The organism is Burkholderia sp. 9120 (assembly GCF_000745015.1).
Taxonomy (GTDB): Bacteria; Pseudomonadota; Gammaproteobacteria; order Burkholderiales; family Burkholderiaceae; genus Paraburkholderia.
Map to the genome: position 1 here is coordinate 1,090,777 of NZ_JQNA01000001.1, position 113,462 is coordinate 1,204,238.

The following is a 113,462-nucleotide window of genomic DNA, read 5'->3' on the forward strand; positions in this document are numbered from 1 at the left end:
TTGCGTTGCCCGGTGTGGTGTTCGAGCAGCCGCTCGAACGCGCGAAACCGCTCGACCAGCCCCTTCGAATAATCGAGCCGGTCCACGCTCATGATCAGCTTGCGCGAATGCAGCGTCGCTTTCATCGTGCGTACCGGTTTGCCGCGCTCGCCCGCTTTCGCGAGTTCGGCGATCTCGTCCGGATAGACGCCGATCGGATAAGCGGCCGCGCGCAGTGTGCGGCCGAATGCATGAATCGTCGACGGACCGCTTACCGCCAGATCGACCGAACCGTTCGCCTCGTTGACGATGTAATCGCAGAACGCGCGCAGATCGGGCGCCGTCTGGAAGCCGAGCAGGTCGAACGAACAGAGCGCTTCGACCAGTTCGCGATGCGGCGGCACCGCCAGCAACACCTGCGAAGCCGGAAACGGAATATGTAGAAAGAAGCCGATGCGATTCTTCACGCCGGCCGCACGCAGCGCCTGCGCGAACGGGATCAGGTGATAGTCGTGTACCCAGATAACGTCGTCGTCGCGCAGCAGCGGCACGAGTTGCTGCGCGAGCCACGCGTTGACGCGCCAGTAGCCTTCGAAATCGTGCCGGTCGTACTGCACCAGGTCCGCGCGATAGTGGAACGCCGGCCACAGCGTCGCGTTCGAGAACCCGCGATAGTACTGATCGTAGTCGCGCCGCATCAGCGCAATAGTCGCGAAGGTCACCGGCCCGCGCTCTTCGACCTTGATCTGCGGCTGACCCGAGCTGAGCACGTCGCCGCTCCAGCCGAACCACATGCCGCCGGTTTCCTTCAGCGCGTCGTACACGCCGACCGCCAGACCGCCCGCCGCCGGACCGCCCTCCGAGATCGGCGCAACCCGGTTCGATACGATGATCAGTCGACTCATGAAGCGCGATTCCCGAAGCAATACGTTGAGTTTTTCAAACGATGCGGCGCGGCTCTCATGCTGCGCGCGCCGCCGTGACGATCGCGCCGAGCCAGTCGAGCAGCGCCGGCACCGAGTCGATGCGCGTGTGCGCCAGCGTCTCGCCCGCGCCGACCTTGATCGACAGTCCGGCGCGCTCGTTGACGACCGCGAAGCCTTTTTCGTCGGTCAGGTCGTCGCCGGCGAATACCGGACGGCGGCCGACGAACGGCGGCTCCTCGAGGAACGCGCGCATCGCGCGGCCCTTGTCGACGTCTTTCGGTTTGATTTCGTAGACCATCTTGCCCGGCTGCAGCACGTAGGCGCCGGGATAATCGGCCACCAGCCGCTCGGTCGCCTCGCGCGCGAGCGGCTCGCGGTCCGGCGCATTGCGGTAGTGCAACGCGAGCGCTGCGCCCTTGATCTCCAGCAGCATGCCGGGATGCTCGTTGACGACCTGCGCGAGCACCTGCTCCATGCGCAGCAGCCGCTCGTCGTGAAAGCCGATCCGCTGCGTGTCGCCGTTCGCGTCGCGCCGTTCGGCGCCGTGCAAACCGGCAATCGGCAGATCGGGCATACCGAGAAAACCGTCGATACTGTCGATACCCCGCCCCGACACGATCGCGACCGCGCCGTTCGTCAGACTGCGCAGCTCGGCGAGCAGCGTGATCACGCGGGGTTCCACCAGCACGCCGTCCGGCGTGGGCGCGAGTTCGACCAGCGTGCCGTCGAAATCGAAGAAAAATGCCGTCTCGCTCGGAGACAGAACAACCGGAAGTGCTTGCATCGGAGTGTTTTGCCTTTCAGCCTTCTGCGGCCGGAAAAGTGTGCGCATCTTACCGCGCATCGGTCAATTTTTCGAGAAAGTAAGCCAGGACACAAGCCCAGCCGGGCGGCGCGTCCTTTAGCGTCAGCCAATCGCGTTCAAAAGCCGAACATTCCGGCTTCAGCGAGCTTTCAGCGGGCTGCGTCAAATTGCCTCGCAAACGGCGCGCCCGCAGGCGCTGCGCGGCGTCGACGGTGATTTTGCGATACAGTCGCTGCCACGCGGATCATGGCCGCCACCACGCTGTTGTGCGTGCCATGACGGGCCACGCGCACTGTGTGTGGATCGAGCGGCGCCGTTCGGAGGCAGCCCCGGGACAACCGGCCAGGCCCTCTCACAGACGACGCTGCGCGCCGCGCCACAGGCACATCATGCGCCGCTCTTCAATCGAGTCATTGAACCCTGCTTTGTTCCCGATCCTCTCCTCCCGACCGTCGCCACCGGCCCATGCGCCGCGCCGTCAGCCCTGGTTCGCGCGACGATTCGCGCTGAGCCTCGTGCTGGCCGCCGGCGCGCTCACGTCGCTGGCCGCTTGCACGCATCGCACCGAAACGTGGCAACTGACCGATGTGACCGGCCATCTGCCGGACCTCGACTTCAAGCTCACCGGCGACGACGGCCGTCCCGTGACCGGCGAGTCGTTCAAAGGCCGTATCTCGCTCGTCTACTTCGGCTACACGCATTGTCCGGACGTCTGCCCTGAAACGATGGGCCGCCTGATGCAGGTGCTCGCCAAACTCGGTCCCGACGCGCAGAAGGTGCGCATCCTGTTCATCACCGTCGATCCCGCGCGCGACACGCCGCAGGCCTTGCGCGACTACGTCGGCGCATTCGACGCGCAGCATGCCGAAGGGCTGACCGGCACCGACTGGCAGATCGAGTCGCTCGCCAAGCGCTACCGGGTCGCGTATCAGATGGAAAAACGCGATCCCAACGGCGGCTATGAAGTGACCCATAGTTCCGCCGTCTACGTGTTCGACCAGCAAGGCCACGCGCGCCTGCTCGCCACCGATCACGACACACCCGACGCGATCGCGCAGGACCTGCGCCGTATCGTCGACGACCGTTCCTGACTTTTCCCGAGATCATTCATGTCGCTCAAGCTCAAAACATCCGCCTCGTTAGCCGCCGCTTTCACGCTCACGCTCTCGCTCGGTTTCGCCTTCGCTCCCGCCGCGCAAGCCGCCGGTGCGAAAGCGATCAGCGTGCAGAACGCGTGGGTCCGCTGGTTGCCGAACAACCTGCCCGCCGCCGGCTACGCGACGCTGGTGAACGCGAGCGACAAACCGGTCGATCTCGTCGACATTTCGAGCGCCGATTACGGCGACGCGATGCTGCATCAGACCGTGTCGAACGGTTCGTCGCAGAAAATGGTGATGGTCGACAAACTGACGGTGCCAGCGCACGGCCAGGTCGCGATCTCGCCCGGCGGCTATCACGTGATGCTCGAAAATGCGAAGCACAAGGTCGCGCCCGGCGACACCGTGCATCTGACGCTGAAGTTCTCCGACGGCGAAACGCTCGACACGCCGTTCGCCGTCAAGTCGCCCGCCCAAACCAACTAACACGCTGTGATGAATCTGCTCTACTGGCTCGATCCGTGGGAGTTTTCGCCGACCGTCGTGATCGCGCTGCTGATTCCTGCGATCCTGTTCGTGCGCGGCGCGCACAAGGCGAAGGTGTCGATCCGCCGGCGTCTGTCGTTCTGGTTCGGGCTGGTCGCGTTGTACGTCGCGCTGCATACGCGGCTCGATTATTTCTTCGAGCATGAGTTCTTCATGCATCGCGCGCAGCATCTGGTGCTGCATCACCTCGGGCCGTTCTTTATCGCGCTGTCGTATCCGGGCGCCGCGTTGCGTGCGGGGATTCCGTTCCGCTGGCGGCAACGTTTCGTGCGGCCCGCGCTGGCGACACCCGTGGTGCGCCGGACGCTCGACGTCGTGATGCATCCGGTGGTCGCGGTCACGCTGTTCGTCGGGCTGATTTACTTCTGGCTGATGTCGCCGGTTCATTTCGTCGCGATGCTCGACTGGCGGCTTTATCGCGTGATGAACTGGAGCATGGTGATCGACGGCCTGCTGTTCTGGTGGCTCGTGCTCGATCCGCGTCCGGCGCCGCCGGCGCGGCTGTCGCCGGGTAAGCGCGTTCTCGTGGTGATCGCCGCGATTCCGCCGCAGATCATGCTCGGCGCGTTCATCTTCTTTACGCCGCGCGAGCTGTATCCGATCTATTCGATCTGCGGCCGCGCGTTCACCTGGCTGAGCCCGATGCGCGATCAGCAGATCGGCGGGCTGCTGCTGTGGATTCCGGGTTCGATGATGAGCGTGATCGGCGCGCTGATCGCGTTGCGTCACTGGATGCGGCTGTCGGCGCGTGGACGGTTGCGCAATGAACGTCGCGTGAAGGTGGCGCAAGGGTCGACGCCGGGCGCGTCGGCGTCGGCGAGCGGTAGTCAGTAGCAAGACTGGAAGAACTGCTGGGGTTTGACGGCTGCATGGCGCGAGCTAGCGAGTTAGCTAGCTAACCGGCAAGCTTAATGCGCCGAACGCGGCCGCCTTCGCTTCAGAGCGAACGCATCCACACGTGGGGAATGTCGTCTTCGTCGTGAATCTCCGACACCGGCGCAAAACCGAACGCGCCGTAGAAGCCTTGCAGATGCGCTTGCGCATGCAGGCGAATCGGCGTGCCGGGCCACTGCGCGCGGATGTGCCCGAGCGAGCGCTCGAGCATCGCATTGCCCAGACCGATACCGCGAAATGGCGCGGTGGTCAGCACGCGGCCGATACGGATATCGCTGTCTTCGGCATCGGGCAGCAGCACACGCAGATAACCCGCCAGCGGCGGATAACGCTCGTCGCCCGGACCGAACGCAAACAGGTGCCATGCGTCCAGATCGAGCCCGTCGATGTCGCCATAGACGCAATTCTGCTCGACGACGAACACCGCGCTACGCGCCGCCAGCATCGCATAGACTTCGGCGCTGCTGAGGTCGCTAAACGCTTTCCAGCGCCATTCGAGTTGTGCCCGCCGCGTGGCGGCGGTGTGTTGCGGTTCGGTCATGACAGCGCTTCGAAAAAGAGCCGGCGGCCAGGCGCCGCGGCGATCCAGGATTATGCCGCGCGCGACGACCCCACGCTATCGCGCGCTCAGAGGCGCTGCTGCGCGGGGCGGGCTTTCGACGCCTGTTTGTGGCTATACATCGCCGTATCCGCGGCCGCCAGCAATTCGGCAATCGACGTATGCCGCGCGGGCTCGTACTGAATCTGCCCGACGCTGAAACGGATCTGATAGCCGCGCTTCTCGTCGGCATTGCGCGCGTCCAGCAGATGCTGGAGACGCTGCGTGACTTCGTGCGTTTCGGCGCTGCTCGAATCGGTCAGCAATACGACGAATTCGTCGCCGCCCAACCGCCCGATCACGTCGCTCTCACGCAGCGCCGTGCGCAGCACGTCGGCGAACGTGGTCAGTGCGCGATCGCCCTCGGCGTGGCCGTGGGTGTCGTTGATCTGCTTGAAATCGTTCAGGTCGAAGAACAGCAGCGACGCTGGTTTCTCCAGCCGCTTGCAGACGTTCAGCGCATGTTGCGCGAGCGCTTCGAAGCCGCGCCGGTTGGACAGCAGCGTCAGGTCGTCGAGCGTGGCGAGCTGCACGGCGGCCAGTTCCTGCTCCGCCATGCGCGCCAGATCGCGCAGCAGTTCGCGCTCTTCTTCGTCGAGACCGCGCGGCTTGACGTCGATCAGACAGAGCGTGCCGAGCTTGCTGCCGTTGGGCACCGTCAGCGGACAGCCGGCATAGAAACGGATATTCGGGTTGTCGATGACTAGCGGGTTGTCGTGAAAACGCGCGTCGGCCAACGCATCGGGCACCAGCATGATTTCGTCGCCGAGAATCGCGTGACCGCAGAACGAAATGTCGCGCGATGTCTCGCTGGCCGTCAGGCCGACGCAGGATTTGAACCATTGGCGGTCGGCGTCGACGAGGCTCACGAGCGCGATCGGCACACCGAACAGCCGCTTGGCGAGCCGCGTCAGGCGGTCGAACCGCTCTTCAGGCGAAGTGTCGAGGATATGCAGCGCACGCAAGGTGTCGAGACGGGCGCTTTCATTGCTGGGCGTCGGTGGGACATGCATGTCGTGTTTCCTATGGCCGTTGGGTTGGCTACGGTTATTGGCACGTATGTACTGTATAGCGGCAAACTTGGAGGCAAACCTTTGCGGTCAGGTTTTCAGTGGGATTTAAACCCTGAGGCGGAGTTCCATCCCGTTAAACGCGTAGCCGGGGTTGCACGCGGCGTAAAGCCCGTCCTGGCATCGCCTGGCGCGGGTCTTATCAGGTTGCGTCCGGCACCGGATCGACAGGCCGCGCGAGACATTCGATCAGGTTGCCGGGGCCGCACAGATGCAGCGCGCCGACCACCACCAGGGTGCGCTCCGGTCGCTCGATCAGCGCCGTCAGATGCGCCGCCCACGCGCGATTGCGCGCGTCGAGGATCGCCTCGCGTATGCCAGGCAGATTGAACATCGGCGATTCGACGGCGATCTGTTGCACGGCCGGCAAATCGCCGTTGATCCACGCGGCATGCATCTTCTCGAGCGTACGCTGCGGTTCGGTGAGATCGGCCATCAGCAGATCGAGCGCCGCGGCGATCGCGTCGAGTGGAATCGAATCGAGCGACGCCGCCACCTCCTGCGAGGTTTCCAGGTAGCGATACGGTTTGCCTTGGGTCAGCGCCGAGCGCAACAGACGCGGCTCGACGCCTTCAACCACTTGCTGGAACAGCGTCGGCGCGACGATCATCGCGGCCCACGGACGTAGCTCGGCGAGCGGCGCGAGCGGGCCTTCGGTGGGCCAGACGGCGTTGAGCCGCTGCCATGTGTCGTCGGCTAGCAGCGGTCGCAGACGATCGGCGCCGGCTTGCGCGGCGGCCTTCAGGAACGGCAGGATGGTCGGCGCGTCGGACTCGAACACGAGCGTTTCGGCCCAGTCGTAGGCCTCGGCGATCCAGGGCGGGGTACGGCGGCTCGTCGCGGGAAAAAGATGCATCGAGCCGAGCAGACGCAACTGGGTGCCGGTGAGTTGTAGATACATGCAACCTCGGTATGGACGGTCGATAACGCCGCCGGCGAGTACGTCACTCAATCGGCGACGGACAGCACCGGACGCGCGCGGACGGCGCCGCGCCAGGCGATCCGGACGGTGGACAGGACGAACAGCAGAAAGACGATCTGCGACAGGTACAGATCGATCCGGATCGGATGATGCAGCGCGAACCACGAATTGTGCGCTACATCCGTCGCGATGACGGCGACGCAGAGTATGAGTCCGGCGACCGGCGCGACGAGCAGCAACAGCGCGGTCAACGGGTCGATGAACAGCAGCGAGGTCCAGTAGATACGCGTGAGCGGCGCGGCGCCGCCGTAGTCCCACCAGAGACCGTGAGTCAGCGCGACTTGCAGATGCGTCCAGGTGGCGCCGCACAGGCAGAGCGCGTAGATCACGCGCAGTTGGAGGGAGCGGCGTTGGGGGTCTTGCATGGACGCGCCTGGCAGGTTTCGAAGTAGCGAAGTATCCGCAAAAAAGCCCCGAATGTGAACGGGTTCGCCATCGGATATCGCCCCGCCGCACCGCCCCTCGGGCGGCGAACTCACTCTCCGTTCACGGATGGGCGCCAGCCCAGACGACATCGCCATCCACCGCGTAGAGCCGGCAATCGTGATGGAGCCTGTTGCACGCGTTCAGCGCATAGGCCAGCGGGTCGGCGCCGAGCGAGGCGGCGTCCCAGCCCCCGTCGGGCGAAACGGCAAAGGCACGCGGCCTGCGCATCGCAAGAAATTTTTCATACCCGGCGCGACCACCCTCGTTCACATAGGGCACCGCCTTTTCGTCCTCGAGGACGGCGAATTGCGTGGGCGGCGGCTCCTTCGTCGGCCGCACCCAAACGATCTCGTTGTCGACCGCGTAAAGCTGGCAATTCCGGCCGCGCTGCTGACAGGCCTTCAACGCCTGAGCTCGTGGATCGAAGCCGCCCGAGTACGACGACGCGGAGCCTTGCCCAATGGCGAACGCGCGCGGCAGCGGCTTGGCCAGGAAACTCCTGTAGTAGTCACTGCCCTGATCGCCGAGATACGGCAACGCCTTCACGTCGTCGAGACTTGCGTAATGACTCGGCGGAGGAAGCGGGCCAGGCATGTACTGCGGATAAATCGGGCTGTTCGGAAGACCGATGCTCGCAAGAAAAGCATCGACCTTCGGCACCCAGATCGACAGCGCCGCGCCGGAGCCCAGCATGTTGTGTGAGTCCGTCTCGAATGGACCGTAGGCGACCAGTTCGGCACGGCCGCCGGCGGCGGTGTATTGCTTGTACATGCCGCGCCAGGTGGCGACGGGAAAGATGCGATCGTTGTCACCAAAAAACCAGATGGAGGGGATGCGGGTCTGAGCGCCAAGCTGACCGGCGGCGTCGATCAGACTTGAATCCTGACTGTCGCAATCCGACTCTCTCATGCCGCCGGCGAAGCTGATCAAGCCTCGCACGTTGGGCACCTTGAGCGCGCCTAGCGCGAGCGTGTTCCATCCACCGAAGCTCTGCCCCGCTACCACGATGCGTGAACCGTCGATACCGGGCTGCTGCCTCATGTAGTCGATGACGGCGCGGATGTCTCGCGCTGCGTCGAGACCGGTCATGACCTCATCGCAGCCGTACTTGCTTAGTGTCCCGCGGGTACCGGCGTAGCCGCGCATCATCGGCATGACGACGGCGTAGCCGCGCGACAGAAAATAGTAAGCGGAGAACGAGATGTGATATCGCGGTTGCTGTGCGGGCGGTTCGCTCGACGTTGACCCGTGGTTCATCACCGCAAGCGGGAAAGGGCCAGGGCCGCTCGGCGTGAACACCGTCACCTGCAATGTGTCCGGCCGCTCGGGATCGCCCGGCACACTCAGCACGCGCTCGTTGAGCGGCGCTTCGGGTTCCCTCGACGCGTCGGCCGCGTCGTCGGCGAATGCAATGCGGGTCAGCGTCGAGAGCATCAGCGCCAGCATGAAGAACAGAATTCGCTGTGGTGTCCGTGTCATTTTCTTTCTATTTATGTTGAATAACGGAAATATATGCTTCCAATACCGAGGCAAAAAATTACCCGAAGCTTGCCCCACCTGCAATTCAATTCACCGAATTACTGGATTTACAACAAGTCGTAATGTTTCAAAATATTGTTGAAATAGGCGGGCGAGTTTTCGCGACCCGTCGTGGATTTGAGCTTCATTGTCGATTCATGGCCGCGGCGCTCTTATCCATCCGCGCCATGGCAATTTTTGCGTCTGCGCTACACGTCGTGTATCACCACGGCGAATTCGTATCCGACAAAAAGCTTCTGACGTAAACCTGAACGCAATCCAGATGAAAGTAGGTTTTTTCACGCAGATGAAGCTTCACGAATCGCTGCGGAGCGGTGGCGTCGATCTCAATGGTCAGTGCGTCTTGCCCGGCGCCGAACACCGGCCACGCCGCCTGGTCGGGAGCGAATACCGGCTGGTAGTCGACGCGATCGTTAGACAGCGATACCGCCAGCGAGCGCGCCCGGTCCGGCCCTGCGACCGAGTTGTGAACGACGATCCGTTCGATCCAATAGGCGCTTTGCAGGTCGAATTCGATGGCCGGCGCCTCGTCGTGGGCACTGGTGTGAAAACGTATGCTGCCGGAAGATTCGGCGAGGAACGGTTGAGGTTGAAATCCGTAGATACTGCTGACATAGTACGGCAGGCCTGTCGCGATATTGCGCAACCGGCATTCGGATCCGACCGTGACCACGCTAGTCAATGCCGTATCGGCCCCAGCGCCCGTCGTCCGAGCGTCGACAATGCCGCGCGCAGATTGTCGGCCGCGGTTGCGAGAAAAGAACCGGCGAGATGGATGCCGTCGTAAAAATGCTCGGCACGCGTTCTTCAAAAGAGATCGGTCAAGCCGCTGTACAGATCGACATGCGCATGTTCTGGCGCCCGGTCGCGAGGACACCAAGCGTTTCATTGAGAATCCGCGCGGCGTGATTCCGTTTCTCCACCGAGCCGACAGTTGGATGGCTTGCGATAAACAGCAGCTTTTCCGGCGGATTCGAAGGCACCGGCCCCAAGTGAAGCATATCGAGTCCCGCGAACATCTTGCTGCGGGAGATACCAACGCCCAACAACCGGTCTTCTTCATCCCACACACAGGTATGACTATCGCCGACTCCGAGGATGCGCAGCGTTTTCGCGGCGGAGGCAGCATTTCAGTGGCGCTGGCTGCCTCGGTCAAGCGCCCGGTCTGATCGAATTCGACTGCCGAACCCACGGATTTCCTGCGCACTTTCTGAGCGATCGAAGACGGCTTTGTACCACTTTCAACAATCCATTTCCATACGTGGAAAAAGACGCGCCAAAAAGAAAAGCCCCGACCTTGTCGGGGCTTTTCTTTACATCAACTTCTGGAGGCGCGAGCCGGAGTCGAACCGGCCTAAACGGCTTTGCAGGCCGCTGCATAACCGCTTTGCTATCGCGCCGCAAGCGGACTGGAATCTAGCTGCAGATTCGCAGGTTTGTCTGTGGGCCACCTCTACCACCGGTGAGGCTGAAACCTTCAGCCCATCAAACAAAAAGGGAAGCCTTGCTTCCCCTTATGTATGGAGCGGGAGACGAGGCTCGAACTCGCGACCTCAACCTTGGCAAGGTTGCGCTCTACCAACTGAGCTACTCCCGCATTGAACTGCTTCACAACGCGCTGCACTTCTTACTTCGCCAAACAACGCATTGCTTCAAAAATTTGGAGCGGGAGACGAGGCTCGAACTCGCGACCTCAACCTTGGCAAGGTTGCGCTCTACCAACTGAGCTACTCCCGCTTTGTGCTGCTATTGCCGTGCTTCTACTTGAATACTGCCTGCAACTACTGCGCTACTTCCGCTGCTGCTTCGAACTGCGTGCATCGGAGAAACGAGATTATGGAGAATCGACTGAAACGTGTCAACCCCTTTTGCGAATGTCTTTTACTGAACAGATTTCACTCATGCCGCCCCGCCGCGTTCGCGGATCTGAGGCCACGCGAGCTTCATGTAATAGAGCATCGACCAGATGGTCAGGAACGCGGCCAGATAGATCAGCCACAGGCCCCACACGCGCGTGTCGACCGCCACGCCACCGCCGAACGGCAAGGGGCCATAGAACAGCAGCATGGGAATCGCGACCATCTGACACACGGTCTTGAACTTGCCGAGCGAGTTCACCGCGACGCTCTTCGACGCGCCGATCTGCGCCATCCACTCGCGCAGCGCCGAGATCGCGATCTCGCGCCCGACGATCACCAGCGCGATCGCCGAATCGATCCGCGTGAGCTGCACCAGCACGAGCAGCGCCGCGGTCACCATCAGCTTGTCGGCGACCGGATCGAGAAACGCGCCGAACGCCGAGGTCTGATTCCACTTGCGCGCCAGGAAGCCATCGAACCAGTCGGTCAGCGCGGCCAGAATGAAGATTGTCGCGGCCGCCAGATTGCGGTGCGCGGGGCTCATCATCATGTCGGGCAAATAGAACACGCCGACGACGAGCGGAATCAGGACGATCCGCAGCCAGGTCAGGAAAATCGGGAAATTAAACGGCATGGGCAGGCGCAGCGTCTGGCAAGGGAGATGCAATTGTGCCGTGTCACAAGGCCTGCCACAAGCAAAGCGGCGCACGGGCCATGGCACGCGCGCCGCCTGGACGCTGGATCGCAGCCGATAAACGGGCCGCCCGCCCGACCGTGATCAATGCAATCAGTGCAATTGCCGATAGATCTGCTCGGCGAGCGCCTGCGAAATCCCTTCGACGCTCGCCAGATCCTCGACGCTCGCCGCGACCACGCCGCGCAGGCCGCCAAAGCGCGCGAGCAACCGCTGACGCCGCTTCGCGCCGACGCCTTCGAGTTCTTCGAGCCGCGAGGTCTGGCGCGTTTTGGCGCGCTTCGCGCGCATGCCGGTGATCGCGAAACGGTGCGCTTCGTCGCGAATCTGCGCGACCAGCATCAGCGCGGCGCTTTCCTTGCCGAGTTCGAGCGGCGCGCGGTCGTCAGCGAAAATCAGCGTTTCGAGGCCGACCTTACGTCCTTCGCCCTTCGCGACGCCGACCAGCATGCCGATGTCCAGTCCCAGTTCGGAGAACACCTGGCGCGCGATTTCAACCTGGCCCTTGCCGCCGTCGATCAGCACGATGGTCGGCAAAATGCCGCCGGTGGGGGCGGGCCCGGTGGTTTCGGGCGGGAGCGTGGGGTCGGTGAGCTCAGTGGGCTCAATGGCGACGCCGTTGTCCGCGTCAACTGACAAGGTGACGGCTTCGTCGGCGACATTCGCGGCGTCGCTCGCCGTGTCGCTCGCGACATCGCCCGCGGCATCGTTCTCGCCGGCATTCGCGGCAGCTTGCGCGACCATCTTCTCGTAGCGGCGCGTGAGCACCTGGCGCATGGCCGCGTAGTCGTCGCCGGGGGTGATGCCGGTGATGTTGTAGCGGCGGTATTCGGACGACTGCATCTTGTGATGGTGATACACCACGCACGACGCCTGCGTCGCCTCGCCCATCGTGTGGCTGATGTCGAAGCATTCGATCCGCAGATGCGCGAGGTCGTCGCACTCCATGCCGAGCGTATCGGTCAGCGCGCGTGTGCGAGCCTGCTGCGAGCCTTGTTCGGAGAGCAGGCGCGCCAGCGCGAGGCGCGCGTTCTGCTCGGCCATCGCGAGCCACGCACGTCGCTGGCCTTGAGGCTGACGCAGCACGGTGACCTTATGGCCGGCCTGCTCGATCAGCACGTCGACCAGTTCGCGGTTGGCCGGCGCGTGGCTGACCACCAGCACCGGCGGCACGCGGTTGCCGAGGTAATGCTGGGCAATGAACGCTTCGAGGACCTCGGCTTCGATCCCGCCGGACGCGCGACCTTTGCGCGGTTTCGCGGGTCGTGCGTCGGAGGCGGCGTCGGCGTCGGCGTTTTCTGCGTCGTTGTCTTGCCCGGCTTCGGCTTCGGCTTCGGCGTCTAACGCCGCTTCATCATCGTCTTCCGCCGACAGCGCTGCCGCAATCGCAAGCGCATCGTCGTCCACGCCGGACGCTTCCGTCCCGCCGTTCACGTTATCCGCTGCGTCCGCGACAGCGACGTCCATCGCCACGCGCGCCAGCATCGCATCGCCCTCAGCGCCTTCTTCGAGGCCGCCCTCGTCCGCCGTCAACGCGCTTTCCACATGCGCCGGGAAATACGCCTTGTCACCGAGATGCCGGCCGCCGCGCACCATCGCTAGATTCACGCAGACCCGGCCGCCCAGCGCGACCACCGCGAGAATGTCCACGTCGCTATCGCTGCCGACTTCGATCGCCTGCTGATGCAGCACCGTCGACAGCGAACTCATCTGGTTGCGCACCGCTGCGGCCTGCTCGAACTTCAGCTCGCTCGCGAACGCATGCATCTTGCCCTCGAGCTCCTTCATCACCTCGCCCTGACGGCCGAGCAGAAAGCGCGACGCGTTGGCGACGTCGTGCGCATAGTCTTCTTCGCTGATCGCCGCGACACACGGCGCCGTGCAACGGCCGATCTGATGCAGCAGGCAAGGCCGCGTGCGGTTGTTGAACACCGAGTCTTCGCAGGTGCGCAACTGAAACACGCGCTGCAGGATCTGGATGCTCTCGCGCACCGCCCAAGCACTCGGAAACGGCCCGAAGTACTGGTTCTTGCGGTCCACCGAGCCACGGTAATACGCCATGCGCGGGAACTTGTGACCGGTCAGCTTGAGGTACGGATACGACTTGTCGTCGCGAAACAGAATGTTGTAGCGCGGCGCGAGCGCCTTGATCAGGTTGTTCTCGAGCAGCAGCGCCTCGGCCTCGGAACGCGTGACGGTCGTTTCGATCCGTGCGATGCGCGTCACCATCATCGCGATGCGCGGCGACAGCAGCGTCTTCGTGAAGTAGCTCGACACGCGCTTCTTGAGATCGCGCGCCTTGCCCACGTAAAGCACCGCGCCGTGGGTATCGTAATAGCGATACACGCCGGGCAGATGCGGCAGTTGGGCGAGCACTTTTTTGGGCTCGAAGACGTCGGTTGCTTCGGGTTCGGTCATGCAGAATCGGTTGGGTGAGACTGTCTCGCGGGGCCTCGCCTCGCGCCGTGCGCCGGAGTGAAACCGGTGGACGCAGCCGTGGACGGGTGCTTTAGAATCGCCAGTTTAGAGCATTCCGCGCCCGTTCGAACCGGCTGCCGCGATCCGGCAGCGCGGCGGAAATGCGCCGGAGCGTTGTCTGGCGGCGCGTCGGCAACTCGCCGGTGCAATACCCGGCATAGCGCCGGGTAACGCGCCAAGGCAATTCACCGCAAGCCGCGTCTGCACGCGGCATGCGCCGCGACGTCACCCCACCCTTTTTGCATCCGCGACCCAGGCCACCATGTCCACCGCTGCGCCCTCTTCCGAACCCGTCGACGCCACGTCCACCGCGATCGCCTGCGACATCTTCTGCGCGGTCATCGACAATTTCGGCGACATCGGCGTGTGCTGGCGTCTTGCGCGTCAGCTCGCGAGCGAGCACGGCTGGCAGGTGCGCGTGTTCGTCGACGATCTGCATGCGTTCCAGAAGCTGTGCCCGTCGCTAGCGCTGGACCGTGCTCGCCAGACGGTCGGCGGCATCGTCGTCGAACACTGGCATCAGCCGGCGCATGCGGGCGATACGCTCGACGTCGCCGACGTCGTGATCGAAGCCTTCGCCTGTGAACTGCCGCCGGTCTACGTCGCCGCGATGGCGCGGCGCGAACGCGCGCCGGTATGGTTCAACCTCGACTATCTGAGCGCCGAAGACTGGGTCGCGGATTTTCATTTGCGGCCGTCGCCGCATCCGCGCTATTCGCTGACCAAGACGTTCTTCTTCCCCGGACTCGGACCCGGCACCGGCGGCGTGCTGAAAGAACGCCATCTCGACGCCGCACGCGCGGCCTTCGAAACCTCGCAGGCGGCACGCGCCGCATGGTGGCAGCAGACCGTCGGCCGCGCGCCGCCCCCCGCCGCGGCCACGGTCGTCTCGCTGTTCGCGTACGAAAACCCGGCCGTAAACGGCCTGCTCGAACAATGGCGCGACAGCGCCGAGCCGGTCGTGCTGCTGGTGCCGGAAGGCCGCATCTCGGGCGCGGTCGCGCGATTTTTCGGGCTGCCCGAATTCACCGCCGGCGCGCACGCCGAACGCGGCAACCTCAGCGCGCACGCGCTTGCATTCACCAGCCAGCCGGGCTACGACGCGCTGCTCTGGGCCAGCGACATCAATTTCGTGCGCGGCGAAGACTCGTTCGTGCGGGCCCAATGGGCGGCCAAACCGTTCGTCTGGCATATCTACCCGCAAGCCGACGACGCCCATTTGCCCAAGCTCGACGCCGCGCTCGCCCACTACGCCCGCACCCTGCCCGCCAACGCCCGCGACGCGTTGGCGCGCTTCTGGCACGCATGGAACGGCGCGGGCCAGCCGGACTGGGCGGCGTTCCGGCACCACCTTCCGGCACTGAGGCAGCGCGCAGCCGACTGGGCCGTCGAACTGGCTGAAGTGGGCGACCTCGCCGGAAATCTGGCCTTGTTCGCAAAAACTCAGTTAAAATAAGCGGTTATCCAACGGCCGACGACGCAAGCGCGGCCCGATCGCAGCAAAGCAGGTTGCAAGGCAGGTTGCGAATCGGCGCCACTCGTGTACACGCCCGCACAGGGTAAAAGCAAGGTAACGGACGCAAGCATATCGAGGCGGCAGATCATGCAGCCTCCCGCGAATCCTCGCGGCATACTGGCCACGCTTCATGCACTAGCTTCCCGCCGAACCGCTCCCCTGCGGCGCGGCACGCAGTGAGAGAAGCGCCGAAGCCGCTTGCGCCGTATGCCGTTGAGCACAAGTTGAAGCTACTCATTTCGTACAGGACAGTTTTATGAAGACCGCACAGGAACTCCGCACCGGCAACGTCGTGATGATCGGCGCAGACGCAATGGTTGTGCAGAAGGCCGAGTACAACAAATCGGGCCGCAACTCCGCCGTCGTCAAGATGAAGTTCAAGAACCTGCTGACCGGCGCAGGCATGGAAAGCGTGTACAAGGCCGACGACAAGTTCGACGTCGTCGTGCTGGAACGCAAGGAAGTCACCTACTCGTACTTCGCTGACCCGATGTACGTGTTCATGGACGCCGACTACAACCAGTTCGAAGTCGAAGGCGAAATGATGGGCGACGCCCTCCATTACCTCGAAGACGGCATGGCTTGCGAAGTCGTGTTCTACAACGAGAAGGCGATTTCGGTTGAACTGCCGACCACGCTGGTTCGCGAAATCATCTACACGGAACCGGCCGTCAAGGGCGACACGTCGTCGGGTAAGGTGTTGAAGAACGCCAAGCTGACCACGGGTTTCGAACTGCAAGTGCCGCTCTTCTGCAGCATCGGCGACAAGATCGAAATCGACACGCGTACGCACGAATACCGCAGCCGCGCGTAAGCGCCTGGCCGCCCGTTTGCACCCCGCGCCGGCAACTCGCCGGCGTCGTGGAGCAAATGGCAAAAAAAGACCCGATCGCCCACGCGATCGGGTCTTTTTTTATTGTGCAGCAATCCAACGCTATCAGTTTCTGAATCGCTCCCGCACGAACGACGCGATACGTTGTGCAAGCTGCGCGTGCGTCGTGGTCGTCGGATGCAACGCGTCCCAGAACAGGAAGCGCGCCGGGTCGTCACAGATCGCGCGTGGGGTCTGTGCGCTCAGGTAAGTCAGTGCGGACGGATTCGGAATGTCGAGACATGAATGCGTCGTATCGTCGAGTCCGTATTGCTCGGGATGGCGCAGCATGTCGTCGAACATCGCATTCGCATCGAATAGCTCGATCTGAAGCGTCGCGCCGTATCGGAGCCGCAGCGCCGCCGCCATATCGGCCAGCCTCCGGTTGTAATCCTGAACCTCGGCGGCCACCCGCACCGCGTCGCCACGCGCGACGACGACCGGCGCACGGGAGACGTCCGGGAGTGTAACGAGCAAGATGCGCCTCGCATCGGCCGCGGCGAGTTGCTCGAGGCTGTCGCGCATGTCATTCGCCGCCTGTTCGGGCGTGCGGCCGTAGCTGACCAGATCGTTGCCGCCGGCGAGCACCGCGAACAGCGTGTTACGCGGCCGATAGTCCGGCGCGAACTTCATATAGTCGCGCCATGACTCGACCTGCTGCACGAGGCCAGGCACGACGAGGTGCTGATTGGTCGCGGCTCCTCCGGCTGACCAGTTATACATCGGCAGGTGCAACGCGCTGGCCAGATACTCGGGCCAGACGGGCCCGTTGCTGAAACGTCCCACATGCCAGCTTGCGCGATTCGGCAGCGTCCACTGGCTCGCATTGAAGGTGTTTTGCGTGTCGGACAGACTGTCGCCGAATACGATCAGCTTGTTGATGCGCGGCTCCTGCCACGCGCTGTCGATACTCCAGATCGTGAAGTTGAACGACAACCGGTTGTTGGCGGCGACCGCCTGCGTGAGTGCCGCCCGGATACCACGCGCGTTTAGCGTCTTGCGGCACACGTCGTTGAGGGTGTCTTGCGTCCTGACGCTGTAGAACATGTTCTTCCATTGCGTCACGCCGTCCGCCCGCCAGAAACCGGGCACCCGATACCAGTCGCCTCCGCTCGGATCGAGCGCCCATTCGTAGCTCGCGTCGGGTTCGAGCGGATCCGCGCTGCTGCGATACCAGCAGCGCAGATAGGTGTACGTGTCGTTGCCCCGGCGTAAGGCCAACGGGGATTCAACCGGCATGGCACGTGACTGCGGGACCGGCACAGCAAGCGGACCAGACGGCGATAGCGTCATGTCGCCGGTAGGCATCGGGAAAGATACCGGCTCGGCCGCGGCGTTTGCGCCAGCGGCCGCGAACGGCAGTGCGGCACACACCGCCGTGTTGGTGATCCGGCGACCCAGCGATGCGACACATTGGCAAATCATGGACTGCTCCTTCGGTTGTGGCGGATAAATCGATTTCAGGCGACGCGCGGCGGCACGCGCCATTCGTTACGAAGAGACCATCAGTCGCGGGACGTCGCCCAGGATCACCCGCCACGGAGAAAAATTCGCTCTGCCATGGCGGCCGAATTTAGGCACTTTTTCTTTTTTGCGCCGCCGTGTATGGTTAGGAAAACTTTACCGGCAGCCTGTCCAAAATTGCCTGCTCGAGACGCGAATTGACTCACCTTGCATCCGACAAATGCTTGATAAAGCTGAGCAAATGCCTTTGGCACAGTCCATGCTTATCTTCGAGAGAGGCCAGTACGACTTTATTTTCTTCAACTCCGGAGATGCGACATGAATAACGACATCGCTGAAGGCAAGTGGAAGCAGATGCTGGGCAAGGCCAAGACCGCATGGGGCGAATTGACGGACGACGAATTGACCAAGGCTGAAGGCCGTGCCGACAAACTCGCCGGGCTGATCCAGGAACGCTACGGCAAGACCCGTGAACAGGCGGAATTGGAAGTGCGCCGCTTCTTCGACAGTAATCGGCATTTTTGACAGGCCGAGTGAAGTAAGTACAGGCGGTCTATCGACGCGCATCCGCGCCGAAACAGGCCGGCTCAGATCAAACCAAGGACCAGAACTACGTGAGTCGAATCGCCACTCCATTCGACCGGCAGTACCGGCCAGCTATCGCGCCCATGCATTGCGCCCGTATCGCGGCGCGACGCATCGGTATTCCATCCATTTAAAAATTGCGCTCGCCATGCCACACGCCCTGATTGTTGAAGACGATCCCAATAGCCTGTCGGGCCTGTCCGCCATCCTCGCGGCCGACGGCTTTTCCGTCGACACCGCGACCACCATCGCCGAAGCGCGGGCGGCTCTGACACGCTTCATTCCTGACGTCGTGCTGGTCGACCTGAATCTGCCGGACGGCAGCGGGCTCGACGTGTTGCAGCACTTGCCCGCGCATCCGCCCGGCGGCGCTCTGCCCGTGATCGTGATGACCGGCAACGCGACGGTGGAAAGCGCGATCGAAGGTTTGCGGCACGGCATCTGGGACTATCTGCTCAAGCCGGTCAACATTCCGCGCTTGCGCAGCCTGCTGGCGCGGATTCCGCGGCCCTACGAGCTGACCGAAGAGGTCCAGACGCTGCGCGCTTCGCTGCGGCAGCTCGGCCGTTTCGGCGCGATGCTCGGCCGCAGCGGCACGATCCAGCACGTGTACGACACGATCGAACATATCGCGCCGACCGAAGCGGCCGTGCTGATTTCCGGCGAAGCCGGCACCGGCAAGCAGGTCGCGGCGCGCACGATGCACGACATGAGCCGGCGCCGCAAAGGCCCGTTCATCACGTTCGATTGCCGGACCGCGGCCAGCGCGGCAGCGCATCGTTCGCTGGATAGCGTGCTGTTCGGTCACGAGCGCGGCGCATTCAACGGCGCGGAGCAGCGGGAGCCGGGGCTGTTCGAACAGGCGAGCGGCGGCACGCTGTTCATCGACGAGATTGCCGAATTGCCGCGCGCCCAGCAGGAAGCGCTGCTGCGCGCGCTCGACTCGCAGACCTTCATGCGGGTCGGCGGTACGCATCAGGTGGTGACGGATTTCCGGCTGATCGCCTCGACGCGCAAAGCGCCGCGCGCGGCGGTGGCCGATGGCAGCCTGCAGGAAGAGCTGGCGCTGCGTCTCGAAGCCGCGGCCGTTACCCTGCCGCCGCTGCGGGAGCGCGGCGAAGATCCGGCGCTGATCGCTCAGGCGATCGTCGACGAACTGAACCACGAGGCGGCCGCACGCGGGACGGCGGAAGCCGCCAAGCAGATCGGGCCGAACTTCATCCGCGAATGTCTCGCGTACGAATGGCCGGGCAATGTGCGTGAGTTGCAGGAACGGGCGCGGCGCGCGTATCACGCGTCGGGCGATGTGGTGGAATCGCTGCGCGCCGACGAAGCCGGCTCGGCCAATGGCCGCGATCTGAACGGCAGCCGCGTGCAGGTGACCGTCGGTACACCGCTCGCGGACGTCGAGGAAATGCTGATTCGCGCCACGCTCGATGCGGTCGGCGGGACGCGGCACCGTGCGGCGTCGCTACTGGGGATTAGCCCGAAGACGCTGTACAACAAGTTGCAGCGGATGCGGTTGAATTGAGTTGCGCGTTGTTCGTCCAGACAACCGAGGATCATAAAAAAACGGCGCCTTCAAAATTGAAGGCGCCGTTTTTTATTCGCCGATGCTAAGGCACTCAATGCCCCACGCGAACCGACCTCAAACCGACCTCAAGCCGATCCGGCAAACGCACTGCGCAACAACGCCTGCGCTTGCAGATACTGCGGCTCGGCGACCAGCTTGCTCCACTTCAGCGCCTTGCCGCGCGGCCGCATGCGCTTCAGGCGCTGCTGCGATTCCTTCGACGGCGTGAAGCGCAGCGCGTCCAGCACCTTCTCCGCTTCATCCGGCTGATTGCAGATCAGCACCATGTCGCAACCGGCCTGCAGCGCGGCCGTCGCGCCTTCGGTCAGCGTACCGCCCTGGCGCGCGGCTTCCATCGACAGATCGTCGCTGAAAATCGCGCCCTCGAAGCGCAGCTTGTTGCGCAGAATATCCTGCAGCCACACACGAGAAAAACCCGCCGGCTTCGAATCGACCTGCGGATACACCACATGCGCGGGCAGCACCGATCCCAGCGACAGATCGAGCCAGTCGTACGGCGCCACGTCGTCGCGCAGGATGTCTTCGAGCGAACGGTCGTCGACCGGCATCGCGACGTGCGAATCCGCCTGCGCGAAACCGTGCCCCGGAAAGTGCTTGCCGCAATTGCTCATGCCGGCGAGCGCGAGGCCGTGGTTGAGGCTCTTGGCCAGCAGCGTCACCACGCGCGGATCGCGGTGAAACGAGCGGTCGCCAATTACCTGCGACTGCCCGTAGTTCAGATCGAGCACGGGGGTGAAGCTCATGTCGATGTCGCACGCGCGCAGCTCCGCCGCGAGGATATAGCCGACCGCGGTCGTGACCTTGGTGGCATGCAGTACGTCGCTGTCCCACAACGTGCCGAGCTTGCCCATCGACGGCAACACGGTGAAGCCGTCGGTGCGAAAGCGCTGGACGCGGCCGCCTTCGTGGTCGACGGCGATCAGCAGATCCGGGCTCACGTCGCGGATCGCGGCGGTCAGCGCGAGCAACTGCGCGCGGTTCTCGTAGTGGCGCGCGAACAGGATTACGCCGCCTGTCATCGGATGGGCAAGGCGGCGCCTGTCGTCGTCGTTCAGCGTTTTGCCGACCACGTCGAGCATCACCGGTCCGGGAGTGGTTTTCATCGAATTCCGCTAGAAAAAAGCTTGAGACAAAGAAAGACGCGGCCTTTGCAGGCCGCGTTCAAAGTATTTTTTATTCGTCGGCGGCGGGAGCGTGCGGAGCGTCCGGCGTTGGGGCCGATGAAGGCGGTTGGGTTTGAGTTGGCGGTTGCGTCTGTATTTGAGCGTCCGGCTGTGTTTGCGTCGCCGTTTGCACCGTCCCGCTCTCCTGCCCGGTTTCCGCAATCACGAACGACACCGCGTAGTCCCGCTCGTCGCTGATCGTCACGCGCGCCGTGATGCCGCGCGCGTCGAGCCATTCGGCCAGCTCGCCGGAGGCCACCACCATCGGTTCGCCGCTCGGCTTGTTGAGCGTTTGCAGCGCACGCCAGGTCATCGGCCAGCGCATACCCAGGCCAATCGCTTTCGAGAACGCTTCTTTCGCCGAGAACCGCGTGGCGAGAAACGCGAGACCGCGCGCCGCCGACCGAGCCTGACGCGCGTGATAAACGCGCAGTTCGTCCGGCCCGAGCACCTTCTCGGCAAAGCGGCCGTTGGTGCGCGTCATGACCGCGGCCACGCGGCTGACCTGAACGATATCCGTGCCGATGCCGTAGATCGTCATGTGGGGTGCCGTCGCAGATCCGCCGAACTACGCGCGCGCGCCGAGACGCGCGGCGACCATGATCGCCTTCATCTCGCGCACCGCGTTTTCCCAGCCGGCGAAGATCGCATGCGCCACGATCGAGTGGCCGATATTCAATTCGTCGATGCCTTCGATCGCCGCGATCTGCTGCACGTTCGTGTAGTGCAAGCCGTGGCCCGCGTTCACCTTGATGCCGAGCGTCGCGCCGAATTCCACCGCGCGAACCACGCGCTCGAATTCGCGCTGCTGTTCGGCGGGATCGTGCGCTTCCGCGTAACGGCCGGTGTGCAGTTCGATCACCGGCGCGCCGGCTTCGTGCGCGGCGCGAATCTGCGTTTCGTCCGGGTCGATGAAGAGCGACACGCGCGAGTTCGCTTCCGCGAGCTGCTTGCACGCGGCCCGCACCGCTTCGAACTGGCCGGCGACGTCGAGGCCGCCTTCCGTGGTCAGTTCCTGGCGCTTTTCGGGCACGAGGCAGGTGTCGTGCGGCTGCACTTCACAGGCGATGTCGAGCATCTCCTGAGTCACCGCGCATTCGAGATTCATGCGCGTTTTCAGCAGCGGACGCAGCTTGCGCACGTCGGCGTCGACGATATGGCGGCGGTCTTCGCGCAGATGCAGCGTGATCACGTCGGCGCCCGCCTCTTCGGCCATCAACGCGGCGCGGATCGGATCGGGATAGGACGTGCCGCGCGCGTTGCGCAGCGTGGCGACGTGATCGATATTCACGCCCAGGTCAATGACGTTCGGCAACGTAAGAAAGAAGCTCATAAGTTCTGCAAGTCGATCAGGATCTGGCGCGTCGCGAGCGGCGTGCCGCCAAGGTAAGTGTTGAGCAGAAAGCGCATCAGCGTTTTGCTTTGCGCCACGGTCTGCGCACGATGGTAATCGTCCTGCTCCATGTCGAGCAAGGTCTGCCCCGAAACCACCGGCCATTGCGCGGGTAGATCGTCGGAGGCTTCGCGCACGCCGCGCTCCGGATCGAACACGTAGCGGCCTTCGGCCACCACCGCTTTACGCGCGACGGTGCGATTCAGCGCCATCGCGTAACCGGTTTCGCGCAGCAGCACGCGCTCGAACGAACGCAGCACCTGCACGGGCGGTTCGTCGTGCGCGAGACGCGTCATGGTGACAACGTAGTGATGAAACAGTTGCGGATGCGGGTCTTCGCGCGCGCAGAATTTGACCATCAGTTCGTTGACGTAGAAGCCGCACAACAGCGCGTCGCCGCACAACGGCAACATGCCGCCGACCCATTCGGCGCCGGTCAGCGTGCGCACTTCGGATTTGCCGGACCACGACAGCGCGAGCGGCTGGAACGTCTGCAAGACGCCGCGCAACGCCGAGTGCGGTCGCTTCGCGCCCTTCGCAACCAGCGCGAGACGACCGTGATCGCGCGACAGCACGTCGATGATCAGACTGGTCTCGCTATACGGGTAGCTATGCAGAACGAACGCGGGTTGTTCCGTGATCCGGTAGTCGGATGCGGAGGTGCGCGGCGCACGGCGCGCCGGCGCGCGAGCCGGAGAAGAGCTCGCCGCCTTGTGCGGTTCGCCCTCGCTGCCCTGGCTGCTTTTACTGGAAGATTTTCTGGTGCTACGCGCGGGCCTGACAGGCTCGCGTGCGGGTGCGGCCGGCTCCGAATCGTCCGGCTCGCCCGCGGAATTCCGCGTCATCCACGCGTCATTCGTACCCATACGCGCGAAGTCCGGCTTCGTTGTCGGCCCAACCGCTCTTCACCTTGATGAAGGTTTCCAGATACACCGGACCGTCGAACAGCCTTTCCATGTCGAGGCGCGCTTCGGTGCTGATCTGCTTCAGCTTCGCGCCTTTCTGGCCGATGATCATGGCCTTGTGCGTGTCGCGGTCGACCATGATGGTCGCGAAAATGCGGCGCAGACGCCCTTCGGTTTCAAACTTCTCGATCAGCACGGTGCTGGTGTACGGCAGTTCGTCGCCGGTCCAGCGGAACACTTTTTCGCGCAGAATTTCGGCCGCGAGGAAACGCTCGCTGCGATCGGTCAGGTCGTCTTCGCCGTAGATCGGCGAGCCTTCCGGCAGGAACGGTTTGACTGTCGCCATCAGACGATTGACGTCGTCGACGTGCTTGGCCGACAGCGGCACGATCTCGGCGAATTTGTGCAGCGCGCTGATCTCCTGCATGAACGGGAACAGCGAGGCTTTATCGGACACGCGATCGAGCTTGTTCGCGATCAGCAGCGTCGGCACCGACGGCGGGATCAGGTCGAGCACCTTCTGGTCGTCGGGACCAAAACGGCCGGCTTCGATCACGAACAGGATCGCATCCACCGAGGTCAGCGTGGACGTCACCGCGCGGTTCAGCGAGCGGTTCAGCGCGCCGCTGTGCTTGGTCTGGAAACCGGGCGTGTCGACGAAAATGTACTGAGCATCTTCCAGCGTATGAATGCCGGTGATGCGATGGCGCGTGGTCTGCGCCTTGCGCGACGTGATACTGACTTTCTGGCCGACCAGCGCGTTCATCAGCGTGGATTTGCCGACGTTCGGACGGCCGACGATCGCGACCATGCCGCAACGAAAACCAGTGGGTGTGGGAGCGTTCATATTCAGGCTACGGCTAGTTCAGATCGGCGCGCGGGATCGGCGCGCCGACGGCAATCAATGGCCCGCATCGGCGACGCGGGTATGCACCGCGTCGGCTACGCCGGGTTCGTGTTCGGTAGATGCCGGTGCGCTCGGGGTGACGGCGGCGGCAGCACCGGGTGTGGCTGAGTGGGCCTGAGCCTGGGCTTTATCCGCCCGTTCCGCTTTGTCTGCTTTATCTGCCTTGTCGGCACGTTCAGTCCGGTCCTGCCCGCTGTACTCGACGTGCGAGGCACGAATCACTGCGAGCGGCGCGGCCGCAACGGTCGACGCTGCCCGTTCCGCGGCGGATTCCGCTGCAAACGCCGCACGAATCTCGCCCCGGCCGAGGCCGCGTTCACTCTTGCGGTCCGGACTGCGCAAATCCAGCGCGGCCTGCACGCCGGTCACGCCAGGCACGATTTCCGGCTCGGCGTTTTTTGCTGCGCGAGCGCTCTTCGAGCGCTTCGGCTTGGCGACCACAGCCGGCGCCGCAGCCATCACTTCGTCAAGCGCCTTCTTGGCCGCCGCCTGCTCGGCCGCGCGGCGGCTCGCGCCGGAACCGGCCACCTTCACGTCCAGCTTGGGCACCGTACATTCGACTTCGAATTGCTGATTGTGCGCCGCACCATGCGTTGCGACCACCGTGTAGGTGGGCAGCGCGATCTTGTGACCTTGCAGATACTCCTGCAGCAGCGTCTTGGAATCTTTGCCGAGCGTGCGCGGGTCGATGTGATCCAGAATCGGCACGTAAAGGCGCTTGATGACCGTCTGGGCGGCTTCAAAGCCACCGTCGAGGAACACCGCGCCCAGCACTGCTTCGAGCGTGTCAGCGAGGATCGAGGGCCGGCGGAAGCCGCCGCTGCGCAACTCGCCTTCGCCCAACCGGAGGCCTTCGGAGATATTCAGGGCCTGAGCGATTTCGTAAAGCGACTGCTGTTTGACCAGATTGGCACGGACGCGCGACAGATCGCCTTCGTCCAATTTGCTGAAACGTTGGAACAAAAGCGCAGCCACCGCGCAATTTAGGACGGAATCGCCGAGAAACTCGAGCCGTTCGTTATGCGTGGAGCTATGACTGCGGTGCGTTAAAGCCTGGCGCAACAATTCCGTATTGCGAAATTCGTAGCGCAGACGGCTTTCCAACGGAGATAGGGGCATGGGCAGAGTATAACGCGGGCGCCAGACCCGGCGAAAACGCGGGGCGGCCTGCGGAAAAAGCGTGGTGAAGCGACGTTACCGCGTGTTCTTAAAGTAGCGTGATAACACGCCGCGACTAACCTGACCTCAGTGGGGTCACGCGCGCGGCGTGCTGTGCAATCGCTGCACGCGAACTCAGTGGAATGAGCCGATGCGTTTCAGATTGCTAAAGTTCATCCAGATAAAAAACGCGCGGCCGACGACATTCTTGTCCGGCGCAAAACCCCAGTACCGGCTGTCCGCGCTGTTGTCGCGGTTGTCGCCCATCATGAAGTAGTTACCCGGCGGCACCTTGCAGATCACGCCGCGTGCGTTGTACGTGCAGTTATCGCGATACGGATAATCTTCCGCACCGACGATAAACGGCGGCACTGCGGGATTGTTCAGAATCGCGTTCTTGCGGCCGCCCAGATCTTCTTCGAACTGCTTCGCATAGCCCATGCGTTCGTCGTCGAGGTAATCGGGCAGCGCCGTCTCCGGCACCGGCTTGCCGTTGATCGTCAGTTGCTTGTCTTGATAAGCGATCGTGTCGCCCGGCAGGCCGATCACGCGCTTGATGTAGTCGACCGACTCGTCTTTCGGATAGCGGAACACCACCACGTCGCCGCGTTCGAGCGGACGGCCCTCGGTGATCTTCGTGTTGGTGATCGGCAGGCGAATGCCGTACTCGAATTTATTGACGAGGATGAAGTCGCCCACCAGCAGCGTCGGCACCATCGAACCCGACGGAATCTTGAACGGCTCGACCACGAAAGAGCGCACCACGAACACCACCAGGATCACCGGGAAGAAGCTCGCCGAATACTCGAGCCACCACGGCTGACGCAGCTTGTCGTCACGCAGACGGGCGCGCGTTTGCGCCGCGTTTTCGTCGGCGAAACGCTCGCCGACGCGTGCCTGCTGGCGGTCAAACTCGGCGACCACGGCTTCCGCCGCGCGCCGCCGTTGCGGCAGGAAAACCAGTTTGTCTGCGACCCATGCGACGCCCGTCAAAATGACGAGCACAAAAAGAATCAGCGCAAAATTCATAGGGTTCCGTTGTTCGTCTTATTTGTCTTCGACACGCAGAATCGCGAGGAAAGCTTCTTGCGGAATCTCGACCGAGCCCACCTGCTTCATTCGCTTCTTGCCTGCCTTTTGCTTTTCCAGCAGCTTCTTCTTCCGGGAGATATCGCCGCCGTAGCATTTTGCCAGCACGTTCTTACGCAACGCTTTAATGTTTTCGCGCGCAATGATGTTCGCGCCGATGGTGGCCTGAATCGCCACGTCGTACATTTGCCGCGGAATCAGTTCGCGCATTTTCGCCGCCACTTCGCGGCCGCGATACTGGCTTTGCGAACGGTGCACGATGACCGACAGCGCGTCCACCTTGTCGCCGTTGATCAGCATGTCGACCTTCACGACGTCCGCCGCGCGGTATTCCTTGAACTCGTAATCCATCGACGCATAGCCGCGCGAAATCGACTTCAGACGATCGAAGAAATCGAGCACGACTTCGCCCATCGGGATTTCGTATGTGAGCTGAACCTGACGGCCGTGGTACTGCATGTTGATCTGATTGCCGCGCTTTTGCGTGCACAGCGTGATCACCGCGCCGACGTAGTCTTGCGGCATGTACAGATTCACGGTGACGATCGGCTCGCGCACTTCTTCGATCTTGGACGGCTCCGGCATCTTGGCCGGATTTTCGACCATCAGGATCGTGTTGTCGCGTTGCAGGACTTCGTACACCACGGTCGGCGCCGTGGTGATCAGGTCCATGTCGAACTCACGCTCGAGACGTTCCTGCACGATTTCCATATGCAGCAGCCCGAGGAAGCCGCAACGGAAACCGAAACCGAGCGCCTGCGACACTTCCGGCTCGTACTGCAGCGACGCGTCGTTCAGCTTGAGCTTTTCGAGCGAGTCGCGCAGCGCGTCGTACTGGTTGGCTTCGACCGGATAGAGGCCGGCGAACACCTGCGGCTTCACTTCCTTGAAACCGGGCAGCGGCTCGGTTGCGGGACGATTCACCAGCGTGACGGTGTCGCCCACCTTCGCCGCGGCCAATTCCTTGATGCCGGCGATGATGAAACCCACCTGCCCGGCCGACAACGATTCAAGATTCTTCGACTTCGGCGTGAACACGCCGATATGCTCGACCGGGTACTGCGCGCCGGTCGCCATCATGCGGATCTTGTCTTTCGGACGCAGCGTGCCGTTGACGATACGCACCAGCATCACGACGCCGACGTAGTTGTCGAACCACGAGTCGATGATCAGCGCCTGCAGCGGCGCTTCCGTATCGCCCTTGGGCGGCGGTACTTTCAGGATCAGCGCTTCGAGTACGTCTTCGACGCCGAGACCGGTCTTTGCGCTGCAATGCGTAGCGTCCGTCGCGTCGATACCGATCACGTCTTCGATTTCGGCGATCGCGTTTTCGGGGTTCGCGGCCGGCAAGTCGATCTTGTTCAACACGGGAATCACGTCGACGCCGAGTTCGATCGCCGTATAGCAGTTGGCGACGGTTTGCGCCTCTACGCCTTGGCTCGCGTCGACGACCAGCAGCGCGCCTTCACACGCGGACAGCGAGCGGCTGACTTCATACGAGAAGTCGACGTGGCCCGGCGTGTCGATCATGTTCAGGTTGTAGACCTGACCGTCACGCGCCTTGTACGTCAGCGCGGCGGTTTGTGCCTTGATGGTGATGCCGCGCTCGCGCTCGAGATCCATCGAGTCGAGCACTTGAGATTCCATCTCGCGATCGGACAGGCCGCCGCAAATCTGGATGATGCGATCGGCGAGCGTCGACTTGCCATGGTCGATGTGCGCAATGATCGAGAAGTTACGAATATGATCCATTCAGTACCGATCAAGCGAAAAAGGCGCGCTCGGACAATAGCGGAGCACGCCTTGTAAGTAGGTGAAAAACCTATCTATTTTAGCCGAAAAGGCCATCGCCCGGCGCATCTTGCGAAGTCCGGGCGGAAAAGACGGCTTGAGAGAGACGTGAAACCTGGTGTGAATGGCGCCCGTTGGCGCCCTGTTTGAAGCCCCGAGCGAACTCAGGGCGTCGCTGGCGTGCGTGTGATCCGTGCAGCCAGCGCCTCGCGAACCCGTGTGACGTCGAGGTGATAGTGGCACAGTTCGACGCCATCGCAGAGCAGAACCGGCACCAGTTCGTTGTAACGCGCTTCCAGCACCGGATCGCTATCGACATCGACCACTGCTACCTGCGCCCCGAACTCAGCTAGCAACGGCTCGAGCGCGGCGCGCATATCGTCGCACAGGTGGCACCACGCGCGCCCATAGAGCGTGAGTGGTGCCGCCTTCGTCATTTCTGGGCGCTGCTGCGCGGACGGACCGGCACGAACTGCGTGTTCTCGCCGCGACGAACCAGCAGCGCGACCATCTTCGACGGATCGAGGTGCGCGCTCAGATCGTCGAACTGCTTCGCGCTCGTGATGTCCGTATCGCCCACCCGCAGAATGATGTCGCCCTTCTGCAGGCCGACGCGCGCGGCCGGACCGTCAGCCGCATCGACCTGCACGCCGTTGTGCAGCTTCAGCGACTTCAACTGGTCGGCCGGGATATCGCTGACGGCCAGACCCAGCACGTTGGTCGCGCGCTGCTTCGGCGGCTGCGGCTTCTTCTCATCCGCCTTGGTGGTCTTGTCCGGCTGCATCTCGGCGATCGTGACCGGCAGGTCGCGCGTCTGACCCTTGCGCCAGATCGTGATCGTGGATTTAGTGCCCGGCTTGGTGTCGCCGACCATGCGCGGCAGATCCGTAGCCGTATCCACCGAATGGCCGTTGAACTTCAGGATGATGTCGCCCGGCTGCACGCCGGCCTTGTCCGCCGGGCCGCCCGGCTCGACGCTGCTGACCAGCGCGCCTTGCGCCTTCGGCAGTCCGAGCGAGTCGGCGACGTCTTTGGTCACTTCGCCGATCGCCACCGCGATCCGGCCGCGCACCACTTTGCCTGACGTCTTCAACTGGTCGGCCACGCGCATCGCCTCGTCGATCGGAATCGCGAACGAAATGCCCATGAAACCGCCGGTGCGGCTGTAGATCTGCGAGTTGATGCCGATCACTTCGCCTTGCATGTTGATCAGCGGACCGCCCGAATTGCCCGGATTGACGGCCACGTCGGTCTGGATGAACGGCAGATAGTCGCCCGTATCGCGTCCCTTGGCGCTGACGATACCGGCCGTCACCGTATTCTCGAGACCGAACGGCGAACCGATCGCGACGACCCACTCGCCGACGCGGACCTTGTTCGAATCGCCGATCGTGATGGTCGGCAAATTGGCGGCGCTGATCTTGACGACGGCGACGTCGGTCCGATCGTCCACGCCGATCAGCTTGGCTTTGAATTCGCGCTTGTCGGTGAGCGTGACGTAGATGGTGTCCGCGTCGTCGACGACGTGCGCGTTGGTCATCACATAGCCGTCCGCCGACAGGATAAAGCCCGAGCCGACGCCGCTGTTCTGTTCCGGATCACTGTTATCCGGCGTGTCCTGGCTACCGCCACTGCCGCCGCTGCCACCGTTGTCGCCACCGCGCGGCGAACCCGGCGATTGTGGCGACTGCGGCAGCGGAATGCCGAAAAAGCGGCGGAAGAACTCCGACATATCGCCGTCGTCCATACCCGGCGGCAAACCGCCGCGGGCGCTGCCGCTATTGGACACGCGCGTGGTCGTGCGAATGTTGACGACCGCCGGGCCGACCTTGTCGACGAGATCAGTGAAGTCGGGCAGATTGGCCGCGGCAGGAGCCGCCGACGCCGTGTGCGGCATGAGCGGCAAACACGCCGCTACAACCGCGGCCGCGAGGAATTTGCGCACCGAGAAAGTCGTCATATCGTAGCAAGCCGAGGGATTCAGGATTCGGAGGATTACTTCGGAGCTTTGTATTCTATGGCAGACGCAAATTGCTGCAATGTGGTCTGGGGCACTTCACCAAGCAGAGTAATCCAGAAGTCGCCACGGCGCTTCACCAGTACATGGGTGGCGCCGCTACTGCCCGCGCCTTCCTTGCGCGTGTTGTTCTCGACCGGCTCGACGAACACCGAAATGGCCGCGAGGCCGTCGGAGAACACCGCCTGATCCACCGGAATGGTCGGCTGGCCCGCGTCGCGCGCGGCCATGGGGCGGCGCAATTCACGAATCTTGCGGAAGCCCGGCACGGGCGGCGTGATCTGCCAGCCTTGCGCGGCCATGTCGACCGGCTCGACCGGCGGACGCACCACGGTCCACCCCGCCAGATTACGAATGCCGTTGACAATCCCGGCCTTATCCAACGGCACGCCGATGCGAATCTGCGAGAACGACAGTTGCTCGAGCACCTGACCGCTCGGATCGAGGGTCTGCGCGCGCAGCAACAGGCCGGTTTTCTTGTCGGCCCACAGCTTGTACGCAAAGCGATAGGCGTCTTTCGGATCGAGCTCGATCACCTGACTATCGACGCCCGCGACGCGATCGTCGCCCAGCAGCTTCGGCTCATAAACCGTCAGCACCTGTTCGCCGCTGACTGCCAGCAGCGCCGGGAACGAGTCTTTGTTCTGACGCTTTTCGACCACACACAGATGCCGCTCCGGCACGAACGTGTAGAGATCTTCGTTATGGCGCAGCATTTTGCGCGGCTTGCCGTCGAGGCTTTCGAGCTGCTCGAATTCGCCGTCATTGCGGGTCGCGTAATGCGCGATCCGCGACGTCTGCACGAAATTGCCGCGCTGATAGACGAACGCGCCCTCGTAGTTTTGCTGCTGGGCGGCCTGATGGATGCGATCGAGCAGATCCGCGGCCGTGCGACGGGCGACGAGCGGATCGTCGGTTTGTGCAAAAACCCGCGGTGTAGCGGACAACAATACGGCTGCGCAGAACAGAAATGCCGGCAGCCGCCCCCAGATAGTCGTTTTATTCAACCGCGGAGTCTGCATCAAACTATTGGCCTTGCGTAGAAACTGCGGCAGCGCGAATCAGCGGCATCGAGCCCGGCATGACCGGTTGTTGCGCGAATTGCTGGTGAGCTTCCAGATACTGGTCGAGACTGGCGTCGCGGATGATATTGGCGTCTTGCGCGACCGGCTGAACCGTCGCGGCCGGCACCGAAGCCATGGCCACGCGTTGCAGCGAGTCGCCATGTGACTGGACCGACGCGAACTGCCCCGCGCCCGAGCCGCCCGGCACGCCTTGCAGTTGGGGCACGACGATCCAAGTCAACGTAGCGGCGGCGGCCGCCACCGCGAAGGCCGGCACCACACGGCGGCGCAGCGCCAGCAAACGGCGCGCAACCGGCATGGCCGCGGGCGCGAGCACGTGCGGCTCGCTCTCGAGACGCGCGGCGAAACCGCTGAGGAACGCGCTGCTCGTCGCCGGGCTGACCGCCAGATCGTCGGAACGCAATGCGTCGCCGATCAGGTGATAGCTCGACCACGCGGTGCGATCCTCGCTATTTAGCCCGGAAAGAAACGCGTTCAGATTCAGATGCTCTTCGCCGAACAACTCACCGTCGACAAAAGCGGAAACACGCTCGCCGCGCGAGCTGACTTGCGATTGCACCGAGACCGACCCCATGATGCTCCCCATCTTACAAATACCCCGTAGTGACACCACTAATCCAGATATTGCACCCGTGCCCCGTACGGCCCGGCTGGTGTTTACCAGCGCTTGCCTTCAGGTGTGTCAAGCAACGGACGCAATTTTGCCGCAATGGCTTCGCGAGCGCGGAAAATTCGTGATCTGACTGTGCCAATTGGGCAACCCATCATCTCAGCGATTTCCTCGTAACTCAAACCTTCAATTTCACGAAGAGTAATGGCGGTGCGCAACTCTTCCGGCAAAACCGCCATCGCAGCATTGACCGTCTCAGCGATCTGCTTGCTCATCAACATCGACTCAGGCGTGTTGATATCCCTTAGTTGGTCCGCGTCCGAGAAAGTTTCAGCTTCTTCAGCATCTGCTTCGGTCGATGTCGGCGCGCGCCGCCCTTGGGTCGCAAGGTAGTTCTTTGCCGTGTTGACCGCAATCCGGTACAACCACGTATAAAAGGCCGAATCGCCACGAAACTGCGGCAATGCCCGATACGCCTTGATAAAGGCGTCCTGGGCAACGTCTTCCACTTCGGCGGGGTCCCGCACGAGGCGCGAGATCAGCCGGAGAATCTTGCGGTGGTATTTGGTGACCAGAAGCTCGAACGCGGCCTTGTCGCCCTTCTGGACGCGCTCGACCAGCACCTGATCAATTTCTTTTTCGCTCACCTGATAAATCCGTTAACTTTAGGGCGCATGGCGGGGGACCATTGTAGCGTCCCCATCAACAATGAGACGTTACTCCGGTAACAGCGGTTACAGTCGTTACAGTCACGCGCCCGCGGCACGCCGGCCCAACACCGCCAGTTTGCGGAAAACGGGACGTGGAAGCGCGTCGGCGCCAAGCAGTAACGTGGCTTCGCGCCCCGGCTCCGGGACGAGCACCAGAATAAGTAGGCGATCGCTCCAATGCGCACAGCCGGCAATGCGCCTCTGCGCGGACGCACTCCCGCTGCGATCCCAGACGGATAGCCCACACGGCCCGATTTTCAGCGCGACGGGCTGCGCCCACTCATGTCTGATTGCGCCAAGCATGAGCAGCACGCACACCGCGAGCGTCAACGGCATGGCCGTCGCTGCGCCAAGATGCGAGGCGGCGCACGCATGAACAGCCCACGTCGCAGTCAGGATGAACACCCCCAACGCAGCGCGCATAACAAAAGAACGCCGCAACGTAATCCGTTGCGGCGCTCCGTCAGGCGTAGCCGATTCGGGGGAAACCGCCGGACGAACCGGCGGTGTCGACTGGCGTATCACCAAACGATCAGACGATCACGCGCGCTTGAAAACCAGCGTGCCGTTCGTGCCGCCGAACCCGAACGAGTTCTTCAGCGCGACGTCGATCTTCATCTCCCGCGCGGTGTTGGCGCAGTAGTCCAGATCGCAGGCCGGGTCCTGATTGAAGATGTTGATCGTCGGCGGCGACACCTGATGGTGCACGGCCAGCACGGTGAACACCGACTCCAGACCGCCGGCGCCGCCCAACAGGTGACCCGTCATCGACTTGGTCGAGTTCACGACCATGTCTTTGGCGTGATCGCCGAAAGCGCGCTTGATGCCGGTGGTTTCAGCCAGGTCGCCGAGCGGCGTGGAGGTGCCGTGCGCGTTCAGGTAATTCACCTGATCGGCATTGATGCCCGCGTTCTTCAACGCAGCCAGCATGCAGCGGCGTGCGCCGTCGCCGTCTTCCAGCGGTGCGGTCATGTGATAGGCGTCGCCGCTCATCCCATAGCCGCTGACTTCGGCGTAAATCTTCGCGCCGCGCGCCTTCGCATGTTCGTACTCTTCGAGCACCATCACGCCGGCGCCCTCACCCAGCACGAAACCATCGCGATCCTTGTCCCACGGACGGCTCGCCGTTGCCGGATCGTCATTGCGTTGCGACAGCGCGCGCGCCGCCGCAAAGCCGCCGATACCCAGCGGCGACACGGTGGATTCCGCACCGCCCGCGATCATCACGTCGGCGTCACCGTATTCGATCAGGCGCGAAGCCTCGCCGATACAGTGCAGACCCGTGGTACATGCGGTGACGATCGCCAGATTCGGACCCTTGATGCCGAACTTGATCGACAGATGGCCGGAGATCATGTTGATGATCGACGCCGGCACGAAAAACGGCGAAATGCGGCGCGGGCCGCGATTCGCGTATTCCGTTTGCGTAGCTTCGATCATCGGCAGACCGCCAATGCCCGAACCGACCACCACACCGATACGCTCCGAATTCTCGTCGGTCACTTCGAGGCCGCTGTCCTGCATCGCCTGGATGCCTGCAGCCACGCCGTAATGGATAAACGTATCCATATGGCGCGCCTCCTTACCGGGGATGTAGTCCTCGATATTGAAGCCCTTCACCTCGCCGGCGAAACGAGTCGAGAAGTTCGACGCATCGAACTTCGTGATATTGGCAATACCCGACTTGCCGGCGACCAGATTGGCCCAGCCGTCGGCAACATTATTGCCAACAGGCGAAATCAGCCCCAGGCCTGTAACAACAACACGACGGCGGCTCACGGTAACCCCTTTTTCATAGATGACAAAAGCAAAAGCCACAGCGGCCACAGGAACGTGCCCTGTATGCCCTGTGGCTGTTAACCGCCCCCGAATCTGGTGCTTCGCACCAGCCCCCCGAAGGGAACGCAAGAAAACTTGGGGCGGCCCGGTGTTTTCTTGAAAGTCGCCAATCGCGCGAAAAGTTGCGCTGTCAACATCGCTGGCTCCTGCACGGCAAAAAGCGCCAACCCTGCTGGCGTCGGCAACCGACACGGCAGGGCGTCATACGCCACCAACGCAGAAACGCAGGCGCGAATGACCTTAGGCCTTGACGTTCGCGCGAGCGTAGTCGATCGCTTGCTGAACGGTAGTGATCTTCTCGGCTTCTTCATCCGGAATTTCCATGCCGAATTCGTCTTCGAGGGCCATCACGAGTTCAACAGTGTCGAGCGAGTCGGCGCCGAGGTCGTTCACGAACGAAGCTTCGTTCTTGATCTCAGCTTCTGCAACGCCCAGTTGTTCTGCGACGATCTTCTTGACGCGCTGTTCGATATTGTCCATTACCCCTCCAAGGGAAAAGAAGTTCAAAAATACAGGTGCGCGCATTTTATCAGGTTTGACCCGGCAAAAAAGCGGCGCATCGGGTTGCTGTCAAGGCATGCGCCTTACGCTTTTGCAAACGCATCAAGGCGCGGATAGTAACCGAATTTGGTTACGACATGTACATTCCGCCGTTCACATGCAAAGTCGTGCCGGTGATATAGCCCGCTTGGGGCGATGCCAGGAACACGACAGCGTGCGCGATATCTTCCGGGCTGCCCAGACGGCCGAGCGGAATTTGCGCCTTCAGCGCCGTTTGCTGCTCTTCCGGCAGGGTCTTGGTCATGTCGGTATCGATGAAGCCCGGCGCGACGCAATTCACGGTGATGCCGCGGCTGCCGATCTCGCGTGCCAGCGCGCGCGTCATGCCCGCCACGCCCGCTTTCGCGGCCGCGTAGTTGACCTGCCCCGCGTTGCCGGCCGAGCCGACCACCGACGTGATGTTGATGATGCGGCCACCTCGCGCCTTCATCATGGGGCGCAGCACCGCGCGCGACAAACGGAAGACCGACTTGAGGTTCGTGTCGACCACCGCGTCCCAATCGTCGTCCTTCATACGCATGGCCAGCTGGTCCTGCGTGATGCCGGCGTTGTTCACCAGCACGTGCAGCGCGCCGAACTCCTTCACCGTGCCGTCGATCAGCGCTTCGGCCGCGGCCGCGTCATTGACGTTGAGCACCGCGCCACGACCGTTCACGCCGGCCGCGTTAAACGCTTCCGTGATCGCGGCCGCGCCGCTTTCGCTGGTCGCCGTGCCGATGACCGTCGCGCCCTGGCGCGCCAGTTCCATCGCGATCGCACGGCCGATGCCGCGCGATGCGCCCGTCACGATTGCGATCTGCTTGTCGAGAGTCTTTTCCATCTGTCAGTCCGAATGCCCTTCGGAGGGCTGATTGATTGCTGATGCAGCGTCCTGATGCCGCGCTTCGGCGCCCGTTGCCGGGCAACTTGCGAAGCGGCGTTCAGCCTGCCGTCACGAGCTTGAGCGTTTCTTCGAGCGAAGCCGGATCGAACACCGAAGCGCCGATCAGATTGCCGTCAATACGCTTGGTCAAACCCGCAAGGACCTTGCCAGGACCGCATTCGATCACATGCGTGACGCCCTGAGCCGCGATCGCCTGTACGCTTTCGACCCAGCGCACCGCACCAGCCGCCTGGCGCACCAGCGCATCTTTGATCTGAGCCGGCTCGTTGACGATGGCGACGTCGACGTTATTGATGACCGGAATCGCCGGCACCAGCACGTTGACGCTGGCCAGATACTCGCGCAGTTGGTCCGAAGCCGGCTTGAGCAGCGACGAGTGGAACGGCGCCGACACCGGCAGCGGCAACGCACGCTTGGCGCCCTTCGCCTTGGCGACTTCGCAGGCCTTCTCGACCGCCGCCTTGTGGCCCGCGATCACGACTTGCGACGGCGCGTTGAAATTGACCGCTTCCACGACACCCGCAATCGACGCTTCGGCGCACACTGTGCGAACCGTGTCGTCGTCGAGGCCGAGAATCGCGGCCATGCCGCCTTCGCCGACCGGCACCGCCGTTTGCATGGCTTGCGCGCGGAAGCGCACGAGCGGCACGGCGTCGCGGAACGCGAGCGCGCCGGCAGCAACCAGCGCCGTATATTCGCCGAGGCTATGACCGGCGACGATCGCCGGCTGCGGGCCGCCCGCCTGCTGCCACGCGCGATAAATCGCGTATGCGGCGGTCAGCATGACCGGCTGGGTATTGGTGGTGAGATTCAGATCTTCGACCGGGCCTTCGGCGATCAGCTTGCCGAGGTCCTGATTGAGCGCGTCGGAGGCTTCCTGAACCGTCTCGCGCACGATCGCGTGATCGGCGAATGCGTTGAGCATGCCGACCGTCTGCGAACCCTGCCCAGGAAAAACGAACGCAAATTTCATAACGTCCCCAAAATCGATTGAGTCAGATGTGGGTGGCGCGCGGCGCGGACATCAAACGATATCGCGCCGGCGCACTCGGGCGCCACTAGCGGCGCCCCGGCGTGTCGCCGCTATCAGTAGCGAATGACCGACGCGCCCCACGTAAAGCCGCCGCCGACGCCTTCGATCAGCACGTTCTGGCCGCGCTTGATGCGGCCGTCGCGCACCGCAACGTCGAATGCGAGCGGAATGGACGCAGCCGACGTATTGCCGTGCTCGCCCACCGTGACGACCATGCGTTCCTGCGGCAAGCCGAGCTTGCGGCAAGTGCTTTGCATGATGCGGATATTGGCCTGGTGCGGAATCAGCCAATCGATCTGCTCGGCCGACAGATTCGCCTTGGCGAGCGCCTCGACCGCGACCTTTTCGAGCACGTTGACGGCGAGCTTGAACACCGCCTGGCCGTCCATGTGCAGAAACGCGCTGCCTTCGATCACGCCGCCGTTCACATTGCCCGGCGTGCAGAGAATGTTCGAATGGCTGCCGTCGGCGTGCAAGGCGCTAGCCAGCACGCCCGGTTCGTCGGACGCCTGCAGGATCACCGCGCCGGCGCCGTCGCCGAACAGCACGCAGGTGGTGCGGTCCTTGAAATCGAGAATGCGCGAGAAGGTCTCGGCGCCGATCACCAGCGCCGTGCGATGCTGGCCGCTGCGAATGAAGCTGTCTGCCGTGGCGACCGCGTAGGCGAAGCCGGAACAGACCGCCTGCACGTCGAACGCCGCGCCGTGGTTCTTGATGCCGAGCTTGTTCTGCAACAGACACGCCGTGCTCGGAAACACGAAGTCAGGCGTGGAAGTGGCAACGATGATCAGGTCGATGGATTGCGGATCGACGTCCGCCGCTTCGATCGCGCGCTGTGCGGCGATCAGCGCGAGGTCGCTGGTGGCCACATCGGGCTCGGCGAAGTGACGCGCATGGATGCCCGTACGGGCGACGATCCATTCGTCGCTGGTCTCGACGCCTTGGCGGGCGAGACGTTCAGCCAGATCCTGATTGGTGACGCGCCCGGGCGGCAGGTAGCTGCCGGTGCCCAGCACGCGGGAATAAATTGTCGATTGAGCCATTATGCCTTCGAGGATTGCGCAGCGTAGGGCTCGGCCGGCTGGCCTGCGATCGGGCTTGCGTGACCCGCACCACTCGCGTCGCGCGCCGCCTGTTCGAGAGAACCCGCGTTCTCTTCCATTGCTCGCGCAAGGCGTTCCAGCACGCCGTTTTTGACGGCATCATACCCGCGTTTGATAGCCCACTCAAACCCGTAGGCGTCAGCCGACCCGTGACTTTTTATCACAAGGCCACGCAGGCCGAGCAGCGCGGCGCCGTTGTACTGCCGGTGATCCACGCGCTTCTTGAAGCGCATCAATACCGGCAAAGCGAGCACTGCCATCACCTTGGTGAGCCACGAACGGCCGAACTCTTCCTTGATGATGTCGTTGAGCATCTGTGCGAGGCCTTCCGACGTCTTCAACGCGACGTTACCCACGAAACCATCGCAGACGATCACGTCGACCGTGCCCTTGAAGATGTCGTTGCCTTCCACGTTACCGTGAAAGTTGAGTGTACTCGCGCGCAACAGTTCGCCGGCACGCTTGATGGTGTCGTTGCCCTTGATGACTTCTTCGCCGATGTTGAGCAGCCCGATGGTAGGCCGCTCCTTGCCTTCGAGCGCCGACACGAGCGCGTGCCCCATCTCCGCGAACTGCAGCAGATGCTGCGGTTCGCAGTCGACGTTGGCGCCCAGGTCGAGCATCGTCGTATAGCCGTCGGGGTTGGGCAGAGCAAACGCGATGGCCGGGCGTTCAATGCCCGACAGCGTTTTCAGCACATAGCGCGAGACCGCCATCAGTGCGCCGGTGTTGCCGGCGGAAACGCAGGCTTGCGCCTCGCCTTCCTTGACGCGGTTCAGCGCAACGCGCATGGATGAATCTTTTTTCTTGCGCAGCGCGACTTCAACCGAATCGTCCATGGCGACGATTTCGGAAGCGGGGACGACGGTCAGCGCCGGCAGGTCTTGTGCCTTCAACTTCTTCAACTGCGCACGAATCGCACCTTCAATGCCAACGAGCAGCAGTTGCGCGTCGGGATGCGAACGAACGAAGTTAACGGCAGCGGGAACGGTCACGGACGGGCCGTGGTCGCCTCCCATGCAATCTATCGTGAGCTTTACTGTCATGGAGTGCGACGAATTTCAGGCGCCCTGCATGGGATCGCAGAAAGCACTAAAGCGCCAGGTGCGACCGACGCAAAAAAGCGGCAGTTGAATGCCGCCTTTTTGCCGAGCCGGGAAAATGTCAAGCGAGCCGATCGCCACGCGAAACGCCGAAGGGCGCAACGCAGTGAACGATTAGTCGTTCTTCGTCTTGACGACTTTCTTGCCGCGATAGTAGCCGTTCGGGCTAACGTGGTGACGCAGATGCACTTCGCCCGTGCTCGGTTCCACGGCCAGCGGCGCTGCCGTCAGGAAATCGTGCGAACGGTGCATGCCGCGCTTCGACGGCGACTTCTTGTTTTGCTGAACTGCCATGACTAACTCCTAAAAATTTTCCGAATTCTAACACAGCCCGATCGGGTCTCCGCCACTGGCCGAATGGCCAATGCGCCCGCATCGCGCAACCACGCAACTGTTTAGTGCTTCTTGTCGTCCGGCTCACCGCGCTTGAGACTTTCGAGCGCCGCGAACGGATTGGGCCGCTCAGGCTCATCGCCCTCGCCAGCCTCGTCCGACTCGGCTTCGTTGCCCTCGCCTTCTGCTCCGGCCACACCAGAGACGAGGCTCTCGTGCACTTCGGGGCAGACTTCGTGCTTGGGCACGACCGGCAACGAAAGCAGCAACTCGTCTTCGATCAAGTCGATGAGATCGAACTGGCGCGAACCCACGATCACTTCGACTTCATCCTCGTCGAGCGGAAACTCTTCGGCTTCCGCCTCAGTGTTGACGATCCGATAAGTTGCGTCGACGTCGAATGCCTGCAAATACGGTGTCATGCACCGCTGACATTCGAGCCATGCGGCGCCGTGAATCGCCAACCTCAGATAAGGCTGCGGACCCTCGGTGCCGTCGTCCTGCAATTCCGGCTGCGTCGTGCCTTCGGCTTGCCAGGTGAACGCGGTGTCGCGGTCTGGCGCTTCTGCCGGGACTTCGTTTAACATGCGCGGCAGTTGCGAGACGCGCACGACACCCGCGGCCTGACGCCCACTCCGCGCAAATTCGAACAGATCGAGATCGTGCGGGTCGGACAGACCAGCAGGGTTGCCAGGATGTTGAGTCATGTGCGCTCCTGCGTCGGCAAGGATTTCGCCGGGGTAAATCGGTTCGCAAACAGCCTGTAAGCACTGGAGATTCGTACACACAAGTTGTACGCACCCAGCCCCACCCAGCGCAAGCATACCGATGAAAAGCCGGAAATCATATCCGTTTTGTCTTTTCGAGTCAAACACTTAAGCCCGTACCTGCGCACATTTCGCGCAACCCCGTACGCCCCGCCTCCCTAGCCGTTGATTGACCATGTCAAATTCCCTCAATCGCCCGCCACGCCTGATTCTGGCGTCGAGTTCGCCGTACCGTCGCGAGTTGCTCGAACGCCTGCGCGTGCCGTTCGACGTCGTCGTGCCCGCCATCGACGAGACGCCGCTTGCCGGCGAAACGCCCGAAGTCACCGCGCTGCGACTCGCCGAAGCCAAGGCTCGCGCGGTAGCCGACAAGCTCGGCGCGAATGAAGCCGCGCTCGTGATCGGCTCCGACCAGGTCGCCACTTACGACGGCCTGCAGATCGGCAAGCCCGGCACGCACGACAAGGCGCTCGCCCAATTACAGGCGATGCGCGGCCGCGAAGTGCTATTTCATAGCGCGTTGTGCCTGTTCGACAACCGCTCGGGCGCGGCGCAAGCGCTCGACGTCATCACCCGCGTGCAATTCCGCGACTTGCCGGACGCTTCGCTGGAAGCGTATCTGCGCGCCGAAACGCCGTACGACGTCGCCGGCAGCGCCAAATCCGAAGGGCTCGGCATTGCCTTGCTCGAATCCATCCACTCCGACGACCCTACCGCGCTCGTCGGCTTGCCATTAATTGCACTGTCGCGCATGTTGCTCGCAGCGGGCTATCCACTTCTGGGGGCATAAATGAGCGGCACGCTCTACCTGATTCCGAACACCCTGGGCGAAGGCGACGCCGACGCACTCGACGCCGTCCTGCCCGCGCCCGTCAGGGCTCGCGCGGCGGCGCTTCAGTATTACATCGGCGAAAACGCGAAAACGACTCGCGCTTTCCTGAAGAAGGTCGGCACGGAACGGCCGATCCAGGACATCGAGATTCGCGAACTGAACGTCAACACGCCGGCCGGCGAGATCGACAAGCTGCTCGCGCCGCTGCTGGCCGGCACCGACGCGGGTCTCGTCTCCGAGGCCGGCTGCCCGGCGGTCGCGGATCCCGGCGCACTGCTGGTGCGGCGCGCGCATGAGCGCGGCGTCAAGGTGGTGCCGTTTGTCGGACCCAGTTCGATATTGCTGGCGCTGATGGCGTCGGGGCTCAATGGTCAGAGTTTTGCGTTTCACGGCTATCTGCCGGTCGACGCCGTTGAGCGGGCGAAACGTCTGCGTGAGCTGGAACAGCAGTCGCGCAAGGGCAAGCAGACGCAGATTTTTATCGAGACGCCGTATCGGAATCGTGCCCTGCTGGACACGTTACTCGCGACTTGCGCGCCGTCCACCCTGGTTTGCGTGGCGGTCGATCTGACGCTGGAGACGGAAACCATTGCCAGTCGAAGCGTGGCCGACTGGAAGAAGAAGCCCGCGCTCGATTTGCACAAGCGACCGGCTATTTTTCTGATTCTGGCCGTTTGATCCGCAACCGATAAAGCGGCAAACGCTCGCTGCAAACCCACCACACAAAAAAAACCCCGCACGATCAGCATTCGATCGTGCGGGGCTTTTCACATCACATCGCACCGCTGGGCATCGCAAACGGCCGATCAGCGCAGGCTCATCTTCCCACCAAGCGCCATGGCATGCACCGCGCCACTACCCACCGCCGCGCCGAACTTGCGCGCAACGCGGTCCGTAATGCTCTCTTTCACCGTGTAGTCGACGATATCCGGCGCCTTGAAGAGATCGCGGGCGACGTAATCCGCGTCGCCGAAACCATCCGCCAAGCCTAGCTCCACGCTTTTTTGCCCGGTCCAGAACAGACCCGAGAACATATCCGGCGTTTCATGCAGGCGCTTGCCGCGCCCTTGGCGCACGGCGTCGATGAATTGCGCGTGAATCTGATCGAGCATGTCTTGCGCATGTTCGTCCATCTTCGGCGTTTCCGGTGAGAACGGGTCGAAAAAGCCCTTGTTCTCACCCGATGTGTGCAGGCGCCGCTGAATCCCCAGCTTATCCATCAGACCCGTGAAACCAAAGCTGTCCATCAGCACGCCAATCGAACCGACGATGCTTGCCTTGTCGACATAAATCTTGTCGGCGGCCGCGGCAGCGTAATAGCCACCCGACGCACACATGTCGCCGACCACCACGTACAGCGGAATCGACGGGTATTTAGCGCGCAACCGACGGATCTCGTTGTAGATAATGCCCGCCTGCACCGGGCTGCCGCCCGGGCTATTGCAGCGCAGAATCACGCCCGCGGTGCCGGCGTCGTCGAACGCGCTTTCCAGCGCCGTGTTGATATCTTCGGCATTCGCGTTGGTATCAGCCGAGATTTCGCCGTCAAGCGCCACCATCGCCGTATGACGGCCGGTGGTCGCGACCTTGTCGCCGGAGAAATCGATCGCGCCCCAGACCACCAGCAGCAGCACGATCAGAAACACGAACCGGAAAAAGATTTTCCAGCGCCGCGCCGCGCGCTGTTCGTTGATCGCCGCCAGCGCGATGCGCTCGAGCGCCGCGCGTTCCCAGCCGGGTTCATCGGCAGGCGATCGGGGGCGGCCTGTCAGGGACGGTTCCTTCGGCTCAGGAGTCAAATTGTCGGACATGCGGTGCAGTGGAAAGGTCGAAGAGGAAAGTCAGGGTGCGGCCGGACGCAGTTCGCCGTCGGGCAGCCAGAATACGGTGCGGCCTTCCGGCGTATCGCGTTCGTCCACCTGGACGGCGCGCAATCTGCCGCCGCGGCACGGACCACCCATGCATTTGCCGGTATCAGGCGCGTAAATCGCGCCGTGCGTAGCGCACATCAAGTATAAACCCGACGATTCGAAGAACTGCCCTTCGGCCCAGTCGAGTTCCATCGGCACATGCGCGCAGCGGTTCAGGTAGCCGTATGCCCGGCCATCATAGCGAACAAAAAACACCACGACGTCGCCACCGCCCAGCCTGGCGGCACGTCGCACGCCAATACCGCCGTCGACCAGTTCCTCGGACGCGCAAATGCGCACCGCGTCCGTTGCGGTGCCGACCGTGCTCATGCGTTCTCTCGTAGCCAGCCGGACAGCGCGCCCACGCTCGATGCGACGAACTTCGGCTCCAGCGCAGTCAACGAAGCCGCAGGATGCGCGCCATACGTGACACCAATACCGGCGACGCCCGCGTTGATCGCCATCTGCAGATCGTGCGTCGTATCGCCCACCATCACTGTCCGCGCCGGGTCCTGCCCCAGTTCGCGCGTCAGTTCATGCAGCATGGCCGGATGCGGCTTCGAGAACGTCTCGTCGGCGCAGCGGGTGCCGTCGAACAGGCTGGTGAGGCGCGACTGGTCGAGCGCGCGGTTCAGCCCGACGCGGCTTTTGCCCGTCGCCACGGCCAGCAGATAACCCTGATCGCGCAACTCCTGCAACATTTCGCGCACGCCGACGAACAACTCGGTGGTCTGATCCTTCACCAGATAGTGGAAGCGATAGCGCTCGGCGAGCCGCGGGTAATCCGCCGGATCGAGCGTGGGCGCGGCGATCTGCAGCGCGTCGCGCAGGCCGAGGCCGATCACGTAGCTGGCGGCTTCGTCGGCGGGAACCGGCAGGCCGAGATCGCGGCAGGCGGACTGGATGCTGCGCGTGATGTGCGCGGTCGAATCCATCAACGTCCCGTCCCAGTCGAAGACGATCAGATCAAATTGCTCTCTAGCCATGCGGTGTCGTCTCCGGGTTTGACCCATTTCGTAATTCGTTGAGCTGCGCGACGAAGCTGCGGCACTCGGCCGGCAACGGCGCCTCGAACTGAATCGACTCGCCGGTTGCCGGGTGCGTAAGCTTCAGCCGGTAGGCGTGCAGGAACATGCGCTTGAGGCCCGGCTTCGCGTTGGCGCGCGCCAGCGCCTTGTTCAGCGCGAAATCGCCGTATTTGGCATCGCCGACGATCGGCAGTTCCAGATGCTGCAAATGGACGCGAATCTGGTGCGTGCGGCCAGTCTTGAGTTCCGCCTCGAGCAGCGCGTACTCCAGCCAGCGGTCGATCAGATTGAACACCGTATGCGACGCCAGGCCGTCCGCCTGCACGCGCACGCGGCGCTCGCCGTCCGCGGTCAGATACTTGTGCAGCGGCTCCTTGACCGCCCGGCGACGGCCCCAATCGCTCGCCCACTCACCGTGAACGCAAGCATAGTAGCGCTTATCCATCTTGTTCTCGCGAATCTGCTCATGCAGGTTGACGAGCGCCGTGCGCTTCTTGGCCAGCATCAGAATGCCGGACGTTTCGCGATCCAGGCGATGCACCAGTTCGAGGAATTTCGCTTGCGGCCGCGCCGAACGCATCTGCTCGATCACGCCGAAGGCCACGCCGCTGCCGCCGTGGACCGCCACGCCGGCCGGTTTATCGATCACGAGCATGTGCTCGTCTTCAAAAATGATCTTGAAGTCCGCGCTCGGCACCGGCGCGTGAGCCGCCGCCTCGTTCGGCTGAGCAACGCGAATGGGCGGCACGCGCACCAGATCGCCAAGCTCGAGACGGTACTGCGCGTCTATCCGGCCCTTATTCACACGCACTTCCCCGCTGCGCAGGATGCGATAAATATGGCTTTTTGGCACGCCTTTACAGACGCGCAACAGGAAGTTGTCGATGCGCTGTCCGGCCGCGCTGTCGTCGATCTCGATCATCGAGACCTGGTCGCTTGCGACCGATTTCTGGGATATTTTGCCTAACTCTTTCATTCTGAATATAATTTGCCCAGCAGTCTGCGGCGGCCGGCGCAGTGTCCGAGTTCGGGCGGATTGCGCAGGTGCAAGCTTGAAACCGTTATTTTACTTGCGCCGGGGTCTGGTTGCTCACCCTGAAAATGAGATGCAACAAGTTGCACGCACGAAGTCAGTGCCCGGCAGGGACGGCGCCCACAGGCGCGTTCGGTCAAGGTCGGCTTCGACGGTAACGGAATTTTGGTAAAAAAGAATTTAACTTTCAGCTTCGGTATCGGGCGGTAGACGCCCTGCTGTACGAAGCTGCAGGTTGCGAAAATACGGCGTGCGCCCGAGGCGTCTTGTAGAAAGTGCAAGACATGGCGACGTCAAAATGAGGCGAGACACCCCCAGCTGGAAAAGACGCGCCGACTGCGCGAACTTCCCGCTGCGGCATGACCGCAGCCTTCGACCCTCCGGTCACGCGCCCACCCGGCGCACCGGCGCGAGTGGACGAAGGCTTATGAAGGTCTGCTGGCAGAACCCGCGGCGTGTCGGGTCGTTATTTGAAGCCGTGTTCGCATGTGCCCTGCGGCACCGTGCCCCTTTTTTGATGGGCCGGGCCCTTCCAGGCAATTCTCCCGCCATTTTTCCCGCTCCAGCGTGCTTGTGAAAACACAATAAGGCGCGGCATGCCTTTGCCCGCAACGCTTTCGCGACTGACAACCGCGCGAGCGTTGGGGTGGCTAAGCCGCTCTGGAGCCGTTCAATGAAACGAATGTTGTTCAACGCGACGCAGCAGGAAGAACTGCGCGTCGCCATCGTCGATGGGCAAAAACTCATCGATATCGACATCGAAACCGCCGGGCGCGAACAGCGCAAAGGCAATATTTACAAAGGCATCATTACTCGCATCGAGCCGTCGCTCGAAGCCTGTTTCGTCAACTACGGCGAAGACCGCCACGGTTTTCTGCCGTTCAAGGAAGTCGCCCGCCAGTATTTCCGTGACGGCGTCGACATGCGTTCCGCGCGCATCCAGGACGCGCTGCGCGAAGGTCAGGAACTGATCGTTCAGGTCGAAAAAGAAGAGCGCGGCAACAAGGGCGCAGCCCTCACCACGTTCATCTCGCTCGCCGGCCGTTATCTGGTCCTGATGCCGAACAACCCGCGCGGCGGCGGCGTGTCGCGCCGGATCGAAGGCGACGACCGCCAGGAACTGCGCGAAACCATGGCGCAACTGCAATTGCCGGAAGGCATGAGCATCATCGCGCGCACGGCCGGTATCGGTCGCAGCGCCGAAGAGCTGCAGTGGGACCTGAACTACCTGATGCAACTGTGGCGCGCGATTGAAGCCGCGTCGCAAAGCGGTTCGAGCGGTCAGCCGATGCTGATTTATCTCGAATCGAGCCTGGTGATCCGCGCGATTCGCGACTATTTCCAGCCGGATATCGGCGAAATTCTGATCGACACCACCGAAATCCATGACCAGGCCCGCGCCTTCATGGACATCGTGATGCCGGACAATGTCAGCAAGGTGAAGCGGTATCACGACGACGTGCCGCTCTTCTCGCGCTTCCAGATCGAACACCAGATCGAAACGGCTTACTCGCGCACGGTGCCGCTGCCCTCGGGCGGCGCAATCGTGATCGACCACACCGAAGCGCTGGTCGCGATCGACGTGAACTCGGCCCGCGCCACCAAGGGCGCCGACATCGAAGAAACGGCCGCGCGAACCAATCTCGAAGCCGCCGACGAAGTGGCCCGCCAGTTGCGTCTGCGCGACCTGGGTGGCCTGATCGTGATCGACTTCATCGACATGGAATCGGCCAAGAGTCAGCGCGAAGTCGAACAACGCCTGAAAGACGCGCTCAAGCACGACCGTGCGCGCGTCCAGATGGGCAAGATTTCGCGCTTCGGCCTGATGGAACTGTCGCGTCAGCGTCTGCGTCCGGCGCTGTCGGAAGGCAGCCACGTGACCTGCCCGCGCTGTAACGGCACGGGCCACATTCGCGATACCGAATCGTCCGCGCTGCAAGTGCTGCGGATCATTCAGGAAGAAGCGATGAAGGAAAACACCGCGGCGATCCATTGCCAGGTGCCGGTCGAAGTGACCGCCTTCCTGCTGAACGAGAAGCGCGCCGAAATCAACAAGATCGAATCGCGTTTCAGGGTCAATGTCGTTCTGATCCCGAACAAGCATCTCGATACGCCGCACTACAAGCTGGAGCGTCTGCGTCACGACGATGCCCGCCTGGACGAACCGCGCGCTTCGTGGAAGATGGCCGAAGAAGCGGCCCGCGAAATGGAGTCGGAAACCGGCTACAGCAAGCGTGCTGAAGAAGTGAAGCCGAAGCAGGAAGCGGCGGTCAAGGGCATCACGCCTGAAAAACCGGCGCCGAGCGCACCGGTTCGCGCAACGGCAACCCCGGCTCCGGTCGCGGTTACGCCGGCGAGCGGTGGTTTCATCGGCTGGTTGAAGAATCTGTTCGGCATGCAACCGGCTGCTCCGGCACCGGTCGCACCGGCCTCGACGGAAAAGCAGACCCGTCCGCAACGCGGCGAACGCACGGAGCGCGGTGAGCGCACCGGCGAACGCGGCGGCGATCGCAACCGCAATCGCCGTGGCGGCGCAGGCGGCCGTGACGCAGCAGGACGTGCCGAAGGTACGAATGGCGCACGTCAGGGCCAAGCTCAGGGTCAAGGCCAGCAGCCGTCGTCGCAACGTCGCGAGGAACGCGAACCGCGTGAAGGCCGCGAGGTGCGTGAAGCACGCGAAGGTCGTGAACCGCGCGAGGCTCGTGAAGGCCGCGAACCGCGTGGCGCTCGTGAATCGCGTGAGCCGCGTGAAGGCCGCGAAGGCCGTGAACCACGCGAGGCTCGCGAGCCGCGTGAAGGTCGTGAGCCGCGTGAGAACCGCGATCGCGACAACCGTGGCGAGCGCGCTGAAACTGCCGAAGCCGCACCGCGTGGTGAGCGTCAGGAACGCGGCGAGCGCCGTGAACGTGGCGAGCGTACGGAGCGCGGCGGTCGCAAGCCGCAAGCTGAAACCGCGGACGCGCTGACGCAAGGCGAAACGCAAACGGCGGAAGAACTGGCGCAAAACCAGGCCGCTTTGGGCGAAAACGGCATGCCGATCGATCAGGAAGCCGTGGCGCGCGAAGGCGAAGAGCGTCGTCGTCGCCGTCGTGGCCGTCGTGGTGGCCGTCGTGAGCGTGAAGAAGACGTGAACGGCAACCTGGCTGCGGATGTAGCGGAAGCCGAAGGCGACAGCACCAATGTGAACGACGAAGCCCCGGTGCGCACCGCGCATCAGCCGGTCGAGCACAAGGCTGAGGTCAACGAGGCGAGCGAAGTGAAGCCGGTGGAAGTGGTCGTCGCAGCTGTCGCGACTGAAACCGCCGTGGTCACCGAACTGCACGCAGCGACCGAAACGCCGGTTCTGGCCGTCGAGAAAGCGGTGACGACTGAAGCCGTCGTGCCGGCTGCGGAAGCACCGGCAGCACCGGTTGCGGTCGAGCCGGTGGTGGAAGCGCCGGTTGCGCAAGCAGCGGCAGTGCCGGTCGAAGCAGCGCAAGCGGCTCCGGCTGCCAGCGAAACGGTTTCGCTGGTTGAACCGGTCGCGCATGTCGAAGCGCCGGCTCACACGCACGTCGAAGCCCCGGCAGTTGCTGCTGCGGTCGAAACGGTCGAATCGGTCGAATCGGCACAAGCCGCTCCCGCTCCGGTCGAACCCGCTGCTCCGGCTGTCGTAGCCGAAGCACCGGTTGTTCAGCCCGCACCGCAAGTCGAAATCGTCGAGCCGCAACCCGTCGTGGCAGCCGCCGCACCGGCAGCGGAACCGGCGGCGATCGAGCGGTCGGAGTCGGCGCCTGTCGCCGCCGCACCGCAAGTGCAAGCTCAGGCGCCTCAGGCCGCACAAGCGCCGCGTAACAGCGGCGTCTCGGCCGAAGCCCTGAAGCCGGTGCTGGAACAAGCCGGTCTCGTCTGGGTGAACACCGACGCCGACAAGCTGCGTGCCGCGCAGGAAACCGCTGCGCAGACCGTCAAGCCGGCCCGCGTAGTGCGTGAGCGCAAGCAGTTGTCGCCGGTTGACAGCGCGCCGATGCAACAGGTGGAAACGGGCAAGCACACGCAGTAAGCTGCCTCGCCTCCTCCTCGAAAAGCCCGCCTTCACCGGCGGGCTTTTTTTTGCGGCTCAGGGACGAAAACGAAACCGCGAGCCACCCGTTCAGCGTTATGCCGCTCCCCGTATACCCCGACTGGCCCCCAGGCCCGGCTGCCGGCACAGGCATTTCCGCTAGAATGAATATCTGGCTTTATTTTCAAGCACTAACCGAAGCATTTCATGTCCCGACGCATCATCCCTGTTGCCGATTTCAGCGCGGCGCCGGTCATTGCCGGCCCCGTGCAGACGCCCATCGGCGTGCTGCACGACACGCTGGCGCGCCCGCTGCGCGATTTGCGCATCTCGGTGACGGATCGTTGCAATTTCCGCTGCGTCTACTGCATGCCCCGCGCGGTGTTCGACAAGGACTACACGTTCTTGCCGCACAGCGCCTTGCTCAGCTTCGAAGAAATCGAACGACTGGCGCGACTGTTCGTCGCACATGGCGTGGAGAAAATCCGCCTGACGGGCGGCGAGCCGCTGCTGCGTAAAAATCTGGAATTCCTGATCGAACGGCTCGCGCAGCTCACCACGCCGGCCGGCCGGCCGCTCGACCTGACTCTGACCACCAACGGTTCGCTGCTGGCGCGCAAGGCGCGTAGCCTGAAAGACGCCGGCCTGACCCGCGTCACCGTCAGTCTCGACGCGCTCGACGACAGCCTGTTCCGCCGCATGAACGACGCCGACTTCGCGGTCGCCGACGTACTGGACGGCATTGCCGCGGCGCACGCGGTGGGGCTGGCACCGGTCAAGGTCAACATGGTCGTCAAGCGCGGCACGAACGACTGTGAAATCGTGCCGATGGCGCGCCATTTCAAAGGTTCGGGCGCGGTGCTGCGCTTCATCGAATATATGGATGTCGGCACCTCGAACGGCTGGAACATGACCGAGGTACTCCCATCCGCCGAGGTGGTCACCCGCATCGCCGAACATTTCCCGCTGGCCCCGCTCGACGCGCACAGCGCCGCCGAGACCGCGCAGCGCTGGGGCTATGTGGACGGCAGCGGCGAGATCGGCGTGATTTCGAGCGTGACGCGCGCGTTTTGCGGCAGTTGCACGCGGGCGCGTCTGTCGACCGAGGGCAAGCTGTACCTGTGCCTGTTCGCGTCGGCCGGTCACGACTTACGGGCGTTGTTGCGCAGTGGCGCGAACGACGCGGGCATCGCCACCGCCGTCGCCGAAATCTGGCAGGGCCGCGGCGACCGCTATTCGCAACTGCGCGGCAGCAGCGCCGCCGAGACGCGCGTGCTGGACAGCCGGCGCGTCGAAATGTCGTACATCGGCGGCTGAACGACCGGCGCATGACAGCATGAAACCGACACGCGAACACATCACCGGTCTGGTGCTCGCGGGCGGCCGCGGCATGCGCATGGGCGGCGTCGACAAAGGCCTGCAAACACTGCACGGCGAACCGCTCGCCGCCCACGTACTGAAGCGCCTCGCACCGCAGTGCGGCGCCCTGCTGATCAGCGCCAATCGTCATCCGGAAATCTACGCGGCGCTCGGTGCGCCGTTCGGTGCCACGATCGTGGCCGATACCCTCCCCGGCTTCCCCGGCCCGCTAGCCGGCTTGCTCGCCGGGCTGCGCACCGCGCGCACCGCCTACCTGCTCAGCGCGCCGTGCGACACGCCCGGCCTGCCTGCCGATCTGGCCATGCGCCTCGCGCACGCCATGGACGCGAACCAGGCTGACATCGCCACCGTCACGACTGCCGACGCCCAGGGCGAAGTCTCGCTGCACCCGGTCTTCGCGCTGCTGCGCACGACGCTCGCGGACGACCTGGCGGCCTTTCTGGACGCGGGTGAGCGCAAAGTTCGCGCGTGGTACGCACGCCACAAGACGGTGGAAGTCACCTTTACCGACGAGCGCGCGTTTTACAATATCAATTCGTTACAAGAACTCTCCGACCTCGAGCGCGCTTGAGGCCCCGGTGAAATCCCGCTCCGGCCACACGGCACACGCCGCGCGTTTCCACTCCGGCCACCGGTCGCGACGCCCAGCCCTTCATGACCACGCTTAACGACTTTTCCCGCTGCGTCGCGCAGTACGATCCTCACGCGCTGCCCGTCAAGGCGGCTCAGGCGATTGTTCGTCAATGGGCCGCGCCGGTCGCGGCAGTTGAACGCGTGGCATTGCGCGATGCGCTCGACCGCGTGCTAGCCGTCGACATCGTGTCGCCGATCGCCGTGCCGTCGCACGACAATTCGGCCATGGACGGCTACGCGTTCCGGCGCGCCGCATTGGCGGGCGATACGGCAACCGTCGAGTTGACGATCGTCGGCAAGGCGCTGGCCGGGCATCCATACGAAGGCGGCGTCGCGACGACGCAATGCGTGCGCGTGATGACCGGCGCCTGCATGCCGGCAGACTGCGACACCGTGGTGCCGCAGGAACGGGTCGAACGCAATGCCGAATGCACGTCGATCCGCTTTGCCGGCCACGCGGTAGCGCCGGGCGCCAACCGGCGTCTCGCCGGCGAAGACCTCGCTCGCGGCCACGTGGCTTTGCGGGCCGGCCGTGTCATGCGCGCGTCGGACCTGGGCTTGCTGGCTTCGCTCGGTATCGGCGAGGTGAATGTGCGGCGGCGTTTGCGCGTTGCCTTCTTCTCGACCGGCGACGAATTGCGTTCGCTCGGCGAGCCGCTCGACCCGGGCTCGGTGTACGACAGCAACCGCTACACGCTGTTTGCCATGCTGCGGCGCCTGAACGTCGACACGCTCGACCTCGGCGTAGTGCGCGACGAACCGGCCGCGCTGGAAGCCGCATTGCGCAGCGCCGCGGCCAATGCCGACATGGTGCTAACCTCCGGCGGCGTCTCGGTCGGCGAGGCCGATTTCACCAAGCAATTGCTGCAAACATTCGGCGACGTCGCGTTCTGGAGCCTCGCCATGCGCCCCGGTCGACCGCTCGCTTTTGGCCGCGTCTGGTCGGGCGAGCGCCCGGGTCTCGGACTTCCCGCGCTATTCTTCGGGTTGCCGGGCAACCCGGTGGCCGTGATGGTGACGTTCTATCAGATCGTGCGCGAGGCGCTGCTGCTCATGTCGGGCGCCACGCCACAGCCGCTGCCGGTGATTCGCGCCACGAGCCGCCAGGCCATCCGCAAACGCGCCGGCCGTACGGAATTCCAGCGCGGCGTGGCGGTTCAGAGCGAGCAAGGAGAATGGCACGTCACGCCAACCGGTTCGCAAAGCTCCGGCGTGCTGAGTTCCATGAGCGAAGCCAATTGTTTCATCGTGCTCGATCACGATGAGGGCGAGATCGCCCAAGGGCAACAAGTGGCTATCATGCCGTTCGACGGCCTCATCTGACGCTTCGGCGCCCCGCGCCTACTCTGGCGACTAGTTGCAGCTTCACCCATTACCACTACGACTCACGGGTTTGACTTACATGAAAAAACAGATCTCGTTCATCGCACCGGGACAGACGGCCAAAGCACTGATCCTCGTGTATTTGACGTTCTCGGTGCCGCTCGTGCTGCTCGGCGTGCTGGTCGCGTTCTTCCGTTACGGCTCGGTGGAATTGAGCACCGTGTTCAGCGCGCTGCTGCTGAACGCGATTCTCGGCTTCATCCTGCTGTGGATCGCGTGCCACGCGTACAACTGGGTGGCGTCACGCTTCGGCGGTATTGAAATCCAGTTGAGCGACGCGCCGGAAGAAGCCTGATGCCGGCAGCGATCCGCGCCGCCACGCCCGCGGACACCAGCGCGATCTTCGCGCTGACGTACGAACTGGCGGAGTTCGAAAGCCTCACACACGTGTTTGTCGCGACCGAAGACGGTCTGCGCGACGCGCTGTTCGGCACGCGGCCGTCGATCGAAGCGTTGGTCGCGGAACAGGAAGGGCGCATCGTCGGCTATGCGCTGTTCTTCCACAATTATTCGAGTTTTGTCGGCACGCGCGGACTGTATCTGGAAGACGTCTACGTGCAGCCGAGCCGGCGCGGCAGCGGACTGGGCAGTGCTTTACTGCAGCGCCTCGCGGCGTTGGCGGTGGAGCGCCAATGCGGACGCTTCGAGTGGACCGTGCTGGACTGGAATCAGCCGGCCATCAACTTCTACGAAAAGATGGGCGCAACCGTGATGCCGGATTGGCGCGTAGTGCGTCTGACAGGCGACGCGCTAGCAAAGCTGGCTGCGGGCACGGGCGCCTGAGTGGCGCGCGCCCCACGTTCCGCCCTATTCACCCAATTGCTCGTCAGGCTCCACGCCAGATAGCGCATCGCCGAGCAAGCCGCTCGCCGCTTCGCCCGGCAACGCTTCGACATCGCGCAGCTTGCGGTTCATCACCCGCGTGCGCGTTTCGGCGGCTTCGATTGAACGCGTAACGGTTTCCAGTTGCGCCTTGGTCTTGGCCAGCACGTCGCCGAATTTGCCGAACTCCGTTTTCACCGCGCCAAGCACCTGCCACACCTCGCTCGAGCGCTTCTCGATCGCGAGCGTGCGGAAACCCATCTGCAAACTATTGAGCAACGCGGTCAGCGTAGTCGGACCGGCGATCGTCACGCGATAGTCGCGTTGCAGCATGTCGGTGAGACCCGGCCGACGCAGCACTTCCGCGTAGAGCCCTTCGGTCGGCAGGAACAGCAGCGCGAAGTCGGTGGTATGCGGCGGCGCCACGTACTTCTCCGCGATTGTGCGAGCCTCGGCGCGAATCCGCGCTTCCAGCGCGCGCGACGCTTCTTCCACCGCGACCGGATCGGCGCGCTCCTGCGCTTCGATCAAGCGCTCGTAATCTTCGCGCGGGAATTTGGCGTCGATCGGCAGCCATACGGGCGTGGCCGTGCTGCCTTGCTCCGCGCGACCCGGCAGCTTGATCGCGAATTCGACGCGCTCGGTGCTCTTCGGCACCGTCGCGACGTTCTTCGCGTATTGATCGGCGGTGAGCAGTTGGTCGAGCAACGCTTCCAGTTGCACTTCGCCCCATGTGCCGCGCGTCTTGACGTTGGTGAGCACCTTCTTCAGATCGCCGACACCGGCCGCCAATGTCTGCATCTCGCCCAATCCGCGATGCACCTGTTCGAGCCGGTCGGACACCAGCTTGAACGACTCGCCGAGGCGTTGTTCGAGCGTGGCGTGCAGCTTTTCGTCGACGGTGCGGCGCATTTCCTCGAGCTTGGCCGAGTTATTCGCCTCGATGTCCTTGAGCCGCTGCTCGATGGTCGCGCGCACTTCGGTGAAGCGGCGATCGTTCGCTTCGGTCAGTTGCCCCAGTTGCAGGCTCAGCGTATCGCCGAACTGCTTGAGCGAACGACCCTGCTCGTCACGCGCCTGCTGCGCCTGCTGCTGCAAGCTGTGACGCACGGCGTCGAGCTGCTGCGCGAAACCGTCGATCTTGCCGCCCTGCACCGTGGTCATGCTGCTGAACTGCGCCGCGAGCGTCTGCTGAAAATGCGCGAAGCCGCTGCTCTGCTCGGTGCGCGACACGCGCGCCGTCTCGGCGATGTCATTGCGCAGTTGCCGCTCGAGGCGTTCATACGCATGGGCTTGCGCGTCGGCCGCCGCGTCGATGCGCTCGTTGACCAGTTCGAACGGCTCGCTGTCCTCCGCGCGGCCGGAGCCGCGCAGCAACACGGCCAACGCGATAAGCAAGGCGACCGCCAGCACCGCGACGGCCGCCACCAGAATCAGGGTCATGAACGCGCCCGGCCGATGACCTCGGGGTTGATCGGATTCGGCGGACGACCGGCGCGCGGTCCTTCGCCCAACGCGGCAATCAGGTTATCTGCGGCGAGGTTCGCCATGGCGCGGCGCGTGGCTTCGGTCGCGCTGGCAATGTGCGGCGTCAGCACGATATTCGGCACGGTGAGCAGATCCGGATTGAGCTTCGGCTCGCCTTCGAACACGTCCAGCCCCGCGGCGGCGATCTGCTTCGAGCGCAGCGCGTGGACCAGCGCGGCGTCGTCGACAATACCGCCGCGCGCGATATTGGTCAGCGTCGCGCTCGGTTTCATCAAGGCGAATTCGGCGGCGCCGATCGTGTGGTGGTTTTCCTTGGTGTACGGCAAGACCAGCACGACATGATCGGCACGCCGCAACAGGTCCTGCTTCGACACGTATTCGGCGTTCAGTTCGGCTTCGATCTCCGGCGCGACACGCGAGCGGTTGTGATAAATCACCTGCATATTGAAACCCTTCGCGCGACGCGCCAGCGCCTGGCCGATCCGGCCCATGCCGAGTACGCCGAGCGTCGAGCCATACAGGTCGCTGCCGAGAAAACCGTCGTACGCCCACTTCTGCCATTGACCCGCGCGCAACCAATGCTCCGATTCAGCGAGACGGCGCGCGGCCGCCATCATCAGCGCCCAGCCGAAGTCCGCGGTCGACTCGTTCAGCACGTCCGGCGTATTGGTGGCGAGCACGTTCGACGCATTGAACGCGGCCATGTCGAAGTTGTTGTAACCCACGGCCATGTTCGACACCACGCGCAAACGCGGCGCCGCCGCGAGGGCGGCCACGCCGACCGGATCGCCCGCGGTCAGCGCGCCGTCTTTGTCCGCCAGACGACGCGTCAGGTCGTCGGCGGCCATGACCTCGCCCTGATTCCAGTCGACGTCGAAATACTGTTTGAGCCGTTCGATCACATCGGGAAAAATCGGACGGGCGACGAGGATCTTTTGCATTGCCATTCTCCGTATAGCGCGTCGAGCTGGTTTGCCTCGGCGATAAAGGTCGGTTCGGGTCGGGTTGGTTCGAAACTGTGCGTTAAAAGAACAGCCAGCCGGTCACGAGAAACAGCGGCAGTAACACCGTGCAAGACCAGCCGAGATATGCGAAGAAACTCGGCATACGCACGCCGCGCGATTCCGCGATCGCTTTCACCATGAAGTTCGGCGCATTGCCGATATACGTATTCGCGCCCATGAACACCGCGCCTGCCGAGATGGCGGCGAGCGTGGTGGCCCCGGTGGTCATCAGGGTCTGCGCGTCGCCGCCGGCCAGATTGAAGAACACGAGATAGGTCGGCGCATTGTCGAGAAACGACGACAGCAGGCCGGTGGCCCAGAAGTACATCGCGTCGTGCGGCTGGCCCGACGCGTGGTTGACCAGATCGACGATGCCCGCGAACGCGCCCTCGCGGCCGGCGCGCAGGATCGTGATGACCGGCGCGATCGTCACGAAGATGCCGGCGAACAGCTTGGCCACTTCTTCGATCGGCGCCCAGTTGAAATCGTTGCCGGCGCGCGCCGTGCGCGGCGTCAACACCAGCGAGAGCAACGTCACGCCGATCAGCGCGAGATCGCGCACGGCGTTCTGCAACGCCACGTGCGTACCGAACACGTCGAACTCGATGCCCGGCTTCCACAACCCGCTCATCAACACCAAGCCGATTACCGCGCCGAGCAGCAGAAAATTGATCTTGCCGTCGATACCGAGCGACGGCGAGTCCGGCGTCGGATCGAGAAAGCGCGAACGCTCTTCTTCGCGCCGATGAAAGTAATACGAGTCCAACGCGTAGAACCCGCCGAGCAGCACCGCACAGACAAACAGCATGGGCAGCGCGAGATGCGTGGTGGTCCAGAAGAAACTGACGCCTTGCAGGAAACCGAGGAACAGCGGCGGATCGCCCAACGGCGAGAGCGAACCACCGGCATTCGCCACCAGAAAAATGAAGAACACGACCACGTGGACCACGTGCTTGCGGTTGTCGTTGGCGCGCAGCAACGGACGGATCAACAGCATGGCCGCGCCGGTCGTGCCCATGATGCTCGCCAGCAAGGTGCCGAGCGCGAGGATGCCGGTATTCAGGCGCGGCGTGCCGTGCAGATTACCGCGCACGCAGATGCCACCCGCCACGGTATAGAGCGCCGTGAGCAGCACGATGAACGGAATGTATTCCTCGAGCAACGCATGCACGAGCGCGCCGAACGCCACGCCGGTTCCGAACGTGAGCGCGAACGGCACGAGGAACAGCAGCGCCCACGCTGCCGCGATCTTGCCGAAATGGTGATGCCAGAACGCCGGCGCCACCAGCGGGAACACCGCGATGGACAGCAGCACGCCGGCGAACGGCAAGCCCCACAGCGCGGACAAGGTCGCGCCGTCCAGCGTCGCGGCAGCGGCCGGTTGAGACCAACCCGCCAACGTCGATGCAACAATGGCGAGCGCCATGCTCGCCCAACCGGCGTGCCCTTTCATATTCTTGAAGTCCTTGTTATTACGGTGGCCGCGATGGCCAAAGACACCGATGCGCGCGCTGCTCAGGCGCCTTGCACGACGATCACATGCACCCGGTAAGGCCCATGCGCGCCGAGCACGATGGTCTGTTCGATATCGCCGGTGCGCGATGGCCCGGAGACGAAATTGACCGCGCGCGGCAATTCGCCGCGCTCGCTGCGAATCAGGTCGAAAGCCTCTTCATGACCTGCGACGATGCGCGAAGCCGGCACGATCGCGACGTGCGTTTCCGGCAGCAGACCGGCCGACGCATACGTCTGCGGACCGGACAGCAAAACCAGCGTGCCGGTTTCGGCCGTTGCGCAGAAGCAGCCGGTGAGACCCACCACGTCGCCGTCTCGCGGCTTGCGGAATTCGACGCTGAGGCCGGCTTCGGCCCACTGCAGGTCCTGCAGCGTTTGCCAGGCAATGGCTTGCAACGGCAAAGCGTGCTGCGTGAGATAGCGATGCGCGGCGGCCGGCACCTCGCTCATTGCCTGAACCTGCTCCACCGTGGTCGCCATTTTCTGGGCTTCTTCGATGAAGCGCGCGCTCAGATCGGCCGACATCTCCGGTCGCGGACCCGGCGGATGACGCGCCACGTAATCGGCGGCAGCCTCGCGTTCGGCAGCGGACGGCTCGGGCTCACGCCCTTGCGCTGCGCGGATGCGCGCCAGGATGTTGCGGCGGGCAATCGATGTGTCCATATGCGAAATCCTCGTGTCGACAGCCGTGCAATGTGACGAGGATTATACCGGCCACCCTGCGCGCGAACACCCTGGCCGAACGGCCTATTGCGGGCCGCCGGACGCACGGGCAAAGTAACGGCAACGCAAGACCGGCAGCGGACAGCCGCAGACGAAGCGGCTTACTTCGACACCTCTTCCTCAGGCTGCGCGATGCCGAACACCTGGCGCAGATACGCCAGATAGGCCTTGTCTTCGCACATGTTCTTGCCCGGCGAATCCGACAGCTTGGCCACGGGCTGACCATTGCAGCGAACCATCTTGATGACGATCTGCAGCGGGTTGTAGCCGAGGTCGTTGGTCAGGTTGGTGCCCACGCCGAAGGCCAGTTTGCAGCGGCCGCGGAATCGTTCGTACAACTGCAGCACCTTGGGAATATCAAGGGCGTCGGAGAACACGAGGATCTTGGTGCGCGGGTCGCAGCGATTCTCTTCGTAATGCTTGAGCAGGCGCTCGCCCCAGTCGAACGGATCGCCGGAATCGTGGCGCGCGCCGTCGAACAGCTTGCAGAAGTACATGTCGAAGTCGCGCAGGAAAGCCTGCATGCCGTACACGTCGGAGAGCGCAATCCCCAGGTCGCCGCGATATTCCTTGGCCCACATTTCGAAGCCGAAGATCTGCGAGTCACGCAACCGTGGACCGAGCGCCTGGCAAGCCTGCAGGTATTCGTGCGCCATCGTGCCGAGCGGCGTGAGGCTGTGCTTCATCGCGTAGAAGACGTTGCTGGTGCCGGCGAACTGCTCGCCCAGGCCGTCTTTGAGCGTGAGGATCACTTCCTCGTGCCATTGTTTCGAGAAGCGGCGGCGGGTGCCGTAGTCGGCGATCTTGCAGTCGGCGAATTCCGGGCGGGCGCCCAGCAACTGGATCTTCTCGACAAGACGGCCGCGCCCTTCGCTGTAGTCGGGCTTCTGCTGCGTGTTGCGGAAATAGACTTCGTTGACGATCGCGAGCATCGGGATCTCGAACAGGATCGTATGCAGCCACGGTCCTTTGATCTCGATGTCGATTTCGCCATTGCCCTTCGGCGATGGCTCAATCGAAATGTATTTCTCGTTCAGATGGAACAGCGCGAGAAACTCGATGAAGTCGCCCTTGATGAAGCGCATGCGCCGCAGGTAGTCGAGCTCGTCGTCGGTAAAGCGCAGATCGCACAGCTTGCGCACTTCGTCGCGAATCTCGGCGATATACGGCACGAGATCGACATTCGGCGTACGGCAGCGGAAGCGATATTCCACGTTCGCGGCGGGAAAGTGATGCAACACCACTTGCATCATCGTGAACTTGTACAGATCGGTGTCGAGCAGCGAAGTAATAATCATGATGGTGCGAACTGGACCGCAGGAAGAACGGAAGGCCTGACTCAACCTATGCGCATGCGGCGTGCCCCATGGCCGCCGACCTGACGCATGTTACCCGAATGCACGCGAATTCCGCGTGCCGAAGGACGGCTGTTCAGCCCACCATAAACTAATCACGAAAACGTATAAAAGCCGTAGCCCGATGCTGCAACCGCCTCTTGACGTTACGTTACAATAGCGCTTTTGGCGTATTCGCCTTCCCTGATTCTGCATGCAGGAGCTGCCTGAATGACTCACGTTGTGACCGAAAGCTGCATTAAGTGCCGCTATACCGACTGCGTCGATGTGTGTCCCGTGGACTGCTTTCGCGAAGGTCCCAACTTCCTCGCGATCGACCCCGACGAATGCATCGACTGCGCCGTGTGCGTGGCCGAGTGCCCGGTGAATGCCATTTATGCCGAAGAAGACGTGCCGGGCGACCAGCAGAACTTCATCGAGCTGAACGCCGACCTGGCGAAAAACTGGCCGAGCATCACCAAGACCAAGGCTCCGCTGCCGGAAGCCGACGAGTTCAAGGACATTAAGGAAAAGCTCGAGCTGCTCGCTCGCTGAGCGTGACCGCCTGTCCCCTCGGTTCGGATCTCATGGGTCGATTCAAGTGAAAACGAGCCGCGCAGGGTATTGACAGGCGCTTAAGCTGCTTCTACAATTTCGCTTCTCTGCTGTTTGTTGTTCTGTTCCTCGATAGCTCAGTTGGTAGAGCGCCGGACTGTTAATCCGTAGGTCCCTGGTTCGAGCCCAGGTCGAGGAGCCAAGAATTTCAAAAGCCCGTTAACCAATACGGGCTTTTTTATGTAGATCAAGTTGCACTGCTGTTCCTCGATAGCTCAGTTGGTAGAGCGCCGGACTGTTAATCCGTAGGTCCCTGGTTCGAGCCCAGGTCGAGGAGCCAAAAAATTTGAAAGGCCCGCATTCGTGCGGGCCTTTTTGTTTTTCGACGTGCATTTTGCGAGCCACGCTTCGCTCATCGATCTCAAGATCGCCAACCGCCGCAACCTCCAGCGCTCCAGCACGCCAGCCCATTTGCACCAGCCCTTTCACGGGCGCGCCGTTATACGATGGCGACTTCTGCGCGCGCACTTCGCATCCAACTCGCACGCCTTGTCGCGCTCAACTCACGTGCTCACTTCCGGCAACCCATGAAACCCACCTCGTTGAGCTTCGCCCTTGCAACCGCTGCCGCCCTGCTACTGCCCTCCGCGCACGGCGAAGAAGTCGGCAGCGTCAATACCAACTTCCGCATCACCGGTTCCGATCGCGTCGTGGTCGAAGCGTACGACGATCCGATCGTCCAGGGCGTGACCTGCTATGTGTCGCGAGCGCGAACCGGTGGCGTCAAGGGCACGCTCGGTATCGCCGAAGATCCGACCGAGGCGTCCATCGCCTGCCGTCAGGTCGGCGCGATCCATTTCACCGGACCGCTCAAGCAACAGGCCGATGTGTTCTCGGTGAGCATGTCGCTGATCTTCAAATCGCTGCACGTGGTGCGGGTGGTCGACGCGAAGCGCAATACGCTGGTGTATCTCACGTACAGCGACCGGGTGGTCAGCGGCAGCGCGAAAAACAGCGTGAGCGCCGTGCCGATGCCGGCCGGCACCACGATCCCGCTCAAGTAGCCCGCCGTCCTACGGCAAAACGCGATCGGCCGACGCGCTGTCAGATTGGGCGGCCGCGCTCACGTCGCGCTACACTGAACGGCCCCGCCGAAGATTCATCATGACCGCCGCCCATCGCTTCCAGAATTCCGCCCGCTACTGGCGCACGCCGCTTTTGCCCGGCGCGGATCTGGTCACCGCCGAATATCACGACCACGAGTTCGCGCCGCATTGGCACGACGCGTACACGATCCCGGTGATCGTCGCGGGCGCCGAGGGCTATCGGTATCGCGGCGCCTACCATGTGGCCGAGGCCGGCACCGTGCCGATCATCAATCCCGGTGAACTGCATACCGGTTCGAAGGCGATCGAGGCCGGCTGGCGCTATCGCGTGATCTATGCGCCGGTGGATTTCATTCACGACCTCGCGAACGAAGTCACCGGCAAGCCGCAGGCGTTGCCATGGTTCGAGCCGGGCGTGATCCGCGATCCCGATCTGGCGAGACGGCTCGCGCAAGCGCATCGTTTGCTCGAAGCGGGCAGCGACCCACTCGCCGCCGAAGCCGCCATGCTCGACGCCGTGTCCATGCTGCTGGTTCGCTACTCGCAAACGCAAGCGGGGCCCGCACGCCTCGCTACCGACGACACTCGCGTCGCGCTCATGAAAGAGCGTCTGACAGGAGACCTCGTCGAGGCCGTCGCGCTCGCCGACCTGGCGCGCGCGGCGGGGCTTTCGCCGTTTCACGCGGCGCGCCTGTTCACGCAGACCACTGGCCTGCCGCCCCATGCATGGCGCAATCAGGTGCGCTTGCAGCGCGCGCTGGCACCGTTGCGCGCGGGCGTGTCGGTCACGGATGTCGCCGCGGCCAGCGGCTTTACCGATCAGAGCCATTTCACGCGGCACTTCCGGCGCATGTTCGGCGTGCCGCCCGGACGCTGGCAAGGCGTTTGAGCGTAACGGCAGCGACAGCGGCTCACCGGCCGGGCTAACCGTCTCACCGCTTCAGCCTCCGTCACGCCGTTCCACCTTTTGCATAAGGCGCCCCCGCCGCAAGAACGTACAAGCCCCACCCACCCGCCTCCCGCTATGCTTCCCGCACCAAGGAGGCAAGATTGACCCATTCCACCCCGGCCCAGCCCACCCGCACAGGCCATTTCAAAGCATTCATCGCCGGCGCGCGCGACATCATTCCGATGATGGTCGGCGCCGCGCCCTTCGGCGTCATTTTCGGCACGCTCGTCGCCTCCGGCCCGCTGCATCTGTGGCACGGCCAGTTGATGTCGCTAGTCGTGTTCGCCGGCTCCGCGCAGTTCATCGCGCTTGGCCTGATCGCCGGTCATGCGAGTTTCGCGGTGATCTGGGCGACCACCCTGGTCGTCAATCTGCGTCACGTGCTGTATAGCGCGACGCTCGCGCCGCACGTCGCGCATCTGTCGACACGCTGGCGCTGGGCGCTCGGTGCGCTGCTCACGGACGAAGTCTTCGCGGTCGCGTGGGAGCACTACCGCCATAAGGAACCCGGCACCGTCGGTCCGCACTACTTCTTCGGCGCCGGTCTCGCGATGTACCTGAACTGGCAGCTCTGGACCGCCGCCGGCCTGCTGTTCGGCGCGGCATTCCCCGGCCTGCAATCGCTCGGGCTCGATTTCGCGATGGTCGCCACCTTCATCGCGATCGTCGTGCCACAGCTCGTCGCACTGCGCTACATCGCCGCCGCCGTCACGGCGGGCACGCTGGCCTTCTTCTGGCAGGCATGGCCGTACAAGCTCGGCCTGCTCGGCGCCGTATTCGCGGGCGTCGCGGTCGGCGTGCTGCTGTCAATGCCGCGTCCCAACCCGCGCGGCACACGCGGCAACGCGGAGGCGTCGCGATGAACTACGTCGCCCTGATCCTCGGCATGGCGCTCATCACGTGGGTGATCCGCGCCGCCGTCTTCGTGCTCGGCGACCGGCTGGTGTTTCCGCCGCTCGTGCGCACCGCCCTCGGCTTCGTACCGGTGACGGTGCTGACCGCGATCATCGTGCCGATGGCGGTTTCGCCGCACGGCACCCAGGCCGAACTGAGCTGGCGCAATCCGCAACTGGTCGGCGCACTCGCCGCCGTCCTGGTGAGCGCGCTGACACGGCGCCCGCTCCTGACCATCGCGGTCGGGCTGGCGGTCTTTTTTGTCTGGCAATTGGTCGTGCTTAAATAGCCGGGCGCCGCCGTCGAGCCCGCATTGACGACGGTGGCTTGCCTGTCGAACGATCGAGTGCCCAGCGCCATGACGCCTTTGCCGCGAACGGCACCGGCAGGGAAGTACGGCAATCCGACACGGCAACCCAGGCGCAGCAAAGCACGCACGGCAAACGTCGGGCATGAACGGGTTGGGCGATGCTTCCTTCTAATGCCGGCTCCCATCGGCCGTATACCCTTAAGTTTCCCCTGAATCCGCCGATATGAAGTCGAGGTCCGCACATCGGGATATGACGTCCCGCTGGTGACGCGGCAACAGGCAGGAAGCAATCGCGCCGGCATCACGGGTCGCGTCTCACCCGGTCCATGGGCGGCCGGATGACACGACGAAGCCGCGCGGCAGGACCAAACGGGATAACACATGGGTCAAATCACCCTCACGCTCAAAGACGAGACCATTGCGACGCTGCGCAAGGATTTCGACGCTTTTCTGCGGGTTTCGCTGAAGCTCGATCCGCAGTTCGCGACGCCATCTTTCGAGGATTTCTTACGCGCCAAGTTGCTCGACAACATGGTGCCGCTGACCGAACACGCCGTGCAGCGGATGCTGCAAGGCGGCCAGTACGCATGGGCCAAACGCACGCTGGACAAGGAATTCCCGGATGTCGTCGCGATTCTGATGCGGCAGGCGGGCGAATTCGGCTTCGGCTTCGCGGCGCGTTCGGAATGGACGCCGGAAGAGCTCGCCAAGCAGTGCCGCGACTGGGCGGCGGCGATCGTCAAGGAAGCTGAAGGCGATGCCGCGCTGATCGATCCGCTCGCGGCGCAGATCAAGAGCGCCGCGCAGGACATTCAGGCGCTGGAAGAAGTGATGCAAACGCCGGCCTGGCGGTTGGTGGAATCGCTGCGTCAGCGCGTGTACGAAGCGAAGGTGGCGTGCGAAACCGGCGTGGGCAGCACGGCACGCGAGAAGCTCGGCGAACTGCGTGGGCTGCTGCGGCTGGGCATTTCGCACGGCTCGTTCCAGAAGCAGGAAGCGCAGCAGATCATGGAATATTTGCGCCTGCTCAAGCCGGAGATTTTCGTCGAAGAGCCGTATGACGTGTTTTCGCGGCTGGCGGCCTGGCTGCGCAATTTCTTCGTGCCGCCGCGTCCGGCGCCGCAACAGCAGCAACGGCAGTCGCGCTAAGGGTTGGTGGCGGTTTGGGGCCGATGGGCTAACGGCTCAAACCGCCAAATACAGGAGGCCGGCCGTTAGCGGCCTGCGCCGGCCGCCCGAGGTATCAAGCCTCGGGCCACGGCCTAAGGCATCAGGCCTCACCAGATGGCAGCGGACAAAATAGGCCGTCGTCACGAGGCCCACCAGTCAGCTGCGCCAAAGAGCGCACCTCAGCGCCCTCAATCCCACATCTTCCTCAGCTTCGCCCCAATCTCGATCTTCGCCAGCGCTGCGGCGGCGAGCCCCGCCGCCGTGGGCGCGCTCGGGATCGCCACACGCGGCCACGCATAGGCATCGAACAGCGGCATCAGATGCGCGGGGATGAAGCGCGTGCGCGACGCCCACACGTGACGGTCGCCCATATGCGTCTGGTTGTGCACGTAGAAACGCTGCGGCACGACGATATGCAGATCCTCTTTCGCCCGCGTCATCGCCACGTAAAGCAGGCGCCGCTCTTCGTCGATTTCCTCTTCGCTGCCAGTGCCGAGATCGGACGGAATGCAACCGTCGACGCCGTTCAGCACGAACACATTGCGCCATTCCTGCCCCTTCGCCGAATGAATCGTCGATAGGATCAGATAGTCTTCGTCGAGCAGCGGGACGCCGGATTCACCGCTGGTGGCGTCGGGCGGGTCGAGCGTCAACTCGGTCAGAAAGCGTTCTCGCGACGGATACGTGCCCGCGATGCTCTCCATCTGCAACACATCCGCGTGACGGATCGCTGCGTCCTCGTGATTGCGCTCCAGATGCGGCTCGTACCAGCGCCGCACCATTTCGAATTCGGACGGCCACGGCGTCTGGCGACCGTACACGCTCGACATCAGTTTCACGAACGGATGCCAGTCTTCCTGCGCGCGAGCCGGCGCGGTGAACGCGGCCAGCGCGCCGCCGGCGGTGTCGGCGGGATTGCCGGCGCCCGCGCGCGCGGCGATCTCGTCGAGCACTTTCGCGGCGGTGGCCGGCCCGACGCCGGGCAGCAACTGCACGACGCGGAACCCGGCGACGCGGTCGCGCGGATTCTCCGCCCAGCGCAGCACCGCGAGCACGTCCTTGACGTGGACCGAATCGAGAAACTTCAGGCCGCCGAACTTCACGAACGGAATGTTGCGTCGGGTCAGTTCGATCTCCAGCGCGGCGCTGTGGTGTGCGGCGCGGAACAGCACCGCCTGGGATTTGAGCTTCATGCCCTGCTCGCGCGCGTCGAGCACCTGTTCGACGATGTAGCGCGCCTGATCGGCTTCGTCGGCGACCGTGACGAGGCGCGGGCGTTGCGCCGACGCCTTGTCGGTCCACAGATTCTTCGTGTAGCGCTCGCTGGCCAGCTCGATCACCGCATTCGACGCCGCGAGAATCGGCGCGGTCGACCGGTAGTTGCGTTCGAGCGTGACCTGACGCGCCGGTGGATCGAATTGCGCCGGAAAGTCGAGAATATTGAGCACGGTCGCGCCGCGAAACGAATAGATCGACTGGGCGTCGTCACCGACCACGGTCAGGCCGCGGCCGTCAGGCTTCAGGGCGAGCAGGATCGACGCCTGCAGACGGTTGGTGTCCTGATACTCGTCGACCAGCACGTGATCGAAGCGCCCCGACAGATCCGCCGCGATGGCCGGCTCGGCGGCCATATGCGCCCAGTAGAGCAACAGATCGTCGTAATCGAGCACGCTCTGCTTCTGTTTCGCGTCGACGTAAGCGGCGAACAGCCGGCGCAGATCGTCCTCCCACTCGCGGCACCAAGGAAACGCGCTATCGAGCACATGCGCCAACGACGCGCCGGTGTTCACCACACGCGAATAAATGGCGAAACAGGTGCCTTTGGCCGGGAAACGCCGCTCTTTCGCGGATAACCCGAGCTCGTGGCGCACCAGATTCATCAGGTCGGCGGAATCCTCGCGGTCGTTGATCGTGAAGGCCGGCGCGAGGCCGATCAGATCCGCGTATTCGCGCAGCAGCCGCGCGCCGACGCTGTGGAACGTGCCCGACCACGTCAGCCCTTGCGCGAGCGCGGCGCGAGCACCGAGTGCCGCGCCGGCAATGCGTGTGACCCGGCGCGTCATTTCGAGCGCCGCCCGGCGGGAAAAGGTCAGCAGCAGAATGCGGCGCGGATCGGCGCCTTTCACGACGAGGTTGGCAACGCGGTGCGCGAGCGTGTTGGTCTTGCCGGAGCCCGCGCCTGCGATCACCAGTAACGCGCCCGGCGGCGCATCAGGCGTGTCGGCGCCATGTTCGACGGCTTCGCGCTGCGCGTCGTTGAGCTTGGCCAGCCAGGCGGCGGCATCCGCTGCGTCGGATGAACCGGACGCTGCGGACGTATCGGACGGCGGCGGAGAGTCGGCGACGGAGAGCACGTGGATTCGGGCGCTGAAGTGAATGGAGGATGGCGACGCATACTGTATATCCATACAACCGTCACAGACAAGCGACCCTTATTTCGGGTCGCCTCCCTCAACGCCGAAGCGCGCCAGTTACTGCTTCTTCGCGTCCTTCACGTTAGCGTCGGCATTCGCCTTATCGGCGTCGGCCTGCGCGTCGGTTTTCTTCTTGTCCGCCTTGGCTTGCGCGACGGACGCCTTCTTGTCCGCCTTCGATTGTTCTTTCGCAGCCTTCTTGTCGGCATGCGTCACGGGCGCGGCGGCCGGATCGCTCGCCTGCGCGAACGCCACGGACGCCATGGACGACAGGCACCCCGCGATCAGCGCGGCGTAGATCTGTTTTCTGGTCGATTGGGCAATGCTCATTCGATACCTCCGTACAACGGGATTTGAGTCATCGTGGCCATCAATCTGGCCACGATGCCCTGCGGCAGAATCTGCCTGGCCAAAGCCCGGTGATTCAAAATTTAAAAACCGAAGCGGCCGGGCGCGACAGCGGAAAACGCCGCCGCCCGGCCGCTTCTTCACCAAGCCCGACCAACCTGGCGAGTTAGCGACTTAGTGGTGACTTAGTGCTTCACATCGCTGCCATCGGACTGATCGCCCGTCTGGCCTTGCATGTTCATCTTCATTTCGTTGTTGGCGGTTTGCTTATCCGCCTTCTGGTTGATCTTGGCGTCGCGCACCTGATCTTTGTACTGCGCCTTGGCGGCCTTCTGCTGATCCTTCAGCTCCGTCTTGGACGCCTTCTTCGACGCACGGTATTCGGCGTTCGCCTTGGCGTTGGCATCGCGCTTCTGCACCAGCGGATCGGTCGAGCCCGGCGCGGTCAGACGGGTCGGCGCCGGCGTCACCGGCTGCACGCCGGCGGCGGCGGGCGCTGCTTGCATCTGCATCTGAGCCTGGCCGTCCGCACCTGCGGCCGGCTGCGCGGTCTGCGCGACAGCGGCAGTCGCGGCGAAAGCAGTCAGGGCGGTACCGATCAGAAGTGTACGAATCTGGGTCATGGCTAAATCCTCTCTAAAGTTGTTGTGACCGGACGTCTTATCTGGCTTCGCGCCGTGCCAACCCGTCGTGACGGATCTTTCGCGCAAAAACCTATGCTTCGGCCGGCCTTCTCGTTGCGGGACAAATCCAGCAAGCTTCCCTACTGAGATCCACTTTACGAGTGAAATTCGTAATCCGCGAACGCTGTTACGGAACGTTTCACTTTCCGACAATTACATAACATCTGCTTGCAAAAACCTACACAAGGCCCGCGTACAGCGCGGGCTTCATCCAGGGCAAGCTTCTGGCTTATGATGCGAACCCTTTGCCTGAAGGTGCAAACGCCATGCCCAACCTCGATTTCACGCTCACCGGCGATTACGTCGAATTGCACAATCTCCTGAAGATAACGGGCTTGGCGGAGAGCGGCGGGCAAGCCAAAATGATGGTCGGCGACGGCGCGGTTACTGTCGATGGACGGGTCGAGACGCGTAAAACCTGCAAAATCCGCGCAGGCCAGGTGGTGCTGTTCGGCGACACACGCATCGCGGTTCACGAAGCCTGACGACTCCCTCTTCGTTATCCACGGTCCACGGTCCGGAAATTCGGAGGGCCGTACGCACCAAAATTGTGCTTCTTTGATCGACAGCGCCGCGCCTAAGCAATAAGCTGTCAGATTCGACAGACAACAAACGGCTGGCTAGCCGAGCCGCCGCTCCTCGCCGTTTGGTCACCGCCCGCCCCGCTCGCGAACGCTGCAGCGCGCGCCGGCCGTGACCCGGTCGCCACTTTCGCCGCCAGGCGCTTCCATGACTCAGTCCAGCTTCACCCGGGTGGCCTCCCGGCCGCCGACGCTTTCCCGCCATGCCGCCGACACCGCCCGGCTCGCCGCGCCGCTCGCGATCTCCCAGCTCGCGCAAATGGCCATGGCGGTCACCGATACGATCCTGCTCGGCTCGCTCGGCCCCGACGCGCTCGCCGCCGGCGGCCTCGGCGCGAACCTGTTTTTCGTCGTGGTCACGCTGTTGCAAGGCGTGCTGACCTCCGTCAGCGTGAGCGTGTCGCATGCGCGCGGCGCTCAGGACGAAAGCCGCGTGCCGCATATCTACTGGACCGGCCTCGTGCTGTCGGTGCTGCTGTCGGTGCCGGCGTTCTTTCTGCTGTCGTTCGCCACGCCGATCCTGCTGGCGTTCGGCGAGCCCACGCTGCTCGCGCACAACGTCGGCGAATATGCGTCCGTATTGCGCTGGGGCTCGCTCGGCAGCCTGATCGGCGTCGGCCTGATGCGCTCGTTCCTGCCGGCGATCGGCGCGGCGAAGCGGCTGCTGTGGGTGTCGCTCGTGAGCGTCGTCGTGAACGGCTTTCTCAACTACGGCTTGATCCACGGCGCCTACGGTTTGCCGCGGCTCGGCTTTCTCGGCTCGGCGGCCGCGACCTCGATCACCGTCTGGCTGAGCGCGCTGGTGCTGATGGCGCTGCTGCATTTGCGGCCGCGCTACCGTCACTTCGTCGTCGCGACACGGCCGAACGTACCGTTGATGGGTGAACTGTTCGGCATCGGCTGGCCGGTGGCGATCACCTACGGCGTCGAGTCGACGCTGTTTCTCGCCACGGGTCTGATGGTCGGCCTGCTGGGCGAATCGCAACTGGCCGCGCATCAGATCGCGCTGAACGTGGCGTCGGTGGCCTTCATGGTGCCGCTCGCAATCGGCCAGGCGGGCAACGTGCGGGTCGGCTTCTGGTCCGGCGCCGGGCAGCCGCTCGCCGCGCGTCACGCCGGGTTCGTCGCGCTGGCGCTCGGCGTGGGCTTCATGACGCTGTCGGGCATCGTGCTGATCGCGGCGCCGCATTGGATCGTCGGTCTGTATCTGCATCTCGACGATCCGGCCAACGCGGCCACGGTCAAACTGGCGAGTTCGCTGCTCGGCGTAGCGGCGATCTTCCAGATCGTCGACGGCATGCAGACGGTCGGCTCCGGCTGTCTGCGCGGGCTGAAGGACACGCGCGTGCCGATGATCGCCGCGGCGTTCGGCTACTGGGTGATCGGTTTTCCGACCGGCTACACGCTGGCGTTTCACTTCGGGCTCGGCGCGCTTGGCCTGTGGTGGGGACTGGCGGCGGGGCTCGCGAGCGTCGCCTTGCTGATGACGCTGCGCTTTCATAAGCTGAGCTTGCGGCAGGTGCCGGTTGAAGCGGGGACGACGGGTCCATCCGCTTAAGTTGATGTCGCGCGGCTGGTTGCACGCGCAACCATCGCCGCGCGAAAACCCCGCGGTAAAAGGTAAAATGCGCGCTCGGCCGCGTCCGCGCACACCCACGCCTACGCGCCGCTAATCTGCCCGCGCGCCTCACGAAGGCCCGCGCCGCCCGCCAGCGCCTCACCCGCTTTCAGCGGCTCGCCGTAACACCCGCGGCCGACATCCGCCTGCACGCCGCAATCACGGCGCGCCGCCCGACCGATCTCGCTGCTCGCCATAAAACACGCCATTACCCGCGCCATAAAACACAATCAAGGACCACCCGTCATGCTCGCCCGCGTCACCCGTCTCTTTCCGCTCTGGGCCGTGTTCGTGTCGATCGCCGCATACAGTTCGCCCGCGTCGTTCGCCGGCATCGCGCCGCACGTCACCACGCTGCTCACCATCATCATGCTGGCCATGGGCGTCACGCTTTCCGTCGCCGATTTCCAGCGCGTTTTCACGCGGCCTGCGCCGGTGGTGGCCGGTATCGTGCTGCACTATCTCGTGATGCCGCTCGCCGCCTGGGTCATCGCGAAGGCCTTGCGCATGCCGCCCGATCTGACCGCCGGCATGGTGCTGGTCGGTAGCGTGGCGAGCGGCACGGCGTCGAACGTGATGATTTATCTGGCGCGCGGCGACGTCGCGTTGTCGGTGACGATCAGCGCGCTGTCGACCCTCGTCGGCGTGTTCGCGACGCCGCTGCTCACGCGTCTGTATGTGGACGCGTCGATCGTCGTCGATGTGCACGGCATGCTGATGAGCATCCTGCAGATCGTCGCGCTGCCGATCGTGATCGGCCTCGTCGTCAATCATCTGTTCGGCAAGGTCGTGCGCAAGATCGAACCGATCCTGCCGCTGATCTCGATGGTCGCGATCATCCTGATCATCGGCGCGGTGGTGGGCGGCACGCAGAAGAGCATTGCGTCGGTCGGCCTCGTGGTGATGCTGGGCGTGGTGCTGCATAACGGCATCGGCCTGCTCGGCGGCTATTGGGGCGGGCGTCTGCTCGGCTTCGATGAAGCCGTCTGCCGTACGCTCGCAATCGAAGTCGGCATGCAGAATTCCGGCCTCGCGGCCACGCTCGGCAAGCTGTATTTCACGCCGATCGCCGCGCTGCCCGGCGCGCTGTTTTCGGTGTGGCACAACCTCTCCGGCTCACTGCTCGCGGGCTATTGGGCAGGACGTCCGGCGAAGGGTTCGACGCATCCGGATGGCGAACGCGTGCTGAACGCCGAACGCGGCTAATCCCCTCGCCGGCATGCGGGCGAACCAGGCCCAGGCCCGCAATTCCCCTTAGAATGCATTTCTCGACAGCGCAGGCCAACGCCTGCGCTGTCGCCATGAGAAGCCTGCGTTCAAGGGAGAAGCCAGCGTGCCGTGGCATCAAAAACAGAAGCAGAACCAGAACCCAAGCCCGACCGCACCGCAACGCCAGCAAGCGTCGAGCACCTCCCACAGAAAATCGGCGTGGGCGGCAAGCGGGCATTTCTTCCTGCTGTGCTTCGCAACGGCATTCCTGACCGCTTGCGCCACCAAGCCTCCCGCCACCGCGTTCGACCGTCAGGTCACTCACGCGCTCCCCGTCACCGAAACCACACCGCTGCATACCGCGCTTGCGCCGCTCGAAGCCGCGCATCCGAACGAGTCCGGTTTTCGCGTGCTGTCGAGCGGCACCGACGCATTGCAGATGCGCATCGCACTCGCGCGCGCGGCGACGAAAACGCTCGACATGCAGTACTACATCGCCAACGAGGACACCACCGGCAAGCTGTTGCTCGGCGCCGCACTGTACGCGGCGGACCATGGCGTGCGCGTGCGCATGCTGGTCGACGATCTGAACTTCAAGGACATCGATCAGGTCATGGCGGGTTTGAACTCGCACGACAACATCGAGATTCGCGTGTTCAATCCGTTCGGCAGCGCGCAGCAAGGCGTGTTCGAACGCACAACGAACCTGTTCACGCAGATCGGCCACTTCACGCGCCGCATGCATAACAAGGCGATGATCGCGGACAACCAGCTGGCGATCGTCGGCGGCCGCAATCTCGGCGACGAATACTTCAGCGCCAGCGAAACGCTGCAATTCCGCGATCTCGACGTGCTCGCCGCGGGCCCGATCACCGCCGACGTCTCCGCCAGTTTCGACGACTACTGGAACAGCAGCATTGCCTATCCGCTGCGCGCGCTGAACCATCAGAAGTTCGACGCGAAAGAACTCGACGAGACGCGCGACGACTTGCGTCAGCACTGGCGCGAGAACGCCGATCCGTACAACGCGAAGCCGCTGAACGCAACGCCGCTCGCCACGCAAATCGCCAACGACCAGCTCGGTCTGACGTGGGCGCCGGCCGAATTCAAGGCGGATTTGCCGGAGAAAATCGTGCACCCGTCGCCGGACTATGTGAGCCCGCCGATGCAACGCCTCACCGAACTGATGCACGACGCGCAGAAAGATTTTCTGATCATTTCGCCGTACTTCGTGCCGCACGAATCCGGCGTCGAGGCGGCGGGCGTGCTGACGCATCGCGGCGTGCGGATCGCCGTGCTGACGAACTCGCTAGCCGCCACCGACGCGGTCGCCGTGCAAGCCGGCTACAGTCCGTTTCGCGTGCCGCTGCTGCAGCAAGGCGTCGAACTGTACGAATTCAAACCGCAGCAGAAAACGCCGCGCGCGGGGATTGCCGGGTCGCGTTCGCGCGCCAGCCTGCATGCCAAAACCTACGTGATCGATCACAAGATTCTGGTGATCGGCTCGATGAATCTCGACCCGCGGTCGGCCAATCTGAACACCGAACTGGCGCTGGTGATTCATAGCGCGCCGCTCGCCGAACAGGTCGCGCAAATCTTCGAGCGCGCCATCGCGCCCGAGGTCAGTTACCGCGTGACGCTGGCCGATAGCGCGCAGCTCGCGTATCTGCGTTCGATCGGCGCGCCGCTGTCGCCGCTGGTGTGGACCGATGTCGAAAACGGCACACGCCGCACCTACATTTTCGATCCGCAAGCGGGTTTGTACCGGAACGCGCTAACGGGTCTATTCTCCCTATTGCCTGTCAACGCAGAACTTTGAAAAGCGGAGTTGAACATGACTGAAGACGTACGAATGGAGCGTGACACGTTCGGTGAAATCGCCGTGCCGAACGCGCGTCTGTGGGGCGCGCAAACGCAGCGCTCGCTGCAGAATTTCCGCATTTCGACCGAGAAACAGTCGCTTGAACTGATCAATGCGCTGGCCGTCATCAAGCGCGCCGCCGCCGAGGTCAACCAGGGTCTCGGCGTGCTCGACGAAAGCAACGCCAAAGCCATCATCGCGGCCGCCGACGAGATCATCGCGGGCAAGCATCCCGACGAATTTCCGCTCGCCGTCTGGCAGACCGGCTCGGGCACGCAGACCAATATGAACCTCAACGAGGTGATCGCGAATCGCGCCAGCGAACTGCTCGGCGGCGAGCGCGGCGAAGCGCGCAAAGTGCATCCGAACGACGACGTGAATCGCGGCCAGTCGTCCAACGACGTATTCCCGACGGCCATGCATGTGGCCGCTGCCGACGCGATCGTCAAGCATCTGCTACCGGCGCTGAAGACGCTGCGCGATACGCTTGACGGCAAGGCGAAAGCGTTCGTCGATATCGTGAAGATTGGCCGCACGCACTTGCAGGACGCAACGCCGCTCACGCTCGGCCAGGAGTTTTCGGGTTACGTCGCGCAACTGGATCACGGCATTCGTCACGTGGAAGCGACGCTGCCGCATCTGTACGAACTTGCACAGGGCGGCACCGCGGTCGGCACCGGCTTGAACGCGCATCCGCAGTTCGCGGATAAGGTCGCGGCCGCGATCGGCAAGCAGACCGGCTTGCCATTCGTGTCGGCGCCGAACAAGTTCGAAGTGATGGCCGCGGCCGACGCGCTGGTGTTCGCGCACGGCGCGTTGAAAACCGTCGCGGCGAGTCTGAACAAGATCGCCAACGACGTGCGCTGGCTCTCGAGCGGCCCGCGTTGCGGCCTCGGCGAACTCTCGATTCCGGAGAACGAACCGGGCAGTTCGATCATGCCGGGCAAGGTCAATCCGACCCAGTCCGAAGCCCTGACGATGCTGTGTGCGCAGGTGTTCGGCAACGACGTCGCGGTGAATATCGGCGGCGCGAGCGGCAACTTCGAGCTGAACGTGTTCCGGCCGATGATCGCGCACAACGTACTGCAATCGGTGCGACTGCTGGCCGACGGCGCACATAGCTTCAACGACAACTGCGCGGTCGGCATCGAGCCGAATCGCGAGCGTATCGACACGTTGCTGAATGAATCGCTGATGCTGGTGACGGCGCTCAATCCGCACATCGGCTACGACAAGGCCGCCAGGATCGCGAAGCAAGCGCATAAGGAAGGCACCACGCTGAAGGCGTCGGCGCTTGCGCTCGGCTATGTGACCGAGCAGCAGTTCGATGAGTGGGTGAAGCCGAAGGAGATGGTGGGGCATTCGGCCGGTTGAGCGGCCGCCCACGCGAACGCCCTGTTCGTGTGGGCAGCTCAGCGCGCCGGCAATCTCAGCCGGCGCCCGTTAAACCTTCCCCTGCGCCACTTCTTCCGGCTTCAGCTCGACGATCGCGTCGAGCGCTTCCTTCACGTCGATCGCGTACTTCGCGAGGCGCTTCTGCTCGTCCGTCTCCGGCACGAAGGCCGGCACCGGCACCGGATGACCGTTCTCGTTGACGGCGACCATCACGACCAGGCAGTCGGTGGTTTGCATCAGCTCGCCGCCCTTCGGGTCGCCGGCCTGCACGGACACGTGAATGTGCATGCTGGTGCGGCCCGTCGCTACGACCCGCGCGCGCAATTCGACGAGGTTGCCGACCAGAATCGGCCGACGGAAACGGATATTGCCCACGCTGACCGTCACGCAGTAGCGGCCCGACCACACCGCCGAGCACGCGTACGCGGTCTCGTCGATCCACTTCATCAGCGCGCCGCCGTGCACCTTGCCGCCGAAGTTGACCGAACTGGGTTCGGCGAGAAAGCGGAAAGTGGTTTCGGAACGGTCAAACGGGGCTGCGGGAGGGGTGCTCATGTTGACTCCGGTCAATCGGATGCATTGAAAGGAGGCGATTATACGAGCGCAATATTGACAGCGTCGTGGGTTCGGCGCTGTTGGAGAGGTGAATTGTTGCGGGAATCGGCTGAGGCTTTCGGCGAGCTTTCCGTTGGCGCGAGGCTTGCGCGAAGGTAACGCCAGGCTAGTGTCGGCAGCACTCGCACGACCCAGGCCGTTGCCCGTCGCTCATTTATGCACGGTGACGCCTTCGTCGATCGTGCCGTACATCGTGATGCTGCCGGTGCCCGCCCCCGACGAATCCGCACCGCCGTGCGCGCACGCGCCGAGCAGCAGCGCCGCGACCAGCACGGCAAGAAGAGTTTTCATGACTGCGTGTTCCTGCAAAGACAGACTTTGATTCTAGCCTGGCGAATCGCGCCGGCTCAGGAGCCACAAGCGCTCCGCCTCGCCGGCCGGGTTTTCGTAGCGCCTGCACGCCACGTTTCACGCTAAGCTGAAACATAGAATGCCGTGGATCGGTACATTGATTCGTATGGCGCCCCGGCGGCGCCGCCAACGGCAACCAGGTTGCCCGGGACCCGAAGGAGACACCCATGACGCTCAAGCTCGCCGACGAACAGAACCATTTCCCCGGCTTGAGCCGGATCGGCTCGCTGCTTGCCGATCCCGGCCGCGCCGCGATGCTGTGGGCACTGATGGACGGCAGCGCCCGCCCCGCCGGCGAACTGACGATCATCGCCGGGCTCTCGCCGTCGGCGGCGAGCGCGCATCTCGCCCGCCTGACCGACGGCGGGCTGCTCGCGCTCGAGGTGCGCGGCCGGCATCGCTACTTCCGGATCGCGTCGCCGGATATCGCCGCCTCTATCGAAGCGCTCGCCAACGTCGCGCAAATTAGCGCGCCGCAGCGGTCCGTGCCGCGTCCGGTGCGCACCGTGCCGCTCGACATGCGCTACGCCCGCACCTGCTACGACCATATGGCGGGCGGGCTTTCCGTGCGCGTGCTGGAGCGGCTGGTCCAGCGCGGGCTGCTGACGCTGGACGGCACCTCGCTGGAAGCGACCGAAGACGGCGCCAGCCGCTTCGCCGAATGGGGCATCGACCTGTCGGCGCAGAAAAGCCGTCGGCGCCGCTTTGCCTGCACCTGCCCCGACTGGAGCGAACGGCGGCCGCATCTGGGCGGCGCGCTCGGCGCCGCGTTGCTCGACTCGTGGTCCGCGCACGGTTGGGTCGAGCGGACCGAGCGGCCGCGTATCCTGCGTATCACGCCGGCGGGTCAGCAACATTTCGATGCGTTTCTGGCGGCCTGAACGATGGCGGCGCCGGCCACCCGCGGCGCTGCTAAGCATCTGAAACGATTACAAAAATTCTCCAATCTGCTTACGAAATGCCTTATCGAGACCTTTTGTTACACGCCGGTGAGGTGGCCTTACAAAAGTGGGGTCTTGAAACATACGCGGCAGGTAAAGTGAACTCCGGATGAAGCAAAATGCCGCGTCCGCCGGAGATAAATCATGAGAACACTCACCAAAGATCAACACTCAAACCGCCGCATTACGGGCTACACCCTTATCGCGGCCGCCGCGTTCCTGTTCGCCGCCCAAGCCGGCATCGCGCAGGAAGTGCAGCCCGCTCCCCAGGTCGCCTCGACGCAGAACACCGATCCGCCGGGACGCGTTGCGCGTCTGAACTACATGGCCGGCACGGTAACCACCGAACCGGCCGGCGCGACCGACTGGTCGTACGCGCAGGTCAACCGCCCGCTCACCACCGGCGATCAGCTCTGGAACGATCAGAATTCGCGCTCGGAGCTGCACATCGGCTCGACCGCGGTGCGCCTCGATCAGTCCACCAGCCTCGACATCCTGAATCTCGACGACAACAGCGCGCAGCTCAAAGTCGCGCAAGGCACCTTGTCGACGCGGGTGCGCGAACTGGCGCCGGGGTCATCGTATGAAATCGACACGCCGAATCTTGCGCTTGGGCTGAACGGCCCCGGCGACTATCGCGTCGACGTCGCGCCGGACGGCAGCAGCACCAGCGTGACCGTGCGCAGCGGCAGCGCGACCGTGTACGGCGACAGCGGGCAGGTGCAAATCTCGCCGGGCCAGCAGGTCCGCTTCGGCGGCACCAACCTGCAACAGGTCGCCGACAACGGCGTGCCGGGCCTCGACGGCTTCGACCAATGGGCCGCCGCGCGCGATGCCGCCGAAGACCGCTCGGTGTCGGCGCGCTACGTGTCGCGCGACGTGCCCGGTTACGAAGACCTCGACGCCAACGGCACATGGCGCAGCAGCCCGCAATACGGCGAGGTGTGGGTGCCGCGCGCCACGCCGGTCGGCTGGGCGCCGTATCACGAAGGCCATTGGGTCTGGCAGGCGCCGTGGGGCTGGACGTGGGTCGACGACGCACCGTGGGGCTTCGCGCCCTACCACTACGGCCGCTGGGCCCAGGTCGACGACGCGTGGGCGTGGGTGCCGGGTCCGATCGTGGTCAGCGCGCCGCCGGTCTACGCGCCGGCGCTGGTCGCCTTCGTGGGCGGCGGCGGTGGCGGCGGCATCAACTGGGGCGTGAGTCTGGCGATCGGCGGCGCGGTGGCAGCGGGCGTCGCGTGGTTCCCGCTCGGCCCCGGCGAGCCGTGGCATCCGCAGTGGGGTGGCGGTCACGATCACTGGAGCCCGGGTTACTACAACCGCGTCAACCAGACGACGATCGTCAACAACTACAACCACAACGTGACGAATGTGAATGTGACCAACATTCACAACACGTACATCAACTATCGCGCGCCGGGTGCTGTTACCGCAGTGCCGGCGACGGCCTTCGTGCACGGTCAGCCGGTCGCGCGCTTCGCGCAGAAGGTCGATCCGCGGCAATGGCGCAACGCGCAGATCAACCCGGGCGGTGTGGGTATCGCGCCGGTCAAGGAAAGCTTCGGGCCGGGTCTGCGCAACGCGAATTACCGGCCGCCGGCGGGTGTCGCGGCGCGTCCGGTGGTGGCCACGCGCAGTGCGGCCATGCCGGCCGCCTATCACGACACCCTCGCTCAGCGTTTCGCGCAAAGCGGTGGACGGGTGCCGGGCGCGGGTCAGCCGATCGTGCGGACTTCGGTGCCGGCGCATATGGCGGGCGGTCCGGGCGCGTTGCCGGTGCAGAACGTGCGGGTCGTGCAGTCGCATATGCCGGGACGCACGCCGGGGGCGGCGCCGGGCGCGCCTGGTGCGCCGGGTGGGATGCAGCAGGCAGGACAGCGTCCGGGTGCCATGCCCGGCGCGGCGCCCGGCCAGCCGCAACGTGGCGAACAGGCGCAGGCTCGTCCGGGCACGCCGCAGCCGATGGCCAACGAACGCCAGCAGCCCGGCGAAGCGGGACATCCGGTGAATGGCGTGCCGCGTCCGCCGCAAGCGAACGGCGGCAACCCGCAGGCCAACGCGCAGCAGCACGGCATGCCGCAGCAAGCTGGTCAGCAGCCGGGCGCGAACGAGCGCCACGAGCCGGCATGGACGCAGCCGCATACGCCGATGGCCCAGCAGGCGCAACAGCATGGCGGCCCGCAGGAACCGGCGCGGCAGGCGGAAGCTCGTCCGCAGCAGCCGCAGCAGGCTGAGCGTCAGCCGGAAGCGCCGCGTGACGTGCAACATGAAGCGCAACGGCCGCAAGAGGCCCATCCGCAACCGATGCCGCAGGCGCAACAACAGCCGCGTGAAGAATCTCATCCGCAGCCGGCGCAGCAGGCGCAGCAGCCGCGTCAGGAGGCACGTCCGGAACAGATGCAGCAGCCTCGCCCGGAGCCGCGTCCTCAGCAGGTTCAGCAGCCCCGTCAGGAACCGCGTCCGCAACAGGTGCAACAGCCTCGTCCGGAGCCGCGTCCGCAACCGGCACAGCAGCCGCACCCGGAACCGCATCCGCAGCAGGCGCAGCGTCCCGAGCCGCATCCGCAGCAACACGAGGAGCAACACTCAGCCGGCGGCAACCACGACGAGCATCACAAGAGCTAAGCGCTGCGGAACGCGGGTCAGTGAGACGTATCTGACTCGCAATAAAGCAACCTACGACTCACGTTGCACGCGTTCCCACGGAACGTTAGTGAAGCGGGCTTGATCCGCAGAATCCCGCCATCTTCGCGATGGCGGGATTTTTTTAAACCAGGCGGATTGCCGGGCACATAGACGCTGCCGCTCCCAGACTAAACGGCTCGAACTCACAGTCCAGTGGCGCCCGGTGGTGCAGTCCACTCGCCCGACTCCGGACGTTGGGTAATACGCTCCAGCGGCTGTGCCGCCTGAGACGCCACAAGTCCGCCAATCAGGTCGGCAAAAGGGACGATATTTCCGTAAGTGCTCGCCTGCTCAAGCGCGGCCAGATAAAGTCTGCGCGACTGGACCGTCACGATCGTCCACGGATACCCGCCGGTCGTCAGCATGCAGTTCATCAGGAATCGGCTAAGCCGGCCGTTTCCGTCCATGTACGGATGGATAAAAACAAAAATGAAATGACCCAGCACCGCGCGCACGCCCGGATGTTCTTCGGCGACCAGCAGATCGAATAACGCAGGCATGCAGTCCCTCACGGCTTCAGGTCCGAGCGGCACATGCAACGCATTCCGAATGAATACCTGGCTGCTGCGGTATCCGGCAAGATCGGCCGGCTTGAGAATGCCGGCAGCAACACTGGGCGAAAACAGCGTCACATACCATTGGAAGAAATCACGCCTCAGCGCCTCGGCCGGGTTGTCGGAAGCGGTCACGACCTGTCGGATCAGATCGCGAATACGTTTGTGAGTGTCCGCATAGCCTTTGGCTGCCATGGCTTCCTGAGTCTCTTTGTCCTCCGGATGGGTCAGCGGACTCCAGTTGCCGTTACGCACTTTCTCGATGAGCAAGGCATTCACCCGATACCCCTCGATGGACAGCGAGTGATACGCATCCGCCACGTAACGTGCGGAAATATCGTCGATCAAAGCGTCCACGTCGCGAGGAGCTTGCTGGGGTATGTCGGCAAAGCGGTCAACTACCGCGTTTCGCATGGCAGCCCACATTGCCTGTATGCGTTGCACGTACGGCGACTCGTTGCGCCGCCCCGAGATCGCCACCAAAGACTGCTCGAACGGATTGCTCTCGCTGACGACGTAGTCCGCCGCCTTCAAGGTGGCGACGAGTTGACTGGCATCGTCGTCACGCCCTACCGCTCTCAGCGCGCCCGCCATCCGTCCGCCAATCACACTATGGCCGCCGGCAAGCAGCGCGGAAATAAGGTCCGTCAGATCGACCTGACGCATTGCAATCTGCGCAGCAAGCGGCTGCTTTTCGAAGAACGACGCGCCCACCCGAACCAGTGCCTCTGATACAGGAATCAGAAGAAGGCCGCTTGCGCTCGGTATCCGGCGCGCCGTCGACGCTCGACGCTTCACCTGATAAAGAAAAACCGAGCAGCCGTGGGGAAGCTGCAAAAGCTGATTGTTCGCGTTCGCCGCATGAATCACGATCTGCGTGCCGATGCTGGTATAGCCGCTATGCCGAAGCAATGAAAACTCTGGATTGACCTCCCATTCGCTGCCGAAGCGGGCATTCGCATAGGCTGACACGAACGCCTCCATGCTCGCGTACCAGAGGGTCGAGTCACCCGCGTCATCGGCGGGATTGTTGGCCATATACCATCCCGGGATGACGGCTTTCAGGAAATTGGCCCGCACCAGCCTTTCCCGATGGACACGGGTTAGCTCGGGCAGTGCACTGGCCTGAAAAACGCTCACGCCGCGGTCCTGGATCTGCTTCAACACCGACAGCGAGGCTGCGAGTTTTTCGTTGGTGGTCGGCATGGTTTCAGATCGTGTGATTTAGCATCGCAATAATTTGATGCTTTACTATAACAATAGTCTGATGCTTTATCAAAGCAATAGTTTGACGTCATTCGATCGCAATAATGCGATGCTGTATCGCAGCCACATAGGGCGCTTCGCTCCGCGAACGCCGATGTCTTCGCTGGCGTGTCCGCCAAAAGCAAATCCCCCGAGACCGAAGGTCGTCGGGGGATTTAGGAAACGTCGGTGGCAGCTCTCCGCCAGGCGGAAAAGGGCCGATTCACCTCCTGGTTCGCTTCGCCACTCTGGTGGCCGCCCTCGCTCAGACCGCCATCGGCGCGGTCAACGGCTCGTGATGCCGGTAACCCACCAGCGAAAAGTCCGACGGCTCGATCTTCTCCAGCCACTCCGGTTCATACACGCCGGTCTTCGCGTAGTCCGGCACCCGGTCCGAAATCGCGAACGCCGGGCTCTCATACGGCTCACGCGTCAACTGCTGCTGCAACATATCGAGCTGGTTCTCGTAGATGTGCGCGTCGCCGATAAAGTACGTGAACCAGCGCGGCGTATAGCCCGTCAAGCGGCCCACCAGATGCAGCAACGCCGCGCCTTCGGTCAGATTGAACGGCGTGCCGAGCCCAACGTCGTTACTGCGAATGTACAGACACAGCGAAATTTCGCGCCGCGCGACGTTCGGCAGGAACTGATACAGCAGATGGCAAGCCGGCAACGCAATCTGATCCAGCACAGCGGGGTTCCATGCATGAAACAGAATTCGCCGGTCGGCGGGATTCTGCATGATCGTGTCCAGACATTGCCGCAACTGGTCGATCGCCTTGTAGAGCAGCACTTTGGGGCTGCCGTTCTCGTCGAATTCGGTCACCACCTGGAAGCCACGCGACTGCGCGTCGGCCAACTGCGCGCTCGCGCCCGCGTCGAGCACCTTGTAGGCCGGCCACTGGCGCCACTGCACGCCGTACACGTCGCCGAGATCGTCCGGCCCTTCGCGATACGGATTGGCCAGCCACTGCGGATTCTGGTTCGCGTTCGCGTCCCATACCTTGCAGCCGAGGTCGCGAAAATCCGCGGCGCTACGCGACGCGCGCAAAAATCCAACCAGTTCGCCGACCGCCGACTTGAACGCCAGCTTTTTCGTGGTGACAGCGGGAAAACCTTGCTGGAGGTCGAAGCGCAACATCGCGCCCGGCATGCTGATGGTGCGGATGCCGGTACGGTTCTCCTGCCATGTGCCGGTGTCGAGAATCGTGCGGACGAGGTCCAGATACTGTTTCATGCGGGTTCCTTCGACGACGCGCGCGGCGCAACAGCGAGACGCGCCACGGAAATTGAGCGGAAAACCCGATTTTAACAAGCGCGGCCGAACGACGCCGGAGCGCGGTATGAAGCGGAGAAAATAGTGATACCCGCCTTCCGCCCGGCCCGCGACACTCGCGAGGTCGGTCGAAAGCCGAGCCTAGAGATGCGGCACCGACGCCGGCAATTCGCCGTGCGGCGCGGCGAGCGGCTCGCCTTCCATATGCCGCATGCCATGCGAGCACAACAGGCGGTACAACGTGACGCGCGAAATACCGAGTTCCTGGGCGGCGTCGCCGAGACGGCCGCGATGGCGCAGCAACGCCAGTTCGATGGCCTGACGCTCGGCCGCCTCGCGTGCCTGCGCGAGCGACACGGGCACGATCTCGACATACTCGGCCAGTTCCAGATCGCGCGCCGTGATCGCGCGCCCTTCCGACATCACGATCGCGCGCCGCACCCGGTTGATCAGTTCGCGCACATTGCCCGGCCAGCCATAGTTATGCAGCGCCGCGATCGCATCCGGCGCAAAGCCGCGCAGACGGCGGCTCGCATCTTTCTTGAAACGTTCCAGCATGTGCCGCGCAAGCAGTTCGATATCCTTACCGCGCGCGCAGCGGTGGCTCGTCGATCTGCAGCACGCACAGACGGTGATACAGATCGGAGCGAAAGCGCCCTTCGATCATCGCGGCGGTCATATCCACGTGCGTGGCCGAGATGATGCGCACGTCGACGTCGATCGCACCATGGCCGCCGAGCCGCTCGACCTTGCGTTCCTGCAGAAAGCGCAGCAGGCTCGCCTGGCTTTCGAGCGGCAGATCGCCGATTTCATCGAGAAACAAGGTGCCGCCATTGGCGGCTTCCACGCGGCCGATCTTGCGCTGATTCGCGCCCGTGAACGCGCCGCGCTCATAACCAAATAGTTCGGATTGCAACAGATGCGGGGGAATCGCACCGCAGTTGATCGGCACGAACGGCGCGTTGCGCCGTGCCGAGCGTTCGTGAATCGCGACCGCCGTCAATTCCTTGCCGGTGCCCGATTCACCGGAGATGAACACCGGCGCGTCGGTCATGGCCACTTTGCGGATGGAGCGGAACAGCGCGAGCATGGCGTCGCACGAGCCGACCATTTCGCCTTCGGCGCCTTGCGATGCATCGTTCGAAGCGGGTTCGCCCAGCGAGATCATGCCGTACGCGTGACCGACCGAATCGACGATGCGGTCGCCCGAATACGGCACCGTCACATAGTCGAAACAGTAGTCGCGCACGAGCCGGCGCAAAGCGGCGTCCTGTAACTGGCCGGGCAACGTGGCCGCGACCCAGCCGACGTTCGGCATGGTCAGGCAGGATTCGAAGGCGGCAATTTCATGCGGCTGGAAGTCGCTGCACAGATCGAGCAGGCCGCCCGCCGCCATTCCGGCGCGAACCGCCCGGCGCACGTCGCGCGCCGATCCCACCACTTCGACATGCCAGCCACGCTGATGAAAGCGTGTGTTCAGCTCCGCGCTCGGGTCGCGTGAAACATAAATCAGTTGCCGCGTTGCGGGTTCCATTATTCAGATCCTCTCGTCAACGAACGTTAAGGATGACGCACGCACCTGAACCAAGATTCAGACACGCTGACTCGTTCGGGATTCGCGCAATAGCAAAAACCGAACGGCCATTCCATTCCGTGCGGACAGCTGATCCCCAAGAAAGCGGCGTGTGTGTTTGAGACGGCCCGTTAGCGGGCTTTTTTAAATCTGAAGCTCTTTTTCGAGAGCTTACTATACGCGCGTCGCTTGGAAAACAATTATGCGAATTTAATCGCAAATCCCATACCCAGTAAGGTTTAGCGGGCGATCCACCGAGATTAAGCCGACAAATAAAAGACGAGTGGAAGCGCTTTTCCTAGCGTAGACCCGAAGGTACTTCGTACCGCCGCAATTAACAAATTATAGGTATTTTCTGCCTGCCGTTTCAGCGCTGAAACGTTTTTGTCCGATTTGTCGAGGCTGACTCCGGGGTATGCGGGTCGCATCCAGATGCACCAATGGATTGCGAGTGATGGCACACGTTTCGCTAAATGCTGTGCACCAAGGAGACACATCATGCGACTCGCTTTCCGCACCGAACTGAGCAGCCTCGCATCTTGCGCCGCACTGTGCGCCGCAGCCGCTCTGTTCGTGCTGCCCGCCGGCGTCCGCGCTCAACAGGCTGTCCAGGCGCAAACCGCCACGCTGGCCGATTCCGCCGACTCGAACGACAGCGGCTTCGCCTCGTTCACGAACGCGACGCTCCGCGTTAAGGCCGCGCCCGACTGGGCGACCTCGATGGCCAGCGAATTCCGCCTGCTCGCCGGCAACGTGCTGAGCCTTCCGGTCGATGGTGCATCGGTGAACGATTTTTCGCTCGACGACCAGGTCTTGTCGCGGCAACGCGGCGGCGCGGTCGGCATGTTGATGGTCGCGGCGACGCCGCAGTTGATGCGTGGCAACGGCAACGGTAACGGCGTGACGCTGTGGGACGAAATCGCCCCGCCCTCGTCGCCGCTGCCGATTCCGGTCGACGCCGCGCGTTCCGCGCAAGGCAACGTGGCCAATTACCAAAGAAAGTAACCGAACAGATTAACGACGCATACCGGCGACGGTGACGCGCACAGCGCGCCACCCGCTCACAGAGACGAAGGCAAGGGACCGAAATGACTATCTCAACCCGCATGCCGTACGCGCACAGGTCGCCGCAGGCGACCTCGCACCCGGCCCGCCGTCCCGCCGCCCTGGCCGCACTAGCCGGAGCCGCCCTGCTCGCCGCATGTTTCAGCGTCTGCGCCAACGCGCAACAGACCGTCAATCCTGGCGACATCATCGTTGAACGCACGGTCACGCCGCGTGACGCGTTCATCCCGGTGCCGAAAGATCAGGATCCGGTCGCCGTACGCGCCACCACTTTCCCGGCCAATTCCTTCAATCCGGCAATCGCCCAACTCGTGGGCGATACCGATCTGACGAATGCGCACGGGTCCAGCGGCGTCGCCGACGGCGGCGTGCTCGGCGGCACCGGCATGCAGGCGGTCACGCAAATCCTGAGCGGCAAGTCGACCGGCAACAACGTCGCGCTGAACGCGGGCGGCATCGGCCTGCCCGGCCCGGGGATCGGCGGCACGATCACCTCGTCGGTCACCGGCGCGCTGGCACCGCTGTCGAACGCGCTGAGCGGCTCGCTCGGAGGTTTGAAATGAACCCGCTCAACTCGCGTTCACCGCGCTTTCGTTCGCTGCATACCGCGCTGTGCCTGTGCTTTGGCGGCGTGGCGCTGCTGGCCGGCCAGGCGCATGCGCAAGCCGTGCCGACCGTCGGCGCCAATGCGACCATCGGCAACGGCGCCGGCGCGGGTGTCACCGGCGCGTTCGCGGTCAATGAAACGGCCGGCCTCGACAACGCGCAGGCCAATCAGATCACGCTCACAAACGGTGGCTCGGTCGGCAATGCCAACGTCAGCACGCAAAGCGCGAGCGTCGCCGCGAAGGTCACGACGGCGCGGGCGTCGATCGAAGCCAATGCTTTTTCGAATACATCCGGCGCGGTACTGGTGAACCAGTCCGCCGGAGCAGGGAATCTGCAGCGCAACAGCACCCAGATCGGGACCGCCGCTGTGCTCGGAGTCGAGACCGTCTCGGATGGGGAGCTATCCGCGACGGCCCCGAAAAACGGAAGTCTGGGTCAATCCATCGGGGTTCATAGCGTCCGCGAAGCCAACATCTCCAGCGATGCCTTCAGGAACGTCGGCGGGATCGTGCAGATCAACCAGACAGCCGGCGCCGGTAATGCCACGGCAAACAGTTTTGTGCTCCGTCCCCCGGCGGGCACTTTTTTTAACTGACCACACTTAAAGTATCGGAGCGAATCATGAAGCGCACTCTTATTGCCGCAGCCGTCCTCGTTGCCGCATCCGGCAGCGCCTTTGCCGCACCGCAAAAGGTCTACCTGTTCAATGCCACGCTGGTGGGTGAAGCGGTCGGCGTCGAAGGTCTGGTTGGCCTGTACGGTTGCGTGCACGTGTCCAGCACGGCCGGCGCGGTGATCAACAACAGCCAGATGGTCAGCGTCAACGCGTCGCTCGACCCGCAAGCCCAGAGCTACACGAGCGGCCACGTGACGACGTCGGTGAATAACAACTCGTCGTCGGTCGTCGGCGGCGGCGTCGCGTACGCCGTGCTGACGCAAAGCCATTCGTCGAAATCGTCCAGCTCGCAAGGCGCTCAGGCGTCGGCCGGTTATGTGTACGGCAGCCAGAGCAGCGCGGTGCAAGGCGGCGGCTATTCGTTCAGCCAGCAGGCAGCCGGTATTGAAGGCGGCTTCAGCCACACCAGCCAGAACGCCGGCGGCCATATCGCGGCCGGCGGCTCGATCGGCGGCAGCTACAACTATCAGGGCTTCAATACGCCGTTCTTCGGCGAAGGCTCGGCGCATGCAAGCGGCGGTTTCTCGGCCGGCTACAACGAATCGAGCTATGCCAACTCGGCGGGTGTAGCGGGCGGCTTCGAAGCCAGCGAAGGTTCGGGACAAGGCAAGGTGTGGGGCTACAAGGCTAGCCAGGGCTCCGGCTACGCCGCGGTCGGCGAACAGTCGTCCAGCTATTCGAAGAGCTCCTCGTCTTCCACCGACGCCTACGGCGCAGCCTGGGGTATCGACGCCAGCCTCGCCACGACCGACGTGACGACCAAAGGCTCCGTGACGCAGCACATCAACACGCAAGCCGCCGGCACGCTCACCGCCACGACCGGCAACGGCGCCGCCAACGGTGTCTCGGGCAACCTCGGCATCAACATCACGGAAGGTATCGACAACGCTCAAAGCAACGACGTGTCGCTCGCTTCGGTCGACGTCGGCAACGTGTTCGGCAATGCGCAGATCTTCAACGCGCAAAGCTCGGCCGGCACCGCCAAGATCAACAACTTCAATCTGAACGCGTCGATCGGCGACAACTCGCTGCAAAGCGTGTCGGGCAATGTCGGGGTGAACGTCTCGTCGGGTATCGGCAACGTGCAGAACAACAGCCTCGCCGGTGCAGTGACGACGACCACGCCGATGAATGCCGAAACCACGGCAATGGTCGCCACGGATGACAACTCGCAATCCGCCAACATGTCGGTCAAGGGTCAATTCCAGGGCACCGCGATGCTGGGCGCAGGCGCTTTGATGAACGCGTCGGGCAACATCGGCGTGAACATTGCCGGCGGCGCGGGCAACCTGCAACACAACGGCCTCGCGATCGCAGCGCTGAACAGCGGTCACTAAGCTGACAGCACCGCGACAGCGGGTAGAAGAAGCCAGAAAAGCAGCAGGGAGGAAGCGCCGGCCGCCATCGAAGCGGCCGGCGCGACCACAAAGCAGGAGACCAGCATGTCCGGGTTCAAGGGGTTCCCGGCGCTACGCTTCGCCGTAGCGTTGGCAAGCTGCACGCTGTGCGTGGACCAGACTTACGCGCAGGCGAGCATCGACACGTCCACCTTCGCGGGCGTGCCGTTGACGAAGACGGTTCGTTCGATGAAGGACATCCGTTACAGCCACATCGTCAATCAGCAGTTCGACTACAGCTGCGGTGCGGCAGCGCTTGCGACCCTCCTCAAATTCGGCTACGGCATCGACATTCCGGAGACCGAACTGATCCGCCGGATGATGGTGTTCTCCACGCCCGAAGTGGTGGTCAAGAATGGCTTCTCGATGCTCGACATGAAGAAGTTCGTCGAGACCATCGGCATGCGCGGCCGCGGCTTCCGGGTCACCGTCGACGCACTCCAGCATTTACAGATTCCCGTGATGGTGTTGATGAACATCGACGGGTACGAACACTTCGTGATCGTCAAGCACGCCGAGCAAGGCCGCATCTTCATTGCGGATCCGGCGCTGGGCAATCGCATCGTGATGCAGGAGGACTTCGCGAAGACCTGGAACGGTCTCGTCTTCGCGGTCCTCGGCAAACCCTTCAGGGAGGATTCACCGCTCTTGCAGGACAACGAGTCGCTTGCGCTGAAGCTGCGCGCCAACGCGCTGGCTAACGGCACCGCGGCGACTCCCTTTGTCGAGTACGGCTTGATCAAGGCAGACCTGTTCTGACTCAACCATGAAGCAACAGCTCACTCAGCTCGGGCTCGCCATCTGCACCTTGATGTGCGGCCTGACCAGCAGCGCCCATGCGGCACAAGGCACCGGCTCGCCACCGGTGCCTGAATTTCTCGCCGCTCACGATACCGACGCTGCAGCCCTCAAGGTGCAGATGGTCGGCGACGACGTACTCGCGACCCAGACCGGCAAATACGCCGGCGGCACGATGATTTCCGGCTTCGTGCTGAACGTCATTTCGCAATGGCAGTTGCCCAACGGCGTGACCGCCCTCGCCCAGGGCACGCTGTCGGCGGTGCAGAACGCCGTCGGACAGGTCACCACCGCCGTCAATTCGATGGCGAGCGTGACGGGAGGCAACGGCGGCAATGCAGGCAACACGGGCGCCAACCCGAATGCTCAAGCCACGGGCGGACAAAACATTTCGGTCAACGGGGTGTCGCAAGTCACCCAGGTCGCGGGCGATAAGAACACGGGTTCCAACTCGGCAGTCATCGATTTCAATAATAACGCCGTGATTCTGGGGGGCGCCGCCAATGTCCCGTCAGCAGCGGCCAGCAATTCGACCGGCTCAGTGAAAGCCGGCATCACGTTCGGCAGCAATGGCATTAGCGTCGCATTACAAACACCGGCTGGGCTCGCCACCCAGACCATCACGCCAGGCAACGGGCAGATCGCCCAGTTACTACAGATTGCAGGCAATAACCAGCAAGTCGCCAACGCATTGCAGTTGAGTTTGCAGACGCAGCAAATGTCAGCCGCGATGATCCGTCAGTTAGGCGTACTACAAGCGCTGCAAAACCGGAGATGACGCGGCGGGCCGCCACCCGCCAACCGTAGGACCAGCAGTAAAGATACGGCAGCGCGCCGCCCGGCAACGGACGGCGTGCAGCCGGAACACCGGGGGAACACAAAATGAATAATTTTTCATCGACCAGAATGCCGCGCACGGCACTGGCGGCCATTCCGGCCGCCGTCCTGCTATTCGCGCTTTCGCAAAGTGCCGGCGCTCAGGCGCTGGTGGGACAATCGGTAGAAGACCGTCTGAACACGTTGATGCGAGTCGTCGACGAGCAGCAACGGCAGATCCATTCACTCGAAACGCAAGTCACCAATCTCGAGATGGCGCAACGCGGCCGCGGCGTGCCGGGCTACGGTGCGCCGGCCGGCAGCGAAGCGGTGGCCGAACAGCCCGGCGCCGACGGGCTACCGGTACCGTTACCGCCGCTTGCCCAGGTCAATCCGGGCGTCCCGGCGCCGGGCGGCACCACCGGCACCGCCACCGGCGTGCCCGTCAACCCGCCAACGCCCGAGGGCAACAGCGCGGGCGGCCTGCCCGCCGCCACCGACGGCAGCGGCGCGATCGGCACGACCCAGAAAGCCAACGAACCGGTGCGCACACAAGCCGAAGAAGCCGTCGTGCAACGCGAACACGCGCCGCTCTTCGACCATAAGCTGACGTTGGACTGGGGCATCAGCGACACCTACTACGATCGCCGCCAGTTGCAGTTGTCGGGCTTCCTTGCGCTCGACGCGATTTTTCTCGGCAACATCAACCTCGGCGAGACCAAGTCGCACCAGGTGATGGCCGATCTCGATACGCGCTACGGTCTGACCGACCGCATGAGTATCGACGTCGACGTGCCGTACATCTACCGGCATAGCAACTTCATTGTCGGCGGCGCGGGCGGCGCGGCGAACACGTTGTCGGACGCGTCGGTGAACGGCAGCAATGTCGGCGACATCAACTTCGGGATCTACTACCAGTTCCTGAAAGAAACCAACAGCCTGCCCGACGTGGTCGGCAGTCTGCGCATCAAGGCCCCGACCGGCACCTCGCCGTTCGGCCAGAAGCTGGTGCAGGTGGACGCCAACAACACCAACCTGGTGGCACCGAACAAGCTGCCCACGGGCACCGGCATGTGGAACGTCACGGCCGGCGTCTCGCTGTTGAAAACCTACGACCCGGTGGTGCTGTTCGGCAGCCTGTCGTACACGTATAACGTCGCCCGTTCGTTCGCGGATATCTCGTCGGTGCAGGGACAAACCGAACCGGCGACGGTCAAGCTCGGCGACGTCGTGCAGTTCGGCGGCGGTGTCGCGCTCGCGTTCTCCGACAAGGACTCGGCCAGCATCTCGTACACGATGGCGCTCGAACCGGAATCGAAGACGCGCGCGCCGGGCGGCTCGTACTCGAAGGTGCCGGGCAGCGAGACCACCGCGGCCGCGCTGAATTTCGGGCTGAACCACGTGGTGAACAAGCACCTGACCATCAACGGTTCGGTCTCGGTCGGCCTGACGCCGGACGCGCCGAACTTCGTGGTCGGCGTGCGCTTTCCCTACACATTCTGATATGCCAACGATACGAGGTCGAACGTGCGTGAATCACCTCATCTGACCAGTGTTGCTCCGGTGGCGGGAGCGGGTTCGCATCTGACGCTCGCGCTGCCGCAAAAGAGCGCGGCGGCCCGCGCCGTGGACATTCCGCCGCACCTGCCGCCGGCGGTGGCCGCGAACGGCGGCGTGGCGGCGGTGGCCCACATACGGACCGAGCGTCTGCTGCTCTATGTGGCGCGCACCCCGGACGAGACCTTGATCGCGCATCTGAAAAGCCGTGGCTGGAACGTCGCGTCGGCACGCTCCGCACATGAACTCGGCAAGCTGGTGAAGCCCGACGTGGCGTGTGCCGGCATCGTCGATCTGGCGAGCTTTCCGCCGCGCGATCTGGCCGGTCTCGAAGCCAGTCTGCGGCAGCAGCAGGTCGGCTGGATCGCGCTCGCCACGCACGAGCGGTTGAACGATCCGGTCGTGCGGCGACTCGTGCGTCACTACTGTTTCGACTTCGTGAAAATGCCGGTGGCGAATGCCTCGGTCGATTATCTGGTCAGCCACGCGTTCGGCATGGTGACGCTGTGCGAACCGGAAATGCCGCCGCCCAGCAGCGAGTCGGGCGATGAGGAAATGGTCGGCACCTGCGAAGCGATGCAGCAACTGTTTCGCACCATCCGCAAGGTAGCGAACACCGACGCGAGCGTGTTTATCTCCGGCGAATCGGGCACCGGCAAGGAGCTCACCGCGCTGGCGATTCACGAGCGCTCGCCGCGCCGCAAAGCGCCGTTCATCGCGATCAATTGCGGCGCGATTCCGCACCACCTGTTGCAGTCGGAACTGTTCGGCTACGAGCGCGGCGCGTTCACCGGCGCCAATCAGCGCAAGATCGGCCGGGTCGAAGCCGCCGACGGCGGCACCCTGCTGCTCGACGAAATCGGCGATCTGCCGCTCGAAAGCCAGGCGAGCCTGCTGCGCTTCCTGCAGGAAGGCAAGATCGAACGCCTCGGCGGCCGCGAATCGATTCCGATCGACGTGCGGATCATTTCCGCGACTCACATCGATCTGGAAGACGCCATGCGCGAAGGGCGTTTCCGGGCCGACCTGTTTCATCGGCTGTGCGTGCTGCGGGTGGACGAACCGCCGTTGCGCGCGCGCGGCAAGGACATCGAAATTCTCGCGCATCACATCCTGCACAAGTTCAAGACCGACAGCGCGCGCAAGATTCGCGGCTTCACGCCGTCGGCGATCGAAGCGCTCTACAACTACACCTGGCCGGGCAACGTGCGCGAGCTGATCAACCGGGTGCGCCGCGCGATCGTGATGGCGGAGAACAAGCTGATTTCCGCCGACGACCTCGATCTCGCTCACTTCACCGAACAGCAGACCATGACGCTATCGCAAGCACGCGAGGCCGCCGAGAAGCGCGCGATCGAAACGGCGTTGCTGCGCCATCGGCATCGCTTGAACGAGGCGGCGGTGGATCTGAATATTTCGCGCGTCACGCTGTACCGGCTGATGGGACTGCATGGCTTGCGCGAATTGAGCGCTGTGGAAGACAAGGCCGTGCTCGCCGGCGAAGACGCCGCGCAGGAGTGACGGCCTGAGCGAGGGGCGGGTCCACACCCGTGGGCCCGCTTCTGCGCGTCAGGTAGAATCGTCCCGGTTACGTTCCCCTTTCCATTCGATGACGACGCTCACCCTGATCGTCGCTCGCGCCAATAACGGCGTGATCGGCCGCGACAACCAGTTGCCCTGGCGACTTCCCGAAGACCTCGCGTTCTTCAAGCGCACCACCATGGGCGCGCCCATCATCATGGGCCGTAAAACGCATGAATCGATCGGCCGGCCGCTGCCGGGACGCCGCAACATTGTCGTGACACGGGATGCCACGCGCCGCTTTCAGGGCTGCGACGCCGCTACGACGCTTGAAGAAGCGCTCGAACTCGCCGCCCAGGATCAGGCGCCGGAAGCGTTTCTGATCGGCGGCGCGCAGTTGTACGCGGAAGGATTGCGGCAGGCGGACAAGCTGATCATCACCGAGATTTCCGCCGACTTCGAAGGCGACGCCACTTTCCCCGAGCTCGACGACAGCGAGTGGGAAGAAGTCGCGCATGAAACGCATCGCGCGGATGCACCGAATGACTTCGATTACGCGTTCGTGACTTATAAGCGCACGGGCGCTTGAGGCTACTGCGGCCGGACTCAAACGCATTCGAATAAAAAAACGCCACGCAAGAACTTGCGTGGCGTTTTTGTTTCTGCCTGAGGGGGCTGTGCGTTGCTGCGGCTGCGCGCCTCAACGCGCAGCGACAACCCGCTTACTGCCCAGCGATCGTCATCCGTTCGATCAGCACCGAGCCGGTCTGCTTGGTGCCGCGCGTGATCGTATCCGCGCCGATCGCAACGATATGGTGGAACATCTCCTGCAGCGTGCTCGCCACCGTGATTTCCTCAACCGGGTACTGGATCTTGCCGTTCTCGACCCAGAAGCCCGACGCGCCGCGCGAATAATCGCCCGTCACGTAGTTCACGCCCTGCCCCATCAGTTCGGTCAGCAGCAAGCCGGTGCCGAGCTTCTTCAGCATGGCTTCGAAGTCGTCTTCCGGACGCGTGTTGGAACTCTTCAGCGACAGGTTGTGCGAGCCGCCCGCGTTACCGGTGGTTTGCATGCCGAGCTTGCGCGCCGAGTAGGTGGAGAGGAAATAGCCTTCCACCACGCCGTCTTTCACGACAGACCGCTGTTTGGTACGCACACCTTCTTCGTCGAACGGCGCGCTGCCCATGGCGCGGGCGACATGCGGATCTTCCACCACCTGCACGTGCGGCGCGAACACCGGCTTGCCGAGGCTGTCGACGAGGAACGACGTCTTGCGATACAGCGCGCCGCCGCTGGTGGCCTGCACGAACGCGCCGAGAATACCGGCGGCGAGCGGCGCTTCGAACAGCACCGGCACCTTGCGGGTGTCGAGGCTACGCGCGCCGATGCGCGACAGCGCGCGTTGCGCCGCGTAACGGCCCACCGCTTCCGGATCGGCCAGATCGCCGGCGTTGCGGGTCGACGTGTACCAGTCGTCGCGCTGCATGTTGCGGCCGCTGCCAGCGATCGGTGCGCACGCAACGTAGTGACGCGAGAACGGATAACCCGCGAGGAAACCGCGCGACGTGGCCAGCACGAATTGCGAGTGCTGCGCCGAGACGCTCGCGCCTTCCGAGTTCTTGATCTGCGGATCGGTCGCGAAGGCGGCGTCTTCCGAGCGGCGGGCGATTTCCACTGCTTCGTCCGCGCTCAGATTCCACGGGTGATACAGATCGAGATCGCGCGGCGCGGTTTCGAGCAGCTCCGCTTCGGCGAGGCCGGCGCAATCGTCTTCCGCCGTGAAGCGCGCGATGTTGTACGCCGCCGCGACCGTGTCCTTCAGCGCCTGCGACGAAAAGTCCGAGGTGCTCGCGTTGCCGCGCTTGTTGCCGATGAACACCGTCACGCCGACCATCTTGTCGCGGTTGTGCTCGATCGTCTCGACTTCGCCGCGCCGCACGGAGACGGACAGGCCGTCGCCTTCGGAGATCTCGGTCGCCGCGTCGGTACCGCCGAGCGACTTCGCGTGACGAAGGATGTCCGAGGCGATTTCCTTCAGTTCATCCTGGGTATGCGGAAAAAAGCGCTGCTTGACGTCCATGTCTGCTGCCATTGTCGTTGCCGTCCTGTTCGGGGCCGAGCGGCCCTGTGTGTTCGTACCTGCCACGCATGTGCGTCTGCGTCTGTGTCTGCATTTGCGTCGTAACGCATCCCGCGATCATAGCAAGGTCCGCGCCGCCGTACCTGGCATTCGCCGGGCGTCACTTCGACGATGCTTTGGCGGGCGCGCAACCGTGCGAAAGCGTACCGTCAAGGTCATGCGCAATCCGCCTCGGCAGGCGTGGCGCGAACGCTCGCGCGCGCCAGGACGGCCGGTTCGACGGGCGCGGCACGCTACAATATCGGTATGACACGCAAAACCCGCATTCAACCCATCGAATCCGCCGAGCCGGAAATCGACGAGAACGGTTACGACCGTCCCAGCAAGTCCCAGCTCAAGCGCGACATGCATGAGCTGCAGGAACTGGGCATGGCGCTGATCGCCTTGCCGAAAGACGCGCTCAAGCGCATGCCGATGCCCGAAAAGCTCGACGACGCCGTGCGCGAAGCGCGCCGCATCACCGATCACGAAGGCAAGCGCCGCCAGGTGCAATACGTCGGGCGCGTGATGCGCTCGCTGCTGGACGACGAAACCGCCGCGCTGCGCACCGCGCTCGACACCTACAACGGCGTCAACAAGGCGGAAACGGCGAAACTTCACTGGATCGAACGCACCCGCGAAAAACTGCTCGCCGACGACGCCGCGCTGACCGAGTTCATCCGCCAGCACCCGAACGCCGATCCGCAGCAGGGACGCACGCTGATCCGCAATGCTCGCAAGGAAGCGCAGCAGAGCAAACCACCGCGTTACTTCCGCGAACTGTTCAAGTGGATCAAGAACGCCGACGGCCCGTCCGCCGCGACCGATTCCGACGCTGACGACGCCTTGGAAGACGATGATGACGACCACGACGAGTAATCGGTCGGACAAGGCGGAACAAGTGGAGCGTGCGACGCGGCAGCATGCGGACGAGATCGTGATCGGCCTCGTGTCGATCAGCGACCGCGCGTCCACTGGCGTCTACGAAGACAAAGGTATTCCGGCGCTGCAGGAATGGCTCGGCGCGGCGCTGAGTTCGCCGTGGCAGATCGTCACGCGCCTGATTCAGGACGACGCGGCCACCATTTCAGCCACGCTGATCGAACTGGTCGACGAAGTGGGCTGCGATCTGGTGCTGACCACCGGCGGCACCGGTCCGTCGCGCCGCGACGTGACACCGGAAGCGACACTCGCGGTCGCCACCAAGGAAATGCCGGGTTTCGGCGAGCAGATGCGGCAGATCAGCCTGAATTTCGTGCCGACGGCGATTCTGTCGCGCCAGGTGGCGGTGATTCGCGAAACGGCGGAACACGCGGCGCTGATCATCAATCTGCCGGGTCAGCCGAAGTCGATCAAGGAAACGCTGGAAGGTTTGCGCGATGCGGATGCAGGCGGCGGAAGCGGTGCGGTGAAGGTGCCGGGTATTTTTGCCGCGGTGCCGTATTGCATCGATCTGATCGGCGGTCCGTATGTGGAAACCCATTCCGACGTGGTGAAGGCGTTCCGGCCGAAAAACGCGTTGCGGGCGGCGAAGCAAGGGTAAAGGTGGGCCTCGATCCCGCCTCAGCCTTAGGTCGATGCCCGGTTTTGCGCACTCAAGCCGAAGCTTGAGCTTAATCGCGCAGGTCTGAGCCAGTACGGGTCAAGCGCAGTCAACGAACTGCGCCCTCTCCTTCCGGAAGCGGAAGCATGCGCGGGCGCAGCGAAAAGCCCGCCCGTTATTCCCCAGCGCCCGCCGCATCCGCCGACGCCGGAATCAGGAAGTGCTCGCGGTAGTACTTCAGCTCGTCGATCGACTCGTGAATATCGGCCAGCGCCGTATGCATGGCGCGCTTCTGGAAACCCTTGTAGATAGCCGGCTGCCAGCGGCGGCACAGTTCCTTCAGCGTGCTGACGTCGAGATTGCGGTAATGGAAGAAGCGCTCCAGATCCGGCATCCAGCGCGCCATGAAGCGGCGATCCTGGCAGATCGAGTTGCCGCACATCGGCGATTTGCCCGGCGGCACATAAGCGCCCAGGAACTCGCGAATCTGCTCGGTGGCGTCGGCTTCGCTGACCGTGGAAGCCTTCACACGGTCGATCAGGCCCGAGCGGCCATGCGTGTTCTGATTCCACTGATCCATCCTGGCGAGCGTCTCGTCGCTCTGATGAATCGCCAGCACCGGACCTTCGACCAGGCGGTCGAGCGTCGAATTCGTCACCACCACCGCGATTTCGATGATGCGGTCGGAATCGGGCTCGAGCCCGGTCATTTCCATGTCCAGCCAGACGAGATTCATGTCGCTACGCACGAGCGGCTGGTCGGTGGATGCGAGGATGTCAGTCATGAAGGGCAACCTTGATGGCCAGACAGACGGCGTGCAACCCGCGCGCCTGCCACGGCGAATGTTCGTTTGAGATTGGTTTGAAGCGTTTGGGCCAGTTTGGCCCGCGTTTGGCCTGCGTTTGGCCTTATGCCCCGCCGCGAGGCGGGAAGAAACATATAATTCTCGCATAGATACCACGGAATCCCCGGATGCCTACCCTGTACTTCACCGTTCTGTTCGTCGTCGCCGTCGTGGCGATGGTCGGCACCAAACTGTGGCTCGCGTCGCGGCAGATCCGCTTCGTCGCCGGCCATCGCGAGCAGGTGCCGAGCCAGTTTGCCGGCACCATCGCCCTCACCGCGCACCAACGCGCCGCCGACTACACCGTCGAGCGTACTCGCCTCACCATGATCGAGATCGTCGTCAGCGCCGCCGTGCTGGTCGGCCTCACGCTGCTCGGCGGGGTGCAGGCGCTCGATCTGGCGATCTCCGACTGGCTCGGCCGCAGCTACACCGGCCAGATCGCTTTGGTCGCGGCGGTGATCGCGATCACCAGCGTGATCGATCTGCCGTTCGACTACTACCGGCAGTTCGTGGTCGAACAGCGCTTCGGCTTCAACCGCATGAGCAAGGGCATTTTCTTCGTCGACCGTCTGAAGGGCGTGCTGCTCGGCGCCGCGTTCGGCCTGCCGCTGCTGTTCGTCGTGCTGTGGCTGATGAACCAGGCCGGCAGCCTGTGGTGGCTGTGGACCTGGGTCGTGTGGGTGGCGTTCCAGATGCTCGTGCTGGTGCTGTATCCGTCGTTTATCGCGCCGCTCTTCAACAAGTTCGAACCGCTCAAGGACGAAGCGCTGAAAAGCCGGATCGAAGCGTTGATGCAGCGCTGCGGTTTCGCCGCCAAGGGCCTGTTCGTGATGGACGGCAGCCGCCGCTCCGCGCACGGCAATGCGTACTTCACCGGCTTCGGCGCGGCCAAGCGCATCGTGTTCTTCGACACGCTGCTCGCGCGTCTGTCGGGCAACGAGATCGAAGCCGTGCTCGCGCACGAACTCGGCCACTTCAAGCGCCGTCATGTGATCAAGCGGATGCTCGTCACGTTTGCGATCAGTCTCGCGATGCTCGCCCTGCTAGGCTGGCTCTCCCAATGCGTGTGGTTCTACGAGGGCCTGGGCGTGCGGCCGTCGCTGATCGGCGGCAATAGCGGTCTGGCGCTGGTGCTGTTCTTCCTCGCGCTGCCGGTGTTCCTGTTCTTCGTCACGCCGCTCGGCAGCCTCAGCTCGCGCAAGCACGAGTTCGAAGCGGACGCGTTCGCCGCGACCCAAACCGATGCGCAAGATCTCGTCAACGCACTCGTCAAACTGTATGAGGACAACGCGTCGACGCTGACGCCCGATCCGCTCTATACCGCGTTCTATTACTCGCATCCGCCGGCGTCGCAGCGGATCGACCGACTGTTGCGTCACGCATGAGCGGCCGCTCCCCGAAGGCCAAGCAAGCCCCGTCCGCCGCGCGCGTAGGCGGCCTCGTGATCGCCGCGCATGGCCGTCACTACCTGGTTGCGCCGGAAGACGGCGGCCCGATGCTCCAGTGCTTCCCGCGCGGCAAGCGCAGCGAAGTCGCGGTGGGCGATCGCGTGCTTTACGAAATGACCTCGGCCGATCAAGGCGTGATCGTCGAGATCGGCGAACGGCGCAATCTGCTATATCGCTCGGATCAGTACAAGTCGAAACTCTTTGCGGCGAATCTCGATCAACTGCTGATCGTGCTCGCCACCGAACCGCGCTTCAGCGAAGATCTGCTCGGGCGCGCGCTGGTCGCGGCCGAAGCGAACGAGTTGAAGCCGCTGATCGTGCTGAACAAGACCGACGTGACGGCCGAACTCGAGGGCGCGCGCAAGCGGCTCGAATCGTATCGGGCGCTCGACTACACGGTCGTGGAAGTGTCGATCCGGACGCAGCCCGAGGCAGCCCTCGCTGTCTTGACCGAACATCTGCAGGGGCATTCCACCTTGCTGCTCGGCCAGTCCGGCATGGGCAAATCCACGCTGGTGAATCTGCTGATTCCGGACGCCGAAGTCGCCACGCGCGAAATCTCGACCGCGTTGAACAGCGGCCGTCATACCACGACGTTCACGCGGCTTTATCCGTTGCCGGATCTCGGTGGCAGCGGCAAGCGCGGTGTGTTGATCGACTCGCCGGGCTTCCAGGAATTCGGTTTGCATCATCTGACCGAAGGCCGGCTCGAACGTGCGTTCCCCGAGTTCAGGCCGCTGCTTGCGAACTGCCGGTTCTATAACTGCCATCATTTGCAGGAACCGGGCTGCGCGATTCTCGAAGCGGTCGCCGACGGCAGCATCCGTCACGAACGGCATGCGCTGTACGCGCAACTCGTGCACGAAGCCAGTCAGATCGTGCGCTGACATGAGGCTGATGCGCGCGCCGAATCTGATCATCGGACAGCACTGGGTGAATCTGCTCGAGACTGCGGGTATTCGTTGCGAGTTGCACAACCGGTATCTGAACGGCGCGCTCGGGGATATTCCGGCGGATCAGTGCGCGCCTGAATTGTGGCTTGTGGATGAGCGCGACGAAGCGATGGCGCGGCGGTTGATCGAGGCGGCGTCGCGGGGCCGGCGGTGGGGTCGCCTTCGTGGCGGTGCCATGCGTGCGCTGAAATGCTCGAGGCGCAGTTTACGGTGTGCTGGCAGTGTGGGACGGCGCGGGATCCGTTGGATGGGTGAATGAATGAGTGAATAAAAAAACCGGGCGATTGCCCGGTTTTTTTATGCTCCACGCTCTACGTGACGCTGGAGTCGCCTTGCGTGACCTTGCTTGGGTGTTAAGCCAACCACACCGCGATTGTCAGCATCAACAACAGAATCATCCACAGCACCACCGCACGCCACACCAGCCCCACCGCCGATTGCAACGTGCGCGGCGTGCAGTCGTCGCCGACCTGCATCGGACCGCCGTCGCCGGTGGTCAGCGCGTCGAGGCTGGAGGGTTCCGCCAACGGCCCGCTCAACCGCGCGCCCAACGCACCGCTGCCCGCCGCGAGCAAGACGCCGTCGTTAGCATCCGGCCACTGACGCGCATGGTTGCGCCATGCATAAATCGCGTCTTCGAAATTGCCGACAATCGCAAAGCCCAGCGACGTCAGTCGCGCCGGCACCCAGTCGATCACGAAAAACGCACGCTGCGCGAAGCTCGAAAACGCGGCGGTCCGATCGTCGACCGGCCGCGCCCACGTGCGCGCCAGATATTCGGCGATGCGATACAGCACCGCGCCCGCCGGGCCGACCGGAATCAGGAACCAGAAGAACACGCCGAACACGTGACGATGTGACGCCACCACCGCATGAATCAGCGTGTGACGCACGATTTCGCTGACGGGCATGTCCACGGTATCGAGCCCGGTCCATTCATTCAGGATTTCACGCGCACGCGGCACGTCGTCGTTATTCAACGCGAGGTGGATGTCGGTGAAGTAATGGCTGAACTGCCGGAAGCCGAGCGTGAAGTACAGCACCGCGACGTTCCACAGGAACGCGAGCGCAAAGTGAATGTGATAGAGCACGTAGTAGACGAGCGCGACGGCCAGCGTCCACGGCACCACCACCACGAGCCAGGCGAGCAAGCCATGCCTGGGCTTGCCGGCATCGAATCCGTGCGCCGCCGACTCCGCATGGTATTGAAGCAGCGCGGACACCGGATTGTTCGGCGACAGCGCGCGCACCTGTTCAATGATCAGAGCCAGCAATACGGAGAAAAAAGTCATGCGATGCGCCGTGCTTTTCGAGTTTTTACGATTGATTTATAACGATAGCACAGGGTCGGATGCCACTGAGCGAGGACGTTGACAAACACCCAACAAGTGCACAACCCGCAGCGATTCAAGCCGCAAGAAAGCGATAAAAATTGCGCAGCATGGCCGCCGTCGCGCCCCAGATGAAATGGTGGCCACCAACCGGATTGCCGCTCTCGTCACCCGCCTCCGTCTCCGCCGACGCCGCACGCGGGTACGGCATCGCGAAGAAACGGCGCTCGCCGCCTTCGTAGCGAAAGATACGCTCTTCGTGATTCGCGGGGTCCATCAGAAAAGCGAGCGGCACCTCGAAGACTTCGGCGACTTCGAGCGCATCCGCTTTCAACGCGAACGGCGGATGCACCAGACCAATGACCGGTGTCACGCGAAATCCGGTGCCCGTCAGATAGTCGGGCAACGCACCGAGAATTTCAACACGCGACGGCGCAAGACCCACCTCTTCCTGCGCTTCGCGCAGTGCAGTGGCGGTGGCGTCGGCATCGAAAGGTTCGTGACGGCCGCCCGGGAAACTCACCTGGCCGGCGTGGTCGTTCAGATGGTCGGCACGTTGGGTCAACAACACGGTGAGGCCGTGCTCGCGAACCACTAGCGGCACCAGCACCGCGGCAACACGGGGATCGACGTGCGTATCGCGCCAGGGCGCTTCGATGATCGGCTCGGGCGCCCACGAAAGACGCTGCTCGAACCGTGCTCGCAAGCCATCGGGCGTGAGACGCCCGCCAGCCACCGGCGGCAGATCGGCGCCTGTTGCGACAACAGGCAAGGTTTCGGGCTCAAAGACGGGGCGGATCAACGGGTCTCTCGAATAGGCGGAAGGGGGCGTGCCGCTATTTTGACCTGGCAAACAAAAAAGCACCCGCGAGGGGTGCTTTTTCTTACAGCATTTACGCTTGGGAAGCAGCGCGGTCTTTCGAGACCAGCTTTTCCTTGATCCGGGCCGACTTGCCCGAACGGTCGCGCAGGTAGTACAGCTTCGCGCGACGCACGTCGCCACGACGCTTCACAACGATGCTTGCCAGCAGCGGCGAGTACGTCTGGAACGTACGCTCGACGCCTTCGCCCGACGAAATCTTACGGACGATGAACGACGAATTCAGACCACGGTTACGCTTGGCGATCACGACGCCTTCGTAAGCCTGAACACGCTTACGCGTACCTTCAACCACGTTCACGCTGACGATCACCGTATCGCCGGGGGCGAATGCGGGGATAGTCTTCTCGCCGAGGGCGCGGCCAATTTCTTCCTGCTCGAGTATTGCAATCAGATTCATCACTGACTCCTAGGTCCATCTTGTCGGCGTTCGTACCTGCTTTGCGCCAAGTTGCCTTGTTACGCTCCGCTACGGCCCCGATAGAGGATGGGTTCACATCTGGCGCCGTACACGCATGTGCGGCGCCGCCTGGTGTCCGCTCGAAAGACCGCAGGCTTTACGCCTTCGACTCTTCCTTCGCGAGACTCGTAAGCCATGCCTCGTCGGCACGGCTCAACATCTTGTTCTTTCTGGCCTTCACGATCAGATCGGGCCGCTTGTTCCGCGTGTTGCGCAACGCTTCACGCCGACGCCACGCCTCGATTTCCGCATGATGGCCGCCGAGCAGCACATCGGGTACACGCACGCCGTCATATTCTTCGGGACGCGTGTAATGCGGACAATCCAGCAGCACATCGACGAAACTGTCCTGCACCGCCGACTGCGAGTCGTTCAGCACGCCGGGCAACTGACGCACCACGGCATCCATCAACGCCATGGCGGGCAATTCACCGCCCGACAGCACGAAGTCGCCAAGGCTGACCTCTTCGTCGACGACACGGTCGAGCAAACGCTGGTCGATCGCTTCGTAACGGCCGCACAACAGGATCAGACCGGGCTCTGCAGCGAACTGCATGACACGGTCGTGATTCAGCGTAGCGCCTTGCGGTGACATCATCACGACACGCGGAGCGCCAATACCCTGCTCCGCCTGCGCCGCTTTCGCCGCGCCGATCGCGTCTTCGAGCGGTTTGGCCAGCATGACCATGCCGGGTCCACCGCCGTATGGGCGATGGTCGATCGTGCGGTAGTTGTCGGTCGTGAAATCGCGCGGATTCCACGTACGCAACCCGTAGCGCTCCTGCTTGGCCGCCCGGCTGGTGATACCCCAGTCGGTCAGCGCGCGAAACATGTCGGGAAAGAGCGTGACGACATCGAACTGCATCGCTCTCTCCGTTCAGCGAATGATTTAGTAATCAGCTTCCCAGTCGACGGTAATCAGCCTGGCCGTCTGGTCCACTGTTTTGACAAAGACGCCAACGAACGGGATCAAACGCTCGCCGGTAACCGGCTTGCCGCTTTTGTCGGTAGCCGGATATTCGATACGCAACACCGAGTGCGCACCGTTGTCGATCATGTCTGCAACCTTGCCGAGATGGACCCCGGCAACGTTCACCACATCCAGGCCGAGCAGGTCGACCCAGTAGAATTCGTCGGCTTCGAGAGCCGGAAATTCGCTGCGGCTGATATAGATACGCGTACCGCGCATTGCCAGCGCCACGTCACGATCAGCGACGCCACCCAGTTGGGCAACCACACTGTCGCTGTGCGTTTTCGCCTGCAACGACGGCGCCGACTTGCGCTCATGGCCTTGCATCAGCCACCAGCGCTTCGCGCTCAGCAAAGCGTCGCCGCCATGCCCGGCATCCGCGTGAGCGGCTACCTTGACCCAGCCTTTAAGGCCGTAAGCATCGACGATTTTGCCGACCTCGACCAAATCGGCCGGCCAGCTTTCCGCCGTTTCCGGGCGCATTTCTGCAGCACCAGAAGCAACGGGTACGACCTCGGCTTTCGCCTTGCCCTCGGCTTTTTCGACCGGCTTGCGGACGAATGCACCGAACGGCGCCTGATCAGACGTCTTGGCGCGCGAAGTGGCCTTGGCGCGACCTGAACTGCCGGAATCACGCTCAGACATGATTGAACCTCGCGGCTAACTTCGACGCCTGTTTCAGCAAAACACTTTGCGCATCGGACTGCTCACGCAGACTGCGCGAGCCGCCGGCCGAACCGACGACGACACACATGCTAGCTACCATTAAGCAGCCGGCTGCGCCTTTTGCGCTTCTTTCACGAGACGCTCGACGGTCGGCGACAGTTGCGCGCCAACACCTTGCCAGTACGTCAGGCGATCTTGAGCGATACGCAGCGACTCACCCTTCGTAGCGACCGGGTTGTAGAAACCAACGCGTTCGATGAAGCGGCCGTCACGACGGTTACGCGAATCGGTTGCGACGATGTTGTAGAACGGGCGCTTCTTGGAGCCGCCACGAGCCAAGCGGATGATGACCATACTAGAATCCTTGAAAACCGGGGTTCGGAACGACTGAAACACGCGATTATAGCGGGAAACCGACGCCATAACAAACACTTACGGGGATAAACTGAGGAACGAGGTTGCGCCGCCCATCCTGAAACGGGCCTCGGACCCCGCCGAAACGCCCGCATTACCTGACGGAGCGCCTGTGAAACTCCTGCCGCCGATTGCGTTTTTGCCCGCCTTTTTTGCCGTTCGCGTGTGGTTTGCCGGTTTGCTGGCGCGCGCCTTACGTTGTCGAAGCACCGTGCACGCCGTTGCGGGCGTGTTGCTCGCTGGACAGACCCTCGGCGCCCTCGCCGCGTTGCCGGTCGAACGGATAAAACTGCCGCCGGGCTTCCGCATCGAGGTGCTGTCGGACGCGGTGCCCAGCGCGCGGGCCATGGCGTTCTCGCCGCAAGGCGTTCTCTATATAGGCAGCCTCGACGGTCACGTCTACGCGCTCGAATTGCAGAATGGCCACGTGACAGCCCGGCATGTCATCGCTTCGGGCCTGGAAATGCCGGCGGGCGTGGCCTGGCGGGACGGTGCGCTGTATGTGTCCGCGGTGTCGAAAATCTTGCGCTACGACGCGATCGACAGTCATCTGAACGATCCGCCCAAGCCGGTGGTGATTACCGACTCCCTGCCTACGGAAACGCATCACGGCTGGAAATTCATCGCGTTCGGCCCGGACGGCAAGCTGTATGTACCGCAGGGCGCGCCCTGCAATGTGTGCCTGAAGGATCGCGACCGGTACGGGTTGATCGGCCGGATGGACCCGGACGGCAGCCATTACGAGGTCATCGCGCGCGGCATCCGCAATTCGGTCGGTTTCGCATGGCATCCGGCGACGCATGAACTGTGGTTCACCGACAACGGTCGCGACCTGTTGGGCGACGACGTCCCGGACGACAAGCTGAACCGCGCGCCGCGAGTCGGCATGGACTTCGGCTTTCCTTACTGCCATGGCGGCGACACACCCGATCCCGAATTCGGCAAGGACCATCCGTGCAGCGCGTTCACCCCGCCGGTGGTCAAACTAGGCGCTCACGTCGCCTCGCTCGGCATGCGCTTTTATAACGGTTCGATGTTTCCCGCCGCGTATCGGGACAATATTTTCATTGCCGAGCACGGTTCGTGGAATCGCAGCAAGAAGGTCGGTTACCGCGTTGTGCGGGTGATCACCGACCCGGACGGCCGCGACGCTCATCAGGAAGTCTTTGCCGAAGGCTGGCTTCAGCCCGGCGAAGCGGTGTGGGGCCGCCCGGCCGACGTGTTGCCGATGCCCGACGGCTCGCTTCTGATCAGCGACGATTACGCCGGCGCGGTCTATCGCGTGATTTATTCAGGGCCGGCGTCCTGAAACGTGCGCCGCCACCGGGCGGGCGTAGAATGCGCGTCGGTCCGCGCCCTTCGGCGCGCCGCATCTTTCGACCGCCTGCTACTGCACGCTACTGCTCGCTACCGTCCGCCACTCTAACCTCGCCTACATGTCCACCCTTGCTTCGGCTTCCCCGCGCTTCAGATCCAAGACGATTACCGCCGCGCTGGCCTTTTTCTTCGGTAGTCTCGGCGCCCACCGCTTCTATCTTTATGGCACGCGCGACATTTACGGCTGGGCGCACCTGATCGGCACGCTGATCGGCATTCCGGGCGCCATGCTGGTGGTAGCCAGCGAGCGGGCCTCGATGCTCGGTTGGGTACTGGCATTTTTCGGCGCCGTTTCGCTGCTCTCCGCGTTTCTCGCCGCGATCGTCTACGGGCTGCGGCCGGATGAAAAGTGGGACGCGCAATTCAATGCGCAAACCCAGCGCCAAAGCCGCTCCGGTTGGACGGTGATCTTTATCGTGATCTTTTCGCTACTGATCGGCGCATTTTTGCTGATGACCGGTCTCGCCATCTCTTTCCAGACCTATTTCGAAGGTCAGGTGCAAGCGGCCAAGGCGCTGTCCCAGTAACCACCCTTCGGTTGCGCGCGGCGCTAAAAAAGATCCAGTTGAGGATTGGCCCGCGCTGGCGGCTCGGCCCGCGTCGGCGTGACCTGCCGGAAGTGCGACATATCCAGAATGCCGTGATCGCGCCGGTTTAATCCCAGGCGGCGCACGGCCTTATGGAATCGCTGCTTGAGCAGGTCCGCCCACAAACCTTCGCCCTTCATGCGAGTGGCGAAATTCGCGTCGTAATCCTTGCCGCCGCGCATATCGCGCACTCGACTCATAACCCTGTCCGCGCGATCGGGGAAATTCGCCGCGAGCCAGTCTTTAAATAGCGGCGCGACCTCCCACGGCAGACGCAACACGATATAGCTCGCGTTGCTTGCGCCCGCTTCCGCACAGGCCTCCAGCACACGCTCCATGTCCGGCTCCGTGACGAACGGAATGACCGGCGCAATGCTCACGCCGACCGGAATCCCCGCCTCGCTCAACGTGCGGATGGCGCGCAGCCGCCGCGACGGCGTGGCCGCGCGAGGTTCGAGCGTGCGCGCGATCTCCGAGTCCAGCGTGGTGATGGTAATAGCGGCCATGAATTGACCGCGCGCCGCCATGGGCGCAAGCAGATCGATATCGCGTTCGATCAGCGACGATTTGGTGATCGCCGCGAACGGATGGTTGCGCTCGCTCAGCACCTCGATAACCCGGCGCGTGATGCGCAAGTCACGCTCGACGGGCTGCCACGCGTCCGTATTCACGCCGAGCGCGATCGGCTCCGGCACGTAAGACTTCTTCGACAATTCCCGTTCGAGCAGTTCCGGCGCGTTGATCTTCGCGTAGATCCGGCTCTCGAAATCGAGCCCCGGCGACAAACCCAAATAACTATGCGTAGGCCGCGCGAAACAGTAGATGCAGCCATGCTCGCAACCGCGATACGGGTTCAGCGACACGCTGAACGGAATATCCGGCGACGCATTGTGCGTGAGGATGGTCTTGGCCCGCTCCTCGAACACTTGTGTACGCAAGACCTTGGGCTCGCCGTCGTCGTCTTCTTCCGGGACCGAAACCGCTAGCCAGCCGTCGTCGACCGCTTCGCGCTGGTCGACTTCGTAGCGGCCTTGCAGATTCGTCACCGCGCCGCGCCCTTTGCGGGGCGTCGGTGGGGCGACCGGAAATTCAGGAACGGAGTCGAAGTCGGGATCGGATTGGGTCACGGCTGAAGAGCACGCAGAACGCAGGGCGGGTCAAAACAAAAAACGGCGCAAAACACCTGTATAAATATACAGTGTTTGCGCCGTTTGTCGAGTCCCGCCAAGCCGTGAAGCACTGCCTAAACCGCCGGCTAATCCCCCACCGCGATCGTCAGTGTTTCCTTGATCTCTTCCATCACCACGTAACTCTTCGACTGCACGGCGCCGGGCAACTGCAACAGGATGTCCCCCAGCAGTTTTCGGTAATCGGCCATCTCGCCGATACGCGCCTTGATCAGATAGTCGAAATCGCCCGACACCAGATGGCACTCCAGCACCTCGGGGATCTTCTGCACCTCGCGGCGGAACTGGTCGAACATGTTGCCGCTTTTGTGATCCAGCGTGATCTCGACGAACACCAACAGCGCCGCGCCCAGTTCAGCCGGATTCACGCGCGCGTGATAGCCGGTGATCACGCCGTCGCGCTCCATCCGCTTGACCCGCTCGATGCACGGGGTGACCGACAGTCCAACCTGCTCGGCGAGGTCTTTCATGGCCATCCGGCCGTCCTGTTGCAGCAGGCGCAGGATCTTGTGATCGAGTTTGTCGAGGGACCGGACCGGTTGGCGCTGTGTACGCATGGTGTATTTGCTGAAAATCTTGAAAATACAATAACAAAACCTACCTGACTGTTAATAGTATAGCGGTTAACACTGGGCGACCCGCGTTGCACCTCGTGAATCGAATGAATGCCAACGAATCGACGCACGCGGCACCCATCCAACCTCTATTGAACAGTCGGAGCAGTTATGCGAGTCGTCGTTTTGGGCAGTGGCGTCGTCGGGGTGACGAGCGCGTATTACCTGGCGCGCGCGGGTCACGAAGTGACCGTGATCGATCGCGAAGCCGGCCCGGCGCTCGAAACCAGCTTTGCCAACGCCGGCCAGATCTCGCCGGGCTACGCGTCGCCGTGGGCCGCGCCGGGCGTGCCGCTGAAGGCCGTCAAGTGGATGTTCCAGAAGCACGCGCCGCTGGCGATCCGCCTCGACGGCACGCAATTCCAGTTGCAATGGATGTGGCAGATGCTGCAGAACTGCACGTCGTCGCGTTATGCGGTGAACAAGGGCCGCATGGTGCGCCTCGCCGAATACAGCCGCGACTGCCTGCAGGCGCTGCGCGCCGAAACGGGCATTCAGTACGAAGGCCGCACCGGCGGCACGCTGCAGGTGTTCCGTACGCAGCAGCAGTTCGACGGCGCCGCGAAAGACATCGCCGTGCTGCAGGAAGCCAACGTGCCGTATGAACTGCTGTCGGCGGCCGAACTCGCGCAAGCCGAGCCGGCGCTCGCCGCCGTGTCGCACAAACTGACCGGCGGCCTGCGCCTGCCGGGCGACGAAACCGGCGACTGCCAGATGTTCACCACGCGCCTCGCCGCGCTGGCCGAGCAACTGGGCGTCAAATTCCGCTACAACACGCCGATCGACGCACTCGCCATGGCGGGCGACCGCATTGCCGGCGTGCAATGCGGCAGTGAACTGGTGCGCGCGGATTCGTTCGTCGTCGCGCTGGGTTCGTACTCGACCAAATTCCTGTCCGGCCTCGTGAAGATTCCGGTCTACCCGCTCAAGGGTTATTCGATCACCGCGCCGATCGTCAACGCAGCGGCTGCGCCGATCTCCACCGTGCTCGACGAAACCTACAAGATCGCGATCACGCGTTTCAACGACCGGATTCGCGTGGGCGGCATGGCCGAGATCGTCGGCTTCGACAAATCGCTGCGTCAGGCGCGTCGCGAAACGCTGGAACTGTGCGTGAACGATCTGTTCCCGGGCGGCGGCGACACGTCGAAGGCAAGCTTCTGGACCGGCCTGCGCCCCATGACGCCGGACGGCACGCCGATCGTCGGCCGTACGCCGGTGCCGAATCTGTTCCTGAACACGGGTCACGGCACGCTGGGCTGGACCATGTCGTGCGGCTCGGGCCAGTTGCTGGCCGACGTGATGTCGGGTAAGCAACCGGTCATCAAGGCGGACGATCTGTCGGTGCATCGCTATCTGGGCGAGACCGCCGGTGCGCATCGTCCGGCTTATGCCTAAGGTTTAACCACGCTTCGCGAGAGCGGTTGCGCTGGCGGGTCGTTGGACTTTGCCTGCGCGAAAAAAAGCGCCCCGAGGGGCGCTTTTTTCATGCCGACGCGTTACGCGTAGTCAAACCACGTCAAAACTGATCGTCCGACAAAGCCAGCACGCTCTCGCCACCCTTCGCGCTGACAATCGACGCCTCGAACGCCGACGCCAGCGGCAACACATGCTCCGCGTAGAACTGCGCGGTCGCGATCTTCGCACCGTAAAACGCCGGATCTTCGTCGCGCTTCTGAGTGGCCGCCAGCAACGCACGCGCCATCTGCCAGCCGCCCAGCACCACGCCCGCCAGTTTCAGATACGGCACGCTGCCGGCAAACACCGCGTTCGGATCGGCCTTGGTATTGGCCAGCACGTAGTCCACCGCCGAGCTCAACGCGTCGTGGCCTTGCGCCAGATACTTCTTCATCGAGTCGAACGCCGGGCCCTGTTGCGCGCCGAGCGCTTCGACCGTGCGCGCCATGTCGGCGAGCAGCGACTTCGCAACCTTGCCGCCGTCGCGCAGCGTCTTGCGGCCGATCAGGTCGTTCGCCTGAATCGCGGTCGTGCCTTCGTAGATCGGCAGAATGCGCGCGTCGCGGTAGTACTGCGCCGCGCCGGTTTCTTCGATAAAGCCCATGCCGCCGTGCACCTGCACGCCGAGGCTCGTCACGTCGATGGAAAGCTCCGTGCTCCAGCCCTTCACGATCGGCACGAGGAATTCGTAAATCGCCTGATGCTCGGCACGCGTCGCTTCGTCAGGATGACGATGCGCGATGTCGCAATGCCCTGCCGCCACATAAGCCAGCGCGCGCGAGGCTTCGGTGAGGCCGCGCATCGTCGCGAGCATGCGGCGCACGTCCGGATGCTGGATGATCGCGACCGACTGCTTCGCGGAGCCATCCACCGGACGGCTCTGCACGCGATCTTTCGCATACGCGACCGCCTTCTGATACGCGCGATCCGACACGCCCACGCCCTGCATGCCAACCGCGAAACGCGCCGCGTTCATCATGATGAACATGTACTCGAGGCCGCGATTTTCTTCGCCGATCAGATGCCCGATCGCGCCGCCGTGGTCGCCGAATTGCAGCACCGCGGTCGGGCTCGCCTTGATGCCGAGCTTGTGTTCGATCGACACACAATGCACGTCGTTGCGCTCGCCGAGCGAACCGTCTTCATTGACGAGAAACTTCGGCACGATAAAGAGCGAGATACCCTTCACGCCTTCCGGCGCATTTGGCGTGCGCGCCAGCACGAGATGGGCGATGTTCTTCGCCATATCGTGCTCGCCCCACGTGATGAAAATCTTCGTGCCGAACACCTTGAAAGAACCGTCGCCCTGCGGCTCGGCGCGCGTGCGCACGAGCGCCAGGTCGGAACCGGCTTGCGGCTCGGTCAGGTTCATCGTGCCGGTCCATTCGCCGGAAATCAGCTTGGGCACGTAGGTTTGTTTTTGCGCTTCGGTGCCGGCGGTGAGCAGCGCTTCGATCGCGCCGTCGGTCAGCAGCGGGCAGAGCGCGAACGACAGATTCGACGCATTGAGCATCTCGATGCAAGGCGTGGCGATCAGCTTCGGCAGCCCCTGGCCTTCGTATTCAACCGGATGCTGCAAACCTTGCCAGCCGCCTTCTCCGAACTGGCGAAACGCCTCCTTGAAGCCGGGCGTCGCGGTGACCACGCCGTCTTTCCAGCTGCTCGGATTGCGATCGCCTTCGACGTTCAGCGGCGCCAGCACTTCGCCGCACAGTTTCGCCGACTCGTCGAGCACGGCCTGGGCCGTGTCGAAGTTAGCGTCTTCGAAGCCCGGCAGCGTCGCGATTTCGTCGAGACCGGCCAGTTCTTTCATCACGAACAGCATGTCCTTGATGGGCGCCGTATAGCTCATTTCAGTTCTCCTCCTGTCTTCGATATAAAAAGGGCGCTGGACTTGATCGGTCCCGCGCCCTTCGCTGTTGCTGCCAGACGCCTTGTAGACGGCGCTGCGGCGTTTAGCCGAGTTCGCTCACGAGCTCCGGCACGACCGTGAACAGATCGCCCACCAGACCGTAATCGGCGACGCTGAAAATCGGCGCTTCCGGGTCTTTGTTGATCGCGACGATGACCTTCGAGTCTTTCATGCCGGCCAGATGCTGGATCGCACCCGAGATGCCGACCGCCACGTACAGTTGCGGCGCGACGATCTTGCCGGTCTGGCCGACCTGATAGTCGTTCGGCACGAAGCCCGCGTCGACCGCTGCGCGCGATGCGCCGAGCGCTGCGTTCAGCTTGTCGGCCAGCGGTTCGAGCACCTTGGTGTAGTTCTCGCCGTTGCCCAGACCGCGGCCACCCGAGACAATGATCTTCGCCGACGTCAGTTCCGGACGGTCCAGCTTCGTCACTTCACGGCTCACGAACTGCGAGATGCCGCTGTCTGCCGCTGCGTCGATCTTCTCGACCGCTGCGCTGCCGCCTTCGGCTGCGACCGGATCGAAACCGGTGGAACGCACCGTGACGACCTTGATCGGGTCAGCCGATTGCACCGTGGCGATCGCGTTGCCGGCGTAGATCGGGCGCTCGAACGTGTCGGCCGAGTCAACTGCCGTGATGTCGCTGATCTGCGCGACGTCGAGCTTTGCGGCGATACGCGGCGCAACGTTCTTGCCGTACGCGGTGGCGGGCGCCAGGATGTGCGTGTAGTTCTTCGCGATGGTCAGCACCGTCGCTTCGACGTTTTCCGCGAGACCCGCTTCGAGTTGCGGTGCGTCGGCGAGCAGCACTTTGCTGACGCCAGCGATCTTCGCTGCCGCATCCGCTGCTGCTTGCGCGTTGTGACCCGCCACCAGCACGTGAATATCCCCGCCGATCTTCTGCGCGGCGGCAATCGTGTTCAGCGTCGCGGCTTTAATCGACGCGCCGTCGTGTTCTGCAATAACCAGATTCGTCATTTCGTCTGTCTCCGCGTTTCTCTTAAAGCACCTTGGCTTCAGTCTTCAGCTTCTCGACCAGCGTCTTCACGTCCGGCACCTTCACACCGGCGGAACGCTTGGGCGGCTCGACGACTTTCAGCGTCTTCAGGCGCGGCGACACATCAACGCCGAGGTCTTCCGGCTTGATCGTTTCCAGCGGCTTTTTCTTCGCCTTCATGATGTTCGGCAGCGTCACGTAGCGCGGCTCGTTCAGGCGCAGGTCGGTCGTGATCACGGCCGGCAGCGTCAGCGATAGCGTTTCCGCGCCGCCATCCACTTCGCGCGACACCGTTGCCTTACCGTCAGCCACGACCACCTTCGACGCGAACGTTGCTTGCGGCAGATTCGCCAGCGCAGCCAGCATCTGGCCGGTCTGGTTCGAATCGTCGTCGATAGCCTGCTTGCCGAGGATGACCAGCTGCGGCTGTTCCTTGTCGACCAGCGCCTTCAGCAGCTTGGCGACCGCCAGCGGCTGCAGTTCTTCGTTCGACTCGATCAGGATCGCGCGGTCCGCGCCGATCGCCAGCGCCGTACGCAGCGTTTCCTGCGATTGCGTCACGCCGCACGACACGGCGATCACTTCCGTCGCCACGCCCGCTTCGCGCAGACGCACGGCTTCTTCCACCGCGATTTCGTCGAACGGATTCATCGACATCTTCACGTTCGCGATGTCGACACCCGTGCCGTCCGATTTGACTCGAACTTTCACGTTGTAATCGACCACTCTCTTCACTGGCACCAGGATTTTCATGCACACGCTCCAAAGTTACGAATACGTCAACCCAGCGAACATTATAGCGACTGCCCTTACGGCAGCCGCGTCGCGGGCGCTCTAGCAGGAGGATATCGCTCCTCAGCGGCGTGACGGCAATAACGAACGATCGTTCTATTTTAATCTCGAAAAAACCCGGGTGACAACCCCGGGTCCCGATCTACGACTCTAATTTTGCATTGCCGTCGTGTCTTACTACGTTTGACTTACTACGTATGGGGGATGCCGGATCACCACGCGGTGATCACCGACCCACCGAATTTCGTGGCCACGAACTGCTTCACTTCCGGCGAATGGTACGCCGAGACCAGCTTGGCGACCCAAGGCTTGTCCTTGTCTTCCGCGCGGATCGCGATGATGTTCACGTACGGACCCTTCGGGTCTTCGGCGGCGATCGCGTCCTTCTTGGGATTCAGGCCGGCTTCCATCGCGAAGTTGGTGTTGATCGCGGCGGCGTCCACGTCGTTGAGCGAACGCGGAATCTGCGCGGCGTCGAGTTCGACGATCTTCAGTTTGCGCGGATTGTCGACGATGTCGAGCGGCGTCGCCTTCAGGCCGGCATCGGCGCGCAGTTTCACCAGACCCTGCTTTTGCAGCAACAACAGCGCCCGGCCGCCGTTGGTCGGATCGTTCGGCACGGCGATCTTC

109 protein-coding genes, 5 tRNA genes and 2 pseudogenes (2 of these 116 only partly in view) are annotated in these 113,462 nt (G+C 63.4%); 49 read left to right on the forward strand and 67 right to left on the reverse strand.

What is annotated here, in order from left to right; genetic code table 11:
- Both otsA and otsB read right to left on the reverse strand, forming a co-directional pair.
- Positions 1-884: the 5' portion of an alpha,alpha-trehalose-phosphate synthase (UDP-forming) gene (gene otsA / locus FA94_RS04770; protein ID WP_035547276.1), read on the reverse strand. 577 nt of this gene lie to the left of the window's left edge; only the first 884 of its 1,461 coding nucleotides appear in the window; the start codon lies at positions 882-884; the stop codon falls past the left edge of the window.
- Between the two features lie 55 nt (positions 885-939).
- Positions 940-1,689 carry a trehalose-phosphatase gene (otsB, locus tag FA94_RS04775; protein ID WP_035547280.1) on the reverse strand — a complete coding sequence of 250 codons (750 nt, stop codon included), beginning with the start codon at positions 1,687-1,689 and terminating at the stop codon, positions 940-942.
- A 410-nt stretch (positions 1,690-2,099) separates the two neighbouring features.
- Between otsB and FA94_RS04780 the strand changes: the two genes are divergently transcribed.
- The 3 genes from FA94_RS04780 to FA94_RS04790 are packed head-to-tail and all read left to right on the forward strand — an operon-like array spanning position 2,100 to position 4,187.
- A complete protein-coding gene (locus FA94_RS04780) occupies positions 2,100-2,801 on the forward strand; it encodes an SCO family protein (RefSeq protein ID WP_081935684.1) in 702 nt (233 codons plus the stop codon).
- 18 nt (positions 2,802-2,819) lie between these two features.
- Positions 2,820-3,293 carry a copper chaperone PCu(A)C gene (locus FA94_RS04785; protein WP_035547283.1) on the forward strand — a complete coding sequence of 158 codons (474 nt, stop codon included), beginning with the start codon at positions 2,820-2,822 and terminating at the stop codon, positions 3,291-3,293.
- Between the two features lie 9 nt (positions 3,294-3,302).
- Complete coding sequence (locus FA94_RS04790; protein WP_035547285.1) at positions 3,303-4,187, forward strand: cytochrome c oxidase assembly protein; 885 nt, start codon at positions 3,303-3,305, stop codon at positions 4,185-4,187.
- 103 nt (positions 4,188-4,290) lie between these two features.
- Here the strand turns inward: FA94_RS04790 and FA94_RS04795 are convergent, their stop codons facing one another.
- The 6 genes from FA94_RS04795 to FA94_RS04820 all read right to left on the reverse strand — a co-directional run bounded on the left by FA94_RS04795 (position 4,291) and on the right by FA94_RS04820 (position 9,535).
- Positions 4,291-4,788, reverse strand: coding sequence for a GNAT family N-acetyltransferase (locus FA94_RS04795; RefSeq protein WP_035547289.1), 498 nt, complete (start codon positions 4,786-4,788; stop codon positions 4,291-4,293).
- Between the two features lie 86 nt (positions 4,789-4,874).
- Positions 4,875-5,858 carry a sensor domain-containing diguanylate cyclase gene (locus tag FA94_RS04800; protein ID WP_035547292.1) on the reverse strand — a complete coding sequence of 328 codons (984 nt, stop codon included), beginning with the start codon at positions 5,856-5,858 and terminating at the stop codon, positions 4,875-4,877.
- Between the two features lie 199 nt (positions 5,859-6,057).
- The gene (locus FA94_RS04805; protein WP_035547294.1) at positions 6,058-6,816 is read right to left on the reverse strand and encodes a TraB/GumN family protein; all 759 of its coding nucleotides are present in this window, start codon (positions 6,814-6,816) and stop codon (positions 6,058-6,060) included.
- A gap of 47 nt (positions 6,817-6,863) precedes the next feature.
- Entirely contained in the window at positions 6,864-7,262 is a 399-nt protein-coding gene (locus FA94_RS04810) for a hypothetical protein (protein WP_035547297.1), read from the reverse strand.
- Positions 7,263-7,383: 121 nt separating this feature from the next.
- On the reverse strand, positions 7,384-8,802 hold the full coding sequence (locus tag FA94_RS04815) for a dienelactone hydrolase family protein (RefSeq protein ID WP_035547301.1): 1,419 nt from the start codon (positions 8,800-8,802) through the stop codon (positions 7,384-7,386).
- A 262-nt stretch (positions 8,803-9,064) separates the two neighbouring features.
- Positions 9,065-9,535 carry a discoidin domain-containing protein gene (locus FA94_RS04820; protein WP_231584849.1) on the reverse strand — a complete coding sequence of 157 codons (471 nt, stop codon included), beginning with the start codon at positions 9,533-9,535 and terminating at the stop codon, positions 9,065-9,067.
- Positions 9,536-9,633: 98 nt separating this feature from the next.
- Here FA94_RS04820 and FA94_RS38510 point away from each other — a divergent pair, with 98 nt between their 5' ends.
- Complete coding sequence (locus FA94_RS38510; RefSeq protein WP_156126525.1) at positions 9,634-9,771, forward strand: hypothetical protein; 138 nt, start codon at positions 9,634-9,636, stop codon at positions 9,769-9,771.
- Between the two features lie 83 nt (positions 9,772-9,854).
- Positions 9,855-10,031, forward strand: a complete 177-nt coding sequence (locus tag FA94_RS38515) for a hypothetical protein (protein WP_156126527.1) — start codon at positions 9,855-9,857, stop codon at positions 10,029-10,031.
- Positions 10,032-10,188: 157 nt separating this feature from the next.
- Here the strand turns inward: FA94_RS38515 and FA94_RS04830 are convergent.
- The 5 genes from FA94_RS04830 to uvrC all read right to left on the reverse strand — a co-directional run bounded on the left by FA94_RS04830 (position 10,189) and on the right by uvrC (position 13,833).
- Positions 10,189-10,262, reverse strand: a tRNA-Cys gene (locus FA94_RS04830).
- Positions 10,263-10,383: 121 nt separating this feature from the next.
- Positions 10,384-10,459, reverse strand: a tRNA-Gly gene (locus FA94_RS04835).
- Positions 10,460-10,523: 64 nt separating this feature from the next.
- Positions 10,524-10,599: transfer RNA gene (locus tag FA94_RS04840), tRNA-Gly, on the reverse strand.
- A 162-nt stretch (positions 10,600-10,761) separates the two neighbouring features.
- Positions 10,762-11,355 carry a CDP-diacylglycerol--glycerol-3-phosphate 3-phosphatidyltransferase gene (pgsA, locus tag FA94_RS04845; RefSeq protein WP_035547309.1) on the reverse strand — a complete coding sequence of 198 codons (594 nt, stop codon included), beginning with the start codon at positions 11,353-11,355 and terminating at the stop codon, positions 10,762-10,764.
- Between the two features lie 153 nt (positions 11,356-11,508).
- Complete coding sequence (uvrC, locus tag FA94_RS04850) at positions 11,509-13,833, reverse strand: excinuclease ABC subunit UvrC (RefSeq protein ID WP_035547312.1); 2,325 nt, start codon at positions 13,831-13,833, stop codon at positions 11,509-11,511.
- A gap of 322 nt (positions 13,834-14,155) precedes the next feature.
- On the opposite strand from uvrC, the gene earP reads away from it, so the two are divergent.
- The gene (gene earP, locus FA94_RS04855; protein WP_035547314.1) at positions 14,156-15,349 is read left to right on the forward strand and encodes an elongation factor P maturation arginine rhamnosyltransferase EarP; all 1,194 of its coding nucleotides are present in this window, start codon (positions 14,156-14,158) and stop codon (positions 15,347-15,349) included.
- A 316-nt stretch (positions 15,350-15,665) separates the two neighbouring features.
- Positions 15,666-16,223, forward strand: a complete 558-nt coding sequence (gene efp / locus FA94_RS04860; protein WP_035547317.1) for an elongation factor P — start codon at positions 15,666-15,668, stop codon at positions 16,221-16,223.
- A 123-nt stretch (positions 16,224-16,346) separates the two neighbouring features.
- Here efp and FA94_RS04865 read toward each other — a convergent pair whose 3' ends face one another.
- A complete protein-coding gene (locus FA94_RS04865) occupies positions 16,347-17,705 on the reverse strand; it encodes an SGNH/GDSL hydrolase family protein (protein WP_081935805.1) in 1,359 nt (452 codons plus the stop codon).
- 357 nt (positions 17,706-18,062) lie between these two features.
- Between FA94_RS04865 and FA94_RS04870 the strand changes: the two genes are divergently transcribed.
- Positions 18,063-18,269, forward strand: a complete 207-nt coding sequence (locus FA94_RS04870; RefSeq protein ID WP_035547320.1) for a CsbD family protein — start codon at positions 18,063-18,065, stop codon at positions 18,267-18,269.
- Between the two features lie 208 nt (positions 18,270-18,477).
- Positions 18,478-19,860: a sigma-54-dependent transcriptional regulator gene (locus FA94_RS04875; RefSeq protein WP_035547323.1), complete on the forward strand. Its 1,383-nt coding sequence runs from the start codon at positions 18,478-18,480 to the stop codon at positions 19,858-19,860.
- A 128-nt stretch (positions 19,861-19,988) separates the two neighbouring features.
- On the opposite strand, the gene nagZ is transcribed toward FA94_RS04875, so the two are convergent.
- The 21 genes from nagZ to FA94_RS04985 all read right to left on the reverse strand — a co-directional run bounded on the left by nagZ (position 19,989) and on the right by FA94_RS04985 (position 40,313).
- Entirely contained in the window at positions 19,989-21,026 is a 1,038-nt protein-coding gene (nagZ, locus tag FA94_RS04880) for a beta-N-acetylhexosaminidase (RefSeq protein WP_035547326.1), read from the reverse strand.
- Positions 21,027-21,096: 70 nt separating this feature from the next.
- A complete protein-coding gene (acpS, locus tag FA94_RS04885) occupies positions 21,097-21,627 on the reverse strand; it encodes a holo-ACP synthase (protein WP_231584850.1) in 531 nt (176 codons plus the stop codon).
- A gap of 27 nt (positions 21,628-21,654) precedes the next feature.
- Positions 21,655-22,419: a pyridoxine 5'-phosphate synthase gene (gene pdxJ, locus FA94_RS04890; RefSeq protein ID WP_035547329.1), complete on the reverse strand. Its 765-nt coding sequence runs from the start codon at positions 22,417-22,419 to the stop codon at positions 21,655-21,657.
- The gene (recO, locus tag FA94_RS04895) at positions 22,416-23,345 is read right to left on the reverse strand and encodes a DNA repair protein RecO (protein ID WP_035547331.1); all 930 of its coding nucleotides are present in this window, start codon (positions 23,343-23,345) and stop codon (positions 22,416-22,418) included. Before recO ends, pdxJ begins: the two co-directional genes overlap by 4 nt.
- Entirely contained in the window at positions 23,332-24,231 is a 900-nt protein-coding gene (gene era / locus FA94_RS04900) for a GTPase Era (RefSeq protein ID WP_051980376.1), read from the reverse strand. Before era ends, recO begins: the two co-directional genes overlap by 14 nt.
- A 54-nt stretch (positions 24,232-24,285) precedes the next feature.
- On the reverse strand, positions 24,286-25,410 hold the full coding sequence (gene rnc / locus FA94_RS04905; RefSeq protein WP_081935686.1) for a ribonuclease III: 1,125 nt from the start codon (positions 25,408-25,410) through the stop codon (positions 24,286-24,288).
- A gap of 174 nt (positions 25,411-25,584) precedes the next feature.
- Positions 25,585-26,478, reverse strand: a complete 894-nt coding sequence (gene lepB / locus FA94_RS04910; protein WP_035547337.1) for a signal peptidase I — start codon at positions 26,476-26,478, stop codon at positions 25,585-25,587.
- A gap of 18 nt (positions 26,479-26,496) precedes the next feature.
- The gene (gene lepA / locus FA94_RS04915; protein WP_035547340.1) at positions 26,497-28,290 is read right to left on the reverse strand and encodes a translation elongation factor 4; all 1,794 of its coding nucleotides are present in this window, start codon (positions 28,288-28,290) and stop codon (positions 26,497-26,499) included.
- 203 nt (positions 28,291-28,493) lie between these two features.
- A complete protein-coding gene (locus FA94_RS04920; RefSeq protein ID WP_035547342.1) occupies positions 28,494-28,766 on the reverse strand; it encodes a glutaredoxin family protein in 273 nt (90 codons plus the stop codon).
- The gene (locus FA94_RS04925; RefSeq protein WP_035547345.1) at positions 28,763-30,289 is read right to left on the reverse strand and encodes a DegQ family serine endoprotease; all 1,527 of its coding nucleotides are present in this window, start codon (positions 30,287-30,289) and stop codon (positions 28,763-28,765) included. The genes FA94_RS04920 and FA94_RS04925 overlap by 4 nt, the downstream gene beginning before the upstream one ends.
- 35 nt (positions 30,290-30,324) lie before the next feature.
- Complete coding sequence (locus FA94_RS04930; protein ID WP_035549333.1) at positions 30,325-31,368, reverse strand: MucB/RseB C-terminal domain-containing protein; 1,044 nt, start codon at positions 31,366-31,368, stop codon at positions 30,325-30,327.
- Between the two features lie 4 nt (positions 31,369-31,372).
- On the reverse strand, positions 31,373-32,005 hold the full coding sequence (locus tag FA94_RS04935; protein WP_035549336.1) for a sigma-E factor negative regulatory protein: 633 nt from the start codon (positions 32,003-32,005) through the stop codon (positions 31,373-31,375).
- An 83-nt stretch (positions 32,006-32,088) separates the two neighbouring features.
- Positions 32,089-32,688, reverse strand: a complete 600-nt coding sequence (rpoE, locus tag FA94_RS04940; protein WP_035547347.1) for an RNA polymerase sigma factor RpoE — start codon at positions 32,686-32,688, stop codon at positions 32,089-32,091.
- Positions 32,689-33,291: 603 nt separating this feature from the next.
- Positions 33,292-34,530, reverse strand: a complete 1,239-nt coding sequence (gene fabF / locus FA94_RS04950; RefSeq protein WP_035547354.1) for a beta-ketoacyl-ACP synthase II — start codon at positions 34,528-34,530, stop codon at positions 33,292-33,294.
- Between the two features lie 300 nt (positions 34,531-34,830).
- The gene (gene acpP / locus FA94_RS04955) at positions 34,831-35,070 is read right to left on the reverse strand and encodes an acyl carrier protein (protein WP_004197638.1); all 240 of its coding nucleotides are present in this window, start codon (positions 35,068-35,070) and stop codon (positions 34,831-34,833) included.
- A gap of 151 nt (positions 35,071-35,221) precedes the next feature.
- Positions 35,222-35,971, reverse strand: a complete 750-nt coding sequence (fabG, locus tag FA94_RS04960; protein ID WP_035547357.1) for a 3-oxoacyl-ACP reductase FabG — start codon at positions 35,969-35,971, stop codon at positions 35,222-35,224.
- Between the two features lie 100 nt (positions 35,972-36,071).
- Positions 36,072-37,007 (reverse strand): ACP S-malonyltransferase, encoded by a 936-nt coding sequence (fabD, locus tag FA94_RS04965; RefSeq protein ID WP_035547359.1) that lies wholly within the window; start codon positions 37,005-37,007, stop codon positions 36,072-36,074.
- 113 nt (positions 37,008-37,120) lie between these two features.
- On the reverse strand, positions 37,121-38,110 hold the full coding sequence (locus FA94_RS04970) for a beta-ketoacyl-ACP synthase III (protein WP_035547362.1): 990 nt from the start codon (positions 38,108-38,110) through the stop codon (positions 37,121-37,123).
- Entirely contained in the window at positions 38,110-39,216 is a 1,107-nt protein-coding gene (plsX, locus tag FA94_RS04975) for a phosphate acyltransferase PlsX (RefSeq protein ID WP_035547365.1), read from the reverse strand. Before plsX ends, FA94_RS04970 begins: the two co-directional genes overlap by 1 nt.
- Positions 39,217-39,387: 171 nt before the next feature.
- Positions 39,388-39,567, reverse strand: coding sequence for a 50S ribosomal protein L32 (gene rpmF / locus FA94_RS04980; RefSeq protein WP_006051932.1), 180 nt, complete (start codon positions 39,565-39,567; stop codon positions 39,388-39,390).
- A 101-nt stretch (positions 39,568-39,668) separates the two neighbouring features.
- Positions 39,669-40,313 (reverse strand): DUF177 domain-containing protein, encoded by a 645-nt coding sequence (locus FA94_RS04985; protein WP_035547369.1) that lies wholly within the window; start codon positions 40,311-40,313, stop codon positions 39,669-39,671.
- A gap of 235 nt (positions 40,314-40,548) precedes the next feature.
- On the opposite strand from FA94_RS04985, the gene FA94_RS04990 reads away from it, so the two are divergent.
- Together FA94_RS04990 and FA94_RS04995 are read left to right on the forward strand one after the other, a co-directional pair.
- Positions 40,549-41,163, forward strand: a complete 615-nt coding sequence (locus tag FA94_RS04990) for a Maf-like protein (RefSeq protein WP_035547372.1) — start codon at positions 40,549-40,551, stop codon at positions 41,161-41,163.
- Complete coding sequence (locus tag FA94_RS04995; protein WP_035547374.1) at positions 41,164-41,883, forward strand: SAM-dependent methyltransferase; 720 nt, start codon at positions 41,164-41,166, stop codon at positions 41,881-41,883.
- 128 nt (positions 41,884-42,011) lie between these two features.
- On the opposite strand, the gene FA94_RS05000 is transcribed toward FA94_RS04995, so the two are convergent.
- The 4 genes from FA94_RS05000 to FA94_RS05015 are packed head-to-tail and all read right to left on the reverse strand — an operon-like array spanning position 42,012 to position 45,119.
- Positions 42,012-43,016: a S49 family peptidase gene (locus FA94_RS05000; protein WP_035547378.1), complete on the reverse strand. Its 1,005-nt coding sequence runs from the start codon at positions 43,014-43,016 to the stop codon at positions 42,012-42,014.
- A gap of 30 nt (positions 43,017-43,046) precedes the next feature.
- A complete protein-coding gene (locus tag FA94_RS05005; protein WP_035547380.1) occupies positions 43,047-43,445 on the reverse strand; it encodes a Rieske (2Fe-2S) protein in 399 nt (132 codons plus the stop codon).
- On the reverse strand, positions 43,442-44,101 hold the full coding sequence (locus FA94_RS05010) for an HAD-IIIA family hydrolase (RefSeq protein ID WP_035547382.1): 660 nt from the start codon (positions 44,099-44,101) through the stop codon (positions 43,442-43,444). The genes FA94_RS05005 and FA94_RS05010 overlap by 4 nt, the downstream gene beginning before the upstream one ends.
- Positions 44,094-45,119, reverse strand: coding sequence for an RluA family pseudouridine synthase (locus FA94_RS05015; protein WP_035547385.1), 1,026 nt, complete (start codon positions 45,117-45,119; stop codon positions 44,094-44,096). Before FA94_RS05015 ends, FA94_RS05010 begins: the two co-directional genes overlap by 8 nt.
- Before the next feature lie 730 nt (positions 45,120-45,849).
- On the opposite strand from FA94_RS05015, the gene FA94_RS05020 reads away from it, so the two are divergent.
- The 6 genes from FA94_RS05020 to FA94_RS05045 all read left to right on the forward strand — a co-directional run bounded on the left by FA94_RS05020 (position 45,850) and on the right by FA94_RS05045 (position 53,397).
- Positions 45,850-49,218: an Rne/Rng family ribonuclease gene (locus FA94_RS05020; protein ID WP_035547387.1), complete on the forward strand. Its 3,369-nt coding sequence runs from the start codon at positions 45,850-45,852 to the stop codon at positions 49,216-49,218.
- Between the two features lie 207 nt (positions 49,219-49,425).
- The gene (gene moaA / locus FA94_RS05025; RefSeq protein WP_035547389.1) at positions 49,426-50,535 is read left to right on the forward strand and encodes a GTP 3',8-cyclase MoaA; all 1,110 of its coding nucleotides are present in this window, start codon (positions 49,426-49,428) and stop codon (positions 50,533-50,535) included.
- A 19-nt stretch (positions 50,536-50,554) separates the two neighbouring features.
- Positions 50,555-51,169 (forward strand): molybdenum cofactor guanylyltransferase MobA, encoded by a 615-nt coding sequence (gene mobA, locus FA94_RS05030; protein WP_035547391.1) that lies wholly within the window; start codon positions 50,555-50,557, stop codon positions 51,167-51,169.
- A gap of 83 nt (positions 51,170-51,252) precedes the next feature.
- Entirely contained in the window at positions 51,253-52,554 is a 1,302-nt protein-coding gene (gene moeA / locus FA94_RS05035) for a molybdopterin molybdotransferase MoeA (protein WP_035547394.1), read from the forward strand.
- A gap of 79 nt (positions 52,555-52,633) precedes the next feature.
- Entirely contained in the window at positions 52,634-52,909 is a 276-nt protein-coding gene (locus tag FA94_RS05040) for a hypothetical protein (protein ID WP_035547397.1), read from the forward strand.
- Positions 52,909-53,397: a GNAT family N-acetyltransferase gene (locus tag FA94_RS05045; RefSeq protein ID WP_035547399.1), complete on the forward strand. Its 489-nt coding sequence runs from the start codon at positions 52,909-52,911 to the stop codon at positions 53,395-53,397. The genes FA94_RS05040 and FA94_RS05045 overlap by 1 nt, the downstream gene beginning before the upstream one ends.
- 24 nt (positions 53,398-53,421) lie before the next feature.
- Here FA94_RS05045 and FA94_RS05050 read toward each other — a convergent pair whose 3' ends face one another.
- From FA94_RS05050 to pncB, 5 genes are all read right to left on the reverse strand, one after another.
- Complete coding sequence (locus FA94_RS05050) at positions 53,422-54,879, reverse strand: DNA recombination protein RmuC (protein ID WP_035547404.1); 1,458 nt, start codon at positions 54,877-54,879, stop codon at positions 53,422-53,424.
- Positions 54,876-55,865, reverse strand: coding sequence for a 2-hydroxyacid dehydrogenase (locus FA94_RS05055; protein WP_035547407.1), 990 nt, complete (start codon positions 55,863-55,865; stop codon positions 54,876-54,878). Before FA94_RS05055 ends, FA94_RS05050 begins: the two co-directional genes overlap by 4 nt.
- Before the next feature lie 82 nt (positions 55,866-55,947).
- A complete protein-coding gene (locus FA94_RS05060) occupies positions 55,948-57,381 on the reverse strand; it encodes a sodium:proton antiporter (RefSeq protein WP_035547408.1) in 1,434 nt (477 codons plus the stop codon).
- A 62-nt stretch (positions 57,382-57,443) separates the two neighbouring features.
- Positions 57,444-58,106: a LutC/YkgG family protein gene (locus FA94_RS05065; RefSeq protein WP_035547411.1), complete on the reverse strand. Its 663-nt coding sequence runs from the start codon at positions 58,104-58,106 to the stop codon at positions 57,444-57,446.
- Positions 58,107-58,267: 161 nt separating this feature from the next.
- On the reverse strand, positions 58,268-59,464 hold the full coding sequence (gene pncB / locus FA94_RS05070; RefSeq protein ID WP_035547414.1) for a nicotinate phosphoribosyltransferase: 1,197 nt from the start codon (positions 59,462-59,464) through the stop codon (positions 58,268-58,270).
- 267 nt (positions 59,465-59,731) lie between these two features.
- On the opposite strand from pncB, the gene fdxA reads away from it, so the two are divergent.
- The 8 genes from fdxA (at position 59,732) to FA94_RS05110 (ending at position 64,463) form a co-directional block, all read left to right on the forward strand.
- Positions 59,732-60,055: a ferredoxin FdxA gene (gene fdxA, locus FA94_RS05075; protein ID WP_035547417.1), complete on the forward strand. Its 324-nt coding sequence runs from the start codon at positions 59,732-59,734 to the stop codon at positions 60,053-60,055.
- Between the two features lie 126 nt (positions 60,056-60,181).
- A tRNA-Asn gene (locus tag FA94_RS05080) sits at positions 60,182-60,257 on the forward strand.
- Between the two features lie 62 nt (positions 60,258-60,319).
- Positions 60,320-60,395, forward strand: a tRNA-Asn gene (locus FA94_RS05085).
- A gap of 247 nt (positions 60,396-60,642) precedes the next feature.
- Positions 60,643-61,119 carry a CreA family protein gene (locus FA94_RS05090; RefSeq protein WP_035547419.1) on the forward strand — a complete coding sequence of 159 codons (477 nt, stop codon included), beginning with the start codon at positions 60,643-60,645 and terminating at the stop codon, positions 61,117-61,119.
- Between the two features lie 100 nt (positions 61,120-61,219).
- Positions 61,220-62,050: a helix-turn-helix transcriptional regulator gene (locus FA94_RS05095; RefSeq protein ID WP_035547422.1), complete on the forward strand. Its 831-nt coding sequence runs from the start codon at positions 61,220-61,222 to the stop codon at positions 62,048-62,050.
- Positions 62,051-62,211: 161 nt separating this feature from the next.
- Positions 62,212-62,973 (forward strand): AzlC family ABC transporter permease, encoded by a 762-nt coding sequence (locus FA94_RS05100; RefSeq protein ID WP_035547426.1) that lies wholly within the window; start codon positions 62,212-62,214, stop codon positions 62,971-62,973.
- On the forward strand, positions 62,970-63,293 hold the full coding sequence (locus tag FA94_RS05105) for an AzlD domain-containing protein (RefSeq protein ID WP_035547428.1): 324 nt from the start codon (positions 62,970-62,972) through the stop codon (positions 63,291-63,293). Before FA94_RS05100 ends, FA94_RS05105 begins: the two co-directional genes overlap by 4 nt.
- Positions 63,294-63,695: 402 nt before the next feature.
- Positions 63,696-64,463, forward strand: coding sequence for a DUF4088 family protein (locus FA94_RS05110; protein ID WP_035547431.1), 768 nt, complete (start codon positions 63,696-63,698; stop codon positions 64,461-64,463).
- Positions 64,464-64,672: 209 nt separating this feature from the next.
- Here FA94_RS05110 and FA94_RS05115 read toward each other — a convergent pair whose 3' ends face one another.
- The 3 genes from FA94_RS05115 to FA94_RS05125 all read right to left on the reverse strand — a co-directional run bounded on the left by FA94_RS05115 (position 64,673) and on the right by FA94_RS05125 (position 67,869).
- A complete protein-coding gene (locus FA94_RS05115) occupies positions 64,673-66,892 on the reverse strand; it encodes an ATP-dependent helicase (protein WP_035547434.1) in 2,220 nt (739 codons plus the stop codon).
- Positions 66,893-66,955: 63 nt separating this feature from the next.
- Entirely contained in the window at positions 66,956-67,228 is a 273-nt protein-coding gene (locus FA94_RS05120; protein WP_035547436.1) for a hypothetical protein, read from the reverse strand.
- 203 nt (positions 67,229-67,431) lie between these two features.
- Positions 67,432-67,869, reverse strand: a complete 438-nt coding sequence (locus tag FA94_RS05125; RefSeq protein ID WP_035547438.1) for a hypothetical protein — start codon at positions 67,867-67,869, stop codon at positions 67,432-67,434.
- Between the two features lie 326 nt (positions 67,870-68,195).
- On the opposite strand from FA94_RS05125, the gene FA94_RS05130 reads away from it, so the two are divergent.
- Both FA94_RS05130 and FA94_RS05135 read left to right on the forward strand, forming a co-directional pair.
- Entirely contained in the window at positions 68,196-68,414 is a 219-nt protein-coding gene (locus tag FA94_RS05130; protein ID WP_035547440.1) for an RNA-binding S4 domain-containing protein, read from the forward strand.
- Between the two features lie 244 nt (positions 68,415-68,658).
- Positions 68,659-70,068 carry an MATE family efflux transporter gene (locus tag FA94_RS05135; protein ID WP_035547443.1) on the forward strand — a complete coding sequence of 470 codons (1,410 nt, stop codon included), beginning with the start codon at positions 68,659-68,661 and terminating at the stop codon, positions 70,066-70,068.
- Between the two features lie 101 nt (positions 70,069-70,169).
- Here the strand turns inward: FA94_RS05135 and FA94_RS39350 are convergent, their stop codons facing one another.
- Positions 70,170-70,337, reverse strand: coding sequence for a hypothetical protein (locus tag FA94_RS39350; protein WP_156126529.1), 168 nt, complete (start codon positions 70,335-70,337; stop codon positions 70,170-70,172).
- Between the two features lie 37 nt (positions 70,338-70,374).
- Here FA94_RS39350 and panS point away from each other — a divergent pair, with 37 nt between their 5' ends.
- The 3 genes from panS to fumC all read left to right on the forward strand — a co-directional run bounded on the left by panS (position 70,375) and on the right by fumC (position 74,572).
- Positions 70,375-71,334, forward strand: a complete 960-nt coding sequence (gene panS / locus FA94_RS05140) for a ketopantoate/pantoate/pantothenate transporter PanS (protein ID WP_035547446.1) — start codon at positions 70,375-70,377, stop codon at positions 71,332-71,334.
- A 247-nt stretch (positions 71,335-71,581) separates the two neighbouring features.
- The gene (locus FA94_RS05145; protein ID WP_035549338.1) at positions 71,582-73,156 is read left to right on the forward strand and encodes a phospholipase D family protein; all 1,575 of its coding nucleotides are present in this window, start codon (positions 71,582-71,584) and stop codon (positions 73,154-73,156) included.
- Positions 73,157-73,171: 15 nt separating this feature from the next.
- Positions 73,172-74,572 carry a class II fumarate hydratase gene (fumC, locus tag FA94_RS05150; protein WP_035547449.1) on the forward strand — a complete coding sequence of 467 codons (1,401 nt, stop codon included), beginning with the start codon at positions 73,172-73,174 and terminating at the stop codon, positions 74,570-74,572.
- A 69-nt stretch (positions 74,573-74,641) separates the two neighbouring features.
- Here fumC and FA94_RS05155 read toward each other — a convergent pair whose 3' ends face one another.
- Positions 74,642-75,148, reverse strand: coding sequence for an acyl-CoA thioesterase (locus FA94_RS05155; protein ID WP_035547451.1), 507 nt, complete (start codon positions 75,146-75,148; stop codon positions 74,642-74,644).
- Between the two features lie 210 nt (positions 75,149-75,358).
- A complete protein-coding gene (locus FA94_RS39070; protein WP_167444501.1) occupies positions 75,359-75,499 on the reverse strand; it encodes a hypothetical protein in 141 nt (46 codons plus the stop codon).
- Positions 75,500-75,726: 227 nt separating this feature from the next.
- Between FA94_RS39070 and FA94_RS05160 the strand changes: the two genes are divergently transcribed.
- Positions 75,727-76,440 (forward strand): ArsR/SmtB family transcription factor, encoded by a 714-nt coding sequence (locus FA94_RS05160; protein WP_035547455.1) that lies wholly within the window; start codon positions 75,727-75,729, stop codon positions 76,438-76,440.
- 204 nt (positions 76,441-76,644) lie between these two features.
- Positions 76,645-79,128: a DUF6600 domain-containing protein gene (locus FA94_RS05165; RefSeq protein WP_035547457.1), complete on the forward strand. Its 2,484-nt coding sequence runs from the start codon at positions 76,645-76,647 to the stop codon at positions 79,126-79,128.
- A gap of 203 nt (positions 79,129-79,331) precedes the next feature.
- On the opposite strand, the gene FA94_RS05170 is transcribed toward FA94_RS05165, so the two are convergent.
- From FA94_RS05170 to FA94_RS05180, 3 genes and pseudogenes are all read right to left on the reverse strand, one after another.
- On the reverse strand, positions 79,332-80,948 hold the full coding sequence (locus FA94_RS05170) for a Fic family protein (protein WP_051980379.1): 1,617 nt from the start codon (positions 80,946-80,948) through the stop codon (positions 79,332-79,334).
- Between the two features lie 304 nt (positions 80,949-81,252).
- On the reverse strand, positions 81,253-82,224 hold the full coding sequence (locus FA94_RS05175; RefSeq protein ID WP_035547461.1) for a thymidylate synthase: 972 nt from the start codon (positions 82,222-82,224) through the stop codon (positions 81,253-81,255).
- Positions 82,225-82,404: 180 nt separating this feature from the next.
- Positions 82,405-83,797, reverse strand: a pseudogene (locus FA94_RS05180) (sigma-54 dependent transcriptional regulator).
- A 537-nt stretch (positions 83,798-84,334) separates the two neighbouring features.
- Here FA94_RS05180 and FA94_RS05185 point away from each other — a divergent pair.
- The 9 genes from FA94_RS05185 (at position 84,335) to FA94_RS05225 (ending at position 92,864) form a co-directional block, all read left to right on the forward strand.
- Positions 84,335-84,841 carry a hypothetical protein gene (locus tag FA94_RS05185; protein WP_035547464.1) on the forward strand — a complete coding sequence of 169 codons (507 nt, stop codon included), beginning with the start codon at positions 84,335-84,337 and terminating at the stop codon, positions 84,839-84,841.
- A gap of 83 nt (positions 84,842-84,924) precedes the next feature.
- Entirely contained in the window at positions 84,925-85,464 is a 540-nt protein-coding gene (locus FA94_RS05190) for a FapA family amyloid fibril periplasmic chaperone (protein ID WP_156126531.1), read from the forward strand.
- Entirely contained in the window at positions 85,461-86,105 is a 645-nt protein-coding gene (locus FA94_RS05195) for a FapB/FapC family functional amyloid domain-containing protein (protein ID WP_197070176.1), read from the forward strand. The genes FA94_RS05190 and FA94_RS05195 overlap by 4 nt, the downstream gene beginning before the upstream one ends.
- Before the next feature lie 26 nt (positions 86,106-86,131).
- Positions 86,132-87,523 carry a FapB/FapC family functional amyloid domain-containing protein gene (locus FA94_RS05200; protein ID WP_035547466.1) on the forward strand — a complete coding sequence of 464 codons (1,392 nt, stop codon included), beginning with the start codon at positions 86,132-86,134 and terminating at the stop codon, positions 87,521-87,523.
- Positions 87,524-87,628: 105 nt separating this feature from the next.
- Entirely contained in the window at positions 87,629-88,342 is a 714-nt protein-coding gene (locus FA94_RS05205) for a C39 family peptidase (protein WP_035547468.1), read from the forward strand.
- A gap of 7 nt (positions 88,343-88,349) precedes the next feature.
- Positions 88,350-89,159, forward strand: a complete 810-nt coding sequence (locus FA94_RS05210) for a hypothetical protein (protein ID WP_035547472.1) — start codon at positions 88,350-88,352, stop codon at positions 89,157-89,159.
- Between the two features lie 104 nt (positions 89,160-89,263).
- A complete protein-coding gene (locus tag FA94_RS05215) occupies positions 89,264-90,700 on the forward strand; it encodes a hypothetical protein (protein WP_035547475.1) in 1,437 nt (478 codons plus the stop codon).
- A gap of 24 nt (positions 90,701-90,724) precedes the next feature.
- On the forward strand, positions 90,725-92,275 hold the full coding sequence (locus FA94_RS05220) for a sigma-54 dependent transcriptional regulator (protein WP_035547478.1): 1,551 nt from the start codon (positions 90,725-90,727) through the stop codon (positions 92,273-92,275).
- Between the two features lie 88 nt (positions 92,276-92,363).
- Positions 92,364-92,864, forward strand: coding sequence for a dihydrofolate reductase (locus FA94_RS05225; protein ID WP_035547481.1), 501 nt, complete (start codon positions 92,364-92,366; stop codon positions 92,862-92,864).
- A gap of 133 nt (positions 92,865-92,997) precedes the next feature.
- Here the strand turns inward: FA94_RS05225 and pmbA are convergent, their stop codons facing one another.
- On the reverse strand, positions 92,998-94,368 hold the full coding sequence (gene pmbA, locus FA94_RS05230; protein WP_035547483.1) for a metalloprotease PmbA: 1,371 nt from the start codon (positions 94,366-94,368) through the stop codon (positions 92,998-93,000).
- Positions 94,369-94,662: 294 nt separating this feature from the next.
- Between pmbA and yjgA the strand changes: the two genes are divergently transcribed.
- Both yjgA and mog read left to right on the forward strand, forming a co-directional pair.
- Complete coding sequence (gene yjgA / locus FA94_RS05235) at positions 94,663-95,274, forward strand: ribosome biogenesis factor YjgA (protein WP_035549351.1); 612 nt, start codon at positions 94,663-94,665, stop codon at positions 95,272-95,274.
- Complete coding sequence (gene mog, locus FA94_RS05240; RefSeq protein WP_081935688.1) at positions 95,255-95,938, forward strand: molybdopterin adenylyltransferase; 684 nt, start codon at positions 95,255-95,257, stop codon at positions 95,936-95,938. Before yjgA ends, mog begins: the two co-directional genes overlap by 20 nt.
- A 175-nt stretch (positions 95,939-96,113) precedes the next feature.
- Here the strand turns inward: mog and orn are convergent, their stop codons facing one another.
- A complete protein-coding gene (gene orn, locus FA94_RS05245) occupies positions 96,114-96,722 on the reverse strand; it encodes an oligoribonuclease (RefSeq protein WP_035547487.1) in 609 nt (202 codons plus the stop codon).
- A gap of 188 nt (positions 96,723-96,910) precedes the next feature.
- Here orn and FA94_RS05250 point away from each other — a divergent pair, with 188 nt between their 5' ends.
- The 3 genes and pseudogenes from FA94_RS05250 to FA94_RS05260 all read left to right on the forward strand — a co-directional run bounded on the left by FA94_RS05250 (position 96,911) and on the right by FA94_RS05260 (position 99,441).
- Positions 96,911-98,170, forward strand: coding sequence for a M48 family metallopeptidase (locus tag FA94_RS05250; RefSeq protein WP_035547490.1), 1,260 nt, complete (start codon positions 96,911-96,913; stop codon positions 98,168-98,170).
- Positions 98,167-99,120, forward strand: a complete 954-nt coding sequence (gene rsgA / locus FA94_RS05255; RefSeq protein ID WP_035547493.1) for a ribosome small subunit-dependent GTPase A — start codon at positions 98,167-98,169, stop codon at positions 99,118-99,120. The genes FA94_RS05250 and rsgA overlap by 4 nt, the downstream gene beginning before the upstream one ends.
- 1 nt (position 99,121) lies before the next feature.
- Positions 99,122-99,441: pseudogene (locus FA94_RS05260) on the forward strand (putative signal transducing protein).
- A gap of 98 nt (positions 99,442-99,539) precedes the next feature.
- Here the strand turns inward: FA94_RS05260 and FA94_RS05265 are convergent.
- The 6 genes from FA94_RS05265 to rpsP all read right to left on the reverse strand — a co-directional run bounded on the left by FA94_RS05265 (position 99,540) and on the right by rpsP (position 103,847).
- Positions 99,540-100,478, reverse strand: a complete 939-nt coding sequence (locus tag FA94_RS05265; protein WP_035547496.1) for a CobD/CbiB family protein — start codon at positions 100,476-100,478, stop codon at positions 99,540-99,542.
- Between the two features lie 115 nt (positions 100,479-100,593).
- Positions 100,594-101,319, reverse strand: a complete 726-nt coding sequence (locus tag FA94_RS05270; RefSeq protein WP_035547499.1) for a CoA pyrophosphatase — start codon at positions 101,317-101,319, stop codon at positions 100,594-100,596.
- 91 nt (positions 101,320-101,410) lie between these two features.
- Positions 101,411-101,797 (reverse strand): 50S ribosomal protein L19, encoded by a 387-nt coding sequence (gene rplS, locus FA94_RS05275; RefSeq protein ID WP_035547504.1) that lies wholly within the window; start codon positions 101,795-101,797, stop codon positions 101,411-101,413.
- Positions 101,798-101,954: 157 nt separating this feature from the next.
- Positions 101,955-102,722, reverse strand: a complete 768-nt coding sequence (gene trmD, locus FA94_RS05280) for a tRNA (guanosine(37)-N1)-methyltransferase TrmD (protein ID WP_035547506.1) — start codon at positions 102,720-102,722, stop codon at positions 101,955-101,957.
- A gap of 24 nt (positions 102,723-102,746) precedes the next feature.
- Complete coding sequence (rimM, locus tag FA94_RS05285; RefSeq protein WP_035547508.1) at positions 102,747-103,472, reverse strand: ribosome maturation factor RimM; 726 nt, start codon at positions 103,470-103,472, stop codon at positions 102,747-102,749.
- 120 nt (positions 103,473-103,592) lie between these two features.
- Entirely contained in the window at positions 103,593-103,847 is a 255-nt protein-coding gene (gene rpsP / locus FA94_RS05290) for a 30S ribosomal protein S16 (RefSeq protein ID WP_006050280.1), read from the reverse strand.
- 172 nt (positions 103,848-104,019) lie between these two features.
- Between rpsP and FA94_RS05295 the strand changes: the two genes are divergently transcribed.
- Together FA94_RS05295 and FA94_RS05300 are read left to right on the forward strand one after the other, a co-directional pair.
- The gene (locus FA94_RS05295; protein WP_035547511.1) at positions 104,020-105,216 is read left to right on the forward strand and encodes a PQQ-dependent sugar dehydrogenase; all 1,197 of its coding nucleotides are present in this window, start codon (positions 104,020-104,022) and stop codon (positions 105,214-105,216) included.
- Positions 105,217-105,343: 127 nt separating this feature from the next.
- Positions 105,344-105,811: an NINE protein gene (locus FA94_RS05300; RefSeq protein ID WP_035547513.1), complete on the forward strand. Its 468-nt coding sequence runs from the start codon at positions 105,344-105,346 to the stop codon at positions 105,809-105,811.
- Positions 105,812-105,834: 23 nt separating this feature from the next.
- Here FA94_RS05300 and FA94_RS05305 read toward each other — a convergent pair whose 3' ends face one another.
- Entirely contained in the window at positions 105,835-106,998 is a 1,164-nt protein-coding gene (locus FA94_RS05305; protein WP_035547515.1) for a PA0069 family radical SAM protein, read from the reverse strand.
- 128 nt (positions 106,999-107,126) lie between these two features.
- Positions 107,127-107,615: an Lrp/AsnC ligand binding domain-containing protein gene (locus FA94_RS05310; protein ID WP_035547518.1), complete on the reverse strand. Its 489-nt coding sequence runs from the start codon at positions 107,613-107,615 to the stop codon at positions 107,127-107,129.
- A 168-nt stretch (positions 107,616-107,783) separates the two neighbouring features.
- Between FA94_RS05310 and FA94_RS05315 the strand changes: the two genes are divergently transcribed.
- Complete coding sequence (locus tag FA94_RS05315; protein ID WP_035547521.1) at positions 107,784-109,070, forward strand: D-amino acid dehydrogenase; 1,287 nt, start codon at positions 107,784-107,786, stop codon at positions 109,068-109,070.
- Between the two features lie 121 nt (positions 109,071-109,191).
- Here FA94_RS05315 and FA94_RS05320 read toward each other — a convergent pair whose 3' ends face one another.
- The 4 genes from FA94_RS05320 to FA94_RS05335 form a co-directional block, all read right to left on the reverse strand.
- Entirely contained in the window at positions 109,192-110,982 is a 1,791-nt protein-coding gene (locus FA94_RS05320) for an acyl-CoA dehydrogenase (RefSeq protein ID WP_035547523.1), read from the reverse strand.
- A 103-nt stretch (positions 110,983-111,085) separates the two neighbouring features.
- Entirely contained in the window at positions 111,086-112,021 is a 936-nt protein-coding gene (locus FA94_RS05325; protein WP_035547525.1) for an electron transfer flavoprotein subunit alpha/FixB family protein, read from the reverse strand.
- 22 nt (positions 112,022-112,043) lie between these two features.
- Positions 112,044-112,793 carry an electron transfer flavoprotein subunit beta/FixA family protein gene (locus FA94_RS05330; RefSeq protein WP_035547528.1) on the reverse strand — a complete coding sequence of 250 codons (750 nt, stop codon included), beginning with the start codon at positions 112,791-112,793 and terminating at the stop codon, positions 112,044-112,046.
- Positions 112,794-113,044: 251 nt separating this feature from the next.
- On the reverse strand, positions 113,045-113,462 hold the 3' portion of the coding sequence (locus tag FA94_RS05335) for a MetQ/NlpA family ABC transporter substrate-binding protein (protein WP_035547531.1). The gene runs 380 nt beyond the window's last position; the window shows 418 of its 798 coding nt (coding positions 381-798); its start codon lies off the right edge, out of view — the gene reads right to left on this strand; it ends in the stop codon at positions 113,045-113,047.

Bases quoted from the DNA above. Each gene is read 5' to 3' on its own strand.
- otsB (WP_035547280.1), bottom strand. From the start codon at position 1,689: ATGCAAGCACTTCCGGTTGTTCTGTCTCCGAGCGAGACGGCATTTTTC.
- FA94_RS04780 (WP_081935684.1), top strand. From the start codon at position 2,100: ATGCGCCGCTCTTCAATCGAGTCATTGAACCCTGCTTTGTTCCCGATC.
- FA94_RS04785 (WP_035547283.1), top strand. From the start codon at position 2,820: ATGTCGCTCAAGCTCAAAACATCCGCCTCGTTAGCCGCCGCTTTCACG.
- FA94_RS04790 (WP_035547285.1), top strand. From the start codon at position 3,303: ATGAATCTGCTCTACTGGCTCGATCCGTGGGAGTTTTCGCCGACCGTC.
- FA94_RS04795 (WP_035547289.1), bottom strand. From the start codon at position 4,788: ATGACCGAACCGCAACACACCGCCGCCACGCGGCGGGCACAACTCGAA.
- FA94_RS04800 (WP_035547292.1), bottom strand. From the start codon at position 5,858: ATGCATGTCCCACCGACGCCCAGCAATGAAAGCGCCCGTCTCGACACC.
- FA94_RS04805 (WP_035547294.1), bottom strand. From the start codon at position 6,816: ATGTATCTACAACTCACCGGCACCCAGTTGCGTCTGCTCGGCTCGATG.
- FA94_RS04810 (WP_035547297.1), bottom strand. From the start codon at position 7,262: ATGCAAGACCCCCAACGCCGCTCCCTCCAACTGCGCGTGATCTACGCG.
- FA94_RS04815 (WP_035547301.1), bottom strand. From the start codon at position 8,802: ATGACACGGACACCACAGCGAATTCTGTTCTTCATGCTGGCGCTGATG.
- FA94_RS38510 (WP_156126525.1), top strand. From the start codon at position 9,634: ATGGATGCCGTCGTAAAAATGCTCGGCACGCGTTCTTCAAAAGAGATC.
- pgsA (WP_035547309.1), bottom strand. From the start codon at position 11,355: ATGCCGTTTAATTTCCCGATTTTCCTGACCTGGCTGCGGATCGTCCTG.
- uvrC (WP_035547312.1), bottom strand. From the start codon at position 13,833: ATGACCGAACCCGAAGCAACCGACGTCTTCGAGCCCAAAAAAGTGCTC.
- earP (WP_035547314.1), top strand. From the start codon at position 14,156: ATGTCCACCGCTGCGCCCTCTTCCGAACCCGTCGACGCCACGTCCACC.
- efp (WP_035547317.1), top strand. From the start codon at position 15,666: ATGAAGACCGCACAGGAACTCCGCACCGGCAACGTCGTGATGATCGGC.
- FA94_RS04865 (WP_081935805.1), bottom strand. From the start codon at position 17,705: ATGATTTGCCAATGTGTCGCATCGCTGGGTCGCCGGATCACCAACACG.
- FA94_RS04870 (WP_035547320.1), top strand. From the start codon at position 18,063: ATGAATAACGACATCGCTGAAGGCAAGTGGAAGCAGATGCTGGGCAAG.
- FA94_RS04875 (WP_035547323.1), top strand. From the start codon at position 18,478: ATGCCACACGCCCTGATTGTTGAAGACGATCCCAATAGCCTGTCGGGC.
- nagZ (WP_035547326.1), bottom strand. From the start codon at position 21,026: ATGAAAACCACTCCCGGACCGGTGATGCTCGACGTGGTCGGCAAAACG.
- acpS (WP_231584850.1), bottom strand. From the start codon at position 21,627: ATGACGATCTACGGCATCGGCACGGATATCGTTCAGGTCAGCCGCGTG.
- pdxJ (WP_035547329.1), bottom strand. From the start codon at position 22,419: ATGAGCTTCTTTCTTACGTTGCCGAACGTCATTGACCTGGGCGTGAAT.
- recO (WP_035547331.1), bottom strand. From the start codon at position 23,345: ATGGGTACGAATGACGCGTGGATGACGCGGAATTCCGCGGGCGAGCCG.
- era (WP_051980376.1), bottom strand. From the start codon at position 24,231: ATGAACGCTCCCACACCCACTGGTTTTCGTTGCGGCATGGTCGCGATC.
- rnc (WP_081935686.1), bottom strand. From the start codon at position 25,410: ATGCCCCTATCTCCGTTGGAAAGCCGTCTGCGCTACGAATTTCGCAAT.
- lepB (WP_035547337.1), bottom strand. From the start codon at position 26,478: ATGAATTTTGCGCTGATTCTTTTTGTGCTCGTCATTTTGACGGGCGTC.
- lepA (WP_035547340.1), bottom strand. From the start codon at position 28,290: ATGGATCATATTCGTAACTTCTCGATCATTGCGCACATCGACCATGGC.
- FA94_RS04920 (WP_035547342.1), bottom strand. From the start codon at position 28,766: ATGACGAAGGCGGCACCACTCACGCTCTATGGGCGCGCGTGGTGCCAC.
- FA94_RS04925 (WP_035547345.1), bottom strand. From the start codon at position 30,289: ATGACGACTTTCTCGGTGCGCAAATTCCTCGCGGCCGCGGTTGTAGCG.
- FA94_RS04930 (WP_035549333.1), bottom strand. From the start codon at position 31,368: ATGCAGACTCCGCGGTTGAATAAAACGACTATCTGGGGGCGGCTGCCG.
- FA94_RS04935 (WP_035549336.1), bottom strand. From the start codon at position 32,005: ATGGGGTCGGTCTCGGTGCAATCGCAAGTCAGCTCGCGCGGCGAGCGT.
- acpP (WP_004197638.1), bottom strand. From the start codon at position 35,070: ATGGACAATATCGAACAGCGCGTCAAGAAGATCGTCGCAGAACAACTG.
- fabG (WP_035547357.1), bottom strand. From the start codon at position 35,971: ATGGAAAAGACTCTCGACAAGCAGATCGCAATCGTGACGGGCGCATCG.
- fabD (WP_035547359.1), bottom strand. From the start codon at position 37,007: ATGAAATTTGCGTTCGTTTTTCCTGGGCAGGGTTCGCAGACGGTCGGC.
- FA94_RS04970 (WP_035547362.1), bottom strand. From the start codon at position 38,110: ATGGCTCAATCGACAATTTATTCCCGCGTGCTGGGCACCGGCAGCTAC.
- plsX (WP_035547365.1), bottom strand. From the start codon at position 39,216: ATGACAGTAAAGCTCACGATAGATTGCATGGGAGGCGACCACGGCCCG.
- rpmF (WP_006051932.1), bottom strand. From the start codon at position 39,567: ATGGCAGTTCAGCAAAACAAGAAGTCGCCGTCGAAGCGCGGCATGCAC.
- FA94_RS04985 (WP_035547369.1), bottom strand. From the start codon at position 40,313: ATGACTCAACATCCTGGCAACCCTGCTGGTCTGTCCGACCCGCACGAT.
- FA94_RS04990 (WP_035547372.1), top strand. From the start codon at position 40,549: ATGTCAAATTCCCTCAATCGCCCGCCACGCCTGATTCTGGCGTCGAGT.
- FA94_RS04995 (WP_035547374.1), top strand. From the start codon at position 41,164: ATGAGCGGCACGCTCTACCTGATTCCGAACACCCTGGGCGAAGGCGAC.
- FA94_RS05000 (WP_035547378.1), bottom strand. From the start codon at position 43,016: ATGTCCGACAATTTGACTCCTGAGCCGAAGGAACCGTCCCTGACAGGC.
- FA94_RS05005 (WP_035547380.1), bottom strand. From the start codon at position 43,445: ATGAGCACGGTCGGCACCGCAACGGACGCGGTGCGCATTTGCGCGTCC.
- FA94_RS05010 (WP_035547382.1), bottom strand. From the start codon at position 44,101: ATGGCTAGAGAGCAATTTGATCTGATCGTCTTCGACTGGGACGGGACG.
- FA94_RS05015 (WP_035547385.1), bottom strand. From the start codon at position 45,119: ATGAAAGAGTTAGGCAAAATATCCCAGAAATCGGTCGCAAGCGACCAG.
- FA94_RS05020 (WP_035547387.1), top strand. From the start codon at position 45,850: ATGAAACGAATGTTGTTCAACGCGACGCAGCAGGAAGAACTGCGCGTC.
- moaA (WP_035547389.1), top strand. From the start codon at position 49,426: ATGTCCCGACGCATCATCCCTGTTGCCGATTTCAGCGCGGCGCCGGTC.
- mobA (WP_035547391.1), top strand. From the start codon at position 50,555: ATGAAACCGACACGCGAACACATCACCGGTCTGGTGCTCGCGGGCGGC.
- moeA (WP_035547394.1), top strand. From the start codon at position 51,253: ATGACCACGCTTAACGACTTTTCCCGCTGCGTCGCGCAGTACGATCCT.
- FA94_RS05040 (WP_035547397.1), top strand. From the start codon at position 52,634: ATGAAAAAACAGATCTCGTTCATCGCACCGGGACAGACGGCCAAAGCA.
- FA94_RS05045 (WP_035547399.1), top strand. From the start codon at position 52,909: ATGCCGGCAGCGATCCGCGCCGCCACGCCCGCGGACACCAGCGCGATC.
- FA94_RS05050 (WP_035547404.1), bottom strand. From the start codon at position 54,879: ATGACCCTGATTCTGGTGGCGGCCGTCGCGGTGCTGGCGGTCGCCTTG.
- FA94_RS05055 (WP_035547407.1), bottom strand. From the start codon at position 55,865: ATGCAAAAGATCCTCGTCGCCCGTCCGATTTTTCCCGATGTGATCGAA.
- FA94_RS05060 (WP_035547408.1), bottom strand. From the start codon at position 57,381: ATGAAAGGGCACGCCGGTTGGGCGAGCATGGCGCTCGCCATTGTTGCA.
- FA94_RS05065 (WP_035547411.1), bottom strand. From the start codon at position 58,106: ATGGACACATCGATTGCCCGCCGCAACATCCTGGCGCGCATCCGCGCA.
- pncB (WP_035547414.1), bottom strand. From the start codon at position 59,464: ATGATTATTACTTCGCTGCTCGACACCGATCTGTACAAGTTCACGATG.
- fdxA (WP_035547417.1), top strand. From the start codon at position 59,732: ATGACTCACGTTGTGACCGAAAGCTGCATTAAGTGCCGCTATACCGAC.
- FA94_RS05090 (WP_035547419.1), top strand. From the start codon at position 60,643: ATGAAACCCACCTCGTTGAGCTTCGCCCTTGCAACCGCTGCCGCCCTG.
- FA94_RS05095 (WP_035547422.1), top strand. From the start codon at position 61,220: ATGACCGCCGCCCATCGCTTCCAGAATTCCGCCCGCTACTGGCGCACG.
- FA94_RS05105 (WP_035547428.1), top strand. From the start codon at position 62,970: ATGAACTACGTCGCCCTGATCCTCGGCATGGCGCTCATCACGTGGGTG.
- FA94_RS05110 (WP_035547431.1), top strand. From the start codon at position 63,696: ATGGGTCAAATCACCCTCACGCTCAAAGACGAGACCATTGCGACGCTG.
- FA94_RS05115 (WP_035547434.1), bottom strand. From the start codon at position 66,892: ATGGATATACAGTATGCGTCGCCATCCTCCATTCACTTCAGCGCCCGA.
- FA94_RS05120 (WP_035547436.1), bottom strand. From the start codon at position 67,228: ATGAGCATTGCCCAATCGACCAGAAAACAGATCTACGCCGCGCTGATC.
- FA94_RS05125 (WP_035547438.1), bottom strand. From the start codon at position 67,869: ATGACCCAGATTCGTACACTTCTGATCGGTACCGCCCTGACTGCTTTC.
- FA94_RS05130 (WP_035547440.1), top strand. From the start codon at position 68,196: ATGCCCAACCTCGATTTCACGCTCACCGGCGATTACGTCGAATTGCAC.
- FA94_RS05135 (WP_035547443.1), top strand. From the start codon at position 68,659: ATGACTCAGTCCAGCTTCACCCGGGTGGCCTCCCGGCCGCCGACGCTT.
- FA94_RS39350 (WP_156126529.1), bottom strand. From the start codon at position 70,337: ATGGCGTGTTTTATGGCGAGCAGCGAGATCGGTCGGGCGGCGCGCCGT.
- panS (WP_035547446.1), top strand. From the start codon at position 70,375: ATGCTCGCCCGCGTCACCCGTCTCTTTCCGCTCTGGGCCGTGTTCGTG.
- fumC (WP_035547449.1), top strand. From the start codon at position 73,172: ATGACTGAAGACGTACGAATGGAGCGTGACACGTTCGGTGAAATCGCC.
- FA94_RS05155 (WP_035547451.1), bottom strand. From the start codon at position 75,148: ATGAGCACCCCTCCCGCAGCCCCGTTTGACCGTTCCGAAACCACTTTC.
- FA94_RS39070 (WP_167444501.1), bottom strand. From the start codon at position 75,499: ATGAAAACTCTTCTTGCCGTGCTGGTCGCGGCGCTGCTGCTCGGCGCG.
- FA94_RS05160 (WP_035547455.1), top strand. From the start codon at position 75,727: ATGACGCTCAAGCTCGCCGACGAACAGAACCATTTCCCCGGCTTGAGC.
- FA94_RS05165 (WP_035547457.1), top strand. From the start codon at position 76,645: ATGAGAACACTCACCAAAGATCAACACTCAAACCGCCGCATTACGGGC.
- FA94_RS05170 (WP_051980379.1), bottom strand. From the start codon at position 80,948: ATGCCGACCACCAACGAAAAACTCGCAGCCTCGCTGTCGGTGTTGAAG.
- FA94_RS05175 (WP_035547461.1), bottom strand. From the start codon at position 82,224: ATGAAACAGTATCTGGACCTCGTCCGCACGATTCTCGACACCGGCACA.
- FA94_RS05185 (WP_035547464.1), top strand. From the start codon at position 84,335: ATGCGACTCGCTTTCCGCACCGAACTGAGCAGCCTCGCATCTTGCGCC.
- FA94_RS05190 (WP_156126531.1), top strand. From the start codon at position 84,925: ATGACTATCTCAACCCGCATGCCGTACGCGCACAGGTCGCCGCAGGCG.
- FA94_RS05195 (WP_197070176.1), top strand. From the start codon at position 85,461: ATGAACCCGCTCAACTCGCGTTCACCGCGCTTTCGTTCGCTGCATACC.
- FA94_RS05200 (WP_035547466.1), top strand. From the start codon at position 86,132: ATGAAGCGCACTCTTATTGCCGCAGCCGTCCTCGTTGCCGCATCCGGC.
- FA94_RS05205 (WP_035547468.1), top strand. From the start codon at position 87,629: ATGTCCGGGTTCAAGGGGTTCCCGGCGCTACGCTTCGCCGTAGCGTTG.
- FA94_RS05210 (WP_035547472.1), top strand. From the start codon at position 88,350: ATGAAGCAACAGCTCACTCAGCTCGGGCTCGCCATCTGCACCTTGATG.
- FA94_RS05215 (WP_035547475.1), top strand. From the start codon at position 89,264: ATGAATAATTTTTCATCGACCAGAATGCCGCGCACGGCACTGGCGGCC.
- FA94_RS05225 (WP_035547481.1), top strand. From the start codon at position 92,364: ATGACGACGCTCACCCTGATCGTCGCTCGCGCCAATAACGGCGTGATC.
- pmbA (WP_035547483.1), bottom strand. From the start codon at position 94,368: ATGGCAGCAGACATGGACGTCAAGCAGCGCTTTTTTCCGCATACCCAG.
- yjgA (WP_035549351.1), top strand. From the start codon at position 94,663: ATGACACGCAAAACCCGCATTCAACCCATCGAATCCGCCGAGCCGGAA.
- mog (WP_081935688.1), top strand. From the start codon at position 95,255: ATGACGACCACGACGAGTAATCGGTCGGACAAGGCGGAACAAGTGGAG.
- orn (WP_035547487.1), bottom strand. From the start codon at position 96,722: ATGACTGACATCCTCGCATCCACCGACCAGCCGCTCGTGCGTAGCGAC.
- FA94_RS05250 (WP_035547490.1), top strand. From the start codon at position 96,911: ATGCCTACCCTGTACTTCACCGTTCTGTTCGTCGTCGCCGTCGTGGCG.
- rsgA (WP_035547493.1), top strand. From the start codon at position 98,167: ATGAGCGGCCGCTCCCCGAAGGCCAAGCAAGCCCCGTCCGCCGCGCGC.
- FA94_RS05265 (WP_035547496.1), bottom strand. From the start codon at position 100,478: ATGACTTTTTTCTCCGTATTGCTGGCTCTGATCATTGAACAGGTGCGC.
- rplS (WP_035547504.1), bottom strand. From the start codon at position 101,797: ATGAATCTGATTGCAATACTCGAGCAGGAAGAAATTGGCCGCGCCCTC.
- trmD (WP_035547506.1), bottom strand. From the start codon at position 102,722: ATGCAGTTCGATGTCGTCACGCTCTTTCCCGACATGTTTCGCGCGCTG.
- rimM (WP_035547508.1), bottom strand. From the start codon at position 103,472: ATGTCTGAGCGTGATTCCGGCAGTTCAGGTCGCGCCAAGGCCACTTCG.
- rpsP (WP_006050280.1), bottom strand. From the start codon at position 103,847: ATGGTCATCATCCGCTTGGCTCGTGGCGGCTCCAAGAAGCGCCCGTTC.
- FA94_RS05300 (WP_035547513.1), top strand. From the start codon at position 105,344: ATGTCCACCCTTGCTTCGGCTTCCCCGCGCTTCAGATCCAAGACGATT.
- FA94_RS05310 (WP_035547518.1), bottom strand. From the start codon at position 107,615: ATGCGTACACAGCGCCAACCGGTCCGGTCCCTCGACAAACTCGATCAC.
- FA94_RS05315 (WP_035547521.1), top strand. From the start codon at position 107,784: ATGCGAGTCGTCGTTTTGGGCAGTGGCGTCGTCGGGGTGACGAGCGCG.
- FA94_RS05320 (WP_035547523.1), bottom strand. From the start codon at position 110,982: ATGAGCTATACGGCGCCCATCAAGGACATGCTGTTCGTGATGAAAGAA.
- FA94_RS05325 (WP_035547525.1), bottom strand. From the start codon at position 112,021: ATGACGAATCTGGTTATTGCAGAACACGACGGCGCGTCGATTAAAGCC.
- FA94_RS05330 (WP_035547528.1), bottom strand. From the start codon at position 112,793: ATGAAAATCCTGGTGCCAGTGAAGAGAGTGGTCGATTACAACGTGAAA.